The organism is Novosphingobium sp. BL-S-24 (assembly GCF_055521575.1).
In genome coordinates, this window is the sequence record NZ_CM145488.1 from 512522 (window position 1) to 624031 (window position 111510).

A 111510-nucleotide genomic window follows, 5' to 3' on the forward strand; every position below is an offset into this window, starting at 1 on the left:
GTGTTAGATGGCGGCATGAGCAAGGCGGGCCTCGCCCGGGCCGCTGGCCTGCATGCCAATACGCTAAGAGATTGCACGGAACCTGACTGGAACCCCACCGCTGACACGCTGAACAAACTGGAGCGCGTGCTGTTCGCAAATGATGATCGGGAAATGCTTGTACCGATTGAAGAAATCATCGACGAAGCCCGAAACGGTCGAATGTTCATTCTGGTGGACGATGAGGACCGTGAGAACGAGGGCGACCTAGTGATCCCCGCGCAGATGGCGACCCCGGCTGCAGTAAATTTCATGGCTACTCACGGTCGGGGCCTGATTTGCCTGACCTTGACGAGCCAGCGCGTTGATGACCTTGGCCTCAACCTCATGAGCCAAAATAACGGCACGCGGCACGAGACGGCATTCACCGTGTCGATCGAGGCGCGCGAGGGAGTTACAACCGGCATTTCCGCAGGCGATCGTGCCCGCACGATCTCGGTCGCAATCGACGGAACAAAAACGCGCGATGATATCGTAACGCCCGGTCACGTCTTTCCGTTACGAGCGCGCGATGGCGGCGTGCTTGTTAGAGCGGGCCACACCGAAGCAGCCGTCGACATTTCACGGCTTGCTGGCTTGAACCCATCGGGCGTCATCTGTGAAATAATGCGTGAAGATGGCACGATGGCTCGCATGGACGATCTCATCGGTTTCGCTCGGGCACATGATTTGAAGATTGGCACCATACGCGACCTGATCGCTTATAGGCGCCGGCATGACCGGATGATTGAAAAGCGCAACGAGATGACTTTCCATTCTCGCCATGGCGGCGAATGGGTTGCCAGGTCATACTTCAATCGCGCGACCGGGGACGAAACCGTAGCGTTGGTCAAAGGTCGTATCGACCCTACTCAACCAACGCTTGTTCGTATGCACACCCTTTCTCTCTTCGCCGACATTTTCGGCGAAGACACTGGCGAGCGTGGTGAACTCCTGCATAGGTCTATGAACATGATCGCCGAGGAAGGCGCGGGAGTGATCGTCGTCATCAATCGCCCGATGAACCGGCTTATGTCCCGAGTGATCGACATCAAACAGGAATTCCGCAACGGGGGAACGCCTGATCTCGAAGAACTGCGCGATTATGGGGTCGGGGCGCAGATCCTGGCCGAGTTGGGCATCCACGACATGGTGCTATTAACCAACACGCATCATTCGCTTGTAGCGCTGGAAGGCTATGGCCTGAACATCGTATCGGAACGACCGATCGTGGACATTCTGGAAGGATCGAACTGATATGGCGCGTTTTCTGATAATCGAGGCTCGTTTCTACGATCATCTGAACGATAAACTGATCGCTGGCGCTCAGGCGGCGCTTGCCGCTGCTGGACATTCCGGTGAAGTGATCACCGTGCCAGGTGCGTTAGAGATACCGGCAGCGATTTCGCTCGCTGAAGCCAGCGGGGACTACGACGGCTTCGTCGCCATAGGCGTCGTCATCCGCGGCGAGACGTATCACTTTGAAATCGTGGCTGGCGAATCTGCCCGCGGCATCATGGCGCTGACGATGGATGGCATTGCCATAGGCAACGGCATACTAACTGTCGAAAACGAAGAACAAGCCTTGGTTCGTGCCGACCAGGATCAAAAAGACAAGGGTGGCGAGGCTGCAAAGGCGGCCATATCCCTTTACGATCTCAAGGCACGTTTTGGAAACTGACGTTTATTCGAAATGTCGCTTTAAGCAAATTCGAGCATCAACAGCGAAAGATTGATGCCAAAGGCGATACCACGCAGAATATCTCCAGAACCGATCTTTATTGTCCTGTTCCACCTTCGCCAAATCCCGCTTCAAACCTGAATTTGGCGAAGGCTGTTGTGGTGTTAACAGGCGTTACCTCTTTATTTTTCAATCCTGTCACAAGTTGGCCTGAACTGAAAAGATTCGCGGCTAAGACCTCGGCATCCCTGTTTGTAACAATCCAAAATGGAGGAGCATACGCGAGACGCGGATGCGAATAGTTGCTTAAGGCGTAGCCCGTAGCGGGCAAAGCATCTTGCGGTTTCAAAGCATTCAACTTTGAGATCGATGTTCCCGGCGACACCTGAATTAATCGCGGCGAAGATGACTGAGTGTCAATACTTATGCCGCCAGCTGCTGGTGACATGGGGACATGGAGAATACCAATCAACTCATGCGCAATCGCGCAAAAGCTGTGCGGCTGATTGGTATTGCAAACGAGCTGCTTGCGATGGCTCGGGAACTCGAGATCGGTGAAAGTCCGTCCGAAGTTTTGGACAATCTGAACGGAAGCAAATATCCGGTTGATGTCGACAAAAGTTCAAATGGTCAGGACCACCCTATCTGGGTTGAACTTGCCAGACAGACATACGAAGATCGGCGTCGTCGGACCAAGATATTTCGCTCCGAAGAGTTGTTCGGCGAGCCCGCCTGGGACATCCTGATAGATCTGTTCATCGCCGCCAAAGAGAGGCGTCGGGTATCCGTAACCAGCGCCTGTATCGGTTCGGCGGTCCCTTCGACGACAGCCTTGCGATGGATAGCAATCCTGGAGAGGCAAGGTCTGCTTGTTAGAGAGGCTGATCCAGGCGATGCCAGACGCGTCTATGTCAAACTGAGTGCGCGAGGCTATGCGGGAATGCTGGAGTACTTCGCCTCGGCATCCAGATCAGTAGTGCGAACTGAAGAACCAACCCGCGATCCGGTGCTGGCGCGACGAAATTAAAAAAGTGGACCGGCCGGCAGTTCGGCGCGGTCCACCTGAATTCAATCTATCAGTTGGCCAGACGTCCGAACGCACTGGCACCGGCGTAACGCGCCGCCTTACCCAATTCTTGTTCGATGCGAATAAGCTGGTTGTATTTTGCAAGCCGATCCGACCGAGCGAGCGACCCGGTTTTGATCTGCCCGCAATTGGTGGCGACCGCGAGATCGGCGATCGTGGCGTCTTCCGTCTCGCCGGAACGATGAGACATCACCGCAGTGTAGCCATTGCGGTTTGCAATAGAGACAGCCTCTAATGTCTCAGTGAGCGACCCGATCTGATTGACCTTGACCAGTAGCGAATTTGCGAGCCCCTTTTCGATGCCCATCGTCAAGCGCTTGGGGTTAGTAACAAACAGGTCGTCACCCACCAACTGAACCTTCTGGCCAATCTTGTCGGTCAGCGCCTTCCAACCTTCGAAATCGTCTTCGCTCATGCCATCTTCGATCGACACGATAGGATAGGCATCACACAAATCGGCCAAATAATCTGCGAACGCCACGGGATTAAGGCTGAGCCCTTCACCGCTGATCTCGTACTTGCCGTTCTTGAAGAACTCGGTGGAAGCGCAATCAAGAGCCAGCTTTATATCGGTGCCCGGTTTGAACCCAGCTTTTTCGATCGAAGCCATCACGAAGTCGAGCGCATCGCGAGTACTTGCCAGGTTGGGGGCAAAGCCGCCTTCATCACCAACGGCGGTCGCAAGGCCCTTTTCGTGAAGGCCCTTTTTCAAGGTGTGAAAGATTTCAGCGCCCCAGCGAACCGCTTCAGCGATTGATCCTGCCCCGACCGGCATGATCATGAATTCCTGAAAATCGATAGGGTTGTCCGCATGTTCACCGCCATTGATGATATTCATCATCGGCACGGGAAGAACGTGTGCAGACACGCCTCCTACGTATGAATAAAGCGGGAGCCCCCGCGCATTCGCGGCAGCCTTTGCAGCGGCAAGACTAACGCCGAGGATAGCATTTGCGCCAAGACGGGCCTTGTTTTCCGTCCCGTCGAGTTCGATCATCGTAAGGTCAAGATCTCGCTGGTCTTCAGCATCAAGGCCAATGAGCGCTTCGGCAATTTCACCATTGACCGCATCAACGGCCTTCTGGACCCCCTTGCCCAGATACCGGTTGCTGTCGCCATCCCGCAACTCGACCGCTTCATGAGCCCCGGTCGAGGCCCCTGACGGCACTGCGGCCCGTCCGAAACTACCATCCTCGAGCAATACGTCGACTTCGACAGTCGGATTGCCGCGGCTGTCAAGAATTTCCCGGCCGTGAATATCGATTATGGCGGTCATTTTGGCGGTTCTCCTCGCTTTGGCGCGCTGGTTGCGCCGTTTACGGGGGTCTTAGCAGGGGAACTTCGCAAGGCAAGTTGCGTTGCAGCAATAACGGGCGGGTTGTGTTACTCTGTCCTCATATGATTATTAGGGTGATTTTCGCCCACGAGCCACGAAGAGAAGGATAACTCCATGGTCGACCCCACCATCACCGGCAACGGCACGGAGAATGCCAAAAATCACTTCAACAAGGCGGTCGAGGAAGCGAAAGCCGGTGCACAAGCATTCGCCAACGAGATGACCGGTGAATGCAAGGCAAGAACGGGCGATGCCAAAGAACAGGCCAGCGCCTTCGCGTCTGATGCGAAATCCAAGGCGGCCGATTTTGCTGCGGAGGGTAAAGCCAAGGCCAGCCAGGCGATCGTCGGAATATCGAAAGTCATCGACGACAATGCCTCCTTGATCGATGCAAAGGTTGGTGCGCAGTACGGCGATTATGCGCGCAGCGCCTCCAAGTCGCTGAATGATGCCGCTCTTCGCCTTGACGAAAAGTCCATCGACGAACTGACTGAAGATGCACGAGAATTTGTACGGCAAAGTCCGGGACTTGCGATCGGTTTGGCAGTGACCACTGGCTTTGTCCTTTCGCGTCTTTTCTGCGGCAAGTAAGGGTGGAAGCTTTTGCCCGCTCATGACAGACATTTACCCTGAAGCCGCGGTAGCTAGCGACGTTCATTCCGAAGCGACGTTGGCGCAAGATTTGAAGCAGTTGGCGGGAGAAGCGAAGAGTCTGGCTCAAGCAGAGCTGGCATTTCAAAAGTCCCGCGCTTCCTATGTTGTATCGGAAGCGCGGGGAATAGTGGTCATCGCGACCTCCGCACTTGTCATTTTATTTTTTGCGGTCATGGCTTTTGTGGTTGGCCTGGTGTTAGCGCTCGGCCCAGTCCTCGGTCGCTGGGGAGCGATGCTCGCGGTAACTATCGGACTATTGCTCGTAGTCGCTATACTTGCAGTGAATTTGAGATCGCGGATACGACGGTTACGGTCAGTCGCAGGAACCAGCGAACGTGATGGAGGGCCAATTCATGAGTAAGCTGGCCCAAGTCATGGCAGATCGCCTGACGCGCGATGCTGCCCGCGCCCAGTTCGACGATCATTACGGAGCCTTCAAGGCTGATGTCCAAGCGCGCGGGATCGGCGGTCGAATTGCCGACGAAGCGATTGATCAGGCTCGGGTCATATTCGATGAGGCTGCCATCGTAGTGGAAGAACACCCCGCCGCCGTTGGTGGAACATTGGCAGCCATCGCGCTTTGGTTTGCTAGAGATTCGATCACGGTATGGATCGACCAATTACGTAAATAAGGAAAGCAAACGGTGAGCAAGATCGACTCTAACTCAGTCATTCCTTCGACTGCCTCGCCTTCTACCGCCAGTGGCACGAATGTCGTTGCGCTGCCCGCGACCAGCCAACAACGGCCCTCGGACCGTATAATTTCGTTCGTCAAGCGTCATCCCGTGGCTACGGTCGCTGGAGGGATAGCAATTGGTGTCGCGATAAGTGCTCTTCTCCCGCGCCGTACCAGCAGACGGCTTTTCGACCGTGCAGCCAATATTGCGGAAGCCGCTGGCGTGACTTCCTCGGCGCTCGGCAAGCGCACCTCGCAGAAAGTGGGAGGGTTGAGCAAGAAAGCGAAGAAAACCGCTATTGTTCTGGCTGATCGCACGGAACACGCCACGGAAGCGGCAGCCGACAAGCTGGAACAATACGGATCAGCTGCCTTGGCTGCAGCAAGCGTTCTGGGCAAAATTACAGCGAAGCGCGCCAGCCAATTTGGTGAGGTTGCACACGATGCTGCCGATAGGTTTGGAGATGCTGCATCAAGGCAATCGGATAAACTCCTGTCGGTGGCAGAAGATATCAAAGCGAAGGCAAAATCTCGTCGATAATCGCCCGACGGACACTTTGTCGTTGGTGGGGCAAACATCGACGCTTGCCGCGATCCATCGCTGAAATTATAAGAGCTGCTCTCCCCAGCAAGAAAGCGGCTCTTCTCTATGCAGAAGCTTCATTTAGTTATGGGCGGTCGGGTTAAAGACCCGCGCAGCCTGGAATTTACCGATCTTGAAGGCCTAGACCTCGTCGGCGTCTACCCAAATTACGCTTCTGCCGAAGAAGCGTGGAAGTCGAACGCTCAGCGCACTGTCGACGACGCCGAAATGAAGTACGTAATTGTCCACTTGCATCGGTTACTGGAGCCAGGACTTACGGAAGATACAACCGCACAATAAAAAAGGCCGGCTAAATGCCGGCCTTTTCATAGTCCGTGACCATCAAATGAATTCTATTTTTTGCACCAGATAGAATTTGTCGCCAGATGGGACCGTAACCTCGATCTCGTCTTCAACCCGGCGACCGATCAGTGCTTTGCCAAGAGGAGAGTTGTAGCTGATCCGCCCAACTTTCGCATCAGCCTCATAAGGACCCACGATCTGATATGTCACCGGTTTCTCGTCGTCATCCAACAAGGTTACGGTGGCACCAAAGATGATCTTATCGCCTGACAACGAGGCAGGATCAACAATTTGCGCGCGAGTGATCTTGTCTTCAAGATCGGCGATGGTCGCCTCTACCTGACCCTGCCGCTCCTTTGCTGCGTGATACTCTGCATTTTCAGACAGGTCACCATGCGCCCGTGCCTCTTCGATCGCATCTACGATCCTCGGACGTTCTTCACGCAGGGCCTTGAGGTCAGCAGTCAGCCTTTCGTAGCCTTCCGCGAGCATCGGCAGCTTTTCGATACTGGCCATTCTTACGTCATTCCTTTTGTCGCCAGCCCCACACTCGATCAACAGACAGGATAATATTCTCCTGTCCCGTCCCAGCCGATTACCGTGCTGAAGGCCGGGGCCGATCTGCGGCGATGTGGGGAAGCAAGATCGATTTCAGCTATAGTAGTCCTGCAACGATCGCACTTCAAGTTGGCTCCCGCGAATCGTCTTGATAGCTTCACTGGCAGCCAAGCTTGCCGCCGCAGTCGTGAAAATCGAAACCTTTGCCGCCAGCGCAGAGGCTCGGATCGAGGTGGAGTCCTTAAGACTTTGCCATCCCTCGGTCGTGTTGAAGATCAGCGAAATTTCGCCATCGACGATCTTGTCGACGATATGGGGACGCCCTTCCGCTACCTTGTTGACGACTTCAACCGGAAGGCCTGCCTCAGCAAGATACCGTTGGGTTCCCGACGTGGCGATCACTCGGAACCCTTCATCGAGCAACGTACGGATCGCAGGCAGGATCATAGGCTTGTCGCTGTTCTTGACCGAGACGAATACGGTGCCGGACGTCGGCAATCGCACACCCGCTCCCAGTTGCGCTTTTGCAAAGGCGGTCGGGAAATCCGCATCAATCCCCATGACTTCGCCTGTCGACTTCATTTCCGGGCTGAGCACAGGGTCCACGCCAGGGAAACGAGCGAACGGAAATACGGCTTCCTTCACAGCGACGTACGGCAGTTCGCGCTTGAACGGCGGGAAGGTCGACAGCATTTCCCCCGCCATGACCCTGCTGGCGATCTTGGCGACTGGCTGGCCAAGCGCCTTGGCAACAAAAGGAACCGTACGCGAGGCGCGAGGATTTACCTCAATCAGGTACACCTCGTTGTCCTTGATCGCGAACTGGATGTTCATCAGGCCACGCACATTCAGGCCGAACGCCAGCGCTTCCGCTTGGCGTTCCATCTCTACGATAATCGCGTCGGGCAGGCTGTAAGGTGGGAGAGAGCATGCGCTGTCTCCGCTGTGGATTCCGGCTTCTTCGATATGCTGCATCACGCCAGCAACGACGACTTGTTCGCCGTCGCAAAGCGCATCGACGTCGCACTCGATAGCATCGCGCAGGTATTGGTCGATCAGGACAGGACTGTCGCCTGAAACCTGCACGGCCGTTGCAATGTAATCATCAAGCTGTTGTTCGCTATCGACAATTTCCATCGCGCGGCCGCCCAGAACATAACTGGGACGCATCAACACCGGATACCCGATGCGATTGGCGACGGCGACGGCTTCATCACGGCTGCGAGCGATGCCATTCGCGGGCTGCTTCAGCCCAAGCTTCTCCACGAGAGCCGAGAAACGCTCCCGGTCCTCTGCAAGATCGATGGCATCGGGCGACGTTCCCAGGATCGGGATCCCTTCGTCTTCCAGCGCCTGTGCGAGCTTCAGGGGAGTCTGCCCACCGAACTGGACGATGACACCTACCAATTCCCCGCTCGATTGTTCGACCCGCAGAATTTCCAGCACGTCCTCGGCGGTCAGAGGCTCAAAGTAGAGGCGATCTGACGTGTCGTAGTCGGTGGAAACAGTTTCGGGATTGCAGTTGACCATGATGGTCTCAAAGCCGGCTTCCGACAGGGCAAAGCAGGCATGGACACAGCAATAATCAAACTCGATGCCTTGGCCGATGCGGTTGGGGCCGCCGCCAAGAATGACGATTTTGCGTCGCTCGGACGGCATCGCCTCATCCTCGGCCTCGCCGTAGAACGGACTTTCATATGTCGAGTACATGTAGGGAGTGATCGCGTCGAACTCGGCAGCGCAGCTGTCGATCCGCTTGAACACTGGCAACACACCAAGCTTGCGGCGCAATTGGCGAACTTCTCTTTCGCTCGTAGCCCCTGCCATCGCACGCAACGCGTCATGCAACAGGCCCGAGCGCTTGGCTTGTGTTTCACCAAGGCCGCCAGCGACGCCCACCGAGCGCACAGCCAGTTTGGCAAGACGCTTGTCGGAAAAGCCCATAGCCTTCAGGCGGCGCAGGCCGACGGCATCGTTGGGCAACCCGTGTTCGAGGATTTGGGTTTCGGCGGCGATAATCTCTTCGATGTGCCGGAGGAACCACTTGTCGTAGTGCGTGATCGCGTGGATTTCATCGACTGTGAAACCTTCACGGAACGCTTGGGCTGCATTGAGAAGGCGATCAGGTGTTGCACGTGACAATGCCGCGATGATGACGTCCCGTCCAGCGCCTTCCAGCGATAACACGCGATTGAAGCCGTCCAATCCGGTTTCGAGGCCACGCAAAGCCTTCTGCATGGACTCCTTGATGTTGCGGCCGATCGCCATCACTTCACCGACCGATTTCATGGCCGTCGTCAGATCGTCTTTGGCACCCTTGAACTTTTCGAAGGCGAACCGAGGTATCTTGGTCACGACGTAATCGATCGTAGGCTCGAACGCAGCAGGGGTAGCACCCGTGATCTCGTTCATGATCTCGTCAAGGGTGTAACCCACTGCGAGCTTGGCAGCCACGCGGGCGATCGGGAACCCGGTGGCTTTGGAAGCCAGAGCAGAAGAACGGGAGACGCGTGGGTTCATCTCGATGACGATCAAGCGACCGTCCTTGGGATTGACCGCAAATTGTACGTTCGAACCACCCGTTTCGACACCGATCTCGCGCAAAACCTCGATCGAGGCGGTACGCATGATCTGGTATTCCTTGTCGGTCAGCGTCAGCGCCGGGGCTACCGTGATGGAATCGCCTGTGTGGACACCCATCGGATCGACGTTTTCGATGGAGCAGATGATGATGCAGTTGTCGTGCTTGTCCCGCACGACTTCCATCTCGTACTCTTTCCACCCGAGCAGCGACTCTTCGATTAGCACTTCGGTGGTGGGCGACGCGTCGAGCCCCGACCGCACGATCGTTTCGAACTCGGCCTTGTTGTAGGCGATGCCGCCGCCGGTGCCGCCCATGGTGAAGCTGGGCCTGATGATCGACGGCAAGCCGGTCGTTTCGAGGACCTTGAACGCCTCGTCCAACGTATGGGCAACGCCGGAACGAGCTGATGAAAGGCCGATCTTGTCCATCGCCTCGCGGAAACGTTGGCGATCCTCGGCCTTGTCGATCGCGTCGGCATCGGCCCCGATCATCTGTACGCCGTATTTTTCGAGCGTGCCGTCGTTGAACAGAGCAAGCGCGCAGTTCAGCGCGGTTTGCCCGCCCATCGTTGGAAGAACCGCGTCGGGCCGCTCCTTTTCGATGATGCGTGCCACGATTTCAGGGGAGATAGGCTCGACGTACGTCGCATCGGCCATTTCCGGGTCGGTCATGATCGTGGCCGGGTTGGAATTGACCAGGATCACCCGGTATCCCTCTTCCTTCAGCGCCTTGATCGCCTGGGTCCCTGAATAGTCGAACTCACACGCCTGTCCGATGATGATCGGGCCTGCGCCGATGACGAGGATCGAGGAGATGTCAGTGCGTTTGGGCATGGGCCAGTTTCCGCCTTGGGTAATTCTTGTTTAGTGCGATCGAATGGGATGTTGCGATCCTTAGCAGGTCATGCCTGCCTTAGCTCAGCATCCCGACGAATTTTTCGAACAGATAGAAGCTGTCCTGCGGGCCGGGGCTAGCTTCGGGATGGTACTGAACGCCGAACGCGCGTTTGCCCTTGATGGCGATGCCGCAGTTCGATCCGTCGAAAAGGGACACGTGAGTTTCTTCGACGTGGTCAGGCAGCGTTTTGTTATCGACCGCGAACCCATGGTTCATCGACGTGATCTCGACCACACCGTCGGTCAGTCGCTTGACCGGATGATTTGCGCCGCGATGGCCTTGGTGCATCTTGCTGGTGGTTGCCCCCGCCGCAAGACCGAGCATCTGATGGCCAAGGCAGATACCGAAAACCGGCATGTCACGTTCCAGCAAAGACTGGATCACCGGCACCGCGTATTTCCCGGTAGCTGCAGGATCTCCGGGGCCGTTGGAAAGAAACACCCCGGCAGGTCCGAGCGCCATAATGGCGTCGATGCCCGTCTCGGCCGGGACGACGGTAACACGCGCGCCGGCCTTCACGAGGTTGCGGAAGATGTTATCTTTGGCGCCGTAATCTATGGCGACGACGTGAGGACGGGCGTCTCGCGGCGAGCGGCCGTAGCCGGTGCCCAGCGTCCACACGGAGCCTTCCCAGCCCTCCTGTATTTCACGGCTGACAATCTTGGCTAGATCCATCCCTTCAAGACCCGGCCATTCGCGGGCGCGCTGGATCAGGGCGGGAATGTCGAACTCACCGCCTGGATGATGAGCGATCACCGCATTGGGCGCACCGGCCAGACGAATGCGCCGCGTCAGCGCTCGGGTATCGATGCCCGACAGTCCGACCTTGCCCTTATCGGCGAGCCATTGGCCAAATTCACCCGCTGACCGGAAGCTGGAAGCGAGTGTCACTTCTTCACGAACCACGCAGCCGACCGCACCGTCCACCAGCGACTCAAGGTCTTCCTCATTGACGCCGACATTGCCGATGTGAGGGAAGGTGAAGGTGACGATCTGCCCCGCATACGAGGGGTCGGTCATCACTTCCTGATAACCGGTCATCGAGGTGTTGAAGCAGACTTCTCCCACCGATTCACCGACGTGGCCAAAGCCACGGCCCCAAACTACGTGCCCGTCGCTAAGGACGAGCACGCCGGTCGCCCCTTCAGGTTTGGGCGCAAGCGAAGATGCGGCGTCGGCCATGGTGGGTCGCTCCGTTGCAGGCGTTTTCTGACGTTGTGTGCTAAGACGCTGCCGCTAGAGACGGTTGTGCATCACGTCAAGGCAGGAGGGTGCAAAAAGCCCTTCGGGCTGCTAGTTTTGCCGCAATCCCTGCTCCCGCGAGCACCCTCAACACAGTCAGGACAGAAGAAAAACAATGCTTCGTGATTCGATCAAGGCCGCCCAGATCTCCGCCATGAAGGCAGGAGAAAAGCAGCGTTTGGCGACCGTTCGCCTCATTCTCGCGAAGATCAAGGACCGCGATATCGAGCTGCGGACTTCCGATACGGTTCCTGACGACGAGGCCCTCGTGATCGACGTGCTGCAGAAGATGGTGAAGCAGCGCCGCGAATCGATCCAGTTGTTCCAGCAGGGCGGTCGCCCTGACAAAGCAGCGGACGAACAGGCCGAGCTCGACGTGATTGAGACGTTTCTGCCTGCGCAGTTGAGCGAGGCAGACACCAAGGCGGCGATCGAACAGATCAAGGTTGAGACCGGCGCGTCCGGCATGAAGGACATGGGCAAGGTCATGGCCGAGTTGAAAGCGCGCCACGGCAGCGAGCTGGACATGGGCAAAGCCAGTGGCTGGGTGAAAGCCGCGCTGGCCTAAACTTGATCGGCAATCGGCAGCATGCTTACGCCCCAATGGCTCGACCAGCTCAGGTCCAAGATCACGCTATCGGCGTTGATCGGTCGATCTACGCGCCTGCAGAAGGCTGGGCGCGAGTTCAAGGCATGCTGCCCCTTCCATAACGAAAAATCGCCCAGCTTCACTGTCAATGACGACAAGGGGTTCTACCACTGCTTCGGCTGCGGTGCCCATGGCGATGCGATCCGATGGATGACCGACCATCAGGGTCTGGCGTTCATGGATGCGGTCAAGGAACTGGCGCTCGAGGCCGGAATGGATGTCCCGCAACCGGACCCCAAAGCTACTCGAGCGGCAGAAAAGCGTGACAGCCTGCACGATGTGATGGCTGCCGCGCAGGAGTGGTTTCGAGGGAACCTAAAAACACATGATGGCGACATAGGAACCACCTACCTCAACACACGCGGGTTCAACGCCCATACGGTCGAGCGTTTCGGCTTCGGCTATGCGCCCGAGGGTCGGCAGTCGCTAAAAGAAGCCCTCGCCCGCTTCCCCGAAGCCATGCTGATCGAAGCCGGCCTTCGCATCGTTGTTGACGATCGCGATCCGTACGACCGTTTTCGCGGCCGGTTGATGCTTCCGATCGAAGATGCGCGTGGCCGGGTGATCGCTTTCGGTGGCCGCATCCTCACGGACGCGAAGTCCGGCACCCCGAAATACCTCAACTCGCCCGACACCCCGCTCTTCGACAAAGGGCGGACCCTGTACAACCTGCATCGCGCCGCACCTGCTGCTCGCCAGTCGGGGAGGATGGTGGTTGTTGAGGGATACATGGATGTCATCGCCCTTGCCGCCGCCGGGATTGGCGAATGTGTGGCCCCCCTGGGCACGGCGCTCACCGAACATCAGATCGAGATGCTCTGGCGCCAGGTCGAAACGCCGATCCTGTGTTTCGATGGTGATGCCGCCGGTCAACGCGCTGCAATGCGGGCGATTACGCGCGCCCTGCCCCTGCTGCGCCCGGCCCATAGCCTGAAGATCGTCCGTCTGCCCGAGGGCCTCGACCCCGACGATCTGATCAAGGCCAAAGGCGCCCGCGCCATGGAAGCCATGCTCGACAGCGCCGCCAGTCTGGTCGACGTGCTGTGGGAAGTGGAGCGCGATTCAGTCCCCCTCCATACGCCGGAGGACAAGGCCGGGCTGAAAGCCAGGCTGATGGCACACGTGGAAACGATTCAGAACCCCGATATCGCCAGCCTCTATCGCCGCGAGTTGCAGGATCGCTATTCGGCCTTCGCCTTCCCGAAGCGCGAAAGCCGGTGGCAGCCCTCGTCCGGTCAGGGATACCAGCCTAGCCGCTCGGGCGGTTTTCAGAGAGGCAAGTGGAACGGCACCCCGCCCCCGGCCCCTTCCTCTCCCGAATCGATCAGCCGACTGAACTCACGCTATAAAGGCGCCGCGACGCGCGACGGACTATCGGCCGCGGTCCTTGCCGGACTGATGCGTCAGCCGCTGGTTCTCGCCCGCTATGCCGAGGCGCTGGCTCGAACTCCCAACCTCGACCCCCGATTCGCAGCGTTGGTGGAGTGGTGCCATTCTTCCCAGCCGCTTGAAACCGCACGCATTGAAACCATATTGCAACACAGCGGCATGGAGCCCCCGAAAACGTCGGAGTACTCCGACTTTCGATTCGGGTTTCTTGCCGCCAATGGCGATCCTGACAAATCCGCTGAAGAACTGGCGCAGGCCATAGAGCTTCTGATCGAAAGGCCAATGCTGGAAGCGGCGCTTCAAGCGGCCACCGAGCGGCACGAGCGGGAGTTTTCGGAAGAGACTTTCGCCGAGCAGCAGCGACTGCGTGAGAGAAAGCTGGAATTTGACAGTCGCCTCAGGCAAATGGCGACCAGACAGGCGTCTTCGTGATTGTATAATTATACGAAGGCACACGGGACAACGGCGGAAGAATGAGCAAAAACGAAACCAACGGCGCAGAGAATGACGGCACCGATGCGCCGCTGATTGATCTCAATGAAGGTTCGATCAAGAAGCTGATCGCCCGCGCCAAGCGTCGCGGCGTGATCACCTATGACGAACTGAATGAGGCCCTTCCGCAGGACCAGATGTCTTCCGAGCAGATCGAGGACATCATGGCCGCGATCTCCGAAATGGGCGTCAACATCGTCGAGAACGACGAGGATGCCGATAGCCAGCCCGAAGACGACCGTGAGGCCGAGGCCGAAGACGAAGCCGATGAGGTTTCGCAGCGGCTGGTCGTGGACACCAAGAAAAAAGAAACGATCGAGCGTACCGACGATCCGGTGCGCATGTACCTGCGCGAAATGGGCGCGGTGGAGCTGCTCAGCCGCGAGGGCGAAATCGCCATCGCGAAGCGCATCGAAGCCGGTCGCGACATGATGATTCTAGGGCTTTGCGAAAGCCCGATCACCTTCCACGCCATCATCCAGTGGTCCGAAGCGCTCAACAACGGTGAAATGCAGCTGCGCGAGATTCTCGATCTCGACGCCATGCTCTCCAAGGAGCCGCAGCCAGAAAACCTCAACGAGGATGGCGAAGGCGACGACGACGGCGAGATCAGCGAAAAGACCGCCGGACCGTCCTTCAAGGAAGAGGACGACGTCGAGGAAGAAGAATCCGCCGACGACGTGGACGAGGACGGCAACCCGCGCACCAAGCGTGCCGAGGAAGAGGACGAGGAGGACAACACTCTCAGCCTCGCCCAGATGGAAGCCGCTCTCAAGCCGGAAGCGCTGGAGAAGTTCGCCCAGATCACCGAGCTGTTCCAGACATTCGAGCGTCTGCAGTCCGAGCGCCTGGAAGCGCTGGCTCTCGGGATCGATTTCCCTGCGGCCAAGGAAGAACAGTATCAGCAGCTGCGCGAAGACCTGACCGCGCAGGTCGAATCCGTGCAATTCCATGCGACCAAGATCGAATATCTGGTCGACAACCTGTACGCCTTCAATCGTCGTCTCACCACGCTGGGCGGCCAGATGCTGCGTCTTGCCGAGCGTCACAAGGTCAAGCGCGCAGACTTCCTGGAAACCTATGTCGGCCGCGAACTGGACGATACCTGGCTTGCCGAAATGTCCAAGAAGGACAAGAAGTGGGCCGCGTTCGCCGAGAACGAAGCCGATCCGGTAGAGCGGATCCGCATGGAAGTTTCGGACATCGCCGCCGCCACGGGCATGGCGCTGCCGGAATTCCGTCGCATCGTGAACATGGTTCAGAAGGCCGAGCGTGAAGCGCGCATCGCCAAGAAGGAAATGGTCGAGGCGAACCTGCGTCTCGTGATCTCCATCGCCAAGAAATACACCAACCGCGGTCTGCAGTTCCTGGATCTTATCCAGGAAGGCAATATCGGCCTGATGAAGGCGGTCGATAAGTTCGAGTATCGCCGCGGCTACAAGTTCTCGACGTATGCCACCTGGTGGATCAGGCAGGCGATCACGCGCTCGATCGCCGATCAGGCGCGCACGATCCGCATTCCGGTCCATATGATCGAGACGATCAACAAGCTGGTTCGCACCAGCCGCCAGTTCCTGCACGAGCAGGGCCGCGAGCCGACGCCGGAAGAAATGGCCGAGCGTCTGTCCATGCCGCTCGAAAAGGTTCGCAAGGTGATGAAGATCGCCAAGGAGCCGATCTCCCTCGAAACGCCGATCGGCGACGAGGAAGACAGCCACCTAGGCGATTTCATCGAGGACAAGAACGCCATCATTCCCGTCGATGCGGCGATCCAGGCGAACCTCAAGGAAACCGTCACCCGCGTGCTTGCATCGCTCACGCCCCGCGAGGAACGCGTGCTGCGCATGCGTTTCGGCATCGGCATGAACACCGATCACACGCTGGAAGAAGTCGGCCAGCAGTTCTCGGTCACCCGCGAACGTATCCGTCAGATCGAAGCCAAGGCGCTGCGAAAGCTCAAGCACCCCAGCCGTTCACGCAAGATGCGCTCGTTCCTCGATCAGTAACGAATAGAAAAAGCCTCTCTCCGGAGAGGCTTTTTTCTTATCGGCTGCAGGCGCGCTGATCGATGATCCTGAAACCTTCGGCTTTCGCCATGCAGGCGTTGCCAAACGTCTGCCGCTTGCCACGCTTGACGGCGCAGACGGGTGCATATTCCCGCGTACAGATGGCCGGCCGCTCGGGACGGGGGCGGTTCGGACGGTCGGGACCCGGCATTGTCTCCATACAACCGGCAAGGGCAACTACGCCGGCAAGGCTCAAGGCAAACGGGATCTTCATCGACATAAGCATGCTCCGTTGATGCGTCGGCCTCAGCCGGTGGTATCATGCTGCCTTGACGGCCCACGTGATACAAGGGCGGATCGACATCCAGTCGCCACGGGACTCGCCATCCGGCGTCAGCGCGACTAAGGGAGCCGCAAACGAATCCCCCGCAGGAAGGAAGCACCCTCTCCCATGCGTATCGCGATCGCATCCGATCACGCCGCCGTCGACCTGAAGGCGACCTTGCGCGAATACCTGATCGAAGCGGGCCACGAAGTCGCCGACCTTGGCCCCGACACCGCCGACCGGGTCGATTACCCCGACTATGGGTATAAGCTGGCGTCGGTCGTCGCAGACGGTACGGTTCAGTTCGGTGTCGCCCTCTGCGGCTCGGGCATCGGCATTTCCATCGCCGTCAATCGCGACCCGGCCTGCCGCTGCGCTCTGGTCTCCGAACCCCTGTCGGCCACCTTGGCGCGTGAGCACAACGACGCCAACGTCATCGCCATGGGCGCGCGCCTGACCGGCGAGGACATGGCCAAGGCCTGCCTCGATGCCTTTCTGTCCACCGATTTCGGCGGAGGCCGCCACGCCGGTCGTGTCGAAAAACTATCCAATCCCTCCATTTGAAGGAGCCTAGGCCCATGACCGTAGACACCGCCATCCGCTCGCCCGGCTTCTTCACCGACACCATCGCGCAGAGCGATCCTGATGTGGCCAAGGCCATCGGCAAGGAACTGAAGCGCGAGCGCAAGCAGATTGAGCTGATCGCGTCCGAAAACATCGTCTCCAAGGCCGTGCTCGAAGCGCAGGGCTCGGTGCTGACCAACAAGTACGCCGAAGGGTATCCGGGCAAGCGGTACTACCAGGGCTGCGAACCGTCGGACGAAGTGGAAACGCTGGCGATCGAACGCGCGAAGCAGCTGTTCGACTGCGGTTTCGCCAATGTCCAGCCGCACTCCGGCGCGCAGGCCAACGGCGCCGTCCTGCTGGCGACCGTCAAGCCGGGCGACACCGTCATGGGCATGAGCCTGGACGCTGGCGGCCACCTCACCCACGGCGCCAAGGCGGCCCTGTCGGGCAAGTGGTTCAACGCTGTCCAATATGGCGTCACCAAGGACACGCACCTCATCGACTACGATCAGGTCGAGGCGCTGGCGCGCGAGCACAATCCCAAGCTCATCATCGCCGGTGGTTCTGCCTATCCGCGCGTCATCGATTTCAAGCGCATGCGCGAAATCGCCGATGCGGTGGGCGCGATCTTCCAGGTGGACATGGCGCACTTCGCAGGACTGGTTGCGGCGGGCCTGCACCCCTCGCCCTTCCCGCACGCCCACATCGCCACTACGACCACGCACAAGACGCTGCGTGGTCCGCGCGGCGGCATGATCCTCACCAATGACGAGGCGCTGGCCAAGAAGATCAATTCAGCCGTCTTCCCCGGCCTGCAGGGCGGCCCGCTGATGCACGTCGTCGCCGCCAAGGCCGTGGCGTTCGGCGAAGCGCTGCGCCCCGACTTCAAGGACTACGCCGCCCGCGTCATCGAGAACGCGCAGGTTCTGGCCGAAACGCTCAAGTCGCGCGGCGCGGCGATCGTGTCGGGCGGAACCGACACGCACCTCGCTCTCGTCGATCTGTCCCCGCTCGGCGTGACGGGCAAAGACGCGGACGAGGCGCTGGAGCGTGCGGGCATCACCTGCAACAAGAACGGCATCCCGTTCGATCCGCTGCCGCCGATGAAGACAAGCGGCATCCGCGTCGGCTCTCCCGCCGGTACGACTCGTGGTTTCGGACCCGAGGAATTTCGTGAAATCGGCAACATGGTCGCCGATGTTCTCGACGGTCTGGCCCGCTGTGGCGAAGAAGGTGACGCTCAGGTGGAGCAGAACGTTCGCACGCGCGTTGAAGCGCTTTGTGATCGTTTCCCCATCTATGAGGACTAAACCATGATTGATCCCCAGCGCCCTAACCACAATGGCGACTTCGTGCACGATGCTCGCCAGGAACTCGCCGGCATGCTTCAGGATGGCCTTGCCCATCCTTCCACCAAGCCGGTTCTGGCGTGGGGCGCGATCGGAGCGCTGGCGGGTGCAGTCCTGCCGTTCATTCCGATTGGCCTCGGCTTGGCGGCTGGCGCCGGGTACAAGTTCTACAAGCGCGTTCGGCCTGAATGAGTTTCGGCATTTCGAAAGTAACCGATTGAATGCGCTGTCCTTTTTGCGCTCACGATGATTCCCAGGTAAAGGACAGCCGGCCGACGGAGGACGCAACCGCGATCCGTCGGCGCCGCCAGTGTTCAAGCTGCGGCGGTCGGTTCACAACGTTCGAACGGGTACAACTGCGCGAAATCGTGGTCGTCAAAAGCAACGATGCGATTGACGACCCACGTCGCGAGCCGTTCGATCGCGCCAAGATCGAGCAATCCGTCACGCTGGCATGCCGTAAGCGCGGGATCGAGCGTGATCGGATTGACCGTCTGGTATCCAGCGTCCAGCGACAGATCGAAACCTCAGGCGAAACGGAAGTGCCGTCCCGCATGATCGGCGAACTGGTCATGGAGGGGCTGCGACTGCTCGATTCGGTGGCGTATATTCGGTTCGCGAGCGTCTACCGCTCCTTTAACGAAGCGAAGGATTTCGAAGATTTTGCAGGAACGGTGCGTGATGTCGGCGTCAACTGATATGAAGCGTCCCATCATCGTCCTGGTGAGCCCCCAACTTGGCGAGAATATCGGCAAGGCCGCGCGCGCGATGCTCAACTTCGGGCTTACCGAACTTCGCCTGGTCTCCCCTCGTGACGGTTGGCCTAATCCGTCTGCTGGCCCGGCTGCGGCGGGCGCGGACGATGTGCTGGAAAAAGCCGAGGTGTTCGAAACACTGGCCGACGCGGTTTCCGACTGTTCCAACGTCTATGCAACCACCGTACGCAAGCGGGGCGTGACCAAGCCTGTCGTCACCCCGGAACAGGCCGCTCACGAGGTCCACACCGCCCCCGGACGATCCGCCTATGTTTTCGGTCCCGAACGCTCGGGGTTGGAAACGGAGGACGTGGCGTTGGCCCGCGCGATCCTGACCGTGCCGATCAACCCCGCGTTCGCTTCGCTTAATCTGGCGCAGGCGGTCATTCTGTGCGCCTATGAGTGGTCGAAGGGTGCGGCATTGGCCCAGCCTACCGTCGAAGAGATACTCCCACCTGCCCCGCAGGATGAACTGGAAGGCATGATCGGCCAGTTCGAACGGCTGCTGGAGCCGACCAATTATTTCTTTCCGGAAAGCCGTGCCAGCGCCACGCGCCGCACCTTGCGTAACATGCTGACCAAGCCCGGTTGGAACTCGCTCGAAGTGCGCACCATGCGCGGCGTGCTGAGCGCTCTCGGCGGCAATCGCAAACCCCGCGATCTGGGATAAAATCCGCTTCGTATCAGCGAACGGGGGCTTGGCGCTTGACTCTGCCGCCCTACACGCTAAGCGGCACCCCTTCACATGGCGACCGCCTCGGCAGTCGTTCCATTCGGCCCCGCACCCCGGTGAAGCGGCGGCCGCATCCAGTGCTCTATGGCTGGATGGTGCACCCCGGGAAACTATGGATCGCGTAGCCACAGTGGTGGCGCGGCAGCAGAACGGAAAGTGACATATGTCGAAGCGTCAAAGCTCGAAGTACAAACTCGACCGCCGCATGGGCGAAAACATCTGGGGCCGTCCCAAGAGCTCGGTCAACCGCCGCAGCTACGGCCCCGGCCAGCACGGTCAGCGCCGCAAAAGCAAGGTTTCGGACTACGGTCTGCAGCTGCGCGCCAAGCAGAAGCTCAAGGGCTACTATGGCGACGTGACGGAAAAGCAGTTCAAGCGCACGTATCAGGAAGCGTCCAGCATGAAGGGCGATACCGGTCAGAACCTGATCGGCCTGCTCGAGCAGCGCCTGGACATGGTCGTATACCGCTCCAAGTTCGCGCCGACCATCTTCTCGGCTCGCCAGATCGTTTCGCACGGCCACATCCGCGTCAATGGCGTGAAGTGCAACATCGCATCGCGTCGCGTTCGCGTTGGCGACATCATCAGCCTCGGCACCAAGGCCAAGGAGATGGCGCTGATCATCGAAGCGCAGAACCTGCCCGAGCGTGAAGTTCCCGACTACGTGTCGCAGGACGGCACCGACAAGGTGACTTTCGTTCGCGTTCCGACGCTGGACGAAGTGCCTTACCCGGTAAAGATGGAACCCAACCTGGTCGTCGAATTCTATTCGCGCTGATCGGTTTTCAAACAGAACCAATCGCAAAGGGCGGTCCTTCGGGGCCGCCCTTTTCGTGTGTGGAGACGACACAAAAAATTACATATTTTGGGTGACTTGTCGGGGAACTGTAGCCTGTCCATGCGCATTAACGGGGCATCATGACACGCTATCGCTTCATCACCCCTCATCGCACTGGCAAGTGGTACACCGACCTCAAGACCGCGCAGCGGCACGCGTGCGAAATCGGTGCCGGATTTCTTGATGAAATGACCGGTCGCTTTGTCGCCTACGTCGAGACGATGCTCGAAACCAAATCTGCCGACGAAGATGTAGGTCAGCCGGCAGCGATCGCTGCCTGATTTTCCCGTCTCCCGTTAGGAGTCAGGCCGGGCTTGCCGTTGATTTTACATACCGTCGACGGAAATCATCAGCGAACATATCGAACCGCTGGTCAGCGATAGCGTCGCGCATCCCCTGCATCAGATTCTGGTAGAATGAAATGTTGTGCTCGGTGAGCAGCATCGCGCCGAGCATCTCTCCCGCCTTAACAAGATGATGCAGATATGCCCTGCTGTAGGTGGCGCACGTCGGGCAGCCGCATTCCGGATCGATCGGGCCGGTGTCCTCCGCATGTCGGGCATTGCGCATGTTCAGCGGGCCGTTCCAGGTGAAGGCCTGACCGTTGCGGCCCGAACGGGTGGGCAGCACGCAATCGAACATGTCCACCCCGCGCTCCACCGCACCGACCAGATCGTCCGGCTTGCCAACGCCCATCAGGTAGCGCGGGCGATCGACAGGCAATTGCGCGGGCGCAAAGTCCAACGTCGCGAACATGGCTTCCTGCCCCTCACCGACAGCAAGTCCGCCGATGGCATAGCCATCGAAACCGATTTCGGTCAGGGCCTGCGCACTGGCCTTTCGCAAATCCTCATCCAGCGCGCCTTGCTGAATACCGAACAAGGCCGAACTCTCGGCATGCTCGCCCCCGTCATCGAACGCTGAACGGCTCCGGCGGGCCCAGCGCATCGACATCTCCATGGACCGGGCGATGACGTCGCGAGACTGGTCGATCTTGGGGCATTCGTCGAAGCACATGACGATGTCCGATCCGAGCAATCGCTGGATTTCCATCGACCGCTCCGGGCTAAGCATGTGTCGGGATCCGTCGATGTGACTGGCGAACGTAACCCCTTCCTCGGTGATCTTGCGCAGTTCCGAAAGGCTCATCACCTGATAGCCGCCGCTATCGGTCAGGATCGGACGGTCCCAATTCATGAACTTGTGCAGGCCCCCCAGCCGCGCCACGCGTTCAGCTCCCGGGCGAAGCATCAGATGATAGGTATTTCCCAGGATAATGTCGGCGCCGGTCGCGCGAACGTCCTGCGGTTTCATCGCCTTGACCGTGGCTGCAGTGCCGACCGGCATGAAGGCAGGCGTGCGAATTTCCCCGCGACGCATCTGGACGACGCCAGTGCGGGCCTTGCCTTGGGTCGCGTGAATGGTGAACTGGAAGCGCGGTTTCATGCCGCGCCCGTTACCGCGATCAGAACCCGTAGACCAGTGAGAACCGAGATATCGTATCTGTCTTCAACGATCCGATCGGTGGCGATGTTTCATGCTCGATCGCGTAGGACAGCTTTGCTTTCAATCCCTTGACCAGACCGGACTCGAGCGCCGTCAGCGACGTGAAGGTGTTGTTGTCCGACCCGATGTAACTCGACGCGTCCTGCGTCAGCTTGAGCTGGGGATTGATGGTCCAGTCGAAATCGATCGATGTCAGGACCGACCAAGTGGTGTCGTTGGTTTCTCCGACGTAGTTGATGCGACGAATTGCAGGCCCGGCCTCCAGCGACAGCGTCATCGTCCGGCCATTCAAGATCCGATAGCCAAGGCCGCCGGACAGCGAATAGCGATCCTTGAACCCCTGGATGCGGTCGCGCTCGTATTGCACGCGGCCGTAGGTGAAGAGGCCTTCGTTCAGCGTGTACCGTGGCTGGTAGCTTGCGGCATATTGCTCGCGGGTGACGGTGCCACGGTCCTCCTGATAATCAGCGCGGGCCTGAACGATGTGCTCCCATTCTATGCCCTTGCGATTGAAATTGAAGGCAGCGCTGAACCCGAAGTTGTCGGTATTGCCGGTGGACCGGAAAGCGCCGAGTTCGATCTGCCCCTTCCACAGTTCGAGCGGCCCGGACGCGCGGATCCGTGCCAGTTCGGCCTCGGTCTTGGCCGCAATTTCTTTGGCCCTGCGGTCGAGAAAGGCGCGGTGCATGTCGCGGATCTCGTCCTTGTCGTAAGGCTGGGTCGCCTGGGCAAACTTGACGACCGTGGCGACGGCATCTGAGTCGTCGGTCTTCATCGCCTCTTCAAGCATGGCGCGGACAGGCATGGGCAGCCTCGGCCTGTCGACCGGGATGAAAGGGACGAATTCAGGATAGCTGGGAAGCTCCACCACCAGCGGAGGCGGGGGCGTCTCCGGCAGCATGACCAGTGGCGGGACCTCCTCCCGCGCATAAGCGGGGGCGGCGAAAAGCAGAACGGAAAGGCCGGCCAATACCCGGCTACGCGTCATCATCGTGGCTGATTAGCGCCTCAGTTGCGCAGCCGCCACCCCGTCCGGAAAATCCATGAAATGAAGCCGACGCACACCAGCAGGAATAGCAGCGTCAAACCCAACGAAAGGCCAATCGGAACATCGGACGAGCCGTAGAAGGTCCAGCGCAACCCATTGACCAGATACACCACCGGATTGGCCATCGCCACTTGCCGCCACGGTTCAGGCAGCACGTCGATCGAATAGAAAGTACCGCCAAGGAACGTGAGCGGGGTGAGGATCAGCAGTGGCACAATGGTGAGCTTCTCGAAGCTGTCAGCCCAAATGCCGAGAATGAATCCGAAAAGGGAAAAACTCGCCGATACGAGAAGTACATAGCAAAATGCATAGAACGGATGAGCAATCGAATAGTCGACGAACAAGCTGGCCGTCGCAAGGATGATTACCGCAAGTATCAACGACTTGGTCGCCGCAGCGCCTACGAAACCGACTAACGTTTCGGCCACCCCGACCGGAGCAGAAAGCAGTTCATAGATCGCCCCGGTAAAGCGAGGCATGTAGATGCCGAAACTGGCATTCGACGTGCTTTCGCCCAGGATCGTCAGCAATAGCAGTCCCGGCACGATGAACGCACCATAATTGACGCCGCCGACGCCGCCACTCATCTGGCTACCGATCGCAGCACCGAATACGACGAAATAGAGCGTCGTGGTCAAGACCGGCGCAAGGATCGACTGGAGCGCGGTGCGAAATGCGCGCATCAGTTCCTGCTTGTAGATGGTCCAGGCACTGCGGGCGTTGAACAAGCTCACGCAGCCGCTCCCTGAGCCATGGGATTGCCCGCACCGGAACCCTCGAGCAGATTCACGAAAATGTCTTCCAGGCTCGATTCATGGATGTCGATCGCGGTGTAGTCGATCCCCGCGTGCGTCAAAGCCTTGGTAAGCTGGGCGACTTCCGCCGTGCCGGCACTGGCCCCTTTACCTCCACCACCGCGATAGCAAAGCACGCTCCCTCCCTCGATCAGCGACACGGGATATTGCGAAATGTCCTCCGGCAACGCACTCAGGGGTGTGGCGAGCGTAATCAACGCTTCCGTACGACCCAGCCGTTCCATCATCGCGGCCTTTTCGTCCACCATCAGGATCTCGCCTCCGCGAATGATGCCAACGCGATCGGCCATTTCCTCTGCTTCTTCGATATAGTGGGTCGTCAGGATCACCGTGGTTCCGCGATCCCTCAGCAGATTGATCTGCTTCCACATGTCTCGGCGCAGTTCCACGTCCACCCCCGCCGTCGGCTCATCCAGGAAAAGCAATTCGGGTTCGTGGGCGAGTGCCTTGGCGATCAACACGCGGCGCTTCATTCCTCCGGACAGATTACGGATCTGTTCGTTCCGCTTGTCCCAAAGGCTCAATGCTCGCAGGATCTCTTCCACGAGGGCCGGGTTCGGCGCGAGCCCGAACAGGCCGCGCGAGTGATTGACGGAGCGCAGAACCGGCTCGAACATATCGGTGGCGAGTTCTTGCGGCACGAGGCCTATGCGTGCCCTCAGCGTCCGCCAGTGCGCACCCATATCCTCCCCGAAGGCCTTGATCGTGCCCGAGGTAGGGCGAACCATCCCGCACACGGCGCCGATCAGGGTCGTCTTGCCCGCGCCGTTCGGCCCAAGCAGAGCGAAAATCTCTCCGCGATTGATGGCAAGGTCCACACCCTTGAGAGCGGTGAACCCTCCTTTGTAAGTCTTGGTCAGCCCGCTGATTTCGAGGATAGTTTGCATGGCGTCTGAATGAGGGGAAAGCCCGATCGTTCCAAGCCCTCCAGCCGATATTCGGTCTGATAACCCGTTCCCACCGTGTCAGGGAAGCAGCAGGCTGGAATCCCCGTAGCTGTAGAAGCGATATCCATTCCCGATCGCATGGGCATAGACCGATTGCATCCGCTCCAGCCCCATCAAGGCGCTGACCAGCATGAACAGCGTCGACTTTGGCAGATGGAAGTTGGTCATCAGGCCATCGATCGCTTTGAAGCGGTATCCCGGTGTGATGAAAATCGATGTGTCGCCCTCGAAAGGGCGGATGATGCCATCGTCTCCAGCGGCGCTTTCGAGCAGGCGCAGCGAGGTGGTGCCCACAGCGATCAGCCGACCGCCACCTGCCCGGACGGCGTTGAGCCGATTGGCTGTGTCGGTATCGATCCGCCCCCACTCTGCATGCATCTGATGATCGGACGTGTCGTCGGCTTTCACCGGCAGGAATGTTCCCGCGCCGACGTGGAGGGTCAGCGTTTCACTGCCGATACCTGCCTCCCCCAAAGCCGCGACGAGTTCCGGCGTGAAATGAAGCGCTGCCGTCGGCGCTGCAACAGCCCCCTTCTCCCGCGCAAACATCGTCTGGTAGTCAGTGGTATCGGCGTCGTCAGTGGGACGCTTACCGGCGATATAGGGCGGCAACGGCATGCGACCGGCTCGTTCGAGCAGGACCTCGACCGGTTCTTCACCGTGAAACGCCAGGGTCCAGCTGCCGTCGTCATGGCGCTCTTCGGCGGTTGCGTTCACCTCGGCTGAAAAAGCGACGACGTCGCCGGCCCGCAGTCTCTTGGCGTTGCGAATGAAGGCCTGCCACCGGCGCAGATCGATGCGTTTGTGCAGCGTAGCGCCGATCCGGGCTTCTCCGCGGGTGCCTTCCAGTTGGGCAGGAATGACGCGCGTATCATTGAATACCAGAACGTCTCCGCGACGGAGCAGGGACGGCAGATCACGAACATGGCGATCGGAGAATGGCTGGTCGCCATCGACCACCAGCATCTTCGCTGCATCGCGCGGGCGGACCGGGCGGAGGGCGATATTTTCGGATGGGAGTTCGAAATCGAAAAGGTCAACGCGCATGGCGCCGCGCGCTAGCCCACTGGTGCATCGTCGGCAAGGTCGCCGATGATGCTGCCTAGTTCGACTTCGAGTTGCTCAGGTCGCTAGCGGTGGGAACGGCAGCCGGCGCAACCGGCGCTGCGACCGGAGCCGGTGCCGGCTTGTGCTCTGACGCCAGCGAGGCCTGGACGACCTTCGTAGGATTTTCGGGCGGCTCACCGCGCTGGATGGTGTCGACATAGTTCATGCCGGCAATGACGCGGCCGAAAACCGTGTACTTCCGATCCAACGCAAAACGCGGGTAGAAGACGATGAAGAACTGGCTGTTGGCGCTGTTCGGCTCATTCGTGCGCGCCATCGAAACCGTTCCACGAAGGTGCGGCATGGAATTGAATTCGGCCTGAAGGTCAGGCAATTGCGATCCGCCCTGCCCGGTCCCGGTGGGATCGCCGGTCTGTGCCATGAACCCATCGATCACGCGGTGGAAGATCACGCCGTTGTAGAAACCCTGCGAAGCGAGGGCCTTCACCCGCTCGACGTGATGCGGCGCCCATTGCGGCATCATCCGGATCGCCACGCGGCCGCCATTCGACAGGTCCAGCAGAAGAACGTTCTCCGGCTCATGCGTGATGTCGGTATCGATCGCCGTGGGAAGCGCCGCCGGCGCCGGGGGAGCCGGTTCTTCCTTCTTGGCGAAAGCCGGAGCAGCCGCCAGGGCGGCACCCATCATCAGCGCGGTCACGGAAAGGTGAAACTTCATGAGTTACTCACTGGCCAATAAAGGGAGAGGATCCGACCGGTCCCGAATTCGGCGCGATAGAGCGCTGCCGCTTTCGACACAATGAACGAATTGCATCGGCATTTCGCTCGCCGGGTCAGTAATCCCCGAGGAGACCGTTCTTGGCGATGCGCGAAACCACATCTTCGCGCACTGCCGGGCTGACGAACTTGGCGATATCGCCGCCGAACATCGCGATCTCCTTCACCAGCTTGGACGCAATCGGCTGCAGGCCGACGTCTGCCATCAGGAAGATCGTCTCGATCGTCGCGTTGAGCTGCTGGTTCATGCCGGCCATCTGGTATTCGTATTCGAAGTCGGCGACTGCTCTCAGGCCCCGGACGATAACGCTAGCACCCTGCTTTTGCGCGAACTTCATCAACAGCGCGTTGAAGCCCACGACAGAGACGTTATCGATCCCGAGGGCGGCTGCTTCCCGCTCCACCATGGCGATGCGCTCTTCCGGCGTGAACAGAGGGTTCTTCGACGGATTGGTCGTCACCCCGATGATTAGCCGATCGACCAGCTTGGCCCCGCGACGGATGATGTCGGCATGGCCGAGCGTGATGGGATCGAACGTCCCTGGGTAAACGCCAATGCGCTCGGATGCCATCAGTGATCTCTTTCAATGATATAGCGTGCGACGCTGCGCAGCAGATCCGCTTCCGGCCCATGCTGGGCCAGATGGCCCACGGCCTGTTCCACCAGCATCCGAGCCTGATCGCGAGCACGGTCTGGGCCGAGGAGTGACACGAACGTTTCCTTGCCCGCCTGCGCATCCTTGCCGACCGCCTTGCCAGCAACCGAGGCATCGCCTTCATGGTCGATGAGGTCGTCAGCGATCTGGAAGGCAAGCCCGATGTCCCGGGCATAACCACGCAGATGCGCCCTGCCCTCAGGCTGAACGCGCCCCAGGATAGCGCCCATTTCAACCGCAGCGCCAAGCAGCGCGCCGGTCTTCAACTGCTGGAGCCGGGTTACGGTCTGCAAATCGAACTCGCTCGATTCGGCGACGAGGTCCATCATCTGCCCTCCGGCCATTCCCTGCGCGCCGCTGGCGTGGCCCAGGGTGCGGACCAGTTCGATCTGCGTGAACGGATCGGGGCTGGTGGCGGTATCGGCCAGCACTTCGAATGCGAAGGCGTGCAGCGAGTCACCCGCCAGCACTGCCGTCGCTTCGTCAAAGGCGATGTGCAGCGTCGGCTTCCCGTGGCGAAGGGCATCGTTGTCCATGCACGGCAGATCGTCGTGGATCAGCGAATAGACGTGGATCGATTCGATCGACACCGCCGCCCTGATGGCCGCTTCCCGCTGAACCCCGTACATTTCCGCGACGGAGGCCAGCAGCAGCGGCCGCAGCCGTTTGCCCCCGCCGATCGCCGCATAGCGCATCGCCTCGACCAGCTTGGCGCGGGCGTCATCAGGAACCGGGAGCAGAGCATCGAACGCCCCGTCGATCTCCTCGGCAATGCGCTTCATGCCATCGGCCAGCAGCGAATCGGTCAGCCCCCCGGCGTCCATGATTCAGCGTTCCGCCGCGTCGAAAGGCTGGGTCGATGCGGCGGCGCCATCGGGTCCGGCAACGATCCGCTCGATCCGGGCCTGCGCCGCGTCCAGCCGCTTCTGGCAATGCAGGCGCAATTTCTCGCCCTTTTCGTAGAGCGTGATCGAATCCTCCAGCGGCACGTCGCCGCTTTCCAACTGGCGGACGATGGTTTCGAGGCCGCGCAGGGCGTCTTCGAAGCTCAGGGTATCGATGGTTTGCGTCTCGGATGCCATGCCGCAGCAATGGCGGCGTCCTTGGGGACGGTCAAGGTGGCACCCTGAAATTACCGCCGACCCAACGGCATCGCGACGGGTTTAGTTGATGAAACACATGCGCCGTACCTTGTTCACAAGGACGAAATGCGCCTCTGCCGATCGACGACATGAAAGAGCCGCTGGCAGGATAGCAGGCGCGGCGCATGTAGGAAAATGCCGCCAGCCGCCTCATCATTCCAAAGCAGTCTAGCGCAGGCGCATCGACATGGCTAAGGCGCGGGGCCATGAGCACGATCACCCCAGAAGTCGTCGAGGCGCATGGCCTCAACCCCGAGGAATACGAGCGCGTCCTGCATGCGCTGGGCCGTGAGCCGAACCTCGTCGAACTCGGCATCTTCTCGGTCATGTGGTCCGAGCACTGCTCGTACAAATCCAGCCGCTTCCACCTGAAGAAGCTGCCGACCGAAGCCCCCTGGGTGATCTGCGGCCCCGGTGAGAACGCCGGCATCATCGATATCGGGGACGGCCAGGCCGCCATCTTCAAGATGGAGAGCCACAACCACCCCAGCTACATCGAGCCGTATCAGGGCGCCGCGACCGGCGTCGGCGGCATCCTGCGCGACGTGTTCACGATGGGCGCACGGCCCGTCGCCAACATGAACGCGCTGCGCTTCGGGCGTCCCGATCACCCGAAGATGAAGCACTTGGTCAAGGGCGTGGTCGCGGGCATCGGCGGCTACGGCAACTGCGTGGGCGTGCCGACCGTTGGTGGCGAGACGAATTTCCACAAGGCTTACGACGGCAACATCCTGGTCAACGCGATGACCGTTGGCGTCGCCGATACCGACAAGATTTTCTACAGCGCCGCCACCGGCCTTGGTAACCCGATCGTCTATGTCGGTTCGAAGACCGGGCGTGACGGCATTCACGGCGCCACGATGGCAAGCGCGGACTTCGGTGACGACATCGATGAAAAGCGCCCCACCGTCCAGGTCGGCGATCCTTTCGTCGAAAAGCTGCTGATCGAGGCCTGCCTTGAACTGATGGCGACCGACGCGATCGTCGCGATTCAGGACATGGGCGCGGCCGGCCTTACCTCCTCCTCGGTCGAAATGGCCAGCAAGGGCGGCGCTGGCATCCGCCTCAACATGAACAAGGTGCCCTGCCGCGAAGAGGCGATGACACCGTATGAAATGATGCTGAGCGAAAGCCAGGAGCGCATGCTCATGGTGCTGAAGCCCGGCAAGGAAGCCATGGCCGAAGCCATCTTCTCCAAGTGGGAGCTGGACTTTGCCGTGATCGGCGAAGTGACCGACACCGGCCACATGGTGCTGGAATTCAACGGCGACGTGGTGTGCGACATTCCGCTCGGCCCGCTCGCGGACGACGCACCGGAATATCAGCGCCCCTACGTTTCGGCCGAGGAATACAAGGCGTGGGCCGCTGTCCCCGCGCTGGGAGATGTGCCCGAAACCACCGACATCGCTGCCGACCTGCTCGCCCTCATGGGCAGTGCCGACCTGGCCTCACGCAAGTGGATCTGGGAACAGTACGATAGCCAGGTCGGCGCCGACACGATGCAGAAATCGGGCGGAGACGCCGCCGTCGTGCGCGTGCACGGCACGCAAAAGGCGCTGGCGATCAGCACCGACTGCTCGCCGCGCTATTGCTATGCCGATCCCTACGAAGGCGGCAAGCAGGCGGTCGCGGAAACCTACCGCAACATCAGCGCGGTGGGCGGATTGCCGCTGGCGATCACCAACTGCCTGAACTTCGCCAACCCGCAGCGCCCCCAGATCATGGCGCAGATCGTCGGGTGCCTGAACGGCATGGGCGATGCCTGCCGCGCGCTCGACTATCCGATCGTGTCCGGCAACGTCTCGCTCTACAACGAATCCAAGGCGACCGGCGGCGGCTCGGCCATCCTGCCGACCCCGGCGATCGGTGGCGTCGGCCTGTTGGTGGACCATGACCGGATGGCGACGATCGCGTTCAAGAACGATGGCGACGACATCTTCCTGCTCGGCGGAGAAGGTACTCACCTTGGCCAGTCACTGTGGCTCAAAACGATTGCCGGGCGCGAAGCCGGTGGTGCGCCGATCGTGGATCTGAAGGCCGAGGCCGAGAATGGCGCGACCATCCGCGAATGGATCGGCGCCGGTAAAGTCACCGCCGTTCACGACATCAGCGACGGCGGCCTGATTGTCGCGCTCTCCGAAATGGCTCTGGCAAGCGGGATCGGCTGCACGCTCGACACCGCGCTGACCACGGCGCAGGCGTTCGGTGAAGACCAGTCGCGTTATGTGGTGACGGCACCTGCGGGTACCGAGCTTCGCGGCGCGGTGAAGATCGGGCGGGTTGGCGGGACGACCGTCGATGGGCTTGAGATCGCCGATCTGCGCCGGGCCAACGAGGCCTTCTTCGCCGACTGGATGGAAGCCTGATCCGCCTACCCCGGCGCTGAGCCAGCAAGGACGTTGACGCTCAGCGCCAAGATTCCAAGGTTGAAGGCAAAGGCGAACAGGCCGTGAAACGTCGTGACCCGGCGGACGGCGGCCTTGGTGATGTCGATGTCTGCGGTCTGGCAGGTCATCCCGATCACGAAGGCAAAGTTCACGAAGTCCGAGAAGTCCGGCGTGCAATCGCCGGGAAAATCGAGACCTTCATGATCGCCGTCATCGTCCGGTGAGTAATAAAGCCGGGCGTAGTGGAACGCGTAGATCAGGTTCGCGAACGTCCAGCTGGCGATCAGCGTGCCCACCAGCAGGGCGATACCGCCCATTCCGAGTTCCTGTTTGTCGAGGATCAGCAGGCTCAACGCCGAGAGGATGACGACGCTGATAACGCTGCTGAGCACCAGCAGCAGGAACTGACCGGCATCGTCACGCTTGGCCTGCGCCCGCATCACCTCGGGCCGCCCGCTCCGCCACAGCGGGATGCACGAAGCCGCGAAAGCCAGCACGCCCAGGTCGAACCCGGCAATCACCGCCTCCGCCTTCGGCATGAGCGCGGCAAGACCCAGCGCCGCGAGTGCGAACACCATCAGGAACAACAGATAGCGCGGATGGCCGAATCGAACCTGCATCGCTGTTCCTTTGCGCGGGCGTGGCGTCGATCAATGCCTTTTGCGGAGCAAGTGGAAAGCCAAAAATTGATCGCGCAAAGGCGTTAAGCCATCAGCCTACCCAGTCGGACTGCGGAATACCCAGAAGGCGCAGCACGCTGGTAAGGTCGCCGCGATTGATCCAGCCGTTGGCGGCGGCGCGGGCCTTGGGTTTGGCGTGGTAGGCGATGCCGTACGTCGCGGCTTCGAGCATCGGAATGTCGTTGGCGCCGTCGCCCGTCGCCAGGCTGGTCGCTCCGTCGCCAAGGCTTTCCATCTCGGCCAGCAAGGTGGCTTTCTTGACCGCCGAATCGACGATACCGCCTACCAGACCGCCGGTCAGCTTGCCGCTCGCCACGTCCAGACGATTGCCGACGACATGCTCGAAACCAAGCTGCTCGGCCACCGGATCGGCAAAATGATGGAATCCACCCGTCACCAGTACGGTGCGGCAGCCCAGCTTCTTAAACGTTTCCACCAGCACCCGCGCTCCCGGCATCGGCCGGATACGCGTGGCGAGGCACTCGTCGATCGCATCGACGCCCAGCCCTTCCAGCAAACCGACGCGTTCGCGAAGCGCCTGTTCGAAATCCAGTTCGCCCTGCATGGCCCGCTCGGTAATCGCGGCGATGCGGTCTTTAAGACCCGCGAAATCGCCCAATTCGTCGATGCATTCCTGCCCGATCATGGTCGAGTCCATGTCCGAGATGAACAGGCGCGGCACGATCGGTTCGTCGCGCGTCACCAGCCCGTCGGTGGGCGCGAAATGCGCGTCGAGGGCGGTGCGCAGGGCCGCAGCATCATCGTCGGGCGAATCGATCTGCATCGTCTGGCCACAGAAACTGAGCATCGACGCATCGGCGATCCGCACGCCCGCTTCGGCCATCTGTGCCTTCGCTGCTTCGAGTCTTGCCGAAAGGTGGTCCGGTTCTGCTATCAGCCGGGCAATGAGCACTGCGAATTCCCTTGATGCACCATACGATATCGCCGCCGGAGACCGGCCGCCGCTGGCGCTCATCGCAGGGCCGACCGCCAGCGGCAAGAGCGATTGTGCCGTTTTGCTGGCGCAGGAACTGGAACGGCGCGGGCGGCGGGCAGTGGTGATCAACGCCGACAGCTCGCAGGTCTACGCCGACCTTACGATCCTGAGCGCCCGCCCCACCGCAGAGGACATGGGCGGTATCGAGCACCGGCTGTTCGGCGCCTGGGACGGCGCGCAGGCATGCTCCGCCGCCGACTGGGCGCGCGCTGCCCGTGACACGATCGCCGCCGTGCATGCAGACGGAGCGGTGCCGATCCTCGTCGGCGGCACAGGGCTTTATATCCGTACCCTGCTTGACGGCATTGCACCCATTCCGCCGATCGACCCGGCCGTGCGCGAAGCGGTGCGCGCCCTGCCCGTCGATCAGGCCTATGCAGCGCTATCGATGGAGGACCCCGAACGCGCCGCCCGCCTTGCCCCTGCCGACACGACCCGGGTTGCCCGCGCGCTGGAGGTGGTCCGCTCGACCGGGCATGGCCTGGCGCATTGGCAGACGCAGACCACCGGCGGCATTGGTGGCGCCGTATCAGTGCACCCCGCGATCCTCCTTCCCGATCGGCAGGCGCTGTATGCCCGCTGCGACATGCGCTTCGCCCGGATGATCGAACGCGGTGCCCTGGCCGAAGTGGAAGCGCTGCTGGAGCGCCACCTCGACCCCGATCAGCCGGTGATGCGCGCCATAGGCGTGGCCGAACTGGCGGGTGTCCTTCGCGGTGACTTGAGCCTTGATGTCGCCATCGCCAGCGGTGCCCAGGCCACGCGCAACTACGCCAAGCGCCAATTCACCTGGCTACGCCATCAGCCACCCCCTCACTGGCCGCGCATCCAATTGCAAAATTACGCTCAAGGCGCTTTTGATGATATTTTATTGCGCTTTCTGGGTTGACCCACACCCCCTTGGTCCGTAGAGGCCATGGCACCTGCTGATTGGAAGTTATGCAGGGAGGAGAGGACGACCCGGTACGGCGCAGCCGTCGTGCCGGGTCGGCTCCATTAAGGCTCTCAGTCCCGCAGGACAGGGCGGCCATTCGGGTACGTGGACAAAGGAATGTGTTGTGAGTGAAGAGCGCAGCGGCGCCAACATCCTGGTCGAAAGCCTGGTCAAGCAGGGGGTCGAATTCGTGTTCGGCTATCCCGGCGGCGCCGTGCTTCCGATCTACGATGCCCTTTTTGGTGACGAGCGCATCCGCCACATCCTCGTCCGCCACGAAGCCGGCGCGGCCCATGCTGCCGAAGGCTATGCCCGCTCCACCGGGAAGCCCGGCGTCGTTCTCGTCACGTCCGGCCCCGGCGCGACCAATGCCGTCACCGGCATTGCCGACGCGTTTCTTGATTCGATCCCGCTCGTCGTCATCACCGGTCAGGTGCCCACCGGGCTGATCGGCTCCGACGCGTTCCAGGAATGCGACACGGTCGGCATCTCGCGCCACTGCACCAAGCACAACTATCTGGTGAAAGACCCGGCCGAGCTTGCCGCCGTCATCGACGAGGCATTCCAGATCGCCACGACCGGCCGCCCCGGTCCGGTGCTGATCGACATTCCCAAGGACGTCCAGATCGCCTCCGCCATCTGGAATGACGGCCCGACCCAGCGCCGCCAGCGCTATGCCCCGCGCACCCGTGGCGCGAGCGAGGAAATCGCGCAGGCGGTAAAGATGCTCGCGGCGGCCAAGGCACCGGTGTTCTACACCGGCGGCGGCGTCATCAACGCCGGACCGCGCGCCAGCGAACTGCTGCGTGAACTGCAGGCGAAGACCGGCGCGCCTGTCACCTCGACGCTGATGGGCCTCGGCGCGTTCCCGGCGCATCATGCCGACTGGCTGGGCATGCTGGGCATGCACGGCACGTATGAGGCGAACCTTGCGATGAACGAGGCGGACCTGATCGTCTGCATCGGCGCGCGGTTCGACGATCGCGTGACCGGACGGCTGGACGCCTTTTCGCCCAATTCCAAGAAGATCCACATCGACATCGATCGCTCGTCGATCAACAAGATCGTCCGCGTCGATCTGCCGATCGTCGGCGATTGCGCCACGGTGCTCGAACAGATCCTGGCCGAATGGGGCAGCACCAAGGGCCAGGACCTTACCGAGTGGAAAGCCAGGATCGACAAGTGGCGCGAAAAGCAAAGCCTGTGCTATCCCGCCAATCCCGATGCGATCATGCCGCAGCTGGCGATCCAGCGTCTGTATGAACTGACCAAGGATCAGGAGCCGGTGATCTCCACCGAGGTCGGCCAGCACCAGATGTGGGCAGCTCAGCACTTCCCGTTCTTCTCGCCCAACAAGTGGCTGACCTCGGGTGGTCTCGGTACGATGGGCTATGGCCTTCCCGCCGCCATCGGCGCGCAGTGCGGCAATCCCGATGCGCTGGTGATTGACATCGCCGGCGACGCCTCGATCCAGATGAACATTCAGGAACTGGGCACCGCCACGCAATACCGGCTGCCGGTGAAGGTGTTCATCCTCAATAACGAGTGGATGGGCATGGTCCGCCAATGGCAGGAACTGACATACGAAAGCCGCTTCTCGAATTCGTATTCGGACAGCCTTCCGGACTTCGTGAAGCTGGCCGAAGCCTATGGCTGGAAGGGCATCCGCATCGAGGATGAAAGCCAGCTCGACGCCGGGATCAAGGAAATGATGGACTACCCCGGCCCGGTCATCGTGGACTGCCTGGTTCACAAGGAATCCAACTGCTTCCCGATGATCCCTTCGGGCGGCGCCCATACCGAGATGCTCCTCTATGGCGACCATGTGCTTGGCACGATGGACGATGAAGCCAAGGCACTGGTCTGAGGACGAGCAGGACAATGATGCGCATTCATCACGAGGCCGAGGAACGCCACGTTCTGACCGTCACGGTCGATAACGAGGCAGGCATTCTGGCCAAGATCGCCGGGCTGTTCACCGCGCGGGGCTATAACATCGACAGCCTGACCGTGGCCGACATCACCGAAAACCATGCGGTAAGCCGGATCACCATCGTCACGCGCGGCCCGCCGGACCAGATCGATCAGATCCACGCCCAGCTGGAACGGCTGGTGCCGGTGCACAAGGTGGTGGACCTGACCGAAGTCGGCCCGCACGTCGCTCGCGAACTCGCGCTCGTCAAAGTGGCGGGCACGGGCGAAAAGCGGGTGGAGGCCCTGCGCCTTGCCGATATCTTCCGCGCCAAGGCCGTCGATACCACGACCGAGAGCTTCATTTTCGAACTGACCGGCGCGCCTGACAAGATCGACACGTTCGTCTCGCTGATGCGGGACTTAGGTCTGGTCGAAGTCGGCCGCACCGGCATCGTCGGCATGATCCGCGGCACCGTGGAAGCCTGATTTCAACTAACCCGAATACGACATTCAAACCCCTGCCATTGCCGCTCAGGCGACTTTTACCGGTCGTCGCCGATGCGGAAGAATGGCGACAGCAAGGACTAAAGTCATGAAGGTTTATTACGACGCCGATTGCGACATCAACCTGATCACCCAGAAGAAGGTCGCGATCCTCGGGTACGGCAGCCAAGGCCACGCCCACGCCCAGAATCTGCGCGATTCCGGCGTCAAGGACGTGGCCATCGCCCTGCGCGAAGGCTCGGCCACCGCGAAGAAGGCCGAAGCCGCCGGTTTCAAGGTGCTGTCCAACAAGGAAGCCGCCGCCTGGGCCGACGTGATCATGATCCTCGCCCCCGACGAGCATCAGGCCGCGATCTACGCTGATGACATTCACGCCAACCTGAAGCCGGGCGCTGCGCTCGCCTTCGCTCACGGCCTGAACGTTCACTTCGGCCTCATCGAGCCGCGCGCCGACATCGACGTGTTCCTGATCGCTCCCAAAGGTCCGGGCCATACCGTGCGCTCCGAATACCAGCGCGGCGGCGGCGTCCCCTGCCTGATCGCGATCCACCAGGACGTGACCGGCAATGCGCAGGACGTTGCGCTCGCCTATGCGTCGGCAGTGGGTGGCGGCCGTTCGGGCATCATCGAGACCAACTTCCGCGAGGAATGCGAAACCGACCTGTTCGGCGAGCAGGCCGTGCTTTGCGGCGGCGCCACCGCGCTCGTCCAGGCCGGTTTCGAAACCCTGGTCGAAGCTGGGTATGCACCGGAAATGGCCTATTTCGAGTGCCTCCACGAACTGAAGCTGATCGTCGACCTGATGTACGAAGGCGGCATCGCCAACATGCGCTACTCGATCTCGAACACCGCCGAATACGGCGACATCAAGACCGGCCCGCGCATCATCACCGACGAAACCAAAAAGGAAATGAAGCGCGTTCTGGAGGACATCCAGTCGGGCCGGTTCGTCAAGGACTTCGTGATGGACAACCGCGCCGGCCAGCCCGAGCTGAAGGCCTCGCGCAAGGCCGCCCTGCGCCACCCGATCGAGGAAACCGGCGCCAAGCTGCGCGCCATGATGCCCTGGATCGGCGCGAACGCGCTGGTCGACAAGTCCAAGAACTGATCATCGGCGGCGGAAGGGGGCGGGCAGACCGTCCCCTTCCCCACCCCTCGCTACTTGCGCCCGCGTCGGCGCGTGAAAGTCGGGCGGCTTGCATGCCACCCAGCGCACGAATCGGGCGATCTCGTCCACGTTGCGCAAGGCGTCCACATCGCCGCCAATTCGCGCCAGTTGCGCATTCGTCTGCGCGGCGTGGATCGTGCGATGGCAGATCGGGTGCAGCGGCACGGTTTCGCGCCCGCCCCGGCTTTTCGGCACCGGATGATGCCGCTCCACGCGCCTGCCCAACGCGCGCTCGCACAGCCAGCACGTCTGCTCATCGTCTTTTGCGATCATGGCGTCCTGCAATCGTACGTCATTAGGAAGTTATCAAAGTTTCAACCTTAACCATGGCCTAAGTCGCAATGGTTCACGCCCGCGGCAAGTCGGGCGATCGAAGGGTTGGAAGTTTCATGACGGCATTTGGTCGGCGTAACGGTGTAGGCGGAATGGTCCCGGGCGCTCGCCCCGCATTCGGCGTGGCAAAGCCGTTGAAGGGTCCGGAAAAGCCGGTTGGCGGTGCGGGCGGTGTGCCGATTCCCGGCGCTGGCGATCAATTCCCACCGCTTCCCGGCAACGATGGCGTGCCGATGACCGCCGCCGCGATGCGTGATGATGCGATGTCGCGCCTGGCCGATCGCGCCAACGCCGTTCATGAACCGTCCGAGCAGGATGGCTTCGAAGCGTCGATCCACAAGATCAAGGAGCAGGTCCTCCCTCGCCTGCTCGAACGAGTCGATCCCGAAGCCGCCGCCACGCTAACCAAGGACGAGCTGTCCGAGGAATTCCGCCCGATCATCATCGAGGTGCTGGCGGAACTCAAGATCACCTTCAACCGCCGGGAGCAGTTCGCGCTCGAAAAGGTGCTGATCGACGAACTGCTTGGGTTCGGTCCGCTGGAAGAACTGCTGAACGACCCCGATATTTCGGACATCATGGTCAACGGCCCGAACCAGACCTACATCGAAAAGAAGGGCCGGCTGCAGCTCGCCCCCACCAAGTTCCGCGACGAGCAGCACCTGTTCCAGATCGCCCAGCGCATCGTCAACCAGGTCGGCCGCCGCGTCGACCAGACCACGCCGCTGGCCGACGCCCGCCTCAAGGACGGCAGCCGCGTCAACGTGATCGTACCGCCTCTGTCGCTGCGCGGCACCGCCATCTCGATTCGTAAATTCTCCGAAAAGCCGATCACCATCGACATGCTCCAGGGCTTTGGCTCGATGAGCGAGAAGATGGCCACCGCGCTCAAGATCGCAGGCGCTTGCCGGATGAACATCGTCATCTCGGGCGGCACCGGCTCGGGCAAGACCACCATGCTCAATGCCCTGTCGAAGATGATCGACCCGGGCGAGCGCGTGCTGACCATCGAGGACGCCGCCGAACTCCGCCTGCAGCAGCCGCACTGGCTACCGCTGGAAACCCGCCCGCCCAACCTTGAAGGCCAGGGCGCCATTACCATCGGCGATCTCGTCAAGAACGCCCTGCGTATGCGCCCGGACCGCATTATCTTAGGTGAAATTCGCGGCGCGGAGTGCTTCGATCTGCTGGCGGCGATGAACACCGGTCACGACGGATCGATGTGCACGCTGCACGCCAACTCCCCGCGCGAATGCCTGGGCCGTATGGAAAACATGATCCTGATGGGCGACATCAAGATCCCCAAGGAAGCGATCAGCCGCCAGATTGCGGAATCGGTCGACCTTATCGTTCAGGTCAAGCGCCTGCGCGACGGCTCGCGCCGCACCACCAACATCACCGAAGTGATCGGCATGGAAGGCGACGTCATCGTCACGCAGGAACTGTTCAAGTTCGAATATCTGGACGAAACCGACGACGGCAAGATCATCGGCGAATACCGCGCCTCTGGCCTGCGCCCGTACACGCTGGAAAAGGCCCGCCAGTTCGGCTTCGATCAGGCCTTTCTAGAAGCGTGCCTCTGACCGGCGAGCCGCTGGCGATCAGTACCCCAGATCGTCTACCGGCGGCTTGCCGAAGAAGTTGAGGTCGTCAGTGGTGATCCACTGATACTGATAGTTCAGGTAATACAGGCCGCAAAGAATGACGGCCAGCACCGTTGCCCGCATCGAGATCAGGCCAGGCCGAAAATTCACCGGCGCACTATCGGCGTGGCCCTTGGGCACGTTATGCCCGCTGACCTCATTAGGCGTGCGCAACCCGAACGGCATGACCAGAAACGCGCTGAGCACCCAGAACAGGGCATAGATCGCAACGATCGAGGTCCATTTCATCGCCATGACGCCTCAATCCTCCAGCAGCAGGACCTGAACCTGCGGCTTCTTGCCCGACCAGCGGGTAGCAGCGCGGCGGGCCGCCAATCGTGCTGCCTCCGTCCGCACTCCGCGCTCCGCCTTCTTCGCGCGGCCCAGCGCATCCGCCACGTCCTTCTGCGCTTCGGCCACGAAGTCGTCATAGTCTTCGTCCAGCGGCAGGCCAAGCGCGGACACCTGCACGTTGCCCTTGCGATCGGCCGCGACCGAAACGACGCCGTTGAAGGCGATCCGTCGGCGCATGACCATCGCCTCGCCATCGGCCGGCGCGATGATGTCGCCATCCAGAATCAGACGGCCGGAACGGACTTCGCCGAATTTCCCGGCACGATCGGGCGCCAGACGTACAAGATCGCCGTTCTTCTGGAAGATCGCCTTGGGAATGCCGCTTTCCAGCCCGAGCCGCACCTGCTCCTTCATATGGCGGATTTCACCATGGACCGGCAGCAAAATCTGCGGTCGCAGCCACCCGTAGAGCGCCTGAAGTTCAGGACGACCGGGATGGCCGGATACATGGATCGGGCTTTGCCGGTCCGTGACAACGACGACCCCGGCATCAGCGAGTCGGTTCTGAATGCGGCCGATCTGGATCTCGTTACCGGAGATCTGGCGGCTGGAAAACAGCACGACATCGCCCTTGTCTAGCTTGATAGGGTGGCTTCCCTCGGCAATGCGCGCCAGCGCCGCCCTCGGTTCGCCCTGCCCGCCGGTGCCGACGATCAGCACTTCGTCGCGCGGCAGGCCCATCGCGGTTTCCACGTCGATCAGTTCCGGCAGGTCCTTCAGATACCCGCACGATCGCGCGACGCCGATGATGCGATCAAGCGATCGCCCGGCAACGCACAATTGGCGCCCCGTCTTCTTCGCGACATCGCCCAGCGTCTGCAGCCGCGCCACGTTGGAGGCAAACGTCGTCACCAGAACGCGCCGCCCCTTGTGCCGCTTCACTTCCGCCAGAAGCCCGCGATAGACTTCGCCTTCGGAGCCCGACGCTTCCGGGTTGAACACGTTGGTCGAATCGCAAACGAGCGCGAGCACTCCTTCGTCGCCGATGGCGGTCAGTTCCGCTTCGGTGGCCGGGGTGCCGACCTGCGGCTCATCGTCCAGCTTCCAGTCCCCGGTGTGGAAGATGCGGCCATAGGGCGTTTCGATCACCAGCGCGTTGCCTTCGGCGATCGAGTGCGCCAGCGGCACGTAGCGGATCCCGAACGGTCCGATGTCGAACCGTTCGAGGTCGTCGACCACGATAAGCTCCACCTCGTCCAGAATACCTGCTTCTTCGAGCTTGGCTGCGACCAGCTTGGCGGTGAACGGCGTCGCGTAAAGCGGCACGCCCAGTTCCTGCGCGAAGTACGGCACCGCGCCGATGTGATCCTCATGCGCATGGGTCAGCACCACGCCGAGCAGGTTCTCCCGCTCGTTCTCGATGAATTCGAGGTCGGCGAATACGAGATCGACGCCGGGGTATTCGTTCCCCGAGAAGGTCATGCCAAGGTCAACCATCAGCCACTTGCCATGGCACCCATAGAGATTGACGTTCATACCGATCTCGCCCGAGCCGCCGAGCGCACAGAACAGCAGTTCTTTACCTGGAATCACGTAGATGCGGCCCTTTGCGCAAGAATGGCGAGGCCGTCGATCGTCAGATCCGCGTCGACGGCGTCAAAAATGTCGGTTGCTTCGTGGAAGAGTACGGCAAGGCCGCCGGTGGCAATCACTTTGGCCGGACGCCCGATTTCAGCCCGAATCCGCGCGATCAGGCCTTCCATCATCGCTACGTAGCCCCAGAATACACCGATAAGCATCTGGTCTTCAGTATTGCGCCCGACGACGCTCTGGCTCTTGGGAATTTCGATCGCGATGCGCGGCAGCTTCGCGGTGTTGCCGACGAGCGCATCGAGCGACAGATTGATACCGGGGGCAATGATGCCACCTTTGTAGGCCCCGTTGAAATCGACCACGTCGAACGTCGTCGCCGTGCCGAAATCGACGACGATCAGGTCGCCTGAATGCTTGGCATGAGCGGCAACGGCGTTCACCGCCCGGTCTGCACCCAGCGAACGCGGCTCGTCCACATCGATGTCGATGCCGTACTCCGCCTCGCCATGACCGGCGATCAACGGCTCCACATCGAAATAATGGCGCGCCAGAATTTCCAGGTTGTGGAGCGCACGCGGAACGACCGTCGAAATGATGATCTGGTCGATCGCCTTCGCGTCCACGCCCCTGATGGACAGGAGCTGCATCAGCCAGACCGCGTATTCGTCCCCGGTACGGCGCGGATCGGTCGCGATGCGCCAACGCCCACGGATGGTCCGCCCCTCCAGCAGGGCGAAGACGACATTGGTATTGCCGGCATCGATAGCAAGCAGCATGGGCCTATCGTTTCCTCAAACGCGGTTGGTCGACAGTATGACGTCGCCAGCGTGAATGGTCCGCATCTCGCCACTTGGCAAGGCAAGCTGCAAATTGCCGTCGTCGGACAGGCCTGCGAACGTGCCATCCAGCGGCTCCTCCCCGGGGGGCGATACCCGTAGCGGCGTACCTTCTGGATGAGCGGCAGCCTGCCAGCGACGTAGCAGCGGAGCAAGGCCGACCGTCCGCCAACGCTCCAGTTCAGCGTCGAACGATCGGGCGAGCGTGTCTGCGAAGGTGTCACGATCGGCGGCCGACCCCAGATCGTTAAGGCATGCCACAGGGCGATCTGGTATCACCGGGGCGACCGCCAGATTGACGCCGATGCCGATGATGACGACCCCGGCCGTCATTTCCAGGAGCACGCCCGCCACCTTGCCGCCGTCCAGCAAAACGTCGTTCGGCCATTTCAGCAGAACCTGATGCCCGCCCGGCACAAAACGCATAACAGCTCGGTGGACCGCAAGCCCCGTAAGCAATGCCAGCGTCGCCGGAGCGGGATCGCCGGGCGCTATACGCACCACCGTCGATCCCATGAAATTGCCCAGGCCGTCATTCCAGACCCGGCCAAGGCGACCCCGGCCGGCGATTTGCCGATCCGCGATCAGCCAGTCACCCTCAGCCAGATATTCGCCCGCTGTTGCCCGGCGAGCCAGATCCTCGTTGGTGGAGCCAGTTTGCTCGACCGTACGGATCAAAGCGCGAAGAACAGCGCCGTTGCCGCCGTGTCCGTCATGCCCGTCAGCCACTTGGTCAGCAGGTAACCGAGTGGCGACATGATCAGGCAGGTCACGATCAGGATCGCCTTGTGCCACACATCGCTGTCACCCGTCACCGCATCGACCGGCTCGTCGAAGTACATGACCTTGACGATCTTCAGGTAATAGAACGCACCGATCACCGAGGCCGCGAAGCCAAGGAACGCCAGCGCCATCATGTCCGCATCGACGGCGGCCTTGAAAACCAGGAACTTGCCCCAGAAACCGAACAGCGGTGGAATACCGGCAAGGCTGAACATCACGATGGCAAGGCCCAGCGCCAGACCGGGACGCGTACGCGACAATCCGCCTAGACGTGCGATTTCCTCCACCTGTGCTCCGTTCTCGTCCTTGAGCATGAGGATAGCCACGAACCCGCCGATCGACATGGCTACATAGACGGCGAGATAAAACAGCATCGCCGAAGCACCCTGCTCGTTCGCGGTGGCAAGGCCGACAAGGATGAAGCCGACGTTGTTGATCGACGAATAGGCCATCAGGCGCTTGATGTTCTTTTGCCCGATCGCACCCAGTGCACCGACGACGATCGAGGCGAGCGCGATGAAGACAATGATCTGGCGCCATGCAGCGGCCTGATCACCAAACGCATCGAGGAGGACGCGCATCGTCAGACCGATCGCAGCGACCTTGCCGGCCGTGGCGAAGAACTTCGTCACCGGCGTCGGCGCGCCTTCGTAAACGTCGGGCGTCCACATGTGGAATGGTACGGCGCTGATCTTGAAAGCAAGGCCTGCGAGCATGAAGACGATGCCGAACAGCGCGCCATGCGAAAGGCCGCCTGCCAGCGCCGCGTTGATGTCCGAGAACGACGTCGTGCCGGTAAACCCGTAGGTCAGGCTCATGCCGAACAGCAGGATGCCCGAGGCCAGCGCGCCCAGCACGAAATACTTCAGGCCCGCTTCCGCCGAACGCCCATCAGTGCGCACGAACGCCGCCAGCACGTAAGCAGCCAGCGAATTCATCTCCAGACCAATGTACAGCGTCAGCAGATCGCCGGCCGAAACCATGATCCCGCTACCCAGCGCGGCGAAGATGACCAGAACAGGAAACTCAGCCCGCATCGTGCCCGTCCGCTCGAAGAACGCAGGCGCGACGATCAGCGTCGTAGCGGCCGAGAGATAGATCAGGATCTTGGCATAGCTGGAGAAGGCGTCTGCCCGAATCTGGCCGAAGAAGGCGGAATAATCCGCGCCAACATGGCCCTGACACAGCGCCGGAGCGACAAGGAACGTGACGCCGATCAGAGCGGTGACACCCAGGATCGATATCAGGCGGCTTGCCTTGTCCCCGCCCCAGGCGGCGATCAGCAGCAGGATCAGGCCCGCGATGCTAAGCGTTGTTTCCGGCGCGATCAGGCGCAGCGACTGCGACCAGTCCATCAGTGTGACCCCTCGTGCGCAGCCGATTCCGCATGCGCAGGCTTAGCTTTGCCGATTGCTATCTTGCTGTCTCCCGCCGGCTTCGCCCGAGCAAGGCGAGCATCGAGCGCGGCAATGTCGGCGCGCATCGGAGCGATGAAGCTTTCAGGGTAGACACCCATCCACAAGACCGCGAGCGCGAGCGGAACAACCATCAGCAGTTCACGCGCGTCGAGGTCCGGCATGGCGGCGGCGGCGGCGTTCTTCTGGTCGCCAAAGACGACCCGGCGATAAAGATAGAGCATGTACGCTGCACCAAGGATGATGCCGGTGGTGCAGATCAGGGCTGTCCAGGTCGATACCTGATAGATGCCGCCAAGGCTCAGGAATTCGCCCACGAAGCCGCTGGTGCCCGGAAGGCCGATCGATGCCATCGTGAACAGCAGGAAGAACAGCGCATAACGCGGCATGTTGATCGCAAGGCCGCCATAGCGGTTGATCTCCCGGGTATGCAGACGATCGTAGATGATTCCGACGCACAGGAACAACGCGCCGGACACCAGACCATGGCTGAGCATCACCAGCATCGAACCCTCTAGCCCCTGCACGTTGAAGGCGAACAGACCGATCGTAACGATCGCCATGTGAGCGACGGACGAATAGGCGATCAGCTTCTTCATGTCGCTCTGCACCAGCGCGATCAGCGAGGTGATGACGACCGCTGCCATCGACAGACCCCAGATCAGCGGCGCAAAGTATGCGGACGCTTCTGGGAACATCGGCAGCGAGAAGCGGATGAAGCCGTAGCCACCCATCTTCAGCAGAACGCCCGCCAGAATGACCGATCCGGCTGTCGGTGCCTGCACGTGTGCAGCAGGAAGCCAGGTATGAACCGGCCACATCGGCATCTTCACAGCAAAGCTGGCGAAGAAGGCCAACCACAGCCACGTCTGCACGCTGGGGTCGAAATCGTAGGCCATCAGCGTCGGCACGTCGGTCGTGCCCGCGGTGTGCACCATCCACAGCATTGCCACCAGCATCAGTACCGAGCCGAGCAGCGTGTACAGGAAGAACTTGTAGCTTGCGTAGATGCGGTCCGTCCCGCCCCAGATGCCGATGATCAGGTACATCGGGATAAGGCCGGCTTCGAAGAACATGTAGAACAGAAAGATATCCTGCGCCGCGAACACGCCGATCATCAGCGTCTCGACCAGCAGGAACGCGGCCATGTATTCGCCGACGCGCTTTTCGATCGAGTTCCAGCTGGCGCCGATGCAGATCGGCATCAGGAACACCGAGAGCATGATCAGGAGCAGGGCAATACCGTCGATGCCAAGCGCCCATGAGAAGCCCGAGAAAATCTCGAGCCGCTCGGTAAACTGCCATTGGGCACCCCCGATGTCGAAGTTGAGCCACAGCACGACGCCGAGCGCAAAGTCGATCAGAGTGGCGATCAGCGCGACGCTGCGCGCCGCTTTGGCTTCAAGAAATAGACAGGCCAGCGCACCGAGCAGCGGCACGGCCAACATCAGGCTGAGGATCGGAAAACCACTCATCATCTTATCCCGCGATCACCCAGCTGATGGCGCCGACAAGGCCCAGCAGCATGACAAGAGCGTAGCTGTACAGATAGCCCGACTGGACCTTCTGCGCGTAAGTCGAACCCTTGGCGACAGCCCAGGCAGCACCGTCAGGACCGAACCGGTCGATGACGCCGATGTCGAGCACCTTCCAGAACACCTTGCCGAGCCAGAATGCGGGGACGACGAAGACGTAATGGTACAGTTCGTCGAACATCCACTTGCGATAGACGAACGTGTAGACCGGGCCGAGCTGGTCGACGACCATCTTCGGGAAGTTAAGGTTACGGATGTATCCGTACCAGGCGATGATGAAGCCGATCGCCATGACCGTGAACGGCGACCATTTCACCCACGTCGGGACGGCGTGCATCGCGTGGATCAAATGTTCATGGAACACCAGCGCTCCGTTCCAGAAGGCACCCTCGCCTTCGGAAACAAACGCGTCGTGGAAGACGAGCCCCGCGAAAATGGCTCCCAACGAAAGAACCAGCAGAGGCAGCAGCATGACCCAAGGACTTTCGTGCGGATGGTATCCGCCCGTGCCGTCGCCATGATCAGAGGCATGCCCATGTACATGACCGCCGTGCCCATGGGCATGCGCATCATGCTGGTCGGTTTCGTGACCGGCATCTTCCTGCGCGGGCGCATCGTGATGATCCCCATTTCCGTGCGCATCATGGACCGCATGCTGGATATGTTCGGACCGGTTCCAGCGCGGTTTGCCGAAGAACGTCAGGAACACGAGACGCCAGGAGTAGAAGCTGGTCATCAGCGCGGCTAGGATACCCATCCAGAAGGCAAAGGTGCCAACCGACGTACCCGAACCGAATGCCGCTTCAAGGATCGCGTCCTTCGAATAAAAGCCCGCGAAGCCGATGAAACCAGCGATACCGACACCGGTGATGGCCAGCGTGCCCGCCGTCATCGTCCAGAACGTGATCGGGATATGCTTCCGCAGATTACCGTAGAAACGCATGTCCTGTTCATGGTGCATCGCGTGGATCACCGAACCGGCACCAAGGAACAGAAGAGCCTTGAAGAAGGCGTGCGTGAACAGGTGGAACATCGCCGCGCCATAGGCGCCAACGCCTGCAGCGAAGAACATGTAGCCCAGCTGCGAGCAGGTGGAATAGGCGATGACGCGCTTGATGTCCCACTGCGTGCACCCGATCGTCGCGGCGAAGAAGCACGTTGCAGCACCGATAAAGGTGATGACATGCATTGCGGTTTCGCTCTGCTCGAACATCGGCGAGAGACGGCAGACCATGAAGACGCCTGCGGTGACCATCGTCGCCGCGTGGATCAGTGCCGATACCGGTGTCGGGCCTTCCATTGCGTCAGGAAGCCAGGTGTGCAGGCCAAGCTGCGCCGACTTGCCCATCGCGCCGATGAACAGCAGCAGGCACAGGACAGTCATCGTATCGACGCGCATGCCGATGAAGCCGATCGTCGACCCGGCCATCGTCGGCGCGGCGTCGAGGATCTGCGGGATCGATACGGTGCCGAACACCAGATACGTGCCGAAGATGCCGAGCATGAAGCCCAGGTCGCCCACGCGGTTGACGACGAACGCCTTGATCGCGGCAGCGCCGGCGGAAGGCTTGCGGAACCAGAAACCGATGAGGAGGTAGGATGCAAGGCCAACGCCTTCCCATCCGAAGAACATCTGCACCAGGTTGTCTGCCGTCACCAGCATCAGCATGGCGAACGTGAAGAGCGACAGGTACGCGAAGAAGCGCGGCTGATCCGGCTCCTCGCTCATGTAACCCCACGAATAGAGGTGCACGAGCGCCGATACCGAAGTGATGACCACCAGCATGACGGCGGTGAGCGAATCCACCCGCAGCGTCCAGTCGAATGTCATCGTGCCCGAAGCGACCCACTTGAGCACGGGAACCACGTGCTCAGACTGGCTGCCGCCCAGAAAACCGAGGAAGATCGGCCACGACAGCGCGCAGGCAATGAACAACGCGCCGGTCGTGAGGACCTTGGGGATGACGAAGCCGAGCGACTTGTTGGCAAGTCCGCCGACGATCGCTGCCAGAAGCGGTAGGAAGACGATGAATAGGATCGGGTCCAAGGCCTTACCCCTTCATCCGGTTGACGTCGTCGACGGCGATGGTGCCGCGGCCACGGAAATAGATCACAAGGATTGCAAGCCCCACTGCCGCCTCGCCCGCAGCGACCGTCAACACGAACATGGCGAATATCTGGCCAGTAAGGTCGTGCAGGAAAGCGCTGAACGCGACGAGATTGATGTTCACCGCAAGCAGGATCAATTCGATCGCCATCAGGATGACGATGATGTTCTTGCGGTTGACGAAAATGCCGAGGACCCCAAGCACGAACAGGATCGAGCTTACCACGACATAGTGTTCGACGCCGATCACAGCTGGACCCCCTTGCCGATTTCAGGCTTCACGTTGACGGTCGCGTCCTGCGGGCGACGCTGGTTCTGCTTGCTGATCTTCTGGCCCCGCGTGTCGCCACGCTGGCGGTGGGTCAGTACGATCGCGCCGATCATGGCGACCAGCAGGATGATCCCGGCGGCTTCGAACAGGAACAGATAACGGCTGTAGAGCAGCGCGCCGATCGCCTCGATATTCGAGGTTCCTGCAGGCGTTGCGGCCATGCCGTTGGGCGTGCCGAGCTCCATCGATCCGGCGCGATACGCGCCGATGCCCAGCACCATTTCGGCCAGCAGGACCAGCGCCACAAGCGCGCCGAACGGGAAGTAGCGAACGAAACCGGCACGCAACGACGCAAAGTCGATGTCGAGCATCATCACCACGAACAGGAACAGAACCGCGACCGCACCGACATAGACGATCACCAGCAGCATCGCGATGAACTCGGCACCGGTCAGCACCATCAGGCCCGCCGCGTTGAAGAACGCCAGGATCAGCCAGAGCACCGAGTGCACCGGGTTGCGCGCGAGGATGGTGATCGCGCCGGAGGCGACGGTCATCACCGCGAAGAGGTAGAAGGCGATTACGTGAATCATGAAAGCCTGTTTCCTTGCGCGCGCCGGTTAGCGGTACGGAGCATCGGCTTCAAGGTTCGCGGCGATGGCCCGCTCCCACTTGTCCCCGTTCGCCAAGAGTTTGGTCTTGTCATAGAGCAGTTCTTCGCGCGTTTCGGTCGCGTATTCGAAGTTCGGCCCTTCGACGATCGCATCCACCGGGCAGGCTTCCTGACAGAAACCGCAGTAGATGCACTTCGTCATGTCGATGTCGTAGCGCGTGGTACGGCGCGAACCGTCGGCACGTGGGCTTGCCTCAATGGTGATCGCCTGCGCTGGGCAGATCGCCTCGCACAGCTTGCAAGCGATGCAGCGTTCCTCGCCATTGGGATAACGGCGCAGCGCATGCTCACCACGGAAACGGGGCGACAGCGGGTTCTTCTCGAACGGGTAGTTGATCGTCGCCTTGGGCCTGAAGAAGTACTTCAGCGTCAGCCAATGCGCCTTCACGAACTCCCAGAGCGTGAAGCTCTTGATGAGATATGCAACGGTCATGCGAAGTGTCCGGTAGCCATGAGGTAGCCGCTGACCATCACGACGAACAGCAGCGAAACGGGGAGGAATACCTTCCAGCCCAGGCGCATCAGCTGGTCATAGCGGTAACGCGGAACCGTCGCCTTGACCCAGCTGAAGATGAAGAAGAAGAACAATACCTTCAGCACGAACCAGATGAAGCCCGGCACGAGGTAAAGGATCGGGATATCAAGCGGCGGCAGCCAGCCACCCCAGAACAGCGTCGCGTTGAGCGCGCACATCAGCAGCACGTTGGCGTATTCGCCGAGCCAATAGGCGGCGAAGGCCATCGACGAATATTCGGTCTGGTATCCGGCAACAAGTTCGCTTTCCGCTTCCGTTAGGTCGAACGGTGCGCGCTGCGTTTCGGCAAGGCTCGAAATCAGAAACATCACCCACATCGGGAAGAGCAACGGGTTCGCCACGAAGCCATTGATGATCCCGAAGACGTGTCCCTTCTGCGCCAGGACAATGGCGTTCATGTTGAACGAACCGGCCCACAGCACCACGCAGATCAGGATGAAACCAATCGAGACTTCATACGAAATCATCTGCGCCGAGGCGCGCATCGCCGAGAAGAACGGATACTTCGAGTTCGAAGCCCAGCCCGCCATGATCGTGCCGTAGACACCGAGCGAGCTGATCGCGAGGATGTACAGCAGCCCGACGTTGATGTTTGCCAGCACTGCGCCTGAATTGAACGGAATCACCGCCCAGGCCATCAGCGCGACGGTGAACGTCACGACCGGGGCGATCAGGAAGATGCCCTTGTTCGCGGCCGAAGGAATGATTGTTTCCTGAAGGAATACCTTCAAACCGTCCGCAAACGACTGCAGCAAGCCGAACGGTCCGACCACGTTGGGACCACGACGCAACGCCATGGCCGCCCAAACCTTGCGGTCCATGTAGATCGCCATTGCCACCACGAGCATAAGCGGCAACGCGATCAGCAGGATGCCGCAGATCGTCGCGACGAACCACGCCCAATCCTGCGTCATGCCAAGCGACTGGAAGAACGAAGTCATTCCGCCGCCTCCGCGAATTCCTCACCGTGCAGCAGTTCGGCCGAACAGCGCTGCATCGTCGCGCTGGCGCGCGCGATCGGGTTGGTCATGTAGAAGTCCTTGATCGGATAGGCGATCGCGCCGGATGCCGAACCGCCAACCACCGGCAGGGTGCTACCATAGTCGGCGAGCCCTTCCTGCCCGAGCGCCGGCACTGCCGCGACCATCGCCGCACGCAGTTGGTCGAAGCTGTCGAAACCTACCGAAACCCCGAAAGCATCGGCCATCGCACGCAGGATGGTCCAGTCTTCGCGAGCATCGCCCGGCGCGAACACCGCCTTGTCGGCGAATTGCACGCGGCCTTCGGTGTTCACGTAAGTCCCGGCCTTTTCTGTATAGGCGGATCCCGGCAGTACGACGTCGGCGGCGTGAGCGCCCTTGTCGCCGTGATGGCCGATATAGACGATCATCGAGTCAGCGAACCTGGCGTAGTCGACTTCATCCGCGCCGAGCGAGATCAGAACTTTCGGATTGGCAGAAGCGATGTCGGCGATACCGCCCTTCTGGGCGTAGCCGAGCATCAGACCGCCCATGCGCGAGGCCGCCATATGCAGGACGTTGAAGCCGTTCCAAGTCGACCCGTCTTCGAGAGTGCGAACCAGATTGAACTGGCTCACGAGGCCAAGAGCCGCCTCGAGACCGCCGCGGCCAAGACCTGCACCACCGACGATAACCGCCGGACGCTTGGCGCCCGAAAGCGCATCCGCTACATGATCCGGCAGGTTATCCAGCGCTGAAAGGTCATCGCCCAGGAATTCGCCGCCGAACGTGGTTTCCCACTGCGGTCCGACGAGGAAGACCTTGGCGCCGCGCTTGACGGCCTTGCGCAGGCGCACGTTCACCAGCGGCGCTTCCCAGCGCACGTGGGATCCGACGATCAGGATCGCGTCTGCGCCTTCGATGCCCGAAAGGGTCGAGTTGAAGTTGACCGCTGCGAGGCTGGAGGTGTCGTAGTCCATGCCCGTCTGGCGTCCCTCGAGAAGGGTCGAACCCAGAGCGCTGACAAGCGCCTTGGCGGCGAACATCGTTTCGCAATCGACCATGTCACCGGCGATCGCGGCGATCGAGTTGCCCGGGTTCAGCGTAGCGAGCGCGGCAAACGCCTCGTTCCAGGTGGCCGGAACGAGCTTGCCATCGCGGCGCAGGAAGGGCTTGTCGAGACGACGACGCACCAGGCCATCGACCTGATAGCGAGCCTTGTCGCTAATCCATTCCTCGTTGACATCGTCGTTATTGCGCGGAAGCGCACGCATCACTTCCCGGCCACGGCTGTCGATGCGAATGTTCGCACCGGTCGCGTCCGAGACGTCGATGCCAAGCGTTTTCTTCAGCTCCCAGGGACGCGCTTCGAACGCGTAGGGACGGCTGGTCAGCGCACCGACCGGGCACAAGTCGATCACATTCGCGCTCATCTCATGCTTGGCGGCATGTTCCAGATACGTAGTGATCTGCATGTTCTCGCCGCGATAGAGCGCGCCGATCTCGTCCACGCCGGCTACTTCTTCAGAGAAGCGCACGCAGCGGGTGCAGTGAATGCAGCGCGTCATCTGGGTCTTGATCAGCGGCCCCATGTACTTCTCGGTCACCGCGCGCTTGTGCTCGTGGTAGCGCGAGCCGCCGCGTCCGTAGGCGACCGACTGGTCCTGCAGGTCGCATTCGCCGCCCTGGTCGCAGATCGGGCAATCGAGGGGGTGGTTGATGAGGAGAAATTCCATCACCCCTTCGCGTGCCTTCTTGACCATCTCGCTGTCGGTGCGGATTTCCTGGCCTTCGGTAGCCGGAAGCGCGCACGATGCCTGCGGCTTGGGCGGTCCGGGCTTCACTTCGACCAGGCACATACGGCAGTTGCCGGCGATGCTCAGCCGCTCGTGATAGCAGAAGCGCGGGATTTCCTTGCCGGCAAGCTCGCAGGCCTGCAGCACGGTCGCACCGTTCGGAACGTCGAGTTCGACGCCGTCTACTTTGACTTTTGGCATTATTCGGCTGCCTGTTGCAGAGACCCGTGGCGCGCCTCGATGCGACGCTCGATCTCGGGACGGAAGTGCTTGATCAGGCCCTGGATCGGCCACGCGGCGGCGTCGCCAAGGGCGCAGATCGTATGGCCTTCGACCTGCTTGGTCACCTGCTGAAGCATGTCGATTTCCTCGACATGCGCGTCGCCGGTACGCAGTCGTTCCATGACGCGCCACATCCAGCCGGTGCCTTCCCGGCACGGCGTGCACTGGCCGCAGCTTTCATGCTTGTAGAAGTACGAAAGACGCGAAATGGCGCGAACGATGTCGGTGGACTTGTCCATGACGATGACGGCGGCGGTGCCGAGGCCGGAGCCGACTGCCTTCAGACCGTCGAAGTCCATCGGTGCGTCCCAGATGTCGGCCGAGGGCACGAGCGGAACCGATGAGCCGCCCGGGATCACCGCCAGCAGGTTCTCACGCCCGCCGCGAATGCCGCCGCAGTGACGTTCGATCAGTTCGCTGAACGGGATCGACATCTCTTCCTCGACCACGCAGGGGCGATTGACATGCCCGCTGATCTGGAAAAGCTTGGTGCCCTTGTTGTTCTCACGGCCGAAGGAAGAGAACCACGCCGCGCCGCGCCGCAGAATGGTCGGCGCGACGGCGATTGATTCCACGTTGTTGACCGTGGTCGGGCAGCCGTAGAGGCCTGCGCCTGCCGGGAAAGGCGGCTTAAGACGGGGCTGACCCTTCTTTCCTTCCAGGCTTTCGATCATCGCGGTTTCCTCGCCGCAGATGTAAGCGCCCGCGCCGCGGTGCACGAACACGTCGAAGTCGTAGCCCGAACCGCTGGCGTTCTTGCCGAGCAGGCCCGCCGCATACGCCTCGTCGCGCGCGGCGAACAGGGTTTCGGCCTCGCGGATATATTCGCCGCGAATGTAGATGTAAGCTGCCCGCGCGCCCATCGCAAAGCCAGCGACCAGCGCGCCTTCCAGCAGCATGTGCGGATCGTGGCGGATGATCTCGCGATCCTTGCACGAACCCGGCTCGGATTCGTCCGCGTTGATCACGAGGAAGCTGGGCTTGGGATTGCCATTCTGGTCGAGCGGCGGCTGCTTGGGCATGAAGGACCACTTCATCCCGGTGGGGAAGCCTGCACCGCCACGACCGCGCAGGCCCGAAGCCTTCATCTCGTCGATGATTGCATCACGGCCGCGCTCGATCAGCGCCTTGGTGTTGTCCCATGCGCCGCGCGCTTGCGCTTCCTTCAGGCCCCACGGCTGGTAGCCGTAGACGTTGGTGAAGATGCGGTCCTTATCAGCGAGAGCCATTACCACTCACTCCGATAGTCATGGTTGGCGGTGATCATGGCCGCAAGGTTGGTCGGTTCGCCCACCGGTTCCACCGTGTGGCGCGCCGGGTCCTGGGTCCCTGACTTGGGGCTTTCGCCGCGAGCCAGCGCGTCGAGGACGGCGTCCACGCGCTCAGGCGTCAGATCCTCGAAATTGTCATCGTTGATCTGGACCATCGGTGCCGAGGCGCAGTTGCCCATGCACTCAACCTCGGTGAACGACCATAGGCCGTCCGCGGTGGTATGGCCCTTTTTCATACCACGCTTCTTGCATGTCTCAATGATGTCGTCAGACCCGCGCAGCATGCATGGCGTCGTGCCGCAGACCTGAACGTGAAAACGGCCGATCGGCGCGATATTGTACATCGTGTAGAACGAGGCGACCTCGACCACGCGGATGATCGGCATGTCGAGCTGCGCCGCGACATATTCCATCACCGGGATCGGCAGCCAGCCCTGGGTATTCAGTTCCGCCCCCACCTGGCGCTGCGCAAGGTCGAGCAGCGGCATGACTGCCGAGCGCTGGCGACCGTCCGGATAGCGCGCAACGATATCCTTCGCCTTGGCGGCGTTGGCATCGGTCCAAGCAAAGTTGCCCCAACGCGCCCTTATTTCAGGCGTATCGGGTTCGATATAGCGGTCAGCCATGCTTACCTCTGCGCTTCAGCCACTGGTCCTGGCCGAAAAAGAAAATCTCAAATCCGCCGATGGCGGTCGCCAGCATTGCAATCATCGGCGATGGGGCGACCCCGGCCCACATGCTGAGGAAATAGATGCCAACCAGCAGCAGGCCCGTCAGGCTTGCCCAGATGCGGATCATTTCGACGGTGTTGTACTTGGTCATCGGTCCCACTCCCACGCTTACCGGATGAACTCTACCCGAGAGCACAGATCGCCCTCGAAACTGTAGACGGCGACTACCTCGAACGGCTCGACAAGCTCCGATCCATCGGTTGCCGGGCCGCGCGTCACATGTTCACGCATCAGAACGTAATTGCCGATCTGCTGCGCTTCGACGATATCGGCCCTGTTCTCGGGCCAGCGCGCGAAAGCGGCGGCAAGGCCCGATCGCGTGCCTTCCTTGCCCTCACGCACGACGGCGCCGCGATAGTTCGCCTCGCTGGCATCGTCGGTCATGTAAGACACGTATGTGTCCACGTCCTGCGCGTTGTAGGCCGCGATCATGGCCTTGGCGGTTTCCAGATTGCTCACCGGTCGCACTCCCCGAAGACGACGTCGATGGCGCCCAGGATGGCAGTCGCGTCCGGCAGCATGTGGCCCTTTGACATGAAGTCCATCGCCTGCAGGTGGCTGAACGCGGTCGGGCGGATCTTGCAGCGGTACGGCTTGTTGGAACCGTCCGAGACCAGATAGACGCCGAACTCGCCCTTGGGGCTTTCGGTCGCCACGTACACTTCGCCGGCGGGAACGTGGAAGCCTTCGGTGTAGAGCTTGAAGTGATGGATCAGTGATTCCATCGAGGACTTCATCTCGGCGCGCTTGGGCGGCACCACCTTGCGATCGTCCGATGCGATCGGGCCATCGGGCATTTCGCGCAGGCACTGCTTCATGATGCGGGCCGACTGGCGCACTTCCTCGACGCGGACCATGAACCGGTCGTAGCAATCCGAGTTGGTGCCGACCGGGATTTCGAAGTCCATGCGATCGTAGACGTCGTAAGGCTGCGCCTTGCGAATATCCCAAGGAATGCCAGCGGCGCGGATCATCGGACCGGAGAAGCCCCACGCCAGCGAGTCTTCCTTGCTGGTGATCGCGATGTCGACGTTGCGCTGCTTGAAGATGCGGTTGTCGCACACGAGGCTCATCGCATCTTCGAACAGGCGCGGCAGTCGGGTGTCGAGCCAATCGGCGAGATCCGTCAGCAGCTTGAGCGGCACGTCCTGATGCACACCGCCCGGGCGGAACCAGGCCGAGTGCATGCGGGCACCGGAGGCGCGCTCGAAGAAGTTGAGGCAGTCCTCGCGGATTTCGAACAGCCACAGGTTCGGGGTCATCGCGCCCACGTCCATAACGTGGCTGCCCATGTTGAGCATGTGGTTGCAGATGCGCGTCAGCTCGGCAAACAGCACACGCAGATACTGGGCGCGCAACGGAACTTCCAAGTTGAGCAGCTTTTCGATGGCGAGCACGTAGGAGTGCTCCATCGCCAGCGGCGAGCAGTAGTCCAGCCGATCGAAATACGGGAGAGCCTGAAGGTACGTCTTGTGCTCGATCAGCTTTTCGGTGCCGCGATGAAGCAAGCCGACGTGCGGATCGATCCTTTCGATGATCTCGCCGTCCAGCTCCATCACCATGCGCAGCACGCCGTGCGCCGCCGGGTGCTGGGGGCCGAAGTTGATCGTGTAGTTGGTGATGACGTCGTCGCCGGTCGTGGGCGACTGCTCGAGCTGCATGCTCACTTGTCGTCTCCCTTTTCAGGACGGCTTTCGGTATCGTCAGGCGCTTCGGCGTCCTTGCCGTCCGACGCGGTGGCAGGAGCATCGGCCGACGCCTTTTCCGCCGACTTGTCGTTCGCTTTCGCACCGGCGCCGGTGTCGGCGGTCGTTTCCGTAACCTTGGGCTTTTCTACCGGCGGCGGAGCAGCAGCTTCTGCCGCCTTCTCGTCACCCGGCAGCACGTAGTCCGCGCCTTCCCAGGGGCTCATGAAATCGAAGCTGCGCAGGTCCTGCGCCAGCTTCACCGGTTCATAGACAACGCGCTTGTCTTCCTCGGAATAGCGCAGCTCGACATAGCCGGTCAGCGGGAAGTCCTTGCGGAAAGGATGCCCTTCAAAGCCATAGTCAGTGAGGATACGGCGCAAGTCCGGGTTGCCCGCGAAGACCACACCATACATGTCGAACACTTCGCGTTCCAGCCAGCCCGCGTTCGGCCACAGGGTAGTGACTGTCGGCACCGGCGTGTTTTCCGCGGCGGTCACCTTCACCAGCAGGCGATGGTTCTTAGTCACCGAGAGTAGCATGTAGACGACATCGAAGCGCTCGGCCCGCGAGGGATAGTCCACCCCGGCCATTTCCATGAGCTGCTGATAGCCGTGGTCATCACGCAAAGCGCGCAGGGCGTTCTCGATCTCGGGCCGCGCGATGGTTAGCACGATCTCGCCATGCTCCTCCTTCGAGGCGACGACAGCGGAACCAAGCGCCGAAACCAGGGTATCGAGCACGCCGTCGTTCGAGGCGATCTTGGGTGCGGAATGCAGAACGGGCATCTGGCCTTACCTCTCGACAGTGCCCACGCGGCGGATCTTGCGCTGCAGCTGCATCACGCCATAGAGCAGCGCTTCGGCTGTCGGCGGGCAACCGGGCACGTAGATGTCCACCGGCACGATCCGGTCACAGCCGCGAACGACCGAGTAGCTGTAGTGATAGTAACCGCCGCCATTGGCGCAGCTGCCCATCGAAATGACGTACTTGGGCTCCGACATCTGGTCGTAGACTTTGCGCAGAGCCGGGGCCATCTTGTTGCACAGCGTGCCCGCCACGATCATCACGTCCGACTGACGCGGAGATGCACGCGGGGCAGCCCCGAAGCGCTCCATGTCGTAGCGGGGCATGTTGACGTGGATCATCTCGACCGCGCAGCAGGCGAGGCCGAACGTCATCCACCACAGCGACCCGGTGCGGGCCCACTGGAACAGTTCTTCGGTGCTGGTGACGAGGAAGCCCTTGTCGGACACTTCCTGGTTCAGGTCCTTGAAGAATGAACCATCCGGCGCGACGACATTGCCGTGCGCGGTTCCGGGATGGGCGGCGCCGGCAAGCGGCTGGCCGGCGGAATTTACGAGAGGTGAGTTCATGGCCGTGCTCATTCCCAGTCCAGAGCCCCCTTCTTCCACGCATAGGCGAGGCCGATGGCCAGTTCGCCCAGAAATACCATCATCGTCGTCCAACCGGCCCAGCCCGTCATGTTCAGCGAAACCGCCCAAGGGAACAGAAACGCGGCTTCGAGATCGAAGATGATGAACAGGATGGCGACGAGGTAGAACCGCACGTCGAACTGGCTGCGCGGATCCTCGAACGCGGGGAAGCCGCATTCATATTCGCTGTTCTTGTCTTCGCTGGGCTGGTGCGTACCGGTCAGCCGCGCAACGCCCATGGGCAGAAACACGATAACCGACGACAGCCCCAGCGCGATAACCAGGAATATCAGAATTGGCAGGTATTGTGACAGATCGGTCAATGGTCTCTTGCCTCATACCGGGTACGACGTTGACGGATTCAAAAAAGTAATGGGCGAATGCCGTCAAGATTGGCGCGCTCTTAGGCCAGCGCCGGAACCGCCGCAAGGTCTTCAATGGGATAAAATCGCCTCTTCACCCCTTGTTGAACGCCAGAAATATGCCGTCACCTGCCTGTTTTGATGGGGGCAACTCTCTGGCTGCCGATTTGCGCAATCGCACCGGGCGTTTGGCGCAAATGACATCGCGATCGAGAAATACAGTCGCAATTTGGCAGCAACGTCCCGATCTATCGATCCGCGGTGTTATTGCAATTGACGCAATGCAACATTATTCCGGCGGCAAACCGGAACAGCAACTTTGAAAGGTACGTTCATGGCACAGATCTCGGCTTCCGATCCGATCGTCATCCTCAGCTACGCGCGGACCCCGATGGGTGGACTGCAAGGGGTATTCGCCGATGTGTCAGCCACCGACCTTGGCGCCACGGCGGTGAAGGCGGCGGTGGAACGTGCGGGCGTTTCGGGCGACGACATCGAACGCATCTATATGGGCTGCGTGCTTCCGGCCGGACTTGGTCAAGCCCCTGCCCGTCAGGCCGCGATCAAGGCTGGCCTGCCCAAGTCCGTTCAGGCGACCACGGTAAACAAGGTGTGCGGATCGGGCATGCAGACGGTCATCATGGGTGCCGAGGCACTGGCTTCGGGTTCGCTGGATGTCGTGATCGCGGGCGGCATGGAATCGATGACCAACGCGCCCTACCTTTCCAAGAAGCATCGCTCTGGCGCCCGCGCCGGCCATGACACGATCTACGACCACATGTTCCTGGATGGTCTGGAGGATGCCTACGAAGGCGGATCCATGGGATCGTTCGCACAGGTCACGGCCGACGAATATCAGCTGACGCGCGATGCGCAGGACGATTACTCAATCGAGTCGCTCCGTCGCGCACAGAGTGCAATCTCATCCGGCGCCTTCAAGGACGAGATCGTCCCGGTTACCGTCAAGAGCCGCAAGGGCGAGAGTATCGTCGACACCGATGAACAGCCCGGCAAGGGCAATCCGGACAAGATCAAGACCCTTCGCGCGGCTTTCGCGAAAGACGGTACGATTACGGCCGCATCGTCCAGCTCCATTTCGGATGGTGCGGCAGCTGTCGTGCTGACCCGCAAGAGCGTGGCCGACGCGAAGGGGCTGTCTCCAATCGCCACGGTGGTCGGCGTTGCTGCCCACGCACAGGAGCCGTCGAAGTTTACCACCGCACCGGTCGGCGCGATCACCAAGCTGATGGACAAGGTTGGCTGGCAGCTTTCCGACGTCGACCTGTTCGAAGTGAACGAGGCCTTCGCTTGCGTCGCCATGTTTGCGATGCATGATCTGGGCATTGCGCACGACAAGGTGAACATCCACGGCGGCGCGACCGCCCTTGGCCACCCCATCGGCGCATCGGGCACGCGCATCATCGTCACACTCATCAACGCCCTTAAGGAAAAGGGCCTGAAGAAAGGCGTGGCAAGCCTGTGCATCGGCGGTGGCGAGGCTACCGCAGTGGCGATCGAACTCGCCTGATCACGCCCTGATCCACTTCAGTTGCATCAGCCCCCGCCCTGACCGGCGGGGGTTTTTGTTTGACTCGGGCTCTCGGCAGGAGTGCCATTCGGGCGGAATCAGAAGTGGAGCACCTTATGCTGCCTGTCATCACCGCCTTTCGCAATTCACCCGACCGTGGCCAAGGCCATGCGCGCGACATGCGAGTGCGCTGGGCGCTGGAGGAAGTGGGCCAGCCTTACGACGTGGAGCTGATGACCTTCGATGAACTAAAGGCTCCCGAGTATCGCCGCCTCCATCCTTTCGGGCAAATCCCCACGTTCGACGATGGCGGGTCTGTCCTGTTCGAATCCGGGGCGATCGTGTGGCACATAGCCAGCAAGCACGCCGGGCTTCTGCCCAAGGATCCGGATGGCAAAGCCCGAACCCTGACATGGATCTTTGCCGCTATCGACACCGTCGAACCGCCGATCTTCCAACGCGCCCTGTGCATGGTATTGGAGCGCGACAAGCCCTGGTTCGCGGAGCGCCTGGAACTGCTTGATCAGCAAGTTCGCAGCCGCCTGGACAGCTTATCGCAATGGCTGGGCGATGCCGAATGGTTGGATGGCGATTTCAGCGCCGCCGACCTGGTGATGGTGACTGTCCTGCGGCGACTGGAGAATTCCGAGATGCTCGAGGACTATCCCGCGATAGCCGCCTACCTCGATCGCGGGACCGACCGCCCGGCCTTCAAGCGCGCGTTTGCGGCGCAGCTGGCGGTGTTTCAGGACACGCAAGCCCATCCAGGACAACCGTCCGAGGCCTAGGGCGCGCCTGTACCCCACAACGCGTCTTCGCGAACGAAGCCCTTGTGCCCCGACGCATCGAAGCCGCACCAGCCATCCTTGCACGGCCCCAGCAGCCCGACCACGCCCGGCTCTATCCGCCAGAGCATCGGCGAGCCGCTTTTGCCTTGAGCATGCATCTCGATCAGCCCATCGCTCTTGACGATTCCTGCCCGCTGGCGTGACAGCAGCAAGTCACGCATCCAGCCCTTTTCCCCCGCCGGGTCCTGCACCAGCCGCCATGACCCTTCGCGGCGCAGCACTTTTACCGGAAGGTTCGGACGGCGGTATACCCAGTCGATCCGATACGAATCGCCGGGGCCGACGCGCAAGTTAGCGATCTCCGCATCGACCGACGCCCAGTAAGGCACTTTGTCGTCGTCCGCCGCAGTAGCGGGCAGCGCGATCATCATTCCGGCCAGGCCCAGCAAGCATGCGGCGACCAGTGGAAATCGGATTCTGAAACGGATCATGACTAGTCTTTATCGCGCGCGAAGGCATTGCTTCAAGGCTTCTTGACCGCAACCCTGTGGAAGGCATAGCCCAGGCATCATGTCAGCCACCAGCGAACCGATCCGCCCGATTCCGCCTCGCCCTCGCGTAATCGTCACGCGCCGGCTGCTCCCCTCGGTCGAAGCGCGGATGGCGGAATTGTTCGACGTCGTGCTGAATGCCAACGATACCCCGATGTCGCGCGATCAGATCATGGCCGCAATGCGCGATTGCGACGTACTGGTGCCGACCGTCACCGATGCCATCGACGCTGAAATGATTGAGCAAGCCGGAGAACGGCTCGGCATGATCGCCAGCTTCGGCGCGGGAACGGACCATATCGACATTGCCGCCACTCGCGCCCATCGCATCATGGTCACCAACACGCCGGGCGTATTCACCGACGATACCGCTGATCTGACGCTGGCGCTGATCATTCTCGTTTCCCGCCATTTTGGAGAGAGCATGCGCGTCCTGCGCGATGGTCGATGGGAAGGCTGGGGTCCGTCATCGATGCTCGGTCATGCGCTGGGCGGTCGCACTCTTGGCATCGTCGGGATGGGGCGGATCGGCCAGGCGGTGGCTCATCGCGCCGGGGCGTTCGGGATGGAAATCCGCTACACCAACCGGAACCGACTGCCCGGAGCAGTGGAAAACATGATGTCGGCACGGTACGAGCCGGATCTCAACACGCTGATCGCCCAATCGGACGTGCTGACCCTGCATTGTCCGGCCGGACCGGACACGCACCACCTGATCGACGCGCGGCGGATCGGGCTGATGCGGCCGGACGCCGCCATCATCAACACTGCTCGCGGTCAACTGATCGATGAAGCGGCGCTGATCGAAGCGCTCTCGTCAGGCCGTATCGGCGGCGCCGGACTGGATGTCTTCGCGCACGAACCCCAGGTCGATCCACGCCTGCTAGCGCTCCCTAATCTCGTTGCGATACCGCACTTGGGCAGTGCCACTTACGAAGGACGCGGCGCGGCGGGAGAGCGCCTCATTGCCAACATCCGCTTCTGGGTCGATGGCCACAGGCCGCACGACATGGTGCTGCCCGCACTTCCCTGAAGCGCGGGCGTCAGCCTGATTGCCGTGGCCCCGATCAGTCGCCGGTAAGGATCCGGTCGACCAGTTCCTTTACAGTCGGCGTAAAGCCGTTGGAATAGAACGGGTCCTGCTTGAACTTGTAGGCAGCATGGCCCGCGAACATCAGGTTTTCGTCGATCGGGCCACCATGGGCGATGTCCTGCAGAGTCTTCTGGATGCAGAAGCTGCGCGGGTCGGCAAGGCGGCCTGTGGTGTAGTCGTCATGGTCCTTCCACGACGAGAACCCGCAGTGCGACAGGCAGCCCATGCAATCAGTCTGGTCCTGCCGGATCACGTCGCGTTCTTCCGGCCCGACGAAGACGATGGTGTCGTCCGGCGTGCGAAGGCCATCGGTGAAGCCGCTTGCCGACCATGTCCGCGCGCGTTCCAGATCCTTGGGGGTGACCCAAAAGTTCTTGCCCTTGACGCCAACGTCCAGCCGCACGGTATGCTCGCCCGCCTCGACCTTGGAATAAGGGATCTGGCGTTCGGAACGCGCCTCCAGACTACGCAGAAACGGATTGCGCACCGCCGAGGAATAGAACCCGGTGGGTGAGAAGCGATGAAGCAGCACGTCGCCCGGCTCCAGTTCGCGCAGAGCATCCTTCCACTGCTGCGGGATCGGGCTTTCGTGGGTCAGCAGCGGCCGCGTGCCGTACTGGAACGCGATGCTGCCAAGCTCCGGATTGTCGATCCAATTTTCCCAATCACGCAAGAACCAGACGCCGCCCGCCATCACGATCGGGGTCGAATCCGCGATCCCTTCGGCGCGCATCGTATCGCGCAGCGCCTTGACGCGGGGATAGGGATCTTCCGGCTTCAACGGATCTTCGGCATTGGAAAGGCCGTTGTGACCACCCGCCAGCCAGGGATCTTCATAGACCACCGCGCCCAGCAAATCGGGGACCTTGCTGTAGGCGCGTTTCCACAGCGCGCGGAAAGCGCGGGCGGAGCTGACGATGGGCAGGTAGTTTACGTTGAAACGCGCCGCGATCTCGGACAGCTTGTACGGCATGCCAGCACCGCAGGTTACGCCGGTGACCATGCCCCGGGTCTGTTCCAGAACGCCCTCGAGAATGGTCTGCGCGCCGCCCATTTCCCACAGGACGTTGATGTTGATCGCGCCCTTGCCCTCGGAAATCTCATAGGCCCGTCGCACCTGTTCGACCGCGCCATCGATGGCATAGTTGATCAGTTCCTGATGGCGTTCCTTGCGGGTCAGCGCATTGTAGACCTGCGGGACGATCTTGCCCTCGGCATCATAGCTGTCGGCGTTGACCGCACTGACAGTGCCGATGCCGCCAGCCGCCGCCCAGGCGCCCGAACTCAGGTGATTGGTGGCGGATACGCCCTTCCCGCCTTCGACCAGCGGCCAGACTTCGCGACCGCCATACAGTATCGGCTTGAGACCCTTGAAACCCATCTTCTCTTTCGTCTTTCCCAAGCGTTCGCGCGTCAGCGCGGAGGTTTGTCGGCGTCGTTCGGCGCTTCGCCAGAAATGCGGCAGGGCACGATATCCGCCGGCGCAGGGCGGGCACCCGATAGCTCGAACTGCGCATAATAGCCCTGCATCGCCGGCTTGCGAACAAATTCCGTCAATCGTAGCCCAACGGACGCGAATTCGCAGAACAACAGCCGCGGCGCAATCCCATGTGCGTCGGTCGGCCGGTCTACATCCACGACCACAACCTTGCCACCAGGCCGCAGCGCCCCGCGCATTCGCCACAGGAAAGCGTAAGGCTCGGCCACTTCATGATACATGTGGACCATGAAGATGCGGTCGAAGCTGTTGGCAGGCAGCCGTGGATCGTCCGCTGTGCCCAGCTTGATCGACACGTTTTCCAGTTGTTCGCGAAGGACGCGGCTGCCCAGCAGTTCGTTGGCCCTGGGATCGATATCCTCGGCCAGTACGCGGCCCTTCTTGCCAACCCGTTGCGCGAGGCGGGTTGTGTAATAGCCCTCGCCCGCGCCGAGATCGGCAACGCTCATCCCGGGTTCGATGCGCGCCAAGTCCATGACCACGTTCGCCTCGTTGACGCTATCGCGCTCCACTTCAGTCGAAAAGCGCGTCGCGCCGATCTTGGAAATCGGGCGATCCGGCAGCGGGAACTGGCGTGATGTCAGCGTGCGGCCATCATCCACGGTCGGCTTCTGGCAAGCACTCAGTGCCAGCAGCAAAACCACGGGGGCAAGATGGAACGCGCGGACCATGCGGCCCCTTAGCCGCTCATGGCGGTGATGGCAAAAACCTTGAGCGTGCATCGGGTCACTTGCGCCTTTTATCAAGACGCCAGCCTTCACTTCAATCCGCGTCCTCGACCTCGACCTTTTCGCCCGTCACTCGCTGCGAAAGGGCGGCGGCCATGAACGGATCGAGTTCACCGTCGAGCACATCGTCCGGCGCGGTGGACACCACGCCGGTGCGCAGATCCTTGACCTGCTGATACGGCTGCAGGACGTAGGAACGGATCTGGTGACCCCAGCCGATATCGCTCTTGCTCGCGTGTTCGGCGCTGGCGGCTTCCTCGCGTTTGCGCATTTCCTCTTCGAACATGCGTGCCTTGAGCATGCCCATGGCGATCTCGCGGTTCTTGTGCTGCGACCGGTCGATCTGGCTGGCGACGACGATGCCGGAGGGCTGGTGCGTGATGCGGACGGCCGAATCGGTGGTGTTGACGTGCTGCCCGCCCGCGCCCGATGCGCGATAAGTGTCGATCTTCAGGTCGGACGGATTGATGTCGATCTCGAACGTATCGTCGATCACCGGGTAGACCCATACTGACGAAAAGCTGGTGTGGCGCCGCGCGGAGCTGTCGTAAGGACTGATGCGGACCAGACGGTGAACACCGCTTTCGGTCTTGGCATAGCCATAGGCGTTCTCGCCCTTGATCAGCAGCGTGCAGCTCTTGATGCCGGCCGCCTCGCCCGAGTGGTAATCGACCAGTTCGACCTTGTAGCCCTTCCGCTCCGCCCAGCGGGTGTACATGCGCTGCAGCATCTCGGCCCAATCCTGGCTTTCGGTGCCGCCCGCTCCGGCATGGACTTCAAGGTAGGTGTCGTTCGAATCCGCCTCGCCGCCCAGCAGCGCCTGGATCTTGTCGGCATCGGCCCGATCGGCCAGCGCTGCCAAGGTCGCGAGGCCCTCGTTGATCGTGTCCTCGTCGTTTTCCATCTCGCCGAGTTCGACGAATTCCATCGCGTCCGCCATCTCGGCGCTGATCTGGTTGACGGCGCCGATCGAAGCTTCCAGCCGGCGGCGTTCCTTCATCACCGCTTCGGCTTCCTTGGGTTTATCCCACAAGGTCGGGTCTTCGACGCGCGCGTTCAGTTCATCGAAACGGCGCAGCGCACGGTCCCAGTCGAGGAACTTGCGAACCAGCGCGAGCGCCTTTTCGATGCGAACAATGTGGGCCTGCCCCTCGGCACGCATGACGGAAATCTCCAACGAAACTGATGAGCACGCGCATAACGCGGCGCGCGCGGATGTAAAGCGCGCGGCTCGGCTGCACGGCAATGCGACCCCCGGATGAGGGCCGTATCGATGCGCTAGGTCAGTTCTTCAGTTTCTGGACCGCAGCCAGCGAAAGCTTGACGTGATCGCGGTAGTCCAGCTCCGAATGCACCATGGTGATGCGGCCATCCCTGGCGATGACGTAACTGGTCCGGTCAGTCATCCCGGCAGGTGCGCCCGGCTTTTTCAGCGCGACGTCATAGTCCTTGATGATCGCCGGCGTGGCTGCTGCGACGGCAAACTTGTCCCGGCAGGCTTCGGTGGAGAATTTCTGCAGCGTGGGCAGATCGTCCGCCGACATGCCGATCACGGTAGCGCCGGCCTTGGCAAATTCAGGCGTGGCTTCGGCGAAGGCGTGCGCTTCCAGAGTGCAGCCCTGCGTGAACGCCTTGGGGTAGAAGTACAGCACGACCGGGCCACGCTTCAGCGCCTGCTTCAGGTCAAACGACATGACCTTGCCGCCCTTTGCGCCCTTGGTGACGAAGGCCGGAGCCTTGGCCCCAACCGCTAGGCTGGCGTTGGCGATGCCCGGGACGAGCGTGAGGGTTGCGGCTGCCAGCGAGGCAAGAATGGCTCTGTTCATGTGTGCACTCTGGCGCGACTGGCGCTCGCTGTCCAGCGGCAACGACGGCCACCTCGATACTTGACCCGGCCCCCGGTGTGACCACAAGGAGGCGGCATTCTTATCAGTACGGAAAACCTCGCCATGGCCGATCTAGCAGACCGCCCCCGCCGCAGCGCGCTTTACTTGCCCGCCTCCAACGCCAAGGCCATCGCCAAGGCGCGCACCCTGCCCTGCGACGTGGTGATCCTCGACCTTGAGGATGCGGTTGCCCCCGAAGCGAAAGAGGACGCGCGGGCTGCTGCCCTTGCCGCCGTGGCGGAAGGCGGCTTCGGCCATCGCGAAGTGGCCATTCGCGCAAACGGCATCGACACCGAGTGGGGCGCGGCAGACCTGGCGGCGATCGCCGGTTCGGGCGCGGACGCGGTGCTTGTCCCGAAAGTGAATGGTCCGCAGGATATCGAGCGCTACGAGGCGGCCTTGGCTGGAGCGCCCACTGCGATGCAATTGTGGGCGATGATCGAAACCTGCGCCAGCGTCTCCGCCCTGGAGCCGATTGCCGCCATGGCGCCTTCGACCCGGCTGTCGCTATGGATCATGGGGGTCAACGATCTGGCCAAGGAAATGCGCGCCAGACTGACCCCCGATCGCACGCCATTCCTACCGTTCCTGTCGATGGCGGTGGCTGCCGCGCGGGCGCACGGGGTCGCGGTGCTTGATGGCGTCTGCAACGAATTTCGTGATCTCGACGCCTTCGAAGCAGAGGCGCGGCAGGGCCTTCTGTTTGGTTTCGACGGTAAAAGCCTGATCCATCCCGCCCAGATAGACCCGTGCAATGCAGTGTTCTCTCCGGGCAATGCTGACCTCGCCTGGGCGAACGCGGTCATCGACGGTTTTGCCCTTCCGGAGAACCAGGGTAAGGGAGCCATCCGTGTCGATGGCAAGATGGCAGAGCTGCTCCATCTGGAGCAGGCCCGGCGCCTGATCGCCGTGGCCGAGCGGATCACCGCTGCGGGCTAACCGCCCTCGGCAACCGCAGGGACTTTTTCGATCGGTCCGGCTTCATTCGCGATAACTTTCAGCACGGCGGCCCAGGCATCGACATTCTGCTGCAAGGCGGCGGGGTCGACTTTGTCGAGCGTGTCGTCGGGCGTGTGATGCAGGTCGAAGTAGCGCATGCCGTCCTGCCCGAGGTCGATCACTGCGAGTTGCTGGGCCGCGATGATGGCTTCAATGTCCGCGCCTCCATCGGCCCTGCCCTTGTCCGGCACGATACCCATCGGCCATAGCGCGGCTTTTACTTTCTCAGCCAACGGCCCATTTTCGGGAGCGGTGGCAAAGCGCACGCGCCAGACCCTGTCCGCGCCGAAGTCACTTTCCATGGCGACGGCGTGCTTTTCCGCTCCGTGCAGTGCGCGGTAATGCTCACCGCCTCCTCCGGCGAGGCCCATCTCCTCGTTGCCGGACCACAGTACGCGGATGGTCCGCAGGGTCTGTCCGCCCTGCTGCGCGGCTAGCGCCGCTGCGCTGACGATGCCGCAACCAGAGGCATCGTCCACTGCGCCGGTGCCGAGGTCCCACGAATCGAGATGGCAGGCGACGAGGATCATGGGCAGCGACGGATCCCTGCCGGGCAGGTCGGCGATCACGTTGCCCGATGTGGCGTTCGGAAACGGCTTGCCCATCAGGGTGAGGTCGATCGCCAGCGGCTGGCCTCGCTCCGCTGTCCGGGCGATGAGGTCGGCGTCGGGATTGGAGACCGCGCCTGCAGGAATTGGCTTCACGTCCTTGTCGAATACGGTGATGCCAGTGTGAGGGTTGCGATGGCTGTCCGTCCCGGCCGACCGGATGACCACGCCAGCCGCACCCTTGCGCGATGCGATTGACGGACCTTTCCGGCGCACATTGCCATACGGACCATAACCCGAGCCATCCTGCGACGCGCGCATCGCGTGATCGATGAAAGCGACTTTGCCTTTAAGTGAGCCGTCGGAAGCCGCCTCCAGCGCCGCGAGGGTGGGGAAATAGACCAGTTCGGCCTTCAATCCCCCCTTGGGAGTAGGCACGGAAAAGCCGAGTGCGGTGATCGCCAGCGGCTGCGCGTAAGGCGCGGTCAGGCGCGCGCTCTCGGGCCCACGCTGCCAGGCGAGCGTCTTGAATTCCTCCACCCGCACATTTTGAAAACCGAGCGCCTTGAGCCTGGCGGCTCCCCAGTCCCGCGCGCGATCCTCGGCAGGAGATCCGGCGGGGCGTGGGCCGACCTCGGTCGTCAGGCCTTCAACGATGTCCCATGCAACCCCCGTCCCGCTGACCGGCGTCGCGAAAGCGGTGACGCTGGAAATAGTCGCACCCCCGACGGCCAGAGCGGCGGCGAAGCGTAAGGCGGGGCGAGGCTGGGAAAAGATGCTCATGGCGCGAAGTGCTACCGCGCTGCCGGGTGCGTGCCAAGGTGCACCAATCGCATTTCCCGCGATCCGACTTGATACCCGCCCAGCCGCGCCCATCTTGCGGGGTGATGCGCAGGCCTGTAAGGGCCGCCCCAAGCAAATTCCAATCGTGTAATTCATCCAAAGGACGCCCATGGCCGCCCAATACGCCTACGTCATGAAGGGCATGACCAAGACTTTCACCGGTGCTCCCAAGCCGGTGCTCAGCGATATCTCGCTGCAATTCTACCAAGGTGCCAAGATCGGCATCGTCGGCCCCAACGGCGCGGGCAAATCCACGCTGATCAAGATCATGGCTGGCATCGATACGGACTTCACCGGCGAAGCCTGGGCGGGCGAGAACATCACTGTCGGTTATCTTGAGCAGGAACCGGAACTCGATCCGACCAAGTCGGTGCTGGAAAACGTCAAGGACGGCGCGCGCGAGACCGCCGATCTGGTCGACCGCTTCAACGAGATCTCCAACATCATGGGCGATCCGCCGGAAGACGTCGATTTCGACGCCCTGATGGAAGAAATGGGTGATCTGCAAGGCAAGATCGACGCCGTCGACGGATGGACGCTCGACAACCAGCTTGAGATCGCCATGGAAGCGCTGCGTTGCCCGCCGGGCGACTGGCCGGTGGACAGCCTCTCCGGTGGTGAAAAGCGCCGCGTCGCCCTGACGCGCCTGCTGATCCAGAAGCCCTCGATCCTGCTGCTTGACGAACCGACCAACCACCTGGACGCCGAATCCGTCGAATGGCTGGAAAATCACCTGAAGGAATACGCGGGCGCGGTGCTGATGATCACCCACGATCGCTACTTCCTCGACAACGTGGTGGGTTGGATCCTTGAACTCGACCGCGGAAAATACTTCCCGTACGAGGGCAACTATTCGACCTACCTCGAAAAGAAGTCCAAGCGTATGGAGCAGGAGGACCGCGAGGAATCCGGTCGCCAGAAAGCGCTCAAGGAAGAACTCGAGTGGATCCGGCAGACCCCTGCCGCGCGCCAGACGAAGTCAAAGGCGCGTATCCGCAAGTTCGAGCAACTCCAGGATGCCCAGGCCGGTCGCAAGCCCGGCAAGGCCCAGATCGTCATCCAGGTGCCCGAACGCCTTGGCGGCAAGGTTATCGAGGTGAACAACATCTCGAAGGCCTATGGCGACAAGCTGTTGTTCGAGGACCTGTCGTTCATCCTGCCGCCGGGCGGCATCGTTGGCGTGATCGGCCCGAACGGCGCTGGCAAGTCCACCCTGTTCAAGTTGCTGACCGGCAAGGAAACCCCGGATTCCGGTACGATCGAGATGGGCTCCACCGTCCACCTCGGCTTCGTGGACCAGAGCCGCGACCATCTCGACCCCAAGAAGAACGTGTGGGAAGAAGTGTCCGAGGGTCACGATTACATGACCGTCAACAAGCACGAGATGTCGACCCGCGCCTATGTGGGCGCGTTCAACTTCAAGGGCGCGGACCAGCAGAAGAACGTCGGCAAGCTGTCGGGCGGCGAACGCAACCGCGTCCACATGGCCAAGATGCTGAAGCTGGGCGGCAACGTGCTGCTGCTTGACGAACCGACCAACGACCTCGACGTGGAAACGCTGGGCGCGCTGGAAGAGGCGATCGAGAATTTCGCCGGTTGCGCCGTGGTTATCAGCCACGACCGCTTCTTCCTTGACCGTCTGGCCACGCACATCCTGGCGTTCGAGGGCAACAGCCACGTCGAGTGGTTCGAGGGTAACTTCGCCGCCTACGAAGAAGACAAGCGCCGCCGCCTGGGCGACGCCGCTGACCGTCCGACGGCGTTGGCCTACAAGAAGCTTACGCGCTGACGCTCAGCCAGCATTTCAGCAGAGAAATGAATGAGCCGCCGTCCCTCATTGGGATTGGCGGCTCATTCATTTTTGCAAGTTGAATTATGAATAATCGGTCATATCTCGGTTCACATCCAATACAGCGCACCTCGTTTACTAACGAACTCACGATGAGCCGCGATTAACCCCCGGCGAATTCGGTTTTGGAGACCGGAAAATGGCACATAAGATCAAGAATAAGTCAGGTGTTCTCTTCACCGTCGGCGCCATGGCATTGGCGCTTGCAGGACTATCGACCCCCAGCTTCGCGCAGGATGCGAACCAGGGTCGTCGCGGTGACCGTGGCGGTGAAGCAAGACAGGATCGCGGTCCGCGTGGCGACAACGGCGGACGTGGAGGCTGGCAACGTGGCGAATCTCGCCCGGCGCCTGCACCGGCTCCAGCCCAGCGCGACCGTGATTCGTCGGTGCGGCAAAACCTGCCTGGCTGGGCCGGCGGCACACGCAATGGCGAACCGGTCAGCCGGACCAACCCGCCCCAGACCAACAACGTGCGAGTGATTGAAAACCGCAATCGTCAGGAATGGCGCGATCGCGACGGCCGCCCCGGCAATGACGGTGGCTGGCGCGGCAACGACGGTCGCGGAGGCGACAACCGCTGGCGCGATAACGATCGCCGCGACAATGATCGTCGCGACAACGACAACCGCTGGCGGGATAATGACGGCCGCGGTCGAGGTGACGGATGGCGTGATAACGATGGTCGCGGGCGCCCTGAAGGCTGGCGCGGCAACGACGGCGGCAATGGCTGGCGCGGTAACGACGGTCGCTGGCGTGACAATGACCGCCGGGACAATGACCGCTGGCGCGGCAGCAACGGCCAGTCGCGTTCATGGGACCGTAACGGCTGGCGCCGGGACAACCGCTACGATTGGCAGAGCTACCGCAATCGTAATCGTTCGGCCTATCGCATCGGTCGCTATTCCGCACCATACCAGAACTATTCCTATCGCCGCCTCGGCATAGGTGTTTCGCTGGGCTCGGTGTTCTACGGCAACCGCTACTGGATCAACGACCCGTGGCAGTATCGCCTGCCTGCCGTCTACGGCCCCTATCGCTGGGTTCGCTACTACGACGATGTCGTGCTGGTGGACACCTATTCCGGTGAAGTAGTGGACGTGATCTACGACTTCTTCTGGTAAGTTAAGTACTGCCGGATGACACGAGGCCCCTGGGTTCGCGAGAACCCGGGGGTTTCGCATTCAATGACCGCTATCGTCCGGCGTTTTGGCTGCGATGTGCTTGAACAGGTGGTCCATCCGCTTGTGCAGCCTGATCAGCTCCAGCTGCGTGCGCAGGTTCACTTCGTAATCATGGCGCGCGGCGATGCGGTCTTTATAGGACTGCCGGTTCTGGCTCATCATGATGAGCGGCGCCTGGATGGCTGCCAGCGTCGAAAGCAGCAGGTTCAGGAAAATGTAGGGATAAGCATCAAAGGCGTGCAGCCCCAACGCCTCCAGTATCCGGCTATTGATCAGCATCCACCCCAGCAGCACCACCGTGAATGCGATGATGAAGCCCCACGAACCACCGATCGCCGCCACCCGATCCGCCAGCCGATCGCCGAAGCCGGCATTCAGCGCCGCTTCTTCCTGTGCATCCGGTCCCATCACGGTTCCGGCGGCGATGCGTTGCAAGACGCGCTGTTCCTCGGCATCGACATCGCTGAACTTGCGGCCGAGGAGCTCCTCGCACAGCTGTTCGGCGGTGCGATGCTCGCCGTTCATGCGGCCAGCGCTTCGGCGATCAGCTTGCGGGTTTCGGGCACGCCGTAAAGCGCGATGAAGCTGCCCATGCGTGGCCCCTGTGACGATCCCAGCAGCGTTTCGTACAGCGCCTTGAACCAGTCCCTAAGGCTGGCGAAGCCATGCGTTTCGTTCTTCCCGATCTCGTAGACCATGTTCTGCAGCTCCTCCGCCGAGGCATCGGGGCCAGCCGCCGCCAGCTGCGCGTCCAGAGCTTTCAGCGCGTCGGCCTCGTTCGGCTCGGGTGAGCGGCGCTTGAGCGTCGGGGCGATGAAATCGCGGTTGGTGGCAAGAGCCGCGCGGACCAGTTCGCCCAGTTCCGGGTGCGCCTGCGGATTTGCGTCGGCGACGTAATTGCCAAGATAAGACCATACCTGATCCGCCGTCGCATCCGCGCCAAGGACGCCGACAAGGTTCAGCAGCAACGCGAACGTCACCGGCAGCGTATCGCCTGCCCCCCCCTGCTCGCCATTGGTGCGAAGCAAGTGCCAGACCGGATTGCCCAGCTGCTTGTCCAGCGCCTGGTCGGCCAGGTTGCCCCGGAACTGCCAATACTCATCGACCGCCTTGGGAATGACGCCGACATGCAGTTGCTTGGCACTCTTCGGTTCGCGGAACAGATAGAATCCCAATGACTCCTCGGTGCCGTAGGTCAACCACTGTTCGATGGTCAGGCCATTGCCCTTGGACTTGGAAATCTTCTCGCCATTCTCGTCGAGGAACAGTTCGTAGATCAGCCCTTCCGGTCGGCGACCACCCAGGATCTGCACGATCTTGCCGGACTGCGTCACGGAATCGGTAAGGTCCTTGCCGCACATTTCGTAATCGACGCCGAGCGCATACCAGCGCATCGCCCAGTCGACCTTCCACTGCAGCTTGGCCTGACCGCCGAATGCAGTCTGCTCCACAACCGATCCATCGACGTCGGTGAAGCGGATCATTCCAGTGGCGGCGTCGAGCACTTCGACCGGCACTTGCAGCACGACCCCGGTCGTCGGCGAAACCGGCAGCACCGGCGAGTACGTCTTGCGGCGTTCCTGACGCAAAGTCGGCAGCATGACGCCCATGATGCCGTCGTAATGCGCCAGGACGTTGCTCATCGCCGCATCGAAGCCGCCCGAATTGTAGCGATCGCTCGCCGACACGAACTCGTAATCGAACCCGAAGCGATCAAGGAAATCGCGCAGCATCGCGTTGTTGTGATGCGCGAAACTTTCCGACGTGCCGAACGGATCGGGAATGCGGCTGAGCGGCTTGCCAAGATTGGCCGTCAGCAGATCCGCGTTCGGGATATTGTCGGGCACTTTGCGCAAGCCGTCCATATCGTCGGAAAAGGCGACGAGCCGCGTTGGCGCACCGCCCGTCAGCGCCTCGTACGCGCGGCGCACGAGCGTTGTGCGCAGGACTTCCTGAAACGTGCCGATATGCGGCAGGCCAGATGGACCGTAACCGGTCTCGAACAGGACCGGCGCCGGTTTTCCATCGGGGCCGGTCTTGCCCTGGGGATAGCGCTTGAGGAGCTTCTGCGCCTCCTGGAAAGGCCAGGCTTTGGATACGCGAGCGGCTTCGATCAGGGCATTTTCGGTCATGCCGCGCTCTTTGGCCAAATGCGCGCATTTCGCAAGAGCAACGTCGCGCGCGACGTGAAGGTCAGCTATCCTTCCAGGACCAGTCGTACGTCAACGGCGCTTCGCGAAACGCGAACCGGTCGATATGGGTGGCGACCACGCCCGTCAGCCGCTGGACATCGTCGCGCTGTTCGCCGGTGATGGCGACGTGAATTGCTTCAGCGTCGGAGGTCATCGTGGCAGTGGCGGCGGGAAACGTCACCGTGCCCACGTCATTCTCGAAATGCGTTTGAAGCTTGTGGCTCCAGTGCTTGCATAGCTGTTGGACGTATTTGCTGCCGTTCGGGGTCGGAACGGTGGCTTCGATGGTGGTCATCGTTCGATCCTTTCAATCTTGCGCGTGGCTTCATCGATGGCGTCGGCCACTTTCAATACCAGATCGCGATCAGCATCGGCGATTGAAAGGCTGTCGAAGATCGCTGTCTTGAGCGCGTGCATGGCGCGGCGTATCGGCGCCGGGTCCACCTTGTCGCGGTGGGCGGCCAAGGCGGTCAGACGTTCGCGCAGTTCGGCAGCCTTGGTGGCTTCCTCGCTCACCCGAGCGCGGCCTTCCTCGGTCAGGCCATAGGCCTTGCGTGATCCTTCATCGCCGCTCGGCGCGATCAGGCCGGACTCTTCCATGTACGTCAGTGCGGGATAGACCACGCCCGGGCTGGGCGCGTATTCGCCGCCGGACAATGTCTCGATCTCGCGTATCAAGTCGTAGCCATGGCGCGGTGCGTCGCCGATCAATGCGAGCAGCAACGTCTGCAATTCTGCCTGATCGAACAGACGCCGCCGTCGTCCACCGCCCGGACCACGGCCATCAGGCCCACCTCCGCCGCGACGGCCCATTCCTCCGGGACCGCCCGCGAAGCGATCACCAAACGATCCCGGCCCTGCGCCATGACGTCGTGGATCACACCCAGCGCCCAATTGCGCGATCGCCGCAGCGATCAGCCGATCTCGTCCGCCGTGACGACGGTTTCGCCCGTGCCGATCATGTTCATTCATATGTCTCATCTTCATTCCTGTATCTTTCATGATGTGTCTAAGATATATCTTATGCCTCTTTCCGCAAGACGCTATTTTGTATCAGCCGCGACTTTAACGGCGACAAATCCACGACGAGCGTTTTCAATTCGTTCCGCCGTCACTACTGATGGTGGGACATGGCCGCCCTCTCCCTCCCTGCCCTGCATGCCAGCCATGGCGGCTGCTGGTTCCGCGATGTCAGCGGCACTCGCCAGCTTTCGAAGGGCGAGGCGGTGATGATGGCGGCGGACACGCCGCAGTTGATCCTCAACGCCCCCCTGCTGGCGACGCGACTGGGCTACCCGGATCTTTCGGGACTCGATCTTCTTGAACTCTTCGCCTTCGTGCATCCGGCGCGGTTCGTGGTGCCGACACCTAAGGGCCTGGCTCATGCGCTGGATCTTGCCGAGCCGACCGGCGACGCCGATGTGCCGCGCTTGCTTCAGGAGGCCGCCGGTGCCTTGCTCGATGTTTGCGAAGGCGTGCAATGGGCGGAGCGTGAGGGTGCGTGGACGGCGCTCCAGTCGCTCATACGCATGCGCTGGGCATGGGCCACTCTGCTTACCCCACGCATCGCCCGGCCCGGTCAGGCGGAGCGGTGGCTGTTCACACGGCTGCCGGAATGGGAGGAAAGCCCCGAACCCGCGCAACCCAAACAGGTTGTGTTGAAGGAAGACGAGGTGATCGCCCGCCTCGCCCAGCTTACAGGCACCGCGGCGGAGCAGCGCCCCGGCCAGCGGGCCTACGCAGCAGAAACCGCCCACGCTTTCGCTCCGCGCGAACGGTCTGGCCATCCGCACGTCCTGCTGGCACAGGCGGGGACCGGGATAGGCAAGACGCTGGGCTATCTGGCGCCGACGTCTCTCTGGACCGAGCAGGCGGGCGGCACCGTTTGGGTTTCCACTTATACCAAGGCGCTGCAACGCCAGTTGAGACAGGAAAGCCGCCGCGCTTGGCCTGAACGCCGCATTGATGGAACGCGCCCCGTCGTCGTGCGCAAGGGGCGCGAAAACTACTTGTGCCTGCTGAACCTTGAGGATGCGTTGCAGGGCGGGTTCGCCGGACGAGCCGCGATCCTTGCCCACCTTGTGGCGAGATGGGCCGCCTATACCCGCGATGGAGACATGATCGGCGGCGATCTGCCCGGCTGGCTCGGCACGCTGTTCCGCCAGCGAGGCATCGCCGCCCTGACCGACCGGCGCGGCGAGTGCGTCTATGCTGGCTGCCCCCACTACCGCAAATGCTTCATCGAACGTTCGGCCCGGGCGAGCGTCGGCGCGGATCTGGTGATCGGCAACCATGCGCTGGTGATGGTCAATGCCGCGCGTGGCCGCGATCCTGCTTCTCGCCCCACCCGCATCATCTTCGACGAAGGGCATCATGTTTTCGATGCCGCCGACTCAACCTTCGCCGCCGCGCTGACCGGTGCGGAAGCGATCGAGTTGCGCCGTTGGGTGATCGGGCCTGAAAAGGCATCGCGCGGTCGCCGCCGGGGGTTGTCGGCACGGCTGGCGGACGTCGCCAGCTATGACGAGGCCGGGGCCAAGGCGATCACTGCCGCCGTCGCCGCTGCCGAAGCTTTGCCCGGTGACGGATGGATGCAGCGCATTGCCGAGAACGCCGCTTCCGGCCCGCTGGAAGAACTTTTCGCTGCCGTGCGCGCCACCGTCTATGCCCGCGACGAGAGCGGCGGGCAGGATGCGGGCTACGCGCTGGAAACCGAAGCCGCAGGCTTGGAAGGTCCGTTCGTGGAAGTTGCCCAGTCGGCCAAGGCCGCGCTGGGCGAAATGCGCCAGCCGCTCATCAAGCTGGGCATGCGGCTCGAAGCGCTGCTGGAAGAACCGCCAGATTGGCTCGATGGCCCCGGCCGAGCCCGCATCGAAGGCGCTCGCCACTCGCTGTCCTGGCGGGTGGACACGCTCACCGCCTGGGAGTCCCTGCTCAACCGGATGGGCGGCGTGGCCGACCCCGAATTCGTCGATTGGCTGGCCGTAGATCGTTCCGAATCCCGCGAGTTCGACATCGGCGTGCATCGTCGGTGGCTCGATCCGATGAAGCCATTCGCCAAAGTCGTTCTCGAACCGGCGCACGGGGTCATCGTCACGTCGGCAACGCTGCGTGACGGGGAGGATTGGGACAAAGCCGTGGCCCGCTCCGGCGCGGCGCAGATCGAAGTGAACCCGCGCCTATCGACGCACCAAAGCCCGTTCGATTATGCCGCCCAGGCCGAAGTGCTGATCGTGACCGACGTGCCCAAAGGTGATATCCCCTCGCTCGCCGCCGCTTACGGCCGCCTGATCGAGGCTTCGGGCGGCGGCGCGCTGGGGCTTTTCACCGCAATCCGGCGCATGCGGGCGGTACACGGGCGCATCGCCGATCGTCTGGCGCGCAATGGCCTGCCGCTGTACGCGCAGCACGTCGATCCGATCGACACCGGCACACTGGTCGACATTTTTCGGGACGATCCCGCCGCCTCGCTCCTGGGGACGGACGCCTTGCGCGACGGGGTCGACGTTCCGGGTCATTCCCTGCGACTCGTGGTCATGGAGCAGGTTCCGTGGCCTCGCCCCTCCATCCTGCACCGGGCAAGGCGTCTCGCCAATGGCGGGGGAGCTTATGACGATTCGATCATCCGCGCGCGTCTGGCGCAGGCGTTCGGCCGCCTGATCCGCAGTCGCGACGATCGCGGGCATTTCGTGGTGCTGTCGCCTGCGTTCCCTTCCCGGCTACTCTCTGCGTTCCCGGCGGGCACCCCGATCCGCCGCATTTCTCTGGACGAGGCTTTACAGCGCGTGGCCGGACATGCTTCAGGGGCAGCGGCCGATCCGGCCGAGGATACCGCCCCGCTTTTTTGATCTAACGCTGCGGAAGCGGCCCCAATGATGCAGGCCTATCGATGAAGACGCTGGGAATTTTTCGCCACGCCAAGTCTGACTGGACTGATGCGCGGCTGCGAGACTTCGATCGTCCGCTCAACAAGCGAGGGCGCGAAGGGGCAGCGGTGATGGGCAAGCACATCGCGGAACATGCCGTCGGCTGGAAACGCATCCTCGCCTCTCCGGCCGTGCGCGTAACCCAGACGATCGAACTGGCCGGAGAAGCCGCGGGCGAAACGCCGCCCGTCACCTGGGACCGGCGGATCTACCTCGCCAATTCGGCCACGCTGATCGATGTTCTGCGCGATCAGGAAGACGATCCGCGCACGATCCTGATGGTCGGCCATAATCCTGGCCTGGAAGACCTGATCTTCGATCTGGTGCCGGACGACGGCAACAGCCCCCTGCGGGACATCGTGGAGGACAAATTTCCGACCGCCGCCTATGCCGTCATCGAACTCGATATCGATAGCTGGCAAAATATCGCGGAAAATTGCGGAAAGCTGGTCCACCTGACCCGCCCACGCGACCTCGATCCGACGCTTGGGCCAAGCCTTACCGACTGAGTTGCCGGCCCAACGAAGTGCTGGACGCTGGAGATTCAGGCCTGAGCGAGAGCCTCGGCCAATTCATGTCGAATAGCGACAAGCTTTTGCCTAAAATCAGGATCTATTGATCCCACAGCGCTGGTGGGCGTTGTGTTTTCAGCGCGCGCCGACGGCATCTCGCTGATGACCTTCGCTGCGCCCCGGAGCGTGTAGCCCTGGTGATGCACGAGCCGATCGATCTCCACAATCAGCGCGACATCCTCTGGCCGGTAGTAACGCCGTGAGCCACTGCGCTTGATCGGGCTGAGGCCCGGAAACTGCTCTTCCCAATACCTCAGCACGTGAGGACGGATGCCCAGTGCATTGGCGACTTCGCCTATGGTCCGCAGTGCCTGCGGATCTTTATTGTCGTTGAAGATCGTCGCACCGGAAGCTGCAAACAGTGAACCGGATGGCTGGGGAGGAGAAGAATCTGAAATGCTTACACCTGCGTTGTCCGGGGGCGGGCCATCATGCATGCTGCGCGATGCGGTCCTTCAGCATCTGACTGGCCCGGAATGTCATGACGCGGCGCGGAGTGATCGGCACTTCGACGCCGGTCTTGGGATTGCGGCCTACCCGCTCGCCCTTGTCACGCAAAAGGAAGGTGCCGAAGCCGGAAATCTTGACGTTCTCGCCATTGCTGAGCGCGGTGCACATCTGCTGCAGGATCGCCTCCACCATCGAAAGCGACTCGGCGCGGGAGATACCCAGCTTGCGATGAATGGCCTCGGCGATCTCTGCCCTGGTCAATGTATCTGTCGAGCGCATCAAGCCTGCGTCCCCTCTGAGCGCTGAAAGGCCGGATCATACGAATTTTCAACGAAAAAGCAATGCTACGTCCAATACTGAACGCAACTGGACACAGATAAGCAACGTTTAGACGCGCAACAGGCTGGCGCCCCACGTAAATCCGCCACCCATGGCTTCCAACATGACCAGATCGCCCGGTTTGATACGCCCATCACGCACGCCTTGATCGAGTGCCAGCGGCACTGAGGCGGCGGAGGTGTTGGCGTGTTTGTCGACCGTCTTGATGACGCGTTCGGGGGCCATGTTCAGCTTTTTAGCGGTGGCGTCAAGAATGCGGGCGTTGGCCTGATGCGGCACCAACCAGTCGATCTCTTCGACCGAAATGCCTGCTTCTTCAACGACTTCTCGCAGGACTTCGGCAAGGTTCACCACAGCATGACGGAACACTTCCCGCCCCTTCATGCGCAGTTTGCCTACAGTGCCCGTGGTCGAGGGACCGCCATCGACGTAGAGCATCTGATTGTGTGCGCCGTCGGCATGAAGCCGCGTGTTCAGAATTCCCCGGGGGGAATCACCCTCTTGTTCCTGCGCTTCCAGAACGATGGCACCGGCACCGTCCCCGAACAGGACGCAGGTCGTGCGATCTTCCCAGTCGAGGATCCGACTGAAGGTTTCCGCACCGATTACAAGAGCGCGCTTGCCCATGCCCGTGCGCAGCAACGAATCAGCAACGCCAACGGCGTAGAGGAAGCCGGAACACACCGCCGCCACGTCGAACGCGACACCGCCGGCGCGGCAGCCCAGATTGCTCTGCACCAGCGTGGCGCTGGCTGGGAACGTCTGGTCGGGAGTAGCCGTCGCCAGAATGATCAGGTCGATCGATGCCGCCTCGATACCAGCAGCTTCCAGCGCCTTGCGGGCAGCTTCGGTGGCGAGCGAGGTAGTCGTTTCATCGGGGGCGGCGATATGCCGGTTGGTAATGCCGGTACGCTCTACGATCCACTCGTCGGTGGTATCCACGCGCGTCGCAAGTTCAGCGTTACTCACCGCCTGACGTGGCAATGCCGAGCCGGTTCCGATCATGACTGAGCGGAGCATCAGGCGCTCTCTTCCTGGGGACGCGGCATGCGCAGGGTCAACCCTCCCAGACGGGCCAGGTCGGCGGTAATGCGCTCGGTCACGTTTTCCTCCAGAAGTCGCGCGGTCACGGCGACAGCGTTGGCAACGCCGGCGGCATTGGCGCTGCCGTGGCTCTTCACGACGATGCCGTTGAGGCCAAGGAAGACCGCGCCGTTATGATTGTTAGGGTCGAGATGGTGCTTGAGCAGCTCAGTCGCCGGGCGGGAAATCAGAAACCCGATCTTGGACCGCAACGAACTGGAGAAACCGCGGCGAAGCAGGTCGGCGACAAATCGTGCCGTCCCTTCGACTGCCTTCAGGGCAACGTTACCGGAAAATCCGTCCGTCACCACGACGTCCATGTCACCCCGGCAGATCTTGTCCGCCTCGGTGAAGCCATCGAACGACATCGACAGGTCATTCGCCGCAGCCCGCAGGATCGCGGCGGCGTCGCGCACTTCATCAGTGCCCTTGATCTCTTCGCTGCCGATGTTCAGCAAGCGAACGCGCGGCTGTTCACGCCCCGTCGCGACACGCGCATAGGCCGCGCCCATCACGGCGAACTGGACCAGGTTGCGACTGTCGCACTCGGTATTGGCCCCGAGGTCGAGCATCACGACATCGTTGTCACCCAACGTCGGCAGCAATGCCGCCAGAGCCGGACGATCGATGCCCGGCATCGTTCGCAGCGAGAGTTTCGCGATCGCCATCAGCGCGCCGGTATTCCCGGCACTGACGGCAGCCCCCGCGTGACCCAGCTTCACCGCCTCGATGGCGCGCCCCATCGACGTACCTTTGGCACGACGCAAGGCCTGGCTGGGCTTGTCCTCGCCGCTGATGACGCCTTCGGTATGGAGGATTTCGGAGCTTGCGCGCAGATTGGGATGCGTTTCGAGCGCAGCCTTGATCCGTGTCTCGTCACCCACAAGCAGGAACTTGAACCGGTCATGCTGGCGGCGCGCGAGTGCGGCGCCATCGATCATGACGCGCACGCCCTCGTCGCCGCCCATCGCGTCAATGGCGATACGCGGCAAACTCATGGGCTTTCTCCGAAAGTCGTCAGGGTCGCTTAGGCTTCGACCGCGACGATTTCACGACCGTTGTAGTGGCCGCAAGCATTGCACAGGTTGTGCGGACGCTTCAGCTCACCACAGTTCGAGCACTCGTGGAAAGCCGCAACCGTCAGCGCATCGTGGCTACGACGCATGCCACGGCGGGACGGGGTGGTTTTTCTCTTAGGGACAGCCATTTCGGCACCTGTTCCTGAAACTGCAGTTATGTCAAAAAGGCCGCCGATGACCGTTGAAGGACACGGCGGCTTGCGAAGGCGCGCCTATACCTCATTTCGGGCCAGTTGCAACCCGTTACTCCTTCCCTCATGACGGGGATTATCAACCTTTGTCCACATCGGGAGGCGGACCGCATGATACTGCAAACCACGCTCAGCCTTGCAGCCGCAGCCGCAGTGCTGAATTTCTGGCTGGCGTTGCGCACAGGGAAAGTCCGCTTGGGCAACAAGGTCTGGCACGGCGACGGCGGCAACCCGATGCTTATGCAACGGATGCGTGCGCACGCCAATTATATAGAGAATACCCCGTTCATCCTGATCCTGATCGCCGCGATCGAACTGACCGGCAAGGGCGGGCAATGGCTGGCGATCGTCGGCGCAGTCTACCTTCTGGCGCGCGTGGCCCACGCCTTCGGCATGGACAGGCCGCAATCGTCTCCCTTGCGCGCGGGCGGGTTCGCCATCACCGCGCTGCCGCTTCTCGGACTGTCGGCGATTGCTGTCCTGATCGCGCTGGGTCGATACTGACGCGTCAGCCGGGCAGGCCACGCGCCAGTGCATCGTCGCTGACATAGGGATTGGTGCGGCGCTCCTGACCGAACGTGCTGGTGGGACCGTGACCCGGAACGAATGTCACGTCGTCTCCCAGCGGCCAGAGCTTTTCGGTGATCGATTCGACCAGGTCTTCCAGATTGCCGCGCGGAAAATCCCAACGCCCGATGCCTCCCTGGAAGAGCACGTCGCCGACCATCGCGAACTGGCTTGGCGCGTGATGGAACACGACGTGGCCGGGGGTATGGCCAGGGCAGTGGACGACGTCGATTTCCAAGTTGCCCACCGTCACCGTGTCGCCATCCTCGAGCCAACGATCAGGTTCAAAGGTGTGGGCTTCCATGTTCCAGCGCGGGCCGTCATCGCTCAACTGGGCAATCCAGAAGCGATCATCCTCGTGCGGGCCTTCGATGGGAACGCCCAGTTCCTTCGCCAGCACTCCGGCCTGGCCGCAGTGATCAAGGTGCCCGTGAGTGACGAGGATCTTTTCGATCTGCACGCCGGTCCTGTCGATCGCCTGCCTCAGCTTCGCGAGATCGCCGCCCGGATCGACGAAGGCACCACGCATCGTCTGCGTACACCACAGCAGCGAGCAGTTCTGCTGCAAAGGAGTGACGGGAATGATCCCTACCCGCATGGACGGGGCGGCAGGGTCTTGGTCGATAGCGGAATTGGTCTGTTCGGTCATGCCGAGTGAAATGGCCGCAGCGGGGATCGATTGCAACCGGCGCTAGATACGTCCGCCTTTCCATACGACCCGCCCGATCACGTGGACATCCGATGGTTGGCATTCGAGCGGCGGATAGGCCGGGTTGTCGCTGATGAGCACGACCAAGCCCGGACGGCCGGTGTTCACGCGCTTTACCAGCAGGCTATCTTCCAGACGGACGACGTGGATGCCATCGCGCAATGAGCGAACGGTGCGATCGACCAAAATCTCGTCACCGTCCCGCAATGTCGGCTCCATCGAATCGCCGCTGACCGCGATGGTCGAGAGAAGCCCTGGCTGCAGGCCCATGCCGCGCAGCCAGCGTCCCGAAAAACGGATGGTATCGAACGCACCTTCCCCACCCGGATGAGCGCCGCTTCCGGCAGAGGCACCTATTGCGATCCTAGGTACATCCACCCAAGCCCGGGTGCCTTCCGACAAACTGGGAGCATAGGAATTTTCCTTTGTCGCGCCGAGTTCATCCTCGCTGACGTTGAAAAAGCGCGCCAGCATTCCGCGGTCATGCTCTTCCAACTTTCTTGGACTTCCTTTCCTAACGAATTGCTGAAGATAGCTCGGGTTCTTCCCAAGCATTCGGGAAAGCTGGGTTAAACTCACCTGTTTGGCGTCGGCCAATTCGAGCAGGCGGCGACGGTTGGGCTCCATGTCCATAACTTCATCCTACCCGTAGGATTTTTCCTAGACAAGTAGGATTTGCAATGGAACATAATAGGAACAAATAAGCGAATCCGAAGAAAGGAGTTGGCAGGATGCTGTTGCGCCGAATTGAGCGCTTCCTGCGCGAGACCGAAATGCCATGGACGAAGTTTGGCAGGCTGGCCGCTCAGGACCCCCGTTTCGTTGCCGATCTGCGCAACGGTCGGATCCCGCGTGACGAGACAATCGCTCGGGTCGACCTCTTCATGAAGACTTACCACACCGGCCCACGGGAGAAACGCCATGCTCGATGACACCTGCTTTACCCCCACCACCTCCCGTCCCGACGATAACCCGCAAGCCAAGCGGCAGCGTGGAACCTGGCTACGCCTGCTGGAGGAAGTTTTGCGCCTCGCAGGTCCCGATGCCGTTTTTCTCCATCACACGGAAAGAGCGTGGTCGAGCGCCATGTTCACCGGCGCGCGTCACACCGTCGCCCTATCGTTCGAGGGCCCGGAGGCAGTCACGGCAGGGGAAGCTCTGATTGCCGCCCTCCCCGATCACGAATTCAATGTGCCTGGCCATCTCGTGGCTGATGTCGTGCTGGTCGAAAGCAGCCACGCCTTTTCCCCTATGCCGCGCATGCTGGTGGAAGCGGAGTTTCTACTCCTGACCGAATGCTGATGCTGTCCGCCCCGTAGGCCCGATCGTCTCCAAAAAAAGACCCCCGTCATCACAACGATGGCGGGGGTCTTTTGATTAAAAAGCCGCTAAATCAAAGCGCCCGGGACAGCTCCTTGATCTCCGTGTTGAGGATGCGATCGTTCTCGGAATAATCGACCGGGCAGTCGATGAGATGGACGCCCGGCGTGTCGCGACAATGCGCGAGCAACTCGCGAAGATGGCCCGAGCTTTCCACCCGATAGCCGTTTGCACCATAGCTTTCGGCATACTTCACGAAGTCGGGATTGCCATAGGACAGGCCGAAATCCTCAAAGCCCATGTTGGCCTGCTTCCAGCGAATCATGCCATACGCATTGTCGTTCAGGATCAGCACTGTGAGATTGAGCCCGAGCCGCACCGCCGTTTCCATCTCCTGGCTGTTCATCATGAACCCGCCATCGCCGCACACCGCGATGACCTTGCGATCAGGATAGACCATCGCACTGGCCATGGCCGACGGCAGACCTGCCCCCATCGTGGCCAGTGCGTTGTCGAGCAGCACGGTGTTGCGACCACGAGCGCTGTAGCCGCGCGCGAACCAGATTTTGTAGATCCCGTTGTCCAGGCAGATGATCGCGTCGTCGGGCAATGCCTTGCGCACCTGATGAACCGCGTGGGGCGGGAATATCGGGAAGCGCTCGTCTTTCGCCAGCTTTTCCGTGTGCTCAACCTCCGCCTGGCGGAAGCGCAGCATGGCATCGAAATTCCATTTGGCGGACGGCGTGATCGCTTCCTTGATCTGCCACATCGCGTTGGCGATATCGCCGATCACTTCGATATGCGGAAAGTATACGGGGTCGACTTCCGCGGTTTTCGTCGACACGTGAATGACGATGCGATCATCGCGCGTGCCGTCGTTGTGCATGAAGAACGGCGGCTTCTCGATCACGTCGTGGCCGATGTTGACGATGCAGTCGGCATCCTCGATCGCCCGATGAACGAAGTCGCCCGACGACAGCGCGGCGCAGCCCAGGAACTTGGGATGGCGCTCATCGATTACGCCCTTGCCGAGCTGAGTGGTCAGGAAAGGAATTCCTGTCTTTTCAACGAATTCCCCCAGCATCTTACTGGTCATTTTGCGATTGGCACCGGCGCCGATCACCAGCAATGGCCGCTTGGCATTCTGCAACGCATCGACGGCATGAATGATCGATTTCGTGTCCGCCGTCGGCCGCCTGACCGTGGAGCGGGGGACCGGGCGTGAATCGGTGCGCTCATCGGCAATGTCTTCGGGCAGTTCGATATGCGAAGCGCCGGGCTTTTCCTCCTCCGCGATCCGGAACGCCTCGCGCACACGGCTCGGGATATTGTCCGATGACGCCATCTGGTGCGCGTACTTCGTGATCGGCTGCATCATCGAGACGACATCCAGAATCTGGAAGCGTCCCTGCTTGGATTTCTTGATCGGCTTTTGACCGGTAATCATCAGCATCGGCATCCCGCCGAGCGTGGCGTACGCAGCCGCGGTGACGAAGTTGGTCGCGCCCGGCCCGAGAGTGGACAGACAAACGCCTGCCTTCCCCGTGTGTCGGCCATAGGTGGAGGCCATGAACCCGGCGCCTTGCTCATGCCGCGTCAGGATCAGCTTGATCTGCTTCGAGCGAGAGAGTGAATCGAGGAAATCCAGGTTCTCTTCGCCCGGGACGCCGAAAATGTATTCGACGCCTTCCTGTTCAAGGCATTCGATGAATAAATCCGAAGCCTTTCGCCGGTCGCCCTCAGCCATGATCCGCTCTCCCCATATTATGCATACCAAGCCCTGCCGAAAATTGGCGGGCATGTCGAAGTCGATACGCGCCTTTTATGCCGACCCGTCCCTGATGAAATCAATAGCCTGTCACAAATACCAATGTCGCGGGCTGCAATCAGGTGAGTTTCCACTCCCAACCCAGAACATCGCCATCCATCACTTCGACACCCTGGGCGGCGAGTTCGTCCCGCAAAGCATCCGAGGCAGCGAAGTCCTTTTCCGCCCGAGCCTGCTTGCGACGAGCAAGAATCGCCGCGATGTCAGCTTCGTCGATCTCGGCTGCCTTTGGCCGAACCCGCAGATCGGCGCGGGTCAGTTCGAACAAGTTGAGGCCCAGAACCGCATCCATCGTCTCTGCCACCGCCCGCATCGCGCCCGGATCGACCTTCTTGGTGGCAAGCACCTGTTCCAGCGCAGTCAAGGCAATGGCCGTGTTCAGGTCGTCCGCAATCGCCTGCTCGAATGTTTCGAGCATGGGTTGCAGTTTGGGGTGAGGATCTCCGACGGGCACATCGGCCAGGCGCTCAACCGCCATCAGCATACGCTTGAGCCGGACCAGCGCGGCTGCCAGTCCTTCCCAGGAAAACTCCAGCTCACTGCGGTAATGTGCCTGGAGGCACATCATTCGATAGGCGAGGGGATGAAAACCGCGATCAATCAGCAGTTGCAGGCGCAGGAACTCGCCCGATGATTTGCTCATCTTGCCCGATCGCTCGACCAGAAAATTGTTGTGCATCCATACGTTAGCGCCGGAGTTTGAAGCCGTGTCTAACCCATTGGTGCAGCAAAACGCCTGGTTCTGCGCGATCTCGTTGGGATGATGGATCTCGCGGTGATCGATGCCGCCGGTGTGGATGTCGAACGGGAAGCCGAGCAGGTCTCCGCTCATCACCGAGCATTCCAGATGCCAGCCCGGCGCGCCCTTGCCCCAAGGCGAATCCCATTCCATCTGGCGGGTCTCGCCATCCGGCGTCTTGCGCCAGATGGCGAAGTCGGCGGCGTTACGCTTGCCCTCGACGGCTTCGATGCGCCCCTCGCCCTCGTCGGTCACCGCCCGCGCTAGGCGGCCATAGTCGGCGACGGTAGACACATCGAAATAAAGACCGCTTTCCAATTCATAGCAATGAGTTGGAGCGATCTTCTGGGCAAATTCGATCATCTGCGGCACGTAGTCCGTGGCGATCGACCACTTCGCCGGCTGACGTATATTGAGCGCTGCGATATCACCCCAATAGGCCTGGGTGTAATGTGCCGCGATGTCCCAGATGGACTGCGACTGCGCCCGCGCCATCTTTTCCATCTTGTCCTCACCGGCATCGGCATCGTCGGTCAGATGGCCAACATCGGTGATGTTGATGACGTGGGTCAGGGCGTATCCCTTGTGGCTCAACGTCCGCCCCAGCACGTCGGCGAACACGTAGGCGCGCATGTTGCCGATGTGGGGGTAGTTGTAGACCGTCGGTCCGCAGGTATAGACGCGCGCCTCACCGGGATGGACAGGGGTGAAGGGCTCAAGTCGCCGCGTGAGGCTGTTGAACAGCGTTAGGACAGGTGCGTCGGTCATGGGCCGGGCATTAGGCAGGAGGCGAGCGCAGTCAAGCCGCGCCCGCCGCGATCCCGGTCAGAAACCGAGGAACTTTACCTGTTCGTCCAGCGGCACCCGCTCCCGAGCGAAGGAGTTGATCGGCGCGTCAGGATCGCGATGGCCGATGGCGATGCCGCAGAACAGGATATGCGTTTCGTCCGAGACGCCGATGTGATCTTTGATAAGGCGAGCATAGAGCGCCATCCATTCCTGCGGGCAGGAATCCAGCCCATCCTCGCGCAGGAGCAGCATGATGGTCTGCAGCCACATGCCCATGTCCGACCACTGCGGCTCCTTGTGGAACCGTTCGAGGTAGCAGACGAGCAAGGCGGGCGCGCCGAACGACACGATGTTCGAATTCGAGAACGCGTCGCGAGCCGCCTGGTCTGCGCGTTCGATGCCAAGGGCGCCGTACATGCTGGCGCCGACCTGCTTCAGCCGCGCAAGATGGGGCGGTGACTGGTTGGGCGCGGCCCAATCGTATTCGATCGGGTCCTGAGGCTGCGAGGCCGTCATTTTCTCCTGCAACTGCCTGAGCGGCTCGCCGGTCAGCACGGTCGCCTGCCACGGCTGGAAATTGCAGCCCGATGGCGCCATGCGCGCACGGTCCAGAACCCGGCGCACCGCTTCGAGCGACACGGGCTCATCAGTAAAAGCGCGGATGGAACGGCGAGTGGCGACGGCTTCGGATACGAGCATAGGGTTGTCCTATATAATTCAGGCGCAAACCTGCGCATGCTCATCCGGCATTTCAATACCGTTCGGTAGAAAAATCCGCCTCGCTATTCTTCCTCGAACAGCCCGGCCAGCTGTTCGATCATGGTGCCGCCCAGCTGCTCGACGTCCATGATGGTAACCGCGCGCCGGTAATAGCGGGTTACGTCATGGCCGATGCCGATCGCGACAAGCTGCACGGGGGATTTCGCCTCGATCCATTCGATCACGCGGCGAAGGTGCGCCTCGAGATACCCGGCGGAGTTGACCGACAGGGTCGAATCGTCAACCGGGGCGCCGTCCGAAATGACCATCAGGATGCGGCGATCTTCCTGCCGGGCCAGCATGCGGCTATGCGCCCACAGGAGAGCCTCGCCGTCGATGTTCTCTTTCAGCAGGCCCTCGCGCATCATCAGGCCGAGGTTCTTGCGGGCCCGGCGCCAGGGTTCGTCCGCCTTCTTGTAGATGATGTGGCGCAGATCGTTGAGCCGCCCCGGATGCGCCTGCTTTCCGTTCGCCAGCCAGTTCTCACGGCTCTGCCCACCCTTCCAGGCCCGCGTCGTGAAGCCCAGTATCTCCACCTTGACGCCGCAGCGTTCCAGCGTGCGCGCCAGCACGTCTGCGCTGATCGCCGCGATAGAGATCGGCCGCCCGCGCATCGAGCCGGAATTGTCGAGCAGCAGCGTGACCACGGTGTCCTTGAATTCGACATCGCGCTCGACCTTGTAGGACAGCGACTGCCCCGGCGAGACGACGACCCGCGCCAGCCGCGCGGCATCCAGCAATCCCTCTTCCTGATCGAAGTCCCACGAACGGTTCTGCTGCGCCATCAGGCGACGTTGCAGGCGGTTGGCAAGCCGGGTGACGATGCCCTGAAGCCCCTTCAACTGGGCATCGAGGTAGGCGCGCAGGCGGGTCAGTTCTTCTTCGTCGCACAGCTCGGATGCGACGACGACTTCATCGAACGCCTCGGTAAAGACCTTGTAGTCGAAGCTTTCGGGAATGTCGGTCCAGGGGCGGTTGGGACGGACGGGCAGCATGCCCTCCTCGCCATCCTGGCCTTCCTCGCCCTCCTCCATGTCGTCGGACGTTTCGCCCTCCGATTCGCTTTCCCCCTCGTCTTCGCCCTGCGAGGGTTCGGCGGCCATTTCGGCGGGTTGCTGATCCTGCCCCTGATCGCCGCCCTCTTCCTGCTCCTCGGTCTCCTCTTCGCCGTCCATGTCGTCGGCTTCGTTGGGTTCCGGCGGGATTTCTTCGGCACGGGTCAGTTCGAGGTGCTGCAGCATGCTGAGCGACAGTGCCTGGAACGCCTTCTGATCATCCAGCGAACTGGCCAGCGCATCGAAATCCGCGCCGGCTTTCTTTTCGATCCAGTTGCGCACCATGTCGACGCCGGGGACAGCGACGTCGGGGACCGGCTGTCCGGTGAGGCGTTCGCGCAGCAGCAGGGCCAGCGCGGTCGGCACCGGCACCGCATCGGGCGTATCGGCCCGAGCGATCGGGTCCGATCCGATCCGCGCCGAGAGCGCCGCATCGAGGTTGTCGGCCATCCCGGCATAGGCATTCGCGCCGAGAGCCTCGTACCGCACCATCTCCACCACGTCATACGCCGCGCGCGCCGAAGGTTCCAACGGCGCGTTGCGCATGTGGAGGCCTTCGTTGTGATGCCGCACTTTCAACGCAAAGCTGTCCGCATACCCACGCGCCTGCATCGCCGCCGTGCGGGGCAGATTGCGACCCGGCATGGGGACGCGGAACGTCCCACCGGACGAGCTGGGTGCATCGGCGGTCCAGTTGACCTCGATCTCGGTATCCTGCGCAATGGCGCGAGAGGTGCCGGTGAGGACGGACTTGAAGCGGTCTGCGGGAGATTCGTCGGACATAGACCCCGCCTAGCGCATCGGGGGGGATGGCTCAAATGCCCGTTGTGGCAGGGTGACGGTCATACCGACGTTGTTTCGGGATTCGTTGCCCAGCCAGAGGTTGGGGCGAGACCATGCCCGCCCCAAACACTCAGATCGTCTGGCCGGTCTTGGCCCAGTCGGCCATGAAACCTTCGATGCCCTTGTCGGTCAGCACGTGCTTGAACAGGCCCTTGATGACGGCGGGCGGCGCAGTCATCACGTCGGCACCGATCTTGGCGCATTGCAGGACGTGGACGCCATGCCGGATCGAGGCCGCCAGAATCTGGGTTTCATAGGCGTAATTGTCGTAGATCAAGCGAATGTCGCTGATCAGATCCATCCCATCGAACCCGTTGTCGTCATGACGGCCGATGAAGGGCGAAACGAAGGTGGCGCCCGCCTTGGCGGCAAGCAGCGCCTGATTTGCCGAGAAGCACAGCGTCACGTTGACCATCGTGCCCTCGCCCGTAAGCGCCTTGCAGGTCTTGAGGCCGTCAATCGTCAGCGGCACCTTGATGCAGACATTGTCGGCGATCTTGCGGAGCACTTCGGCCTCCCGCATCATACCTGCGTGGTCGAGAGCGACGACTTCGGCGCTGACCGGGCCATCGACGATGCCGCAGATCTCGCGCGTCACTTCCATGAAATTGCGACCGGATTTGGCGATGAGCGACGGATTGGTCGTCACGCCATCCAGCAGGCCGGTTTCGGCCAATTCCTTGATGTCGGCGATTTCGGCGGTGTCGACGAAGAACTTCATGGGTCTGATCCTGGTTGCTGTGCCGGCCGGAAGCGCCGGACAAGCCAATAACGGCGTGCGATTCTCGCCGCCCCTATAGGCAATGCCCGGCGGCGCGGCTAGGACCGCATTGCCTCCGGCAGCCACACCCCGATCAGAGCAGCTTGAGCGCCGCGATCAAGGCGGGATCGTTGGTCGTTTCGGGATTGGCGCGGATTTCGCCCTCCTGAGCGCCGATTTCGTACCAGATGGCATTATCGGCAGATAGCGCCAGCGCATGGGCCGCATCGCCCACGTTCACCCCGGCAAGCAGGCTCAACGCTTCATTGACGATGGGGTCCTGCGTCGCTTCGATGACGCGGCCCAGTTCGGGGATCATGGCGTTGACCAGCGATGCACCCATCGACTGGCGCAGGAACGTCGTCGCCGAGGTGTTTCCACCGCGAAGCAGTGCTATGGCGTCCGGCACCGTCAGGCGTCCGACTGCATCATAAACCAGCGGAGCGGCGACGCGTGCGCCGTCTTCGGCAATGTTGTTCAATTCATGCTGCAGCTTCTCGCGAAACAGCGCCGAGCGAAGGATCTTGTTCGCAATCGAACCCGGGCGACCGAACAGCACGGGAATGTCGATTCGCGCCACCGTGCTGTCCCAGAACCCATCGGGCTGGGTCAGGCGGGCGAAAGCGCGCTGGGTGGAAATCATCAGGAGACGCTCGACCAGATCGACCTGGTTGGGCCTGCCCATCGTTGCGCAACCGGGCAAAGTCAGCACACCCGCCGCCATAATTGCCCCTAAAACCGAACGGCGCGCCATCACGCCCTGACCCTCATCCATGCTCGATCCCCAACTGCGCATGTCCAACTCCTTCACGAGCCAATCCGCCAGTGCCTATATGGCCCCAGATGAAACGTGTCCGACTCCTCGTCTTCAACGCCGCTCTCGGCGTCCTCGACTATCGCGTACCCGATGGAATGACGATCGAATTCGGATCGATCGTCGTTGCCCCCCTCGGACCGCGACAAGTGCTGGGCATCGTCTGGGAGGCTGAACGCCTCAACGCGCAGGAAGTGCCTGAAACAAAACTGAGACCTTTGATCGATGTCATGCCGGTGCCGCCGCTTCCGGAAAAGCTGAGGCGGCTGATCGAATGGACGGCGGACTACTATTGCGCCTCGCTGTCGTCGGTGGCGCGCATGGCGCTGGGCAGCATGGCCGCGCTCAAGGGCGGCGGCACGACGACGGAATATCGGCTGACAGGCGCCGAACCCGCTCGCCTGACCCCGCAACGCGCCGCCGCGCTGGATGCGCTGCAGGGGGAGCAGGCATCGATTCGCGAACTGGCGGAACTGGCCAGCGTCTCCGAAGGGGTGCTGCGCGGCATGGTCGGTGCCGGACTGCTGGAAGCGGTGACAGTCGATCTCGATCGCCCCTACCCCCCCGCTCGCCCCGACTTCGCCGCACCGGATCTCAGCGAGGACCAGCAGCGCGCCGCGGACGTTTTCGTGGAAGCGGTAAGAGACGAAAAGTTCGCCCCCTTCCTGCTCGACGGCGTCACCGGATCAGGCAAGACTGAATGCTATTTCGAGGCCGTGGCCGAAGCACTGGACCGGGGGCGGCAGGTTCTTGTCCTGCTCCCCGAGATCGCGCTTACGGAAAATTTCCTGCGGCGGTTCGAGCAACGGTTCGGCGTGCCGCCGATCCTATGGCACTCCTCGCTCAAATCCAGTGAACGGCGGCGCGCGTGGCGTTCGATCGTTCTAGGTGCCGCTCAGGTAGTTATAGGTGCACGCTCTGCGCTGTTCCTGCCATACGCGAATCTGGGCCTGATCGTGGTCGATGAAGCGCACGAAATCTCGTTTAAACAAGACGATGGAGTGCGCTACAACGCCCGCGACGTGGCCGTTATGCGCGCCAAGTTCGAAGGCGTTCCGGTAGTGCTCGCCAGCGCCACTCCTGCCTTGGAATCGATGCAGCTCGCCGACGCCGGAGTCTATCGCAAGATCGAATTGCCAAGCCGTTTCGGCGGCGCACAATTGCCCGATATCCAGATTCTCGACCTTCGAAAGGAAGTGCCCGAACGCGGCCGCTGGCTGGCTCCCCGGCTGGTCAAGGCGATGAAGGACAGGCTTGCGAAAGGCGAGCAATCGCTGCTGTACCTCAACCGACGGGGCTATGCCCCGCTGACCCTATGCCGACACTGCGGCTTCCGCTTCCAGTGCCCGAATTGCACCGCCTGGCTGGTCGAGCACCGCTTTTCCAAACGGCTAGCCTGCCACCACTGCGGCCATGAAGTGCCGGTCCCCGACGCCTGCCCCGAATGCGGGACCGGCGACTGCCTGGTCGCCTGCGGCCCCGGCGTGGAGCGGATCGCGGATGAAGTGGCCGAGATCCTGCCCGAAGCGCGCACAGCAGTGGTCACGTCGGATACGATGAATACCCCCCAAGCCATTGGCGATTTCGTCGCCATGGCGGAAAACCGCGCTATCGACGTCATTATCGGCACGCAGCTCGTCACCAAGGGATACCATTTCCCCGAATTGACCCTGGTCGGCGTGGTGGACGCCGATCTCGGCCTAGAAGGTGGCGATCTTCGCGCAGCCGAACGAACCTACCAACAGGTCGCGCAAGTCGCCGGAAGGGCCGGACGCGGCGAAAAGGCAGGCGTCGTCCTTATCCAGACCCGCCATCCAGAGGCCGCCGTTATCGAGGCTTTGGCGAACGGCGATCGCGACGCGTTCTACGCGGCTGAAACCGACGCGCGACGCGATGCGGGGGCTCCACCGTTCGGTCGCTGGGCTGCAATTATCGTGAGTTCGGAGGAGCAGCCGGAAGCCCTTTCCGCTGCCAGAGCGATCGGCGCCACTGCTCCCAACCTGCCGGACATGATGGTTCTGGGGCCGGCTCCCGCACCACTGTCCCTGCTAAGGGGTCGGCACCGTTTCCGCCTGCTGATCAACGCGCGTCGCTCGGCGGAATTGCAGAAAACGTTGAGGGAATGGCTCGAACCGCTTGAATTTCCACGCGGAGTCAGAGTGCACATCGATATTGATCCGTACAGTTTCGTCTAGTCGGCACGATGAGCACAGCCGTGCGTTAGGCGGATCATGCCTGCCAAGACCCTCGTTCCCATTCTGGGAGATCAGCTGACCCGCACTCTTTCCTCCCTGCGGGGAATGAAGAAAGCGGACACGATCGTCCTCATGATGGAGGTTCAGGACGAGACAACATACGTCAAACACCACAAACAGAAGATCGCTCTGATCCTCTCCGCGATGCGCCACTTTGCCGCCGCTCTCGAACATGATGGTTGGTCCATTGACTACATTCAGCTTGATGACCGCAAGAACACTGGCAGCTTCACCGGCGAAGTGAAACGCACGCTGAAGCGCCACCAAATCACGCGTATCCGGGTCACCGAACCGGGGGAACTGCGTGTGCGGGACATGATCAGCGCATGGTCCGATCAATTCGGCATCCCGGTCGAGGTTCTTTCCGATGACCGCTTCATCTGCTCCATCACGGAATTCCGCGAATGGGCTGAAGGGCGGCGGGAGCTCGTCATGGAGGCTTTCTACCGCGACATGCGCCGCAGGACGGAATTGCTCATGGCTGGTGATGACCCGGAAGGGGGCTCCTGGAATTACGACGCACAAAACCGCGCCCCGCCCGACCGTTACTTGCAAGCCCCGCCAGTTCCGCATTTTCCGCCTGACGAAACGACGCTCGCGGTCATCAAACTCGTGGAAAGCCGATTTGAAAACCATTTCGGTGATCTAGGCAGCTTCAACTGGCCCGTCACCGCCGCCCAGGCTGATGCAGCGTTGGACGCCTTTATCGAGGAACGCCTGCCTACTTTCGGGAAGTATCAGGACGCCATGCTCCATGGCCAGGACGACCTGTTCCATTCGCTGCTCTCGACGTCGATAAACCTTGGTCTTCTCGATCCGCTTGAGTGCTGTCGCCAGGCGGAACGTGCTTACCATGCCGGCGATTCACCGCTCAACGCGGTTGAGGGCTTCATACGTCAGATCATCGGCTGGCGGGAGTACATTCGCGGCATGTACTGGCTTGAAATGCCGGGCCTGCGCGATGCAAACGCGCTCGGTGCCAGGCGTCCGCTGCCTGAGTTCTACTGGACGGGCGAGACCGACATGCGCTGCTTGGCCGATTGCGTGCGATCGACCCGGGACAATGCCCACGCCCACCATATCCAGCGGCTAATGGTGCTAGGCAACTTCGCGCTCATCGCAGGGATCGAACCGCAGCAGGTGGAGGACTGGTTCCTGGTAGTTTACGCCGATGCCTACGAATGGGTGGAACTACCCAATGTGGCGGCCATGGCGCTATGGGCGGACAAAGGCCGGCTGGCGTCCAAACCATACGCCGCGAGTGGCAACTACATCAACAAGATGTCCGACTATTGCGGTGAGTGCGCCTACAGCGTGTCGCGAAAATTCGGCCCCGGCGCGTGCCCCTTCAACCCGCTGTATTGGCATTTCATGCACCGCCATCGCCACCTGTTCGAGCGAAACCACCGAATGACGCGAGTCTACGCCAATTGGGACCGCATGGCTCCAGACAAGCAGCAAGCCTATCTCGACAGCGCGGAGGCGTTCCTCAAGACGCTGGCACCTGCCACCAATGGCTGGGCGCGCGAATAAATCTCATCCGCCATTCTGTTCTCGCCGCAACAGCTCGCGCTTGATCGCATCGCCATAGGCATAGCCGCCGATGGATCCATCCGACCGAATGACACGATGGCATGGAATCAGCACCGCCACGTTGTTGGCCCCATTTGCAGACCCGGCTGCCCTCACCGCATTGGGCCTTCCGACCGCTGCCGCAATCTGAGCGTATGTGCGCGTTTCCCCTTGAGGAATCCGCTGTAATTCGTTCCAAACAGCTTCCTGAAAAGCGGTGCCCTGAACGTCCAGCGGTATGACCTTGGAACAGCCCGGCTGCTCCACCGCCCCAACGACGTCAGCCAGCAAAGCGGCGAACTCATCACCCCCCTGCACGAGCGTGGCGTGTGGAAACCGATGCATCAAATGATCAGCAGTCTCTGCGAATGACAATCTGCAAACGCCCTTCTCCGTCGCTGCGACAAGCATCTCGCCAAGGCTCGTAGCCACGATCGCCCAATGGATCGTCACGCCGCGCCCCCCATTACGCCACGCAGAAGGCGTCATCCCTATCCGCTCTCGCCCGGCATCATAGAAGCGCGACGGCGCGCCATAGCCCGCTTCGTAGATTGCGTCAGTCACCTTGCTTCCTTCAACCACTGCTTGCTCCATCCGCCGCATTTTCCGTGCGCGAACGTATTGGGCTGGGGAGACCCCCACCGCGCGTTTGAAAACCCTCTGGAAGTGTGTGGGGCTATACCCGACTGTGGTTGCCAGTTGGGACAGGGACGCCCCTTCCTCGCGTGACAGCAAATCCAGCGCCCTCATCACAGCCTGTTCATCGCGCGCCAGATCATCCGGCAAGCACCGCTTACACGCCCTCAGCCCTGCCGCCGCCGCGTCTGTGGCACCGGCGAAGAAATCGACGTTTTCGCGCAGTGGATGGCGGGCCGCACATGACGGCCGGCAATAAATACCTGTCGATCGTACGCCGGTCACGAACCGCCCGTCAAACCGGCGATCGCGCGCCAGCACCGCCGCCCACGCCTCATCGTCGGTCAAGCCTACCAGTTGCACGCTCATCGAATTGTTCCACTCAAGCCCACCGGGTATCCGCCCAAGCAAAGCGCCCCCTTACTATCCACCCAGCGAACACCACGCGATGACGTTTGTTGGGGCGGTGCTCCGTACGGCGACAAATTGATCCATAAGTTTGCCATCTCAGGCTCCAAAACCGGAATTCTCTCCATAATCTATATGCACACGCACGACTTCGCTTCCCGCGTCTTGCGCCCAAACGGAAGATGTCTTGTTACACCTGTAGAATGACAGGGCACCTTGCATCGTAACAGTATCGTCGCTATGCGCGCCCCGTCTGCGGGCCGGGGGAGCACGCTGTTGCTATGCGCCCCAAATGGTCCGCCACTCGTTGTAAGGATAGGACGCGCGTGGAGAATTCCGGGGGCATCAAGGCCAGTTTGCAAGGGCGCTACGCTTCGGCGTTGTTCGATGTTGCAAGCGAAAACGGCACAATCTCGGCGGTTGAGAGCGACCTTGAGGGTATCGGCCAGGCAATCAAGGAAAGCCCTGAATTTGCCGCACTGATTCGCAACCCACAAGTCAGTCGTGAAGCCGCAGCTGGCGCCATTAATGGTGTGGCAGGGGTGCTCGGCGTTTCGCAGCTGACAAAAAACTTTCTTGGCGTTCTGGCCGGCAATCGCCGCCTTTCCGCACTGCCCGAAATCATTCGCGCCTTCGCCGCTATCGCAGCAGCCCAGCGTGGCGAAGCAACGGCGGACGTCACGTCCGCCCACGCGCTCTCCGACCAGCAGGTCGAACAGCTTCGCCAGAAACTGGAAGTGCGCGAAGGCCGCTCCGTAAAGATCAGGACCAGCGTCGATCCGGAACTGCTCGGTGGTCTCGTCGTGACCATCGGTTCCAAGCGTATCGACAGCTCGATCCGCACTCGTCTCAATTCGCTCGCCCAGGCCATGAAGGGCTAAGAAAGGCAGAACAATGGATATCCGCGCAGCAGAAATCTCAAAGGTCATCAAGGACCAGATCGCCAGCTTCGGCACCGAAGCACAGGTTTCGGAAGTCGGTTCGGTTCTGTCGGTCGGCGACGGTATTGCCCGCATCCACGGCCTCGACAAGGTTCAGGCCGGTGAGATGGTCGAATTCTCGAACGGCGTTCAGGGCATGGCCCTCAACCTCGAAGCGGACAACGTCGGCGTCGTGATCTTCGGCTCGGACGCCGAGATCAAGGAAGGCGATGTCGTCAAGCGTACCGGTACCATCGTGGACGTGCCGGTCGGCAAGGGCCTGCTCGGCCGCGTCGTCGACGCACTGGGCAACCCGATCGACGGCAAGGGTCCGATCGTTTCGGAAAAGCGCGCACGCGTCGAAGCCAAGGCCCCGGGCATCATTCCGCGCAAGTCGGTGCACGAACCGGTGCAGACCGGCCTCAAGGCGATCGACGCTCTCGTACCGGTCGGCCGTGGCCAGCGCGAACTGATCATCGGTGACCGCCAGACCGGCAAGACCGCCGTCGCGATCGACACCTTCATCAACCAGAAGGAAGCGAACGCCGGTACGGACGAGAGCAAGAAACTTTACTGCATCTACGTCGCGGTCGGCCAGAAGCGTTCGACGGTTGCCCAGATCGTTCGCCAGCTCGAAGAAAACGGCGCGATGGAATATTCCATCGTTATCGCCGCTACCGCTTCGGAGCCAGCACCGCTGCAGTACCTCGCACCCTACACCGGCGCCGCGATGGGTGAGTTCTTCCGCGATAACGGCATGCACGCCGTGATCGTGTATGACGATCTTTCCAAGCAGGCCGTCGCCTACCGTCAGATGTCGCTGCTGCTGCGTCGTCCGCCGGGCCGCGAAGCTTACCCCGGCGACGTTTTCTATCTTCACAGCCGCCTTCTTGAGCGTGCCGCTAAGATGAACGACGAAATGGGCGCTGGCTCGCTGACCGCCCTTCCGGTCATCGAAACCCAGGCCGGCGACGTGTCTGCCTACATTCCGACCAACGTGATCTCGATCACCGACGGCCAGATCTTCCTCGAGACCGGTCTGTTCTATCAGGGCATCCGTCCGGCCATCAACGTCGGCCTTTCGGTGTCGCGCGTTGGCGGCTCGGCCCAGACCAAGGCGATGAAGAAGGTCGCCGGCTCGATCAAGCTCGAGCTGGCCCAGTACCGCGAAATGGCTGCGTTCGCGCAGTTCGGTTCGGACCTCGACGCATCGACGCAGAAGCTGCTGAACCGCGGCGCTCGCCTGACCGAGTTGCTCAAGCAGAAGCAGTTCTCGCCGCTCGCTTTCGAAGAGCAGACCGTATCGATCTTCGCCGGCACGAACGGCTACCTCGATGCGCTGCCGGTGGACAAGGTCACGTCCTACGAAACCGAAATGCTCAGCTACATGCATTCCGAACATGCTGACGTCCTGGCGCTGATCCGCTCCACCAAGGATTTCGGTGACGAAGCCAAGAGCAAGACCAAGGCCGCGCTCGACGCTTTCGCCAAGCAGTTCGCGTAAGTAGACAATCGCTGCTCCCGCGCCGCCCTGATGGGTGGCCGGGGCAGGAAATGGGGAACAACGAGTGGCTTCGCTCAAGGAACTCAAGGGCCGCATCAACTCGGTCAAATCGACCCAGAAGATCACCAAGGCCAAGCAGATGGTCGCCGCGGCCAAGCTGCGCAAGGCTCAGGCCGCTGCCGAGGCCGCGCGCCCCTATGCTGCCCGCCTCGCCGAAGTCATGGGGTCGCTGGCGTCGAAGATCACGGTATCGGAAAACAGCCCCAAGCTGCTGGCCGGCACTGGCAGCGACAAGGTTCACCTCCTCGTCGTCATGAACTCGGACAAGGGCCTGGCTGGCGCGTTCAATTCGAACATCGTCAAGGCGGCCCGGATCAAGGCGCAGGCACTGGAAGCCCAAGGCAAGACGGTGCTGTTCTATCTGGTCGGCCGCAAGGGTCGCCCGGTGATCCGCCGCGAATACCCCGAGCAGATCGCCCACATGTTCGACACGACGGACGTGCGCTACCCCGGCTTCGACGAGGCCGAGCGCATCGCCGACGAACTGGTGGCAATGTTCGAGGCCGGCAAGTTCGACGTCGCACATCTTTTCTATTCGAAGTTCCGTTCCGCATTGCTGCAAGAGCCTACGGACCAGCAGATCATTCCGGTCCCGGCCCCCAAGGCGATGGCTGCAACCACCGACGCTGTCACCGAATACGAGCCGGACGAGGAAGAAATCCTCGCCGCGCTCTTGCCGCGTTACCTGAAGACCCAGCTGTTCGGCGCCCTGCTCGAAAACGCCGCGTCGGAACAGGGTGCGTCGATGACGGCTATGGACAACGCCACTCGCAACGCCGGCGACCTGATCCAGAAGCTGACCATCCAGTACAACCGTAGCCGTCAGGCTGCGATCACCACCGAACTCGTCGAAATTATCGCGGGCGCGGAAGCGCTCTAAGAACCGCAGGCAAGGAAACCGAAATGGCCACTGCACCCGTGCTTAACCTCACCACTACCGGCAAGATCAGCCAGGTCATCGGCGCTGTCGTCGACGTGACTTTCGAAGGCGAACTGCCGGCTATCCTCTCCGCGCTCGAAACCGAGAACAACGGCCAGAAGCTGGTGCTCGAAGTCGCTCAGCATCTGGGCGAAAACACCGTTCGCACCATCGCCATGGACGGCACTGACGGGTTGACCCGCGGTCAGGACGTCAAGAGCACGGGCAAGCAGATCTCGGTGCCGGTGGGCCCTAAGACGCTTGGCCGCATCATGAACGTCGTTGGCGATCCCATCGACGAGCGTGGCCCGATCGGCTCGGACATGTTTGCGCCCATCCACGCCGAGGCTCCTGCTTTCATCGACCAATCGACCGAAGCGTCGATCCTCGTCACCGGCATCAAGGTGATCGACCTTCTCGCCCCTTACGCGAAGGGCGGCAAGATCGGCCTGTTCGGCGGCGCAGGCGTTGGCAAGACGGTTCTCATTCAGGAACTCATTAACAACATCGCCAAGGGGCATGGCGGCGTTTCCGTATTTGCGGGCGTCGGTGAACGTACGCGTGAAGGAAACGACCTCTACCACGAGTTCCTCGACGCAGGCGTTATCGCCAAGGACGCCGAAGGCAACGCCACGTCCGAAGGTTCGAAGGTCGCGCTCGTGTTCGGCCAGATGAACGAGCCCCCGGGCGCCCGCGCTCGCGTTGCTCTCTCGGGCTTGACCATGGCGGAATACTTCCGTGACCAGGAAGGTCAGGACGTTCTGTTCTTCGTGGACAACATCTTCCGCTTCACGCAGGCGGGCGCTGAAGTGTCGGCTCTGCTAGGTCGTATTCCTTCGGCGGTGGGTTACCAGCCTACCCTATCGACCGACATGGGCCAGCTACAGGAACGGATTACCTCGACGACCAAGGGATCAATCACCTCGGTCCAGGCCATCTACGTTCCCGCCGACGACCTTACCGACCCTGCCCCTGCCGCGTCGTTCGCTCACTTGGACGCGACGACCACGCTGAACCGCGCGATCTCGGAATTGGGCATCTACCCGGCAGTCGACCCGCTCGACTCCACCTCGCGCGTGCTTGAGCCGCGCGTCGTTGGTGACGAGCACTACCAAACCGCCCGCCGCGTCCAGGAAACCCTGCAGAAGTACAAGTCGTTGCAGGACATCATCGCGATTCTGGGGATGGACGAGCTTTCTGAAGAAGATAAGCTCACCGTCGCGCGCGCTCGCAAGATCCAGAAGTTCCTCTCGCAGCCATTCCACGTCGCGGAAGTCTTCACCGGCATCTCAGGCAAATTCGTGCAGCTGGAGGATACCGTGAAGTCGTTCAAGGCGGTCGTGGACGGTGAGTACGATCACCTTCCGGAAGCTGCCTTCTACATGGTCGGCGGAATCGACGAAGCAGTCGCCAAGGCCAAGAAGCTGGCCGAGGAAGCCTGATCCGATGCCGTTGCACTTCGAACTCGTCACGCCTGCGAAGCTGGTCCGCTCCGAGGAGGTCCACATGGTGGTCGTCCCCGGCACGGAAGGCGAGTTCGGCGTGCTGGCGGGCCACGCGCCCTTCATGTCGACCATCGCCGATGGTGCGTTGAAGGTCTACAAGACCGAGAACAGTGCGCCTGAAGAAATACGCATAACGGGCGGGTTTGCCGAAGTGGGTGATGCTGGTCTGACGGTACTGGCTGAGCACGTCGAAGGCTAATATCCAGTTCTAACCTGATTGAGGGGCGTTATCGATTTGCGATAGCGCCCCTTTTTCATGCTAGTTTCCGGGCAACACAATTGAGTTGCAACCCGTTCAGGTTGGTGATGGTAGCGTGATCGCAAAGGAGACGTCTGTGCATCCAACAAACCTTCTCGCCGCTCTCGGTTTCACCGTTTTCCTTGCAGGTTGCGCCACGAAGCCGCTTTCGGATGACGCTACGGTGACCACACCTACGGCCGCGACGTGTGGGTCTGACAAGGTGGCCACGTATGTCGGGCAGAACGCTTCGGATGCCGTGATTGCGGCCATCACTGAAAAGAGCGCAGCGAAGGCCGTGAGAGTGATCCGCCCCGACACGATGGTCACCATGGATTTCAGGCCTGACAGGCTGAATATCGATGTCGACGCTGGCGGCATCATCACGGGCTTGCGCTGCACCTGAGCATCGCGCGCCGATAGATTGCCTCTTTACATCGCGCGCCTGCCCCCTCATACGCGGCGTCATGGACCAGCTTCTCGGCCTTACCCTGCGACTTATCCGCCCTTGGGCGTAAGATGACGCGTCGGCTTGTGGCGCGCTCGGCGCTCAAGGGGACCTGACTAGATCACATCAGTTTGCAGACGAATTACCGAGCGAGACAATTCCCATGACCATGCTGAAAGACCCTTCGGCCAAGTACCGATCGTTCCCGCAGATCAATCTGCCCAACCGTCAGTGGCCATCGCAGGTCATCACCAAAGCGCCACGTTGGCTGTCGACCGACCTGCGCGATGGCAACCAGGCCCTGATTGATCCGATGGGTGCGGAAAAGAAGACCCGCTTCTTCGACCTGCTGGTCAAGGTAGGCCTCAAGGAAATCGAGGTCGGTTTTCCGAGTGCCGGGGCAACCGAGTTCGACTTCATTCGTGGCTTGGTTGATAACAACCGCATCCCCGATGATGTTCTGGTGCAGGTCCTCACCCAATCGCGACAGGACCTGATCGAACGCTCTTTCGACAGCCTCGCCGGGGTGCATGCGGCAATCGTCCATCTGTATAACGCGGTGTCGCCTTTGTGGCGTACCGTGGTGTTCGGCATGGAGCAGCACGAGATACGCGGCATCGCGGAAAGCGGCGCCAAGGTCTTGCGCGATCAGGCGGCAAGGTATCCGCAGACCAAGTGGCACTTCGAATACAGTCCAGAGACGTTCTCCACCGCCGAACTCGATTTCTCGATCGAGTGCTGCGAGGCGGTGATGAATATCCTGCAGCCGACGCCGGAAAATCCGATCATTCTCAATCTGCCCGCTACAGTGGAAGCGGCCACTCCCAACATCTACGCCGATCAGATCGAGTATTTCTGCCGCAACCTGCCTAATCGCGAGAGCGCGGTGATCAGCCTGCATACGCATAATGATCGCGGCACCGGTGTTGCCGCGGCGGAGCTTGGCCTGATGGCCGGGGCCGACCGTGTCGAGGGTTGCCTGTTCGGCAATGGCGAGCGCACCGGGAACTGCTGTCTGGTTACGGTGGCCCTTAACATGTACACCCAGGGCGTGGATCCCAGCCTTGATTTCTCGGACATCGATGAAGTCATCCAGACTGTTGAATACTGCAACCAGCTGAAAGTCGCGGAACGTCACCCCTACGGTGGCGAGCTGGTATTCACCGCGTTCTCTGGCTCCCATCAGGACGCGATCAAGAAGGGCTTTGCCGCCCAGGAAAAGCGCAACGACGAAATCTGGGCCGTTCCTTATCTTCCGATCGACCCCGCCGATCTGGGCCGCAGCTACGAGGCGGTGATTCGCGTCAATTCGCAGTCGGGCAAAGGTGGGTTCGCCTGGGTTATCGAGCAGGATCAGGGCCTGAAGCTGCCAAAGCGGATGCAGGCGCATTTTTCGAAGCACGTGCAGGAACTGGCCGACGAACTGGGCCGGGAATTGCAGGCCGGCGACATTTGGGAAGTCTTCCAGCAGGCGTATCGCCTTAATGGGAAGCAGCGGTTCCAGCTGATCGACTGGGACGAAGGCAAGGCCGCTGACGGTGCTCGCGTTTTTGCCGGAAAGATCGGCGTGGATGGGGCCGAGCGTTCGGTGTCGGGCAAAGGCAACGGTCTGATCTCCTCGGTCACGGCCACGTTGGCGGAAAGCTTTGGCGTGCAACTCGACGTTCGCGATTATGCGGAGCATTCGATGGGCAACAGCACCGATGCTCGGGCCGCTGCCTACGTCGAATGCACCTTGCCCGATGGCCGTACGGTCTGGGGCGTGGGCATCGACGAGGACGTGGCGACGGCCAGTGTCAGGGCGGTGTTGAGTGCCGCCAACGCGGCCTGATCGGCCAGCGACATTTTTTTCAGACATGGGCTCGACCAGAAATGGTCGGGCCCTTTTTTTGTATTCGGATACTTTAGTTGATGAAATGCATGCCAAAGCCGGTGTTTGCGAGGAGCAAAAACATCGCGTCGGAAAACCGATGGACGGGGCCTCGCCGCTTTTACCGCGATTCGACGATGTAGGAAAATGCGGCAGCGCGGCGGACGCCTTGCTCGACAGCAGGGAGTGGTCCAGCTACCCCTCCCTCAATTACACCCTTAAACCGGAGTCACGATGTTCCGTAATCCGTTGTTCGATGGCTTGCGCCTGCCGGTGATCGCTTCCCCGATGTTCATCGTATCCAACCCCGATCTGGTCATCGCGCAAGTCCGTTCGGGTATCGTCGGCAGCTTTCCATCGCTCAACGCCCGTCCGGTCAGCCAGTTGGACGAGTGGTTGCACCGGATCACGGAGGAAACGGCGGGGCTCTCCGCGCCTTTTGCGGTCAATCTTATAGTCCACCGAAGCAATCTGCGGTTGCAGGAAGATCTGGCGGTGCTCGAAAAGTGGAAAGTGCCGCTCGTCATCACGTCGCTGGGCGCCAACCCTGAAATCAATGCGGCCGTGCATAGCTGGGGCGGTTTGGTGATGCACGATGTCATCAACGACTTCTTCGCCCGCAAGGCCGTGGAAAAGGGCGCGGATGGCCTGATCGCCGTGGCTGCCGGAGCCGGCGGCCACGCCGGACAGCAATCTCCCTTCGCGCTGATGCAGGAAATCCGCGCGTGGTTCGACGGGCCGATTGCCCTGTCCGGAGCGATAGCCTGCGGGCGTTCTATCCTGGCAGCTCAGGCGATGGGAGCGGACTTCGCGTACATCGGCACCCCTTGGATCGCGACACCGGAAGCCAACGCGGTAGAGAGCTACAAGCAGGCGATCATCGATGGTTCTGCGGCCGATATCGTCAATTCCAGTCTGTTCACCGGCGTTCATGGCAATTACCTGCGCGCCTCCATCGTTGCCGCCGGGATGGACCCGGACAACCTGCCCGAAGGCGACAAGAGCCAGATGAACTTCGGCTCTGGGGGCGATACCGCCGCCAAGGCGTGGAAGGACATCTGGGGTGCGGGCCAAGGCATCGGCGCGATCGATGCGGTTATGCCGGTGGCAGAACGGGTCGAGCACCTTTGCGCGCAATACGCCGCCGCGAAGGCGGAATTGACCGGCCGACTCGGCGGATAAGAAGACCGCTCCGAAGGCTGTTTGCCCAGTGCTGCAGCCGTGATGTCCTACGTACCGGCCGGTAGCGCACCAAGGTGCCCAGCCGCCTTTTCGCGTTCAATCGCCAAGGCGCATCGATGGCGCCCATTGAGCAACAGTGACAAAAAGGCAGATCGACGCACCAGGATGCGATGAAAGCCGTACGAAATCACTCCGCTGGCGGTAACGACCATCCCGAACTCCAACCAGGGGTGCCAGACCAGTGAACTCATCGCCAGCTGCGCCACGAATATCAATGGCAGATGCAACAGATAGATCGTGAACGAGGCATCGGATATGTCGCGTACCAGCCGGGGCACATGGCGGATGCGCAGTGACGAACGCAAGATCAACGCGGAAGCAGCTGGCGGACACAACGCTGCACCGAAGTTGGTGAGTGGGACTTCCACAGCGGAAAGATCACTTACCAGGCCGAGCGGCCCAATCCCGAGGTGCCAGATTGCGTAGGCGCACACGATTGCGGACACGATTGCCAGCGGCAACCGGATGTCGGACGTCACCGCATCGAGCAAGGCCGCACACCGCGACAGAGCGAACCCGGCCATAAACAGCGGCGCATAGCCGAGGATCAGCCGCGCTTGCAAAAGTGTCGACATGTAGTCTGGCGGCGAAAATTGCCCGACTGCGTGGCCGGTCAGCGTCATCAGAATACTGGTGAGAGCCGCCACGCCGAGGAGCGAGCGCAATTGCCACCGGTATGGTGTGACGACTGCCGCTTCGAGCCTCGCGAAAATATCGTAGCGGACATCGAGCCGGTGCAGCCAATAGGCCAGACCGCTGTACAGCAGCAGCGCGATCAGGAACCAGAAATGATACCAGTCCCCGAGTACGGGTATGCGGTGCGCTTCCGGATTGGCCAGGATCAGGAACCCCATCAGCGGGGATAGCACGCCGATCCCGAACACGGTCGGAATACCGATCTGGGTCATTCGATCCCGCAGCCAATGTTCGCCTGCTGCCCTGCGGCGGAGCGCCTTACTGCTTAGGAAACCCGAGATCAGAAAGAATACGCCCATCCGAAACGCGTGCGAGACGTTGGCGATGAAAGCCATTTCGGGTAGTTGTTCCAACCCGATGGTGCCATGGGTGAGAAGGCCGCCGAGCATGAGAGCGGCGCGCCAGGTGCATAGACCCTCGATCCGTTGGGTCGGCATGGCTTGGCCCCCGATTGCCCCCTCGCTCATGCTAGACGTTTTGTGGCTTGCATACCCTCGGCTCGGATGCCGAGATCTGCGTATCTATGGCGGAATGAATGCCGCGTGCCATTATCTGGTAGCCTGCAGCGTTGAGATGGACGCCATCCGGCACGTAGAAGTCTCCAGGTCGGCCATTCACCATGAACCGATGGGCAACATCCACGAACACAAGGTCGCGCGAACTGGCGGCGATGGCTTCTGCCTCTCGGTTATAGCGGCGCTGCTGATCGAGGAAATCAAGGCGACCCGGGCTTGGTTTGATGGAAACGACGAAAGTCCGTGTTGCACCATATAGCTTGCGCTTCGTTGCGATGATCTGCCGCAGCTGGTTGACGGTAGCATCGGCGCCAAGACCGTTGGCAATGTCATTATCGCCCAAGTAAAGAACGATCGCGCGTGGTTTTGGGCCGATCGGCTCATTGGCGAACATCTGAGCGACCTCCTGGATCGTGGCGCCATCGACCCCGCGATTATAGGCAGTCCATGGCACCATGTCGCCTGACAGTGCGGTCCACTTATGCATCGTGGAACTGCCGACGAACCATAGTGCGCAAGGTCCGCCTGTTGCCTCTGGAAGCCGCGCAAAGCGTTCAGCCACTTTCTGGATGGCGAACCAACTGGCGATGACGGCGACGAAAACCAGCGCAGCCATGGAGAGCTTGCGCAATTCAGATGCGATACCGGCTGGATGGTCAGGTGTAGCCATGATGCCCCGGATAGGGTGATAGCGTAACCGAAGGGTTAAACTACGCCACGCCAGTCCATTAGCGTTCGCGCCAGACCAGCAGCAGGTTACCGACGTTCGATGGTTCGGCCAACAGCGCATCGGGGCCGTTGCCGATCCGGGTGGGTTGCTCCATGCGTCCGTGGCGGATGAGATGGTCGATCAGACGTGCGGCCAGCTTCAGTGCATCGTCCGGGCTTTCGCCTGCCCTGCCCTCAAGCTGAAGTTCCTGTCCGATGAAGTGGGACAGTCCGTGGCTAACGATGCCGCCGGATGGATTGGCGTTCAGCCTCGTCAGCCCACGGGCCGGAAATGCGCCGCCTGACATCCAGTTCAGCACCATGTTGGAGAAATAGCGCGGCTCCATCAGCGTGCCTGCCGGTCCCCAGATGATCGCGGCAACTGGCAGGTTTAGGACCAAATTCGCGGCCAGTCCTGCCATCGCCCGCAGAACCGGCATTAGTGCCGCCCCTGCCGCCACGTGCTCTGTGGGAACCAGTTCCATCGCCTCATGACACGCGGCGGCGAACGGCGCTTCGAACCCGAAGCTTTGTTGTGTCGCGATAGTGCGCGCCGGCGCCGCCGGAGCCAGGCCGCGAAGATCGAAGGTCAGCCCCCCGGTCAGCAGTTCGAGGCAGCCAGTCTCCGCTTCAGGCACATGGCTCACTCGTGCCGACTGCCCGGCGATTTGCGCGGACTCCACCAGTCCTGCCATTGCCGCTGCGGTAGGCCGCTCCCCTGCCGGAAAAAGCAGGAAGAAGCCGGTGCTTTCACGCGCTTGCACTTGCCCCGAACAGGGCAACGTTTCCGGCTGGTTCATCGTCACGGTCCCCCTAGAATATGCCGAGCGAAAGCCCTTCGGCCATTGCTTCGCCAAGTTCGCGGCATTTGTCCAATTCCTCGTCAGCCAGACTTTTGGGTGCAAGAATGGCGTCAGGTTCCTGCGCGCCGAGGTTGACGATCAGCGGATCCGCCACCCGTCGCAACCTCCAGCCGGTGACGATCCGGTCCAGCTGGGCCTGTGCGCCGCGCCCGTCAGACCCCGCCGCGATCGCGCTGGCGTAGGCCCGCCCCTCTACCTGAGCCAGCAAAGGGTAATAGCAGCGATCGAACATTTCCTTCATCATGCCGCTCATGGTGCCGAGGTTTTCGGGGCAAACGAAGACATAGGCCCTCGCCCCCAGCAACTCCTCCGGTGCCGCATCGATGGCGGGAACGAGCCGCACCGCGTCAGGCCCGCCTCCTGCCCCGGCGGCACCGGCATGGATCGCTTCTGCCATCGCGCGCGATGCACCCGTGCGGCTGTGCCAGACTATCGCGAGCACGGCTCGATCCTCCTTCTGTCCCCCATCACACCGGGCCTTTCCGTTGCCGTGCGGGTGGAGTAACGCAAGCCCCATGGAATCACGATCCGCAAGCGTTTTCGGGATCGACCGGTCATTGTCGGGCAAGGCCTGGCGCTGGCGCGGCGGCAATATGGATTTGAGCGAAGGACCCGCCGGGCTGGAGGATGACATCGTCACCCAGCTGCTGCTGTCGCGCGGAGTGGCGCGAGACGATCTGGAGCGTCATCGCAGCCCTTCCCTGCGGGCATTCCTGCCCGACCCTTCCGCTTTCCGCGACATGGACGCCGCCGCCGAACGGATCGCGCAGGCGGTGATGACCGAGGAGACGGTGACGGTCTATGGCGATTACGACGTAGACGGCGCAACCAGCGCGGCGCTGCTGATCCTGCTGCTGCGCGAACTGGGCCACGATGCGCGGTACTACATCCCCGATCGCCTGCTTGAAGGCTACGGCCCGTCCGGCGAGGCGCTGGTGCGGATCGCGGCGGAAGGGTCCAGCCTGATCGTCACCGTCGATTGCGGCGCAATGGCGCACGAGGCGTTGGACATGGCGCATCAGGCGGGCGTCGACGTCATCGTGGTGGACCATCACAAGTGCTCCCCGGAGCTTCCCCGCGCCGCGGCTCTGGTCAACCCAAATCGCCTGGACGAAGGCGAGCTGGCGGCGGGCCACGGGCATCTGGCGGCCGTGGGCGTCGCGTTCCTGCTGGCCGTGGCGACCGTGCGGACCCTGCGCCGACGCGGCTATTTCGAGACCCGGCGCGAGCCCAGCCTGTTCCCGCTGCTCGATCTGGTGGCGCTGGGCACGGTGGCGGACGTCGCCGCGCTCCACGGCCTTAACCGAGCCTTGGTGGCGCAGGGCCTCAAGATCATGGCCAAACGAGAGAATATCGGCATGTCCGCCCTGATCGACGCCAGTCGTCTGGGCCGCGCGCCGACCTGCAGCGACCTCGGCTTTGCGCTTGGCCCGCGCATCAATGCCGGAGGCCGCGTAGGCGAATCGACGCTCGGCGTTCGGCTGCTGACCACCACCGATGCGGACGAAGCACAGCAGATCGCCGCGCAGCTTTCCCGCCTCAACGACGAACGCCGCGCGATCGAGCAGGCAGTGCAGGAAATGGCTGACCTCCAGCTGGATCGCCAGCACAACCGCGCGGTGATCGTGGTGGCGGGCGAAGGCTGGCATCCCGGCGTGATCGGCATCGTCGCCGGACGGCTGAAGGAAAAGACCGGCAAGCCCGTCCTGGTGATCGCGCTGGACGCTGACGAGGCAGGAAACGGCAAAGGGTCTGGCCGCTCCATCACGGGCGTGGACCTCGGCGCCGCGATCATCGCCGCACGTGAGGCAGGATTACTGGTGGCTGGTGGCGGCCATGCCATGGCGGCCGGCCTGACGATCGCACCCGGAAAGCTGGAGGCACTGTCGGACTGGCTGGACGGCCATCTGGCGGCGGACGTCTCGAGAGCGAGCGCGCACCAGTCAATGCTGCTCGACCTTGCCCTGTCCCCCGGCGGCCTGACTCCGCAGTTGGTCGATACCCTGGAAAGCGCGGGGCCGTTCGGCATGGGCTGGCCCGGTCCACGCGTGGCGGTAGGCCCGGTGCGGATCGTCAAGGCGGACGTGGTCGGCAACAACCATTTGAGGTTGATCGTCAATGGGCCGGACGGCGGGCGGTTCAAGGCGATGGCGTTCCGCTCCGCCGAAACCGAGATGGGTCAGGCGCTGCTCCACGCTGCACAGGGTCGCCGCCTGTGGCTGGCCGGGCGCGCGAAGATCGATGACTGGGGCAGCCGTCCGCAGGCCGAACTGCACCTCGACGACGCGGCTTTCTGCGACTGAAAAAACAATGTGAATTTTATCGCGGCACAGGGGTTGACCACCCCGCGGACCCCCGCTAGAGGGCCGGTCCTGCCTCCGGCGCAACCCGGTACGGCCCCTTCGTCTAGCGGTTAGGACGCGGCCCTTTCACGGCTGAAACACGGGTTCGATTCCCGTAGGGGTCACCATCGGTTCTCTTGAACTGACGGGTGCAAGCAAATGGCTCCATGGCCCCTTCGTCTAGCGGTTAGGACGCGGCCCTCTCACGGCTGAAACACGAGTTCGATTCTCGTAGGGGTCACCATCTCACCAAAGCTTCGACTATCACGCCGGTTGATCCGCGCCTTCGCGTGCGAGTGTTCGGTAGGTGAGAAAGAACAGCAGCAGCATCACCGGTGCGATGATCGATACTGTCGAGCCGCTTTTTTGCGTACCGGTAACGATCGAGGTTGCCGCCGTCGCCCACAGGGACGCGACCATTCCGTATCCGCTGACAATCCACATCAGCATCATCAGCATCGCGCATTGCCTGCCGTTTGCACGAGCAAGAATGTCCGGCACGATGAAAGCCAGCCCCACCCCAAGAATGGTCAGGTCATAATCATAGCCGTAAGGGCTTATGCAGACCGATGCCGCACACGCCAGCGCTGCCAGGCGATTGTGCGCCACGTTTGCAAGGGAAGCGCGTCCCAGAATTACCAGCGCCGCCAAGGCACTCACTACCTGGCATGCCATCGCCACCGAGGCGGGCGCACCCCAGCTATAGGCCGCGGCATAGACGGAATTCATGCGGAACAGGGGATAAAGTCCCTCCGCCAGAAACCCGCTCGCCTCGTTCACGGCGATGCGAAAGTCGATCCATATTGTGGGACCGTAGCAAATCGTGCTTACCGCCATCAGCAGGCCAGCTACGCCAGCGGCAACTATCAGCATTGACCAGCGACGTCGGATCAATGCCAATAAAGTTACGGCAATACCGAGATGCGGTTTGATCATCAGGATGCCTAGCGGAAGCCCCGCCTTTGGATGATGGTCCCGAAACAGCAGCAGGAAAGCTCCCATCAGCCCCCCGATCAAAAATCCATTTTGCCCGACAAGCAGATTGATCATCAAGACGGGCGCGAGCGCTATCAGAACACCTGGTAACCACACTCCGGCAATCCGACGCAAGATCCAGAGGTAGAAGGCAAAACTTGCGAGGACGAATATGAGAAAGGCCATGCCAATAGGCATTCGAACCGCCATAATCTGCATAAACATCGTGAATGGCGGAGGGTAGGTCCACGGCATGAAGGTGTCGGTGCCGGTGAACGCCTGTTGCGCTGCCAGCATCGTATCGAAATGGTATGCCTCCGACGCGCGTCCTTCGCCTGCCAACTTTCCGGCGATGTAGAAGGCGTTGAAATCTGGCAAGACTTTTGCCGGACCAAACAGCTCAGGTATGTGTAAGCGCAGCGCAGCTATTGCCGCGAGCAGAATGCCGATCATGATCAACGCTGACAACAGCAGCCTGCTGCTGCCCAGATGCCCGGCGGTCGGAGAGCGCACCGCCGTC

The 111510-nt window shown here is 61.5% G+C and carries 115 protein-coding genes and 2 tRNA genes (2 of these 117 only partly in view); 49 read left to right on the plus strand and 68 right to left on the minus strand.

Going from position 1 to position 111510, the window contains the following annotated elements:
* Both ribB and ribH read left to right on the plus strand, forming a co-directional pair.
* On the plus strand, window positions 1-1275 hold the 3' portion of the coding sequence (ribB, locus tag ACZ1JM_RS07600; protein WP_465134228.1) for a 3,4-dihydroxy-2-butanone-4-phosphate synthase. The gene continues 36 nt to the left of window position 1, outside the view; only the last 1275 of its 1311 coding nucleotides appear in the window; its start codon lies beyond the left edge, outside the window; its stop codon occupies window positions 1273-1275.
* 1 nt (window position 1276) lies between these two features.
* On the plus strand, window positions 1277-1699 hold the full coding sequence (gene ribH, locus ACZ1JM_RS07605) for a 6,7-dimethyl-8-ribityllumazine synthase (protein ID WP_465134229.1): 423 nt from the start codon (window positions 1277-1279) through the stop codon (window positions 1697-1699).
* A 97-nt stretch (window positions 1700-1796) separates the two neighbouring features.
* Here the strand turns inward: ribH and ACZ1JM_RS07610 are convergent, their stop codons facing one another.
* Window positions 1797-2171: a hypothetical protein gene (locus ACZ1JM_RS07610; protein ID WP_465134230.1), complete on the minus strand. Its 375-nt coding sequence runs from the start codon at window positions 2169-2171 to the stop codon at window positions 1797-1799.
* On the opposite strand from ACZ1JM_RS07610, the gene ACZ1JM_RS07615 reads away from it, so the two are divergent.
* Window positions 2154-2726, plus strand: a complete 573-nt coding sequence (locus ACZ1JM_RS07615) for a MarR family transcriptional regulator (RefSeq protein ID WP_465134231.1) — start codon at window positions 2154-2156, stop codon at window positions 2724-2726. The two genes, ACZ1JM_RS07610 and ACZ1JM_RS07615, sit on opposite strands and share 18 nt — an antisense overlap.
* A gap of 49 nt (window positions 2727-2775) precedes the next feature.
* Here ACZ1JM_RS07615 and eno read toward each other — a convergent pair whose 3' ends face one another.
* The gene (eno, locus tag ACZ1JM_RS07620) at window positions 2776-4062 is read right to left on the minus strand and encodes a phosphopyruvate hydratase (protein ID WP_465134232.1); all 1287 of its coding nucleotides are present in this window, start codon (window positions 4060-4062) and stop codon (window positions 2776-2778) included.
* A 174-nt stretch (window positions 4063-4236) separates the two neighbouring features.
* Here eno and ACZ1JM_RS07625 point away from each other — a divergent pair, with 174 nt between their 5' ends.
* The 5 genes from ACZ1JM_RS07625 (at window position 4237) to ACZ1JM_RS07645 (ending at window position 6335) form a co-directional block, all read left to right on the plus strand.
* Complete coding sequence (locus tag ACZ1JM_RS07625) at window positions 4237-4713, plus strand: hypothetical protein (protein WP_465134233.1); 477 nt, start codon at window positions 4237-4239, stop codon at window positions 4711-4713.
* Between the two features lie 22 nt (window positions 4714-4735).
* A complete protein-coding gene (locus ACZ1JM_RS07630) occupies window positions 4736-5137 on the plus strand; it encodes a phage holin family protein (protein ID WP_465134234.1) in 402 nt (133 codons plus the stop codon).
* A gap of 13 nt (window positions 5138-5150) precedes the next feature.
* Window positions 5151-5408, plus strand: coding sequence for a hypothetical protein (locus tag ACZ1JM_RS07635; RefSeq protein ID WP_465134235.1), 258 nt, complete (start codon window positions 5151-5153; stop codon window positions 5406-5408).
* 12 nt (window positions 5409-5420) lie between these two features.
* The gene (locus ACZ1JM_RS07640; protein ID WP_465134236.1) at window positions 5421-5993 is read left to right on the plus strand and encodes a hypothetical protein; all 573 of its coding nucleotides are present in this window, start codon (window positions 5421-5423) and stop codon (window positions 5991-5993) included.
* 108 nt (window positions 5994-6101) lie between these two features.
* Window positions 6102-6335 (plus strand): DUF4170 domain-containing protein, encoded by a 234-nt coding sequence (locus ACZ1JM_RS07645; protein WP_465134237.1) that lies wholly within the window; start codon window positions 6102-6104, stop codon window positions 6333-6335.
* A gap of 42 nt (window positions 6336-6377) precedes the next feature.
* On the opposite strand, the gene greA is transcribed toward ACZ1JM_RS07645, so the two are convergent.
* From greA to carA, 3 genes are all read right to left on the minus strand, one after another.
* A complete protein-coding gene (gene greA, locus ACZ1JM_RS07650; protein WP_465134238.1) occupies window positions 6378-6854 on the minus strand; it encodes a transcription elongation factor GreA in 477 nt (158 codons plus the stop codon).
* 135 nt (window positions 6855-6989) lie between these two features.
* A complete protein-coding gene (gene carB, locus ACZ1JM_RS07655) occupies window positions 6990-10313 on the minus strand; it encodes a carbamoyl-phosphate synthase large subunit (protein ID WP_465134239.1) in 3324 nt (1107 codons plus the stop codon).
* Window positions 10314-10392: 79 nt separating this feature from the next.
* Window positions 10393-11559: a glutamine-hydrolyzing carbamoyl-phosphate synthase small subunit gene (gene carA, locus ACZ1JM_RS07660; RefSeq protein WP_465134240.1), complete on the minus strand. Its 1167-nt coding sequence runs from the start codon at window positions 11557-11559 to the stop codon at window positions 10393-10395.
* A 175-nt stretch (window positions 11560-11734) separates the two neighbouring features.
* Between carA and ACZ1JM_RS07665 the strand changes: the two genes are divergently transcribed.
* The 3 genes from ACZ1JM_RS07665 to rpoD are packed head-to-tail and all read left to right on the plus strand — an operon-like array spanning window position 11735 to window position 16155.
* The gene (locus ACZ1JM_RS07665; RefSeq protein WP_465134241.1) at window positions 11735-12187 is read left to right on the plus strand and encodes a GatB/YqeY domain-containing protein; all 453 of its coding nucleotides are present in this window, start codon (window positions 11735-11737) and stop codon (window positions 12185-12187) included.
* A gap of 21 nt (window positions 12188-12208) precedes the next feature.
* The gene (gene dnaG, locus ACZ1JM_RS07670) at window positions 12209-14089 is read left to right on the plus strand and encodes a DNA primase (RefSeq protein WP_465134242.1); all 1881 of its coding nucleotides are present in this window, start codon (window positions 12209-12211) and stop codon (window positions 14087-14089) included.
* Window positions 14090-14130: 41 nt separating this feature from the next.
* Window positions 14131-16155, plus strand: a complete 2025-nt coding sequence (gene rpoD / locus ACZ1JM_RS07675) for an RNA polymerase sigma factor RpoD (protein ID WP_465134243.1) — start codon at window positions 14131-14133, stop codon at window positions 16153-16155.
* 37 nt (window positions 16156-16192) lie between these two features.
* On the opposite strand, the gene ACZ1JM_RS07680 is transcribed toward rpoD, so the two are convergent.
* Window positions 16193-16435, minus strand: a complete 243-nt coding sequence (locus tag ACZ1JM_RS07680; protein ID WP_465134244.1) for a hypothetical protein — start codon at window positions 16433-16435, stop codon at window positions 16193-16195.
* Between the two features lie 171 nt (window positions 16436-16606).
* Between ACZ1JM_RS07680 and rpiB the strand changes: the two genes are divergently transcribed.
* The 7 genes from rpiB (at window position 16607) to ACZ1JM_RS07715 (ending at window position 21003) form a co-directional block, all read left to right on the plus strand.
* Window positions 16607-17044, plus strand: coding sequence for a ribose 5-phosphate isomerase B (rpiB, locus tag ACZ1JM_RS07685; RefSeq protein WP_465134245.1), 438 nt, complete (start codon window positions 16607-16609; stop codon window positions 17042-17044).
* 14 nt (window positions 17045-17058) lie between these two features.
* The gene (glyA, locus tag ACZ1JM_RS07690) at window positions 17059-18357 is read left to right on the plus strand and encodes a serine hydroxymethyltransferase (protein WP_465134246.1); all 1299 of its coding nucleotides are present in this window, start codon (window positions 17059-17061) and stop codon (window positions 18355-18357) included.
* Window positions 18358-18360: 3 nt separating this feature from the next.
* Window positions 18361-18588 carry a hypothetical protein gene (locus ACZ1JM_RS07695; protein WP_465134247.1) on the plus strand — a complete coding sequence of 76 codons (228 nt, stop codon included), beginning with the start codon at window positions 18361-18363 and terminating at the stop codon, window positions 18586-18588.
* A gap of 29 nt (window positions 18589-18617) precedes the next feature.
* On the plus strand, window positions 18618-19094 hold the full coding sequence (gene nrdR / locus ACZ1JM_RS07700; protein WP_465134248.1) for a transcriptional regulator NrdR: 477 nt from the start codon (window positions 18618-18620) through the stop codon (window positions 19092-19094).
* Entirely contained in the window at window positions 19078-19821 is a 744-nt protein-coding gene (locus tag ACZ1JM_RS07705; RefSeq protein WP_465134249.1) for an RNA methyltransferase, read from the plus strand. The genes nrdR and ACZ1JM_RS07705 overlap by 17 nt, the downstream gene beginning before the upstream one ends.
* A gap of 226 nt (window positions 19822-20047) precedes the next feature.
* Complete coding sequence (gene rpsD, locus ACZ1JM_RS07710; RefSeq protein WP_465134250.1) at window positions 20048-20662, plus strand: 30S ribosomal protein S4; 615 nt, start codon at window positions 20048-20050, stop codon at window positions 20660-20662.
* A 140-nt stretch (window positions 20663-20802) separates the two neighbouring features.
* On the plus strand, window positions 20803-21003 hold the full coding sequence (locus ACZ1JM_RS07715) for a hypothetical protein (protein ID WP_465134251.1): 201 nt from the start codon (window positions 20803-20805) through the stop codon (window positions 21001-21003).
* Window positions 21004-21025: 22 nt separating this feature from the next.
* Here the strand turns inward: ACZ1JM_RS07715 and tgt are convergent, their stop codons facing one another.
* The 9 genes from tgt to ACZ1JM_RS07760 form a co-directional block, all read right to left on the minus strand.
* Entirely contained in the window at window positions 21026-22168 is a 1143-nt protein-coding gene (gene tgt, locus ACZ1JM_RS07720; protein ID WP_465134252.1) for a tRNA guanosine(34) transglycosylase Tgt, read from the minus strand.
* Between the two features lie 19 nt (window positions 22169-22187).
* Window positions 22188-23219 (minus strand): DUF481 domain-containing protein, encoded by a 1032-nt coding sequence (locus ACZ1JM_RS07725; RefSeq protein WP_465134253.1) that lies wholly within the window; start codon window positions 23217-23219, stop codon window positions 22188-22190.
* A gap of 17 nt (window positions 23220-23236) precedes the next feature.
* On the minus strand, window positions 23237-24010 hold the full coding sequence (locus tag ACZ1JM_RS07730; RefSeq protein WP_465134254.1) for an ABC transporter permease: 774 nt from the start codon (window positions 24008-24010) through the stop codon (window positions 23237-23239).
* On the minus strand, window positions 24007-24978 hold the full coding sequence (locus ACZ1JM_RS07735) for an ABC transporter ATP-binding protein (protein WP_465134255.1): 972 nt from the start codon (window positions 24976-24978) through the stop codon (window positions 24007-24009). The genes ACZ1JM_RS07730 and ACZ1JM_RS07735 overlap by 4 nt, the downstream gene beginning before the upstream one ends.
* Window positions 24979-25056: 78 nt before the next feature.
* The gene (gene queA, locus ACZ1JM_RS07740) at window positions 25057-26085 is read right to left on the minus strand and encodes a tRNA preQ1(34) S-adenosylmethionine ribosyltransferase-isomerase QueA (protein WP_465134256.1); all 1029 of its coding nucleotides are present in this window, start codon (window positions 26083-26085) and stop codon (window positions 25057-25059) included.
* A 55-nt stretch (window positions 26086-26140) separates the two neighbouring features.
* On the minus strand, window positions 26141-26824 hold the full coding sequence (locus ACZ1JM_RS07745; RefSeq protein ID WP_465134257.1) for a peptidylprolyl isomerase: 684 nt from the start codon (window positions 26822-26824) through the stop codon (window positions 26141-26143).
* Between the two features lie 115 nt (window positions 26825-26939).
* Entirely contained in the window at window positions 26940-27455 is a 516-nt protein-coding gene (gene coaD / locus ACZ1JM_RS07750) for a pantetheine-phosphate adenylyltransferase (protein WP_465134258.1), read from the minus strand.
* The gene (locus ACZ1JM_RS07755) at window positions 27455-28363 is read right to left on the minus strand and encodes a polyprenyl synthetase family protein (RefSeq protein ID WP_465134259.1); all 909 of its coding nucleotides are present in this window, start codon (window positions 28361-28363) and stop codon (window positions 27455-27457) included. The genes coaD and ACZ1JM_RS07755 overlap by 1 nt, the downstream gene beginning before the upstream one ends.
* Before the next feature lie 3 nt (window positions 28364-28366).
* Entirely contained in the window at window positions 28367-28621 is a 255-nt protein-coding gene (locus ACZ1JM_RS07760; RefSeq protein ID WP_465134260.1) for an exodeoxyribonuclease VII small subunit, read from the minus strand.
* 266 nt (window positions 28622-28887) lie between these two features.
* Here ACZ1JM_RS07760 and purL point away from each other — a divergent pair, with 266 nt between their 5' ends.
* A complete protein-coding gene (gene purL, locus ACZ1JM_RS07765; RefSeq protein WP_465134261.1) occupies window positions 28888-31047 on the plus strand; it encodes a phosphoribosylformylglycinamidine synthase subunit PurL in 2160 nt (719 codons plus the stop codon).
* A 5-nt stretch (window positions 31048-31052) separates the two neighbouring features.
* Here purL and ACZ1JM_RS07770 read toward each other — a convergent pair whose 3' ends face one another.
* Window positions 31053-31688 (minus strand): DUF1345 domain-containing protein, encoded by a 636-nt coding sequence (locus tag ACZ1JM_RS07770; RefSeq protein WP_465134262.1) that lies wholly within the window; start codon window positions 31686-31688, stop codon window positions 31053-31055.
* 91 nt (window positions 31689-31779) lie between these two features.
* Window positions 31780-32661, minus strand: coding sequence for a phosphoserine phosphatase SerB (gene serB / locus ACZ1JM_RS07775; RefSeq protein WP_465134263.1), 882 nt, complete (start codon window positions 32659-32661; stop codon window positions 31780-31782).
* On the opposite strand from serB, the gene miaA reads away from it, so the two are divergent.
* From miaA to ilvC, 4 genes are all read left to right on the plus strand, one after another.
* On the plus strand, window positions 32654-33634 hold the full coding sequence (gene miaA / locus ACZ1JM_RS07780) for a tRNA (adenosine(37)-N6)-dimethylallyltransferase MiaA (RefSeq protein WP_465134264.1): 981 nt from the start codon (window positions 32654-32656) through the stop codon (window positions 33632-33634). The genes serB and miaA overlap by 8 nt on opposite strands.
* A gap of 169 nt (window positions 33635-33803) precedes the next feature.
* Window positions 33804-35546 carry a biosynthetic-type acetolactate synthase large subunit gene (ilvB, locus tag ACZ1JM_RS07785; RefSeq protein WP_465134265.1) on the plus strand — a complete coding sequence of 581 codons (1743 nt, stop codon included), beginning with the start codon at window positions 33804-33806 and terminating at the stop codon, window positions 35544-35546.
* Between the two features lie 14 nt (window positions 35547-35560).
* Window positions 35561-36079, plus strand: a complete 519-nt coding sequence (gene ilvN, locus ACZ1JM_RS07790; protein WP_465134266.1) for an acetolactate synthase small subunit — start codon at window positions 35561-35563, stop codon at window positions 36077-36079.
* Window positions 36080-36161: 82 nt separating this feature from the next.
* Window positions 36162-37205, plus strand: coding sequence for a ketol-acid reductoisomerase (ilvC, locus tag ACZ1JM_RS07795; RefSeq protein ID WP_465134267.1), 1044 nt, complete (start codon window positions 36162-36164; stop codon window positions 37203-37205).
* Here the strand turns inward: ilvC and ACZ1JM_RS07800 are convergent, their stop codons facing one another.
* The gene (locus ACZ1JM_RS07800) at window positions 37206-37538 is read right to left on the minus strand and encodes an HNH endonuclease (protein WP_465134268.1); all 333 of its coding nucleotides are present in this window, start codon (window positions 37536-37538) and stop codon (window positions 37206-37208) included. It abuts the gene before it with no gap.
* 116 nt (window positions 37539-37654) lie between these two features.
* Here ACZ1JM_RS07800 and ACZ1JM_RS07805 point away from each other — a divergent pair, with 116 nt between their 5' ends.
* Window positions 37655-39181 (plus strand): CpaF family protein, encoded by a 1527-nt coding sequence (locus tag ACZ1JM_RS07805; RefSeq protein ID WP_465134269.1) that lies wholly within the window; start codon window positions 37655-37657, stop codon window positions 39179-39181.
* An 18-nt stretch (window positions 39182-39199) separates the two neighbouring features.
* On the opposite strand, the gene ACZ1JM_RS07810 is transcribed toward ACZ1JM_RS07805, so the two are convergent.
* The 20 genes from ACZ1JM_RS07810 to ACZ1JM_RS07905 are packed head-to-tail and all read right to left on the minus strand — an operon-like array spanning window position 39200 to window position 57766.
* On the minus strand, window positions 39200-39490 hold the full coding sequence (locus ACZ1JM_RS07810; protein WP_465135010.1) for a DUF1467 family protein: 291 nt from the start codon (window positions 39488-39490) through the stop codon (window positions 39200-39202).
* Window positions 39491-39502: 12 nt separating this feature from the next.
* Complete coding sequence (locus ACZ1JM_RS07815) at window positions 39503-41128, minus strand: ribonuclease J (protein WP_465134270.1); 1626 nt, start codon at window positions 41126-41128, stop codon at window positions 39503-39505.
* On the minus strand, window positions 41125-41904 hold the full coding sequence (locus tag ACZ1JM_RS07820) for a type III pantothenate kinase (RefSeq protein WP_465134271.1): 780 nt from the start codon (window positions 41902-41904) through the stop codon (window positions 41125-41127). Before ACZ1JM_RS07820 ends, ACZ1JM_RS07815 begins: the two co-directional genes overlap by 4 nt.
* Window positions 41905-41919: 15 nt before the next feature.
* On the minus strand, window positions 41920-42642 hold the full coding sequence (locus ACZ1JM_RS07825) for a biotin--[acetyl-CoA-carboxylase] ligase (RefSeq protein ID WP_465135011.1): 723 nt from the start codon (window positions 42640-42642) through the stop codon (window positions 41920-41922).
* On the minus strand, window positions 42639-44102 hold the full coding sequence (gene nuoN, locus ACZ1JM_RS07830; protein WP_465134272.1) for an NADH-quinone oxidoreductase subunit NuoN: 1464 nt from the start codon (window positions 44100-44102) through the stop codon (window positions 42639-42641). The genes ACZ1JM_RS07825 and nuoN overlap by 4 nt, the downstream gene beginning before the upstream one ends.
* On the minus strand, window positions 44102-45637 hold the full coding sequence (locus ACZ1JM_RS07835; protein WP_465135012.1) for an NADH-quinone oxidoreductase subunit M: 1536 nt from the start codon (window positions 45635-45637) through the stop codon (window positions 44102-44104). The genes nuoN and ACZ1JM_RS07835 overlap by 1 nt, the downstream gene beginning before the upstream one ends.
* Window positions 45638-45641: 4 nt before the next feature.
* On the minus strand, window positions 45642-47744 hold the full coding sequence (gene nuoL / locus ACZ1JM_RS07840) for an NADH-quinone oxidoreductase subunit L (protein WP_465134273.1): 2103 nt from the start codon (window positions 47742-47744) through the stop codon (window positions 45642-45644).
* A 4-nt stretch (window positions 47745-47748) separates the two neighbouring features.
* Entirely contained in the window at window positions 47749-48054 is a 306-nt protein-coding gene (gene nuoK, locus ACZ1JM_RS07845) for an NADH-quinone oxidoreductase subunit NuoK (RefSeq protein WP_465134274.1), read from the minus strand.
* Window positions 48051-48668, minus strand: coding sequence for an NADH-quinone oxidoreductase subunit J (locus ACZ1JM_RS07850; RefSeq protein WP_465134275.1), 618 nt, complete (start codon window positions 48666-48668; stop codon window positions 48051-48053). Before ACZ1JM_RS07850 ends, nuoK begins: the two co-directional genes overlap by 4 nt.
* Window positions 48669-48695: 27 nt before the next feature.
* On the minus strand, window positions 48696-49181 hold the full coding sequence (gene nuoI / locus ACZ1JM_RS07855; RefSeq protein WP_465134276.1) for an NADH-quinone oxidoreductase subunit NuoI: 486 nt from the start codon (window positions 49179-49181) through the stop codon (window positions 48696-48698).
* Complete coding sequence (gene nuoH, locus ACZ1JM_RS07860; RefSeq protein WP_465134277.1) at window positions 49178-50224, minus strand: NADH-quinone oxidoreductase subunit NuoH; 1047 nt, start codon at window positions 50222-50224, stop codon at window positions 49178-49180. The genes nuoI and nuoH overlap by 4 nt, the downstream gene beginning before the upstream one ends.
* Complete coding sequence (gene nuoG / locus ACZ1JM_RS07865; RefSeq protein ID WP_465134278.1) at window positions 50221-52239, minus strand: NADH-quinone oxidoreductase subunit NuoG; 2019 nt, start codon at window positions 52237-52239, stop codon at window positions 50221-50223. The genes nuoH and nuoG overlap by 4 nt, the downstream gene beginning before the upstream one ends.
* Window positions 52239-53549: an NADH-quinone oxidoreductase subunit NuoF gene (nuoF, locus tag ACZ1JM_RS07870; RefSeq protein ID WP_465134279.1), complete on the minus strand. Its 1311-nt coding sequence runs from the start codon at window positions 53547-53549 to the stop codon at window positions 52239-52241. Before nuoF ends, nuoG begins: the two co-directional genes overlap by 1 nt.
* Window positions 53549-54217 (minus strand): complex I 24 kDa subunit family protein, encoded by a 669-nt coding sequence (locus ACZ1JM_RS07875; RefSeq protein WP_465134280.1) that lies wholly within the window; start codon window positions 54215-54217, stop codon window positions 53549-53551. Before ACZ1JM_RS07875 ends, nuoF begins: the two co-directional genes overlap by 1 nt.
* On the minus strand, window positions 54210-54413 hold the full coding sequence (locus ACZ1JM_RS07880) for a hypothetical protein (protein ID WP_465134281.1): 204 nt from the start codon (window positions 54411-54413) through the stop codon (window positions 54210-54212). The genes ACZ1JM_RS07875 and ACZ1JM_RS07880 overlap by 8 nt, the downstream gene beginning before the upstream one ends.
* Window positions 54414-54430: 17 nt before the next feature.
* Entirely contained in the window at window positions 54431-54781 is a 351-nt protein-coding gene (locus tag ACZ1JM_RS07885; RefSeq protein ID WP_465134282.1) for a nuclear transport factor 2 family protein, read from the minus strand.
* Window positions 54778-55989: an NADH-quinone oxidoreductase subunit D gene (locus ACZ1JM_RS07890; protein WP_465134283.1), complete on the minus strand. Its 1212-nt coding sequence runs from the start codon at window positions 55987-55989 to the stop codon at window positions 54778-54780. The genes ACZ1JM_RS07885 and ACZ1JM_RS07890 overlap by 4 nt, the downstream gene beginning before the upstream one ends.
* Window positions 55986-56795, minus strand: a complete 810-nt coding sequence (locus ACZ1JM_RS07895; RefSeq protein WP_465134284.1) for an NADH-quinone oxidoreductase subunit C — start codon at window positions 56793-56795, stop codon at window positions 55986-55988. Before ACZ1JM_RS07895 ends, ACZ1JM_RS07890 begins: the two co-directional genes overlap by 4 nt.
* Window positions 56796-56801: 6 nt before the next feature.
* On the minus strand, window positions 56802-57383 hold the full coding sequence (locus tag ACZ1JM_RS07900; RefSeq protein WP_465134285.1) for a NuoB/complex I 20 kDa subunit family protein: 582 nt from the start codon (window positions 57381-57383) through the stop codon (window positions 56802-56804).
* 8 nt (window positions 57384-57391) lie between these two features.
* Window positions 57392-57766, minus strand: coding sequence for an NADH-quinone oxidoreductase subunit A (locus ACZ1JM_RS07905; protein ID WP_465134286.1), 375 nt, complete (start codon window positions 57764-57766; stop codon window positions 57392-57394).
* Between the two features lie 143 nt (window positions 57767-57909).
* Here ACZ1JM_RS07905 and ACZ1JM_RS07910 point away from each other — a divergent pair, with 143 nt between their 5' ends.
* From ACZ1JM_RS07910 to ACZ1JM_RS07920, 3 genes are all read left to right on the plus strand, one after another.
* Window positions 57910-58128: a hypothetical protein gene (locus tag ACZ1JM_RS07910; protein ID WP_465134287.1), complete on the plus strand. Its 219-nt coding sequence runs from the start codon at window positions 57910-57912 to the stop codon at window positions 58126-58128.
* Window positions 58129-58139: 11 nt separating this feature from the next.
* Window positions 58140-59333 carry an acetyl-CoA C-acyltransferase gene (locus ACZ1JM_RS07915; RefSeq protein WP_465134288.1) on the plus strand — a complete coding sequence of 398 codons (1194 nt, stop codon included), beginning with the start codon at window positions 58140-58142 and terminating at the stop codon, window positions 59331-59333.
* Window positions 59334-59449: 116 nt separating this feature from the next.
* Complete coding sequence (locus tag ACZ1JM_RS07920; RefSeq protein WP_465134289.1) at window positions 59450-60121, plus strand: glutathione S-transferase family protein; 672 nt, start codon at window positions 59450-59452, stop codon at window positions 60119-60121.
* Here the strand turns inward: ACZ1JM_RS07920 and ACZ1JM_RS07925 are convergent.
* Window positions 60118-60612 carry an SH3 domain-containing protein gene (locus tag ACZ1JM_RS07925; RefSeq protein ID WP_465134290.1) on the minus strand — a complete coding sequence of 165 codons (495 nt, stop codon included), beginning with the start codon at window positions 60610-60612 and terminating at the stop codon, window positions 60118-60120. The two genes, ACZ1JM_RS07920 and ACZ1JM_RS07925, sit on opposite strands and share 4 nt — an antisense overlap.
* A gap of 79 nt (window positions 60613-60691) precedes the next feature.
* Between ACZ1JM_RS07925 and ACZ1JM_RS07930 the strand changes: the two genes are divergently transcribed.
* A complete protein-coding gene (locus tag ACZ1JM_RS07930; RefSeq protein ID WP_465134291.1) occupies window positions 60692-61705 on the plus strand; it encodes a 2-hydroxyacid dehydrogenase in 1014 nt (337 codons plus the stop codon).
* A gap of 34 nt (window positions 61706-61739) precedes the next feature.
* Here the strand turns inward: ACZ1JM_RS07930 and ACZ1JM_RS07935 are convergent, their stop codons facing one another.
* From ACZ1JM_RS07935 to ACZ1JM_RS07950, 4 genes are all read right to left on the minus strand, one after another.
* Window positions 61740-63146 carry an NAD(P)H-dependent flavin oxidoreductase gene (locus tag ACZ1JM_RS07935; RefSeq protein ID WP_465135013.1) on the minus strand — a complete coding sequence of 469 codons (1407 nt, stop codon included), beginning with the start codon at window positions 63144-63146 and terminating at the stop codon, window positions 61740-61742.
* Window positions 63147-63178: 32 nt separating this feature from the next.
* Entirely contained in the window at window positions 63179-63934 is a 756-nt protein-coding gene (locus tag ACZ1JM_RS07940; RefSeq protein ID WP_465134292.1) for a class I SAM-dependent methyltransferase, read from the minus strand.
* A 91-nt stretch (window positions 63935-64025) separates the two neighbouring features.
* Window positions 64026-65153: a peptide chain release factor 2 gene (gene prfB / locus ACZ1JM_RS07945; RefSeq protein ID WP_465134293.1), complete on the minus strand. Its 1128-nt coding sequence runs from the start codon at window positions 65151-65153 to the stop codon at window positions 64026-64028.
* 121 nt (window positions 65154-65274) lie between these two features.
* Window positions 65275-65817, minus strand: coding sequence for a peroxiredoxin (locus ACZ1JM_RS07950; RefSeq protein ID WP_465134294.1), 543 nt, complete (start codon window positions 65815-65817; stop codon window positions 65275-65277).
* A 123-nt stretch (window positions 65818-65940) separates the two neighbouring features.
* Here ACZ1JM_RS07950 and ACZ1JM_RS07955 point away from each other — a divergent pair, with 123 nt between their 5' ends.
* Window positions 65941-66816, plus strand: a complete 876-nt coding sequence (locus tag ACZ1JM_RS07955) for an HpcH/HpaI aldolase/citrate lyase family protein (protein WP_465134295.1) — start codon at window positions 65941-65943, stop codon at window positions 66814-66816.
* On the opposite strand, the gene ACZ1JM_RS07960 is transcribed toward ACZ1JM_RS07955, so the two are convergent.
* Complete coding sequence (locus tag ACZ1JM_RS07960; protein ID WP_465134296.1) at window positions 66813-68207, minus strand: M28 family peptidase; 1395 nt, start codon at window positions 68205-68207, stop codon at window positions 66813-66815. The genes ACZ1JM_RS07955 and ACZ1JM_RS07960 overlap by 4 nt on opposite strands.
* A gap of 169 nt (window positions 68208-68376) precedes the next feature.
* On the opposite strand from ACZ1JM_RS07960, the gene ettA reads away from it, so the two are divergent.
* Window positions 68377-70056, plus strand: a complete 1680-nt coding sequence (ettA, locus tag ACZ1JM_RS07965) for an energy-dependent translational throttle protein EttA (protein WP_465134297.1) — start codon at window positions 68377-68379, stop codon at window positions 70054-70056.
* Window positions 70057-70255: 199 nt separating this feature from the next.
* Window positions 70256-71239: an RcnB family protein gene (locus ACZ1JM_RS07970; protein WP_465134298.1), complete on the plus strand. Its 984-nt coding sequence runs from the start codon at window positions 70256-70258 to the stop codon at window positions 71237-71239.
* A gap of 60 nt (window positions 71240-71299) precedes the next feature.
* Here the strand turns inward: ACZ1JM_RS07970 and ACZ1JM_RS07975 are convergent, their stop codons facing one another.
* From ACZ1JM_RS07975 to ACZ1JM_RS07990, 4 genes are all read right to left on the minus strand, one after another.
* On the minus strand, window positions 71300-71824 hold the full coding sequence (locus ACZ1JM_RS07975; protein ID WP_465134299.1) for a DUF1003 domain-containing protein: 525 nt from the start codon (window positions 71822-71824) through the stop codon (window positions 71300-71302).
* Window positions 71821-73431 (minus strand): lysine--tRNA ligase, encoded by a 1611-nt coding sequence (locus ACZ1JM_RS07980; protein WP_465134300.1) that lies wholly within the window; start codon window positions 73429-73431, stop codon window positions 71821-71823. Before ACZ1JM_RS07980 ends, ACZ1JM_RS07975 begins: the two co-directional genes overlap by 4 nt.
* Before the next feature lie 61 nt (window positions 73432-73492).
* Window positions 73493-73786 (minus strand): DUF2218 domain-containing protein, encoded by a 294-nt coding sequence (locus ACZ1JM_RS07985; protein ID WP_465134301.1) that lies wholly within the window; start codon window positions 73784-73786, stop codon window positions 73493-73495.
* Window positions 73783-74472: a PadR family transcriptional regulator gene (locus ACZ1JM_RS07990; protein ID WP_465134302.1), complete on the minus strand. Its 690-nt coding sequence runs from the start codon at window positions 74470-74472 to the stop codon at window positions 73783-73785. The genes ACZ1JM_RS07985 and ACZ1JM_RS07990 overlap by 4 nt, the downstream gene beginning before the upstream one ends.
* A gap of 149 nt (window positions 74473-74621) precedes the next feature.
* On the opposite strand from ACZ1JM_RS07990, the gene ACZ1JM_RS07995 reads away from it, so the two are divergent.
* Window positions 74622-77339 carry an ATP-dependent DNA helicase gene (locus tag ACZ1JM_RS07995; protein ID WP_465134303.1) on the plus strand — a complete coding sequence of 906 codons (2718 nt, stop codon included), beginning with the start codon at window positions 74622-74624 and terminating at the stop codon, window positions 77337-77339.
* A 41-nt stretch (window positions 77340-77380) separates the two neighbouring features.
* The gene (locus ACZ1JM_RS08000) at window positions 77381-77926 is read left to right on the plus strand and encodes a SixA phosphatase family protein (protein WP_465134304.1); all 546 of its coding nucleotides are present in this window, start codon (window positions 77381-77383) and stop codon (window positions 77924-77926) included.
* A gap of 35 nt (window positions 77927-77961) precedes the next feature.
* Here ACZ1JM_RS08000 and ACZ1JM_RS08005 read toward each other — a convergent pair whose 3' ends face one another.
* The 5 genes from ACZ1JM_RS08005 to rpmF form a co-directional block, all read right to left on the minus strand.
* Window positions 77962-78426: a MerR family transcriptional regulator gene (locus tag ACZ1JM_RS08005; protein ID WP_465134305.1), complete on the minus strand. Its 465-nt coding sequence runs from the start codon at window positions 78424-78426 to the stop codon at window positions 77962-77964.
* Window positions 78419-78718 carry an integration host factor subunit alpha gene (locus ACZ1JM_RS08010; protein WP_465135014.1) on the minus strand — a complete coding sequence of 100 codons (300 nt, stop codon included), beginning with the start codon at window positions 78716-78718 and terminating at the stop codon, window positions 78419-78421. Before ACZ1JM_RS08010 ends, ACZ1JM_RS08005 begins: the two co-directional genes overlap by 8 nt.
* 108 nt (window positions 78719-78826) lie before the next feature.
* Window positions 78827-79798 (minus strand): beta-ketoacyl-ACP synthase III, encoded by a 972-nt coding sequence (locus ACZ1JM_RS08015; RefSeq protein WP_465134306.1) that lies wholly within the window; start codon window positions 79796-79798, stop codon window positions 78827-78829.
* Window positions 79798-80859 (minus strand): phosphate acyltransferase PlsX, encoded by a 1062-nt coding sequence (gene plsX, locus ACZ1JM_RS08020; RefSeq protein WP_465134307.1) that lies wholly within the window; start codon window positions 80857-80859, stop codon window positions 79798-79800. Before plsX ends, ACZ1JM_RS08015 begins: the two co-directional genes overlap by 1 nt.
* 29 nt (window positions 80860-80888) lie before the next feature.
* On the minus strand, window positions 80889-81068 hold the full coding sequence (gene rpmF, locus ACZ1JM_RS08025) for a 50S ribosomal protein L32 (RefSeq protein WP_465134308.1): 180 nt from the start codon (window positions 81066-81068) through the stop codon (window positions 80889-80891).
* 174 nt (window positions 81069-81242) lie between these two features.
* Here rpmF and ACZ1JM_RS08030 point away from each other — a divergent pair, with 174 nt between their 5' ends.
* Window positions 81243-81635 (plus strand): MAPEG family protein, encoded by a 393-nt coding sequence (locus ACZ1JM_RS08030; RefSeq protein ID WP_465134309.1) that lies wholly within the window; start codon window positions 81243-81245, stop codon window positions 81633-81635.
* A gap of 4 nt (window positions 81636-81639) precedes the next feature.
* Here ACZ1JM_RS08030 and ACZ1JM_RS08035 read toward each other — a convergent pair whose 3' ends face one another.
* Window positions 81640-82347 carry an MBL fold metallo-hydrolase gene (locus ACZ1JM_RS08035; protein ID WP_465134310.1) on the minus strand — a complete coding sequence of 236 codons (708 nt, stop codon included), beginning with the start codon at window positions 82345-82347 and terminating at the stop codon, window positions 81640-81642.
* Between the two features lie 42 nt (window positions 82348-82389).
* On the minus strand, window positions 82390-82902 hold the full coding sequence (locus ACZ1JM_RS08040) for a S24 family peptidase (RefSeq protein WP_465134311.1): 513 nt from the start codon (window positions 82900-82902) through the stop codon (window positions 82390-82392).
* A 236-nt stretch (window positions 82903-83138) separates the two neighbouring features.
* Between ACZ1JM_RS08040 and ACZ1JM_RS08045 the strand changes: the two genes are divergently transcribed.
* A complete protein-coding gene (locus ACZ1JM_RS08045) occupies window positions 83139-83339 on the plus strand; it encodes a hypothetical protein (protein ID WP_465134312.1) in 201 nt (66 codons plus the stop codon).
* Window positions 83329-83709, plus strand: a complete 381-nt coding sequence (locus ACZ1JM_RS08050) for a hypothetical protein (RefSeq protein WP_465134313.1) — start codon at window positions 83329-83331, stop codon at window positions 83707-83709. Before ACZ1JM_RS08045 ends, ACZ1JM_RS08050 begins: the two co-directional genes overlap by 11 nt.
* Window positions 83710-83800: 91 nt before the next feature.
* Here ACZ1JM_RS08050 and ACZ1JM_RS08055 read toward each other — a convergent pair whose 3' ends face one another.
* The 6 genes from ACZ1JM_RS08055 to ACZ1JM_RS08080 all read right to left on the minus strand — a co-directional run bounded on the left by ACZ1JM_RS08055 (window position 83801) and on the right by ACZ1JM_RS08080 (window position 91296).
* The gene (locus tag ACZ1JM_RS08055) at window positions 83801-85474 is read right to left on the minus strand and encodes an acetolactate synthase large subunit (RefSeq protein WP_465134314.1); all 1674 of its coding nucleotides are present in this window, start codon (window positions 85472-85474) and stop codon (window positions 83801-83803) included.
* A gap of 139 nt (window positions 85475-85613) precedes the next feature.
* Window positions 85614-87062 carry a cysteine--tRNA ligase gene (gene cysS / locus ACZ1JM_RS08060; RefSeq protein WP_465134315.1) on the minus strand — a complete coding sequence of 483 codons (1449 nt, stop codon included), beginning with the start codon at window positions 87060-87062 and terminating at the stop codon, window positions 85614-85616.
* 57 nt (window positions 87063-87119) lie between these two features.
* Window positions 87120-87782, minus strand: coding sequence for a nitroreductase (locus ACZ1JM_RS08065; protein WP_465134316.1), 663 nt, complete (start codon window positions 87780-87782; stop codon window positions 87120-87122).
* Window positions 87783-87865: 83 nt separating this feature from the next.
* On the minus strand, window positions 87866-89680 hold the full coding sequence (cobT, locus tag ACZ1JM_RS08070) for a cobaltochelatase subunit CobT (protein WP_465134317.1): 1815 nt from the start codon (window positions 89678-89680) through the stop codon (window positions 87866-87868).
* Between the two features lie 130 nt (window positions 89681-89810).
* Window positions 89811-90461 carry a fructose-6-phosphate aldolase gene (gene fsa / locus ACZ1JM_RS08075; protein WP_465134318.1) on the minus strand — a complete coding sequence of 217 codons (651 nt, stop codon included), beginning with the start codon at window positions 90459-90461 and terminating at the stop codon, window positions 89811-89813.
* Between the two features lie 133 nt (window positions 90462-90594).
* The gene (locus ACZ1JM_RS08080; protein WP_465134319.1) at window positions 90595-91296 is read right to left on the minus strand and encodes a DUF4197 domain-containing protein; all 702 of its coding nucleotides are present in this window, start codon (window positions 91294-91296) and stop codon (window positions 90595-90597) included.
* A gap of 47 nt (window positions 91297-91343) precedes the next feature.
* Between ACZ1JM_RS08080 and ACZ1JM_RS08085 the strand changes: the two genes are divergently transcribed.
* Window positions 91344-93509 carry a primosomal protein N' gene (locus tag ACZ1JM_RS08085; protein WP_465134320.1) on the plus strand — a complete coding sequence of 722 codons (2166 nt, stop codon included), beginning with the start codon at window positions 91344-91346 and terminating at the stop codon, window positions 93507-93509.
* A 36-nt stretch (window positions 93510-93545) separates the two neighbouring features.
* Window positions 93546-95102, plus strand: coding sequence for a cryptochrome/photolyase family protein (locus ACZ1JM_RS08090; RefSeq protein WP_465134321.1), 1557 nt, complete (start codon window positions 93546-93548; stop codon window positions 95100-95102).
* A 3-nt stretch (window positions 95103-95105) separates the two neighbouring features.
* Here the strand turns inward: ACZ1JM_RS08090 and ada are convergent, their stop codons facing one another.
* Window positions 95106-96146: a bifunctional DNA-binding transcriptional regulator/O6-methylguanine-DNA methyltransferase Ada gene (ada, locus tag ACZ1JM_RS08095; protein WP_465134322.1), complete on the minus strand. Its 1041-nt coding sequence runs from the start codon at window positions 96144-96146 to the stop codon at window positions 95106-95108.
* A gap of 365 nt (window positions 96147-96511) precedes the next feature.
* On the opposite strand from ada, the gene ACZ1JM_RS08100 reads away from it, so the two are divergent.
* From ACZ1JM_RS08100 to ACZ1JM_RS08135, 8 genes are all read left to right on the plus strand, one after another.
* Window positions 96512-97066, plus strand: coding sequence for a F0F1 ATP synthase subunit delta (locus tag ACZ1JM_RS08100; protein WP_465134323.1), 555 nt, complete (start codon window positions 96512-96514; stop codon window positions 97064-97066).
* A gap of 13 nt (window positions 97067-97079) precedes the next feature.
* Window positions 97080-98609 (plus strand): F0F1 ATP synthase subunit alpha, encoded by a 1530-nt coding sequence (atpA, locus tag ACZ1JM_RS08105; protein WP_465134324.1) that lies wholly within the window; start codon window positions 97080-97082, stop codon window positions 98607-98609.
* Window positions 98610-98673: 64 nt separating this feature from the next.
* Window positions 98674-99549, plus strand: a complete 876-nt coding sequence (locus tag ACZ1JM_RS08110) for a F0F1 ATP synthase subunit gamma (RefSeq protein ID WP_465134325.1) — start codon at window positions 98674-98676, stop codon at window positions 99547-99549.
* A gap of 23 nt (window positions 99550-99572) precedes the next feature.
* The gene (gene atpD, locus ACZ1JM_RS08115; protein ID WP_465134326.1) at window positions 99573-101030 is read left to right on the plus strand and encodes a F0F1 ATP synthase subunit beta; all 1458 of its coding nucleotides are present in this window, start codon (window positions 99573-99575) and stop codon (window positions 101028-101030) included.
* Window positions 101031-101034: 4 nt separating this feature from the next.
* Window positions 101035-101292: an ATP synthase F1 subunit epsilon gene (locus tag ACZ1JM_RS08120; protein WP_465134327.1), complete on the plus strand. Its 258-nt coding sequence runs from the start codon at window positions 101035-101037 to the stop codon at window positions 101290-101292.
* A 136-nt stretch (window positions 101293-101428) separates the two neighbouring features.
* Window positions 101429-101737, plus strand: coding sequence for an I78 family peptidase inhibitor (locus ACZ1JM_RS08125; protein ID WP_465134328.1), 309 nt, complete (start codon window positions 101429-101431; stop codon window positions 101735-101737).
* Window positions 101738-101942: 205 nt separating this feature from the next.
* The gene (gene leuA, locus ACZ1JM_RS08130; protein ID WP_465134329.1) at window positions 101943-103610 is read left to right on the plus strand and encodes a 2-isopropylmalate synthase; all 1668 of its coding nucleotides are present in this window, start codon (window positions 101943-101945) and stop codon (window positions 103608-103610) included.
* A 273-nt stretch (window positions 103611-103883) separates the two neighbouring features.
* On the plus strand, window positions 103884-104831 hold the full coding sequence (locus ACZ1JM_RS08135) for an NAD(P)H-dependent flavin oxidoreductase (protein WP_465134330.1): 948 nt from the start codon (window positions 103884-103886) through the stop codon (window positions 104829-104831).
* A gap of 47 nt (window positions 104832-104878) precedes the next feature.
* On the opposite strand, the gene ACZ1JM_RS08140 is transcribed toward ACZ1JM_RS08135, so the two are convergent.
* Genes ACZ1JM_RS08140 through ACZ1JM_RS08155 form a run of 4 tightly spaced genes read right to left on the minus strand, consistent with a single transcriptional unit; the run spans window position 104879 to window position 108070 of the window.
* The gene (locus ACZ1JM_RS08140) at window positions 104879-106054 is read right to left on the minus strand and encodes an acyltransferase family protein (protein WP_465134331.1); all 1176 of its coding nucleotides are present in this window, start codon (window positions 106052-106054) and stop codon (window positions 104879-104881) included.
* A gap of 1 nt (window position 106055) precedes the next feature.
* Window positions 106056-106772, minus strand: coding sequence for a GDSL-type esterase/lipase family protein (locus ACZ1JM_RS08145; protein WP_465134332.1), 717 nt, complete (start codon window positions 106770-106772; stop codon window positions 106056-106058).
* Between the two features lie 58 nt (window positions 106773-106830).
* Window positions 106831-107610, minus strand: coding sequence for a hypothetical protein (locus tag ACZ1JM_RS08150; RefSeq protein WP_465134333.1), 780 nt, complete (start codon window positions 107608-107610; stop codon window positions 106831-106833).
* A gap of 13 nt (window positions 107611-107623) precedes the next feature.
* Entirely contained in the window at window positions 107624-108070 is a 447-nt protein-coding gene (locus tag ACZ1JM_RS08155) for a flavodoxin family protein (protein WP_465135015.1), read from the minus strand.
* Between the two features lie 118 nt (window positions 108071-108188).
* Here ACZ1JM_RS08155 and recJ point away from each other — a divergent pair, with 118 nt between their 5' ends.
* From recJ to ACZ1JM_RS08170, 3 genes are all read left to right on the plus strand, one after another.
* Window positions 108189-109976 carry a single-stranded-DNA-specific exonuclease RecJ gene (gene recJ / locus ACZ1JM_RS08160; protein WP_465134334.1) on the plus strand — a complete coding sequence of 596 codons (1788 nt, stop codon included), beginning with the start codon at window positions 108189-108191 and terminating at the stop codon, window positions 109974-109976.
* A 92-nt stretch (window positions 109977-110068) separates the two neighbouring features.
* A tRNA-Glu gene (locus tag ACZ1JM_RS08165) sits at window positions 110069-110143 on the plus strand.
* A gap of 41 nt (window positions 110144-110184) precedes the next feature.
* Window positions 110185-110259, plus strand: a tRNA-Glu gene (locus tag ACZ1JM_RS08170).
* Between the two features lie 20 nt (window positions 110260-110279).
* On the opposite strand, the gene ACZ1JM_RS08175 is transcribed toward ACZ1JM_RS08170, so the two are convergent.
* Both ACZ1JM_RS08175 and ACZ1JM_RS08180 read right to left on the minus strand, forming a co-directional pair.
* On the minus strand, window positions 110280-111443 hold the full coding sequence (locus tag ACZ1JM_RS08175) for a glycosyltransferase family 87 protein (protein WP_465134335.1): 1164 nt from the start codon (window positions 111441-111443) through the stop codon (window positions 110280-110282).
* A gap of 65 nt (window positions 111444-111508) precedes the next feature.
* Window positions 111509-111510, minus strand: a 2-nt sliver of a protein-coding gene (locus tag ACZ1JM_RS08180; RefSeq protein ID WP_465134336.1) for an SDR family oxidoreductase. It continues 733 nt past the right edge of the window; a 2-nt sliver of its 735-nt coding sequence is all that appears in the window; its start codon lies beyond the right edge, outside the window; the stop codon is cut by the window's right edge — 2 of its three bases fall inside, at window positions 111509-111510.

Coding starts and splice junctions, on each gene's coding strand:
- ribH (WP_465134229.1), top strand. CDS start 1,277: ATGGCGCGTTTTCTGATAATCGAGGCTCGTTTCTACGATCATCTGAAC.
- ACZ1JM_RS07615 (WP_465134231.1), top strand. CDS start 2,154: ATGGAGAATACCAATCAACTCATGCGCAATCGCGCAAAAGCTGTGCGG.
- eno (WP_465134232.1), bottom strand. CDS start 4,062: ATGACCGCCATAATCGATATTCACGGCCGGGAAATTCTTGACAGCCGC.
- ACZ1JM_RS07625 (WP_465134233.1), top strand. CDS start 4,237: ATGGTCGACCCCACCATCACCGGCAACGGCACGGAGAATGCCAAAAAT.
- ACZ1JM_RS07630 (WP_465134234.1), top strand. CDS start 4,736: ATGACAGACATTTACCCTGAAGCCGCGGTAGCTAGCGACGTTCATTCC.
- ACZ1JM_RS07635 (WP_465134235.1), top strand. CDS start 5,151: ATGGCAGATCGCCTGACGCGCGATGCTGCCCGCGCCCAGTTCGACGAT.
- ACZ1JM_RS07645 (WP_465134237.1), top strand. CDS start 6,102: ATGCAGAAGCTTCATTTAGTTATGGGCGGTCGGGTTAAAGACCCGCGC.
- greA (WP_465134238.1), bottom strand. CDS start 6,854: ATGGCCAGTATCGAAAAGCTGCCGATGCTCGCGGAAGGCTACGAAAGG.
- carB (WP_465134239.1), bottom strand. CDS start 10,313: ATGCCCAAACGCACTGACATCTCCTCGATCCTCGTCATCGGCGCAGGC.
- carA (WP_465134240.1), bottom strand. CDS start 11,559: ATGGCCGACGCCGCATCTTCGCTTGCGCCCAAACCTGAAGGGGCGACC.
- ACZ1JM_RS07665 (WP_465134241.1), top strand. CDS start 11,735: ATGCTTCGTGATTCGATCAAGGCCGCCCAGATCTCCGCCATGAAGGCA.
- dnaG (WP_465134242.1), top strand. CDS start 12,209: ATGCTTACGCCCCAATGGCTCGACCAGCTCAGGTCCAAGATCACGCTA.
- rpoD (WP_465134243.1), top strand. CDS start 14,131: ATGAGCAAAAACGAAACCAACGGCGCAGAGAATGACGGCACCGATGCG.
- ACZ1JM_RS07680 (WP_465134244.1), bottom strand. CDS start 16,435: ATGTCGATGAAGATCCCGTTTGCCTTGAGCCTTGCCGGCGTAGTTGCC.
- rpiB (WP_465134245.1), top strand. CDS start 16,607: ATGCGTATCGCGATCGCATCCGATCACGCCGCCGTCGACCTGAAGGCG.
- glyA (WP_465134246.1), top strand. CDS start 17,059: ATGACCGTAGACACCGCCATCCGCTCGCCCGGCTTCTTCACCGACACC.
- ACZ1JM_RS07695 (WP_465134247.1), top strand. CDS start 18,361: ATGATTGATCCCCAGCGCCCTAACCACAATGGCGACTTCGTGCACGAT.
- nrdR (WP_465134248.1), top strand. CDS start 18,618: ATGCGCTGTCCTTTTTGCGCTCACGATGATTCCCAGGTAAAGGACAGC.
- ACZ1JM_RS07705 (WP_465134249.1), top strand. CDS start 19,078: ATGTCGGCGTCAACTGATATGAAGCGTCCCATCATCGTCCTGGTGAGC.
- rpsD (WP_465134250.1), top strand. CDS start 20,048: ATGTCGAAGCGTCAAAGCTCGAAGTACAAACTCGACCGCCGCATGGGC.
- ACZ1JM_RS07715 (WP_465134251.1), top strand. CDS start 20,803: ATGACACGCTATCGCTTCATCACCCCTCATCGCACTGGCAAGTGGTAC.
- tgt (WP_465134252.1), bottom strand. CDS start 22,168: ATGAAACCGCGCTTCCAGTTCACCATTCACGCGACCCAAGGCAAGGCC.
- ACZ1JM_RS07725 (WP_465134253.1), bottom strand. CDS start 23,219: ATGATGACGCGTAGCCGGGTATTGGCCGGCCTTTCCGTTCTGCTTTTC.
- ACZ1JM_RS07735 (WP_465134255.1), bottom strand. CDS start 24,978: ATGCAAACTATCCTCGAAATCAGCGGGCTGACCAAGACTTACAAAGGA.
- queA (WP_465134256.1), bottom strand. CDS start 26,085: ATGCGCGTTGACCTTTTCGATTTCGAACTCCCATCCGAAAATATCGCC.
- ACZ1JM_RS07745 (WP_465134257.1), bottom strand. CDS start 26,824: ATGAAGTTTCACCTTTCCGTGACCGCGCTGATGATGGGTGCCGCCCTG.
- coaD (WP_465134258.1), bottom strand. CDS start 27,455: ATGGCATCCGAGCGCATTGGCGTTTACCCAGGGACGTTCGATCCCATC.
- ACZ1JM_RS07755 (WP_465134259.1), bottom strand. CDS start 28,363: ATGGACGCCGGGGGGCTGACCGATTCGCTGCTGGCCGATGGCATGAAG.
- ACZ1JM_RS07760 (WP_465134260.1), bottom strand. CDS start 28,621: ATGGCATCCGAGACGCAAACCATCGATACCCTGAGCTTCGAAGACGCC.
- purL (WP_465134261.1), top strand. CDS start 28,888: ATGAGCACGATCACCCCAGAAGTCGTCGAGGCGCATGGCCTCAACCCC.
- ACZ1JM_RS07770 (WP_465134262.1), bottom strand. CDS start 31,688: ATGCAGGTTCGATTCGGCCATCCGCGCTATCTGTTGTTCCTGATGGTG.
- miaA (WP_465134264.1), top strand. CDS start 32,654: ATGAGCACTGCGAATTCCCTTGATGCACCATACGATATCGCCGCCGGA.
- ilvN (WP_465134266.1), top strand. CDS start 35,561: ATGATGCGCATTCATCACGAGGCCGAGGAACGCCACGTTCTGACCGTC.
- ilvC (WP_465134267.1), top strand. CDS start 36,162: ATGGCGACAGCAAGGACTAAAGTCATGAAGGTTTATTACGACGCCGAT.
- ACZ1JM_RS07800 (WP_465134268.1), bottom strand. CDS start 37,538: ATGATCGCAAAAGACGATGAGCAGACGTGCTGGCTGTGCGAGCGCGCG.
- ACZ1JM_RS07805 (WP_465134269.1), top strand. CDS start 37,655: ATGACGGCATTTGGTCGGCGTAACGGTGTAGGCGGAATGGTCCCGGGC.
- ACZ1JM_RS07810 (WP_465135010.1), bottom strand. CDS start 39,490: ATGAAATGGACCTCGATCGTTGCGATCTATGCCCTGTTCTGGGTGCTC.
- ACZ1JM_RS07820 (WP_465134271.1), bottom strand. CDS start 41,904: ATGCTGCTTGCTATCGATGCCGGCAATACCAATGTCGTCTTCGCCCTG.
- nuoN (WP_465134272.1), bottom strand. CDS start 44,102: ATGGACTGGTCGCAGTCGCTGCGCCTGATCGCGCCGGAAACAACGCTT.
- ACZ1JM_RS07835 (WP_465135012.1), bottom strand. CDS start 45,637: ATGAGTGGTTTTCCGATCCTCAGCCTGATGTTGGCCGTGCCGCTGCTC.
- ACZ1JM_RS07850 (WP_465134275.1), bottom strand. CDS start 48,668: ATGATTCACGTAATCGCCTTCTACCTCTTCGCGGTGATGACCGTCGCC.
- nuoI (WP_465134276.1), bottom strand. CDS start 49,181: ATGACCGTTGCATATCTCATCAAGAGCTTCACGCTCTGGGAGTTCGTG.
- nuoH (WP_465134277.1), bottom strand. CDS start 50,224: ATGACTTCGTTCTTCCAGTCGCTTGGCATGACGCAGGATTGGGCGTGG.
- nuoG (WP_465134278.1), bottom strand. CDS start 52,239: ATGCCAAAAGTCAAAGTAGACGGCGTCGAACTCGACGTTCCGAACGGT.
- nuoF (WP_465134279.1), bottom strand. CDS start 53,549: ATGGCTCTCGCTGATAAGGACCGCATCTTCACCAACGTCTACGGCTAC.
- ACZ1JM_RS07875 (WP_465134280.1), bottom strand. CDS start 54,217: ATGGCTGACCGCTATATCGAACCCGATACGCCTGAAATAAGGGCGCGT.
- ACZ1JM_RS07880 (WP_465134281.1), bottom strand. CDS start 54,413: ATGACCAAGTACAACACCGTCGAAATGATCCGCATCTGGGCAAGCCTG.
- ACZ1JM_RS07895 (WP_465134284.1), bottom strand. CDS start 56,795: ATGCCCGTTCTGCATTCCGCACCCAAGATCGCCTCGAACGACGGCGTG.
- ACZ1JM_RS07900 (WP_465134285.1), bottom strand. CDS start 57,383: ATGAACTCACCTCTCGTAAATTCCGCCGGCCAGCCGCTTGCCGGCGCC.
- ACZ1JM_RS07915 (WP_465134288.1), top strand. CDS start 58,140: ATGGCACAGATCTCGGCTTCCGATCCGATCGTCATCCTCAGCTACGCG.
- ACZ1JM_RS07920 (WP_465134289.1), top strand. CDS start 59,450: ATGCTGCCTGTCATCACCGCCTTTCGCAATTCACCCGACCGTGGCCAA.
- ACZ1JM_RS07925 (WP_465134290.1), bottom strand. CDS start 60,612: ATGATCCGTTTCAGAATCCGATTTCCACTGGTCGCCGCATGCTTGCTG.
- ACZ1JM_RS07930 (WP_465134291.1), top strand. CDS start 60,692: ATGTCAGCCACCAGCGAACCGATCCGCCCGATTCCGCCTCGCCCTCGC.
- ACZ1JM_RS07935 (WP_465135013.1), bottom strand. CDS start 63,146: ATGGGTTTCAAGGGTCTCAAGCCGATACTGTATGGCGGTCGCGAAGTC.
- ACZ1JM_RS07940 (WP_465134292.1), bottom strand. CDS start 63,934: ATGGTCCGCGCGTTCCATCTTGCCCCCGTGGTTTTGCTGCTGGCACTG.
- prfB (WP_465134293.1), bottom strand. CDS start 65,153: ATGCGTGCCGAGGGGCAGGCCCACATTGTTCGCATCGAAAAGGCGCTC.
- ACZ1JM_RS07950 (WP_465134294.1), bottom strand. CDS start 65,817: ATGAACAGAGCCATTCTTGCCTCGCTGGCAGCCGCAACCCTCACGCTC.
- ACZ1JM_RS07955 (WP_465134295.1), top strand. CDS start 65,941: ATGGCCGATCTAGCAGACCGCCCCCGCCGCAGCGCGCTTTACTTGCCC.
- ACZ1JM_RS07960 (WP_465134296.1), bottom strand. CDS start 68,207: ATGAGCATCTTTTCCCAGCCTCGCCCCGCCTTACGCTTCGCCGCCGCT.
- ettA (WP_465134297.1), top strand. CDS start 68,377: ATGGCCGCCCAATACGCCTACGTCATGAAGGGCATGACCAAGACTTTC.
- ACZ1JM_RS07970 (WP_465134298.1), top strand. CDS start 70,256: ATGGCACATAAGATCAAGAATAAGTCAGGTGTTCTCTTCACCGTCGGC.
- ACZ1JM_RS07975 (WP_465134299.1), bottom strand. CDS start 71,824: ATGAACGGCGAGCATCGCACCGCCGAACAGCTGTGCGAGGAGCTCCTC.
- ACZ1JM_RS07980 (WP_465134300.1), bottom strand. CDS start 73,431: ATGACCGAAAATGCCCTGATCGAAGCCGCTCGCGTATCCAAAGCCTGG.
- ACZ1JM_RS07985 (WP_465134301.1), bottom strand. CDS start 73,786: ATGACCACCATCGAAGCCACCGTTCCGACCCCGAACGGCAGCAAATAC.
- ACZ1JM_RS07990 (WP_465134302.1), bottom strand. CDS start 74,472: ATGAGACATATGAATGAACATGATCGGCACGGGCGAAACCGTCGTCAC.
- ACZ1JM_RS07995 (WP_465134303.1), top strand. CDS start 74,622: ATGGCCGCCCTCTCCCTCCCTGCCCTGCATGCCAGCCATGGCGGCTGC.
- ACZ1JM_RS08000 (WP_465134304.1), top strand. CDS start 77,381: ATGAAGACGCTGGGAATTTTTCGCCACGCCAAGTCTGACTGGACTGAT.
- ACZ1JM_RS08005 (WP_465134305.1), bottom strand. CDS start 78,426: ATGCATGATGGCCCGCCCCCGGACAACGCAGGTGTAAGCATTTCAGAT.
- ACZ1JM_RS08010 (WP_465135014.1), bottom strand. CDS start 78,718: ATGCGCTCGACAGATACATTGACCAGGGCAGAGATCGCCGAGGCCATT.
- ACZ1JM_RS08015 (WP_465134306.1), bottom strand. CDS start 79,798: ATGCTCCGCTCAGTCATGATCGGAACCGGCTCGGCATTGCCACGTCAG.
- plsX (WP_465134307.1), bottom strand. CDS start 80,859: ATGAGTTTGCCGCGTATCGCCATTGACGCGATGGGCGGCGACGAGGGC.
- rpmF (WP_465134308.1), bottom strand. CDS start 81,068: ATGGCTGTCCCTAAGAGAAAAACCACCCCGTCCCGCCGTGGCATGCGT.
- ACZ1JM_RS08030 (WP_465134309.1), top strand. CDS start 81,243: ATGATACTGCAAACCACGCTCAGCCTTGCAGCCGCAGCCGCAGTGCTG.
- ACZ1JM_RS08035 (WP_465134310.1), bottom strand. CDS start 82,347: ATGACCGAACAGACCAATTCCGCTATCGACCAAGACCCTGCCGCCCCG.
- ACZ1JM_RS08045 (WP_465134312.1), top strand. CDS start 83,139: ATGCTGTTGCGCCGAATTGAGCGCTTCCTGCGCGAGACCGAAATGCCA.
- ACZ1JM_RS08050 (WP_465134313.1), top strand. CDS start 83,329: ATGCTCGATGACACCTGCTTTACCCCCACCACCTCCCGTCCCGACGAT.
- ACZ1JM_RS08055 (WP_465134314.1), bottom strand. CDS start 85,474: ATGGCTGAGGGCGACCGGCGAAAGGCTTCGGATTTATTCATCGAATGC.
- cysS (WP_465134315.1), bottom strand. CDS start 87,062: ATGACCGACGCACCTGTCCTAACGCTGTTCAACAGCCTCACGCGGCGA.
- ACZ1JM_RS08065 (WP_465134316.1), bottom strand. CDS start 87,782: ATGCTCGTATCCGAAGCCGTCGCCACTCGCCGTTCCATCCGCGCTTTT.
- cobT (WP_465134317.1), bottom strand. CDS start 89,680: ATGTCCGACGAATCTCCCGCAGACCGCTTCAAGTCCGTCCTCACCGGC.
- fsa (WP_465134318.1), bottom strand. CDS start 90,461: ATGAAGTTCTTCGTCGACACCGCCGAAATCGCCGACATCAAGGAATTG.
- ACZ1JM_RS08080 (WP_465134319.1), bottom strand. CDS start 91,296: ATGCGCAGTTGGGGATCGAGCATGGATGAGGGTCAGGGCGTGATGGCG.
- ACZ1JM_RS08085 (WP_465134320.1), top strand. CDS start 91,344: ATGAAACGTGTCCGACTCCTCGTCTTCAACGCCGCTCTCGGCGTCCTC.
- ACZ1JM_RS08090 (WP_465134321.1), top strand. CDS start 93,546: ATGCCTGCCAAGACCCTCGTTCCCATTCTGGGAGATCAGCTGACCCGC.
- ada (WP_465134322.1), bottom strand. CDS start 96,146: ATGAGCGTGCAACTGGTAGGCTTGACCGACGATGAGGCGTGGGCGGCG.
- atpA (WP_465134324.1), top strand. CDS start 97,080: ATGGATATCCGCGCAGCAGAAATCTCAAAGGTCATCAAGGACCAGATC.
- atpD (WP_465134326.1), top strand. CDS start 99,573: ATGGCCACTGCACCCGTGCTTAACCTCACCACTACCGGCAAGATCAGC.
- ACZ1JM_RS08120 (WP_465134327.1), top strand. CDS start 101,035: ATGCCGTTGCACTTCGAACTCGTCACGCCTGCGAAGCTGGTCCGCTCC.
- leuA (WP_465134329.1), top strand. CDS start 101,943: ATGACCATGCTGAAAGACCCTTCGGCCAAGTACCGATCGTTCCCGCAG.
- ACZ1JM_RS08135 (WP_465134330.1), top strand. CDS start 103,884: ATGTTCCGTAATCCGTTGTTCGATGGCTTGCGCCTGCCGGTGATCGCT.
- ACZ1JM_RS08140 (WP_465134331.1), bottom strand. CDS start 106,054: ATGAGCGAGGGGGCAATCGGGGGCCAAGCCATGCCGACCCAACGGATC.
- ACZ1JM_RS08145 (WP_465134332.1), bottom strand. CDS start 106,772: ATGGCTACACCTGACCATCCAGCCGGTATCGCATCTGAATTGCGCAAG.
- ACZ1JM_RS08150 (WP_465134333.1), bottom strand. CDS start 107,610: ATGAACCAGCCGGAAACGTTGCCCTGTTCGGGGCAAGTGCAAGCGCGT.
- ACZ1JM_RS08155 (WP_465135015.1), bottom strand. CDS start 108,070: ATGGCAGAAGCGATCCATGCCGGTGCCGCCGGGGCAGGAGGCGGGCCT.
- recJ (WP_465134334.1), top strand. CDS start 108,189: ATGGAATCACGATCCGCAAGCGTTTTCGGGATCGACCGGTCATTGTCG.
- ACZ1JM_RS08175 (WP_465134335.1), bottom strand. CDS start 111,443: ATGATCGGCATTCTGCTCGCGGCAATAGCTGCGCTGCGCTTACACATA.